Below are 115,343 nucleotides of genomic sequence, written 5' to 3' on the forward strand. Positions count from 1 at the left end.
AAAATATAACTTGGCCACTGTGACTCTTCCGAAAAAATGCGTGGTGACGATGCCAGCCTTTTTCAAGCAAAAAACTGGCAGCAAGGTCAAAAAAATTTTCGCTATTGTAGGCGGAAAACTGCTCTTGAAATCAAAAAACTCTGCCTTATCTTGAGTGCATCAGACGCTCAAAGAGGTATGATTCATCTGCATCAGAGATGGGATGAAAACTCTCAATATTGAATACATCGCTTCTGTTAAAAAGGATATCACCATGCGTAATTTTGACTTCGCCCCTTTATACCGTTCTGCTATTGGTTTTGACCGCCTGGCTCAGCTCTTCGATGACGCGCAACGCAATGAGACTGCCAGCAACTACCCTCCCTACAACATCGAACTGATCGCCGAAGATAAATATGCGATCACCATGGCGGTAGCTGGTTTCAGCCGTGAAGAGCTGGAGATAGAAAGTGAGCGCGATACGCTGAAAGTCGTTGGCCGCCGTCACAAAGACGAAAGTCAGAAAAATTATCTGCACCGTGGTATCGCGGCACGTGATTTTGAACACCGTTTCCGCCTGGCGGATCATGTGAAAGTCGTTGGTGCCCGTCTGGATAATGGCTTATTGCACATAGAATTGATACGTGAGATCCCGGAAGCCTATAAGCCACGTCGCATCCTGATCGACGGTGAAAACCTGCAATTAGTCGAAACTCAGCATGCCGCCTGACTTGAAAGCGCAAGTCGCTTAAGCCGGATTTTTAGCCAAAAGCCAGTCTTCAAGACTGGCTTTTTTCATGTCTCCATACTTTTTTGCAACATGCGTATTGGTGTTCCTGGTACGGCATTGCCCGCTACATAAACGGGACTCAGAGGGAATTTCAGATGGAAACCAGCTATTAATTTCCTGTGGGAAAATAATGTTTTTCTTATCGAAACAAATATATTAAAAAGAAATTGCTTCGGTGCATATATTGTGGCTATGATGTTGTTACAACTTTTTGCTAAGAAAGTCGATATCAATCTGGCTCTTAATTTGTAAAATATGTTTACAAGGTTATCTGTGGGAATTTTGTGACGCATCAATTTTAGTCGCGATAACTGTTGCTCTTTGGAATAAACGCTTCAAAACCAGATTGGCTGCACTACATTAGGCTTGTAAAGCAGGCGAGTGAAATACGATTCTCAGCGGGCATCTTTGCAATCAAGTTATTGCAATGCTTGCCAATCGCTATTTGTGTCTATGTCATAAAAGGATGTTGCTATGTCCAAAACGATTTTAGTCGTCGATGATTCTGCTTCTGTTCGCCAGGTTGTCGGGCTGGCCTTGCGTGGTGCAGGCTATTCTGTCATTGAAGGTATCGATGGCGTCGATGCCTTGAAAAAACTGACGGGTCAAAAAGTGCATCTGATAATTTCCGACGTCAACATGCCCAATATGGATGGCATCAGCTTTGTGCAGGAAGTCAAAAAATTAGCGGCCTATAAATTCACGCCGGTGATCATGCTGACCACGGAATCGCAGGAAGGTAAAAAACTCCAGGGACAAGCGGCCGGTGCCAAAGCCTGGGTCGTCAAGCCTTTTCAGCCAGCGCAAATGCTGGCGGCTGTTTCTAAACTGATCCTTCCATAACAGTGAGGCGGCCATGAAAAATCTGGATATTCAGGGCGAATTGACGATTTACACCGCCGCCACTGAAAAGCAGAGATTGCAGGAGTTTCTGGAGCAGGATAATCAGCTGGAAGTGAACCTGTCACGTGTCTCAGAAATGGATACCGCAGGTTTGCAGATACTCATACTCATGAAAAAAGAAGCTGAGCGTAGCGGGAAAAATTTACGCTATGTGATGCATAGCCAGGCCGTGCTCGAGATCATGGAATTATCCAATACCACCGCCAGTTTCGGTGATCCTGTGGTCTTACATTCCTGAATCCTTGCATCTGCCTTGCGTAGTTCAAATTAAGAAAACTGCGTTTCCTATTATTTTTGCATCACCGCATCACCGCATCATCGCAATAAAGTACAGCAATATCTGAAGCAGGCAGCATTCCGTATTCCATCATTCGGGGGAAAGAATGAGTTTCGATAGTGAAATGAAAGCGGCTTTAGAAACCTTTGTGGTGGAAAGTCGTGATTTATTGCAAGACATGGAAGATCTGCTACTGGGACTGGAAAATACGCCAGACTCAGCGGATGCCATTAATGCTATTTTTCGCGCTGCGCATACCATTAAAGGTTCCGCTGGCCTATTCGGCCTCGAGCATATCGTTACTTTCACCCATGTGCTGGAGAGCGTACTCGACAAAGTACGTGACGGCGAAATTCATGTGACTTCCGGCCTGGTCGCAGTGCTGCTGCCTTGCCGCGATCATTTGGGCACCCTGATTAATGGCGTGGCAGCCGGGCAGGCTGGACAAAGTGCGGAGCTGGAAGCTGCAGGTTCTGCTCTGCATGTGCAACTCGGATTTTTTTTGGATGGGCATGCCGGGAATGGCAGACCAGGTTCTGCTGTCGTCGGTCAGGATGAGGTGGTGCATACCACGACCTCAGGCGGAACAGTAGTCGATGCAGGGAACTGGTACCTGTCGCTGCGTTTTGGCAGCGACTGTCTGCGTAATGGCATGGACCCGCTGTCTTTTATCCGCTATCTGAGTACGCTGGGGGATGTGGTACATATCCTTACGCTCAGCAATAGCTTGCCTGATATACAGCGCATGGATGCAGAAAGTTGCTATCTGGGCTTTGAGGTGGTACTCAAAAGCAATGCATCGAAAGAAGCGATAGAAAACGTATTCGAGTTTGTACGTGAAGACAGCGTGATCCGCATCGTACCGCCGAATAGCAAAATGGATGAGTACATCAGCATCATACAAGGTTTGCCGGATGATCATGAACTGCTCGGTGAAATCCTGATTAAAAGTGGTGTACTGACCAAGAATGAACTGGCAACCTGTCTGCAATTGCAAGCGCAACGGGGCGATGGGAAGACCGGCAATGCATCGCAGGTGCCGATAGGTGAAATTCTGGTTGACCAGGAAATGCTGCAGGCGCCCGTACTGAATGCAGCCTTGAATAAGCAGCAGCAAGTCAAAGAACAAAAGGCGAGAGAACGCCAGAGCATACGCGTCGATGCCGAGCGGCTGGATAAGCTGATTGATCTGGTCGGTGAACTCGTGATTGCAGGTGCCGGTGCGAATCTGCGGGCCAGTAAAAATCATGATATGGCCTTGCTCGAATCGACTGGTGAAGTGATGCGCCTGGTCGAGGAAGTACGTGACAGTGCATTGCAGTTGCGTATGGTGCCTATCGGTACTACCTTCAGCCGCTTCCAGCGTGTGGTGCGCGATGTGAGTATGGAACTGGGCAAGGACATACAGTTGGAAATTACCGGTGGTGATACCGAGGTTGATAAATCGGTGGTGGAAAAAATCGGTGATCCGCTGATGCATCTGGTCCGGAATTCTATGGATCACGGTATAGAGTCGGCTACCGTGCGTATGGCGCGTGGCAAGCCGGCACGTGGTCTGCTGCGGCTGAATGCCTACCATGAGTCTGGCAGCATCGTGATTGAAGTCAGTGATGATGGCGGTGGCCTCAACAAAGACAAGATACTGGCAAAAGCGATAGAGCGCGGCTTAGTCGCAGCCAACAGCGCGCTCACAGATAAAGAAATTTATGCGCTGATCTTTGAACCGGGCTTTTCGACCGCAGATCAGGTATCGAATCTGTCCGGGCGTGGCGTCGGTATGGATGTGGTGAAGCGTAATGTGACTTCTTTGCGTGGCATGATAGACATAGACAGCGAAATGGGTGTCGGTGCCACTATCCGTATCCGGCTGCCATTAACACTGGCGATCATCGATGGTTTCCTGGTCGGTGTAGGGAAATCTTCTTTCGTGGTGCCGCTGGATCATGTGATCGAATGCCTGGAATTACCTAAGCAAAGTGAACAGCAGGATTATATGGACCTGCGTGGTGAAGTGCTGCCCTTCATCCGCTTACGCAGCATATTCGACATCGAGGATGACTTGCCGCGTCGCCAGAATGTGGTGGTGGTGGGCTATGGTGAAGTAAAAACAGGTTTGGTGGTAGATCGTTTGATGGGTGAATTCCAGACGGTGATAAAACCCCTGGGAAAAATTTTCAATCATGTGCGCGGCATTGGTGGCTCGACCATACTCGGTAGTGGCGAGGTCGCGCTGATACTCAGTGTTCCGGCCATGACTGAGTACTATTCGCGTCAACAGCAGCAACAACAAATTCAGCTGACTCAGGCCAGCTGTCAGACCAGTAAATTGATTCAATAAAGAAATCGTAAAAGCACGGCTGGCGTGAACGAAGATCATGCCAGCCCAGGCAGGTACAGCTTTAGTTTTTAGTTTTCAGTTTTCAGTAAATAAGATTCATCATTTCTCTTACGTTTGTCATTGTTGTTCCTCGCAGAAAGGAAGCACTCATGAAATCGCTTTTAGAATCATTGAGAATGTGGCAGAAGTTCGCACTGGTTGGTGTGTTTGTCGTCATTCTGTTTGGCTTGCCATTGTCCTTGTATCTGAATGTGATCAACCGTGACGTGGCTTCGGCACAAAATGAAAAAATCGGTGCTCTGATATTTCCTGGAATTGCTAAGACTATACAGTTGACGCAACGCCATTCCGGTGCAAATTCGCTGGTGATTACAGGCCAGGAAGAAATGAAAGCGCAGCGCGATGTCAGTGGACAGGAATTAGGTGCCAGCCTGGACCAGTTGCAGAATTTGGTAAAAGACTACCCGGCAATGCAGCTGGAGCCTCAGGTCACAGCCTTGAAACAGGAATGGCAGGGCATACTGAATGACAGGGATCGTTTAAAAATCGATGAAAACCGTGCGCGCCATTTGCAGTTGATCAAAAAACTGTTTGATTTCATCGATAAAACGGCCGATGCCAGCGACATCTTATTAAGTCCGGATGCAGCCACTTTCTATCTGGCTTCGCTGACGACCGATGGCATTATCCGTATGACAGAGGACTTACGTAAGGCAAGAGCGATCGGGTTTGAGGCGCTAAGCAATCATACATTGAGCGATAAAGAGAGAAGAAATCTGTCTGAGTTGTATGCAGTGATTACCGATAATCAAAAGCGTAATGACAAGGTATTCAGCAGATTGTTTGATAACAGCAGTTCGTACCGGGAGTTATTCGCCAGCAGAATGCAGGAACAGGCCAATAAAGTCCGCGAGGCAGGTCAACTGATTTCCGATAAGATTTTAGACAGCAGCAAACTGGATTACGAGATCCGTAATTATTCGCAAAGTCTGTCAGCGGCGATCGATGGCACGCACGAACTCGAACAGACCTTGCTCAAAGAAATGCTGAAGCGCACAGAGCAGCGGCTGGATGAGCAAAAGTCCTTGCGTCTGAAGATGCTCAGTGCCTGTATTGCTTTGTTTCTGATCGTGGTCGTCTTAGCCTGGATCATGATACGCACGGTAATCCGCCAGGTTGGACAGGAGCCGGCAGAAGTGGTGGATTATGCGAGCCGCGTTTCTTCCGGTGATTTCAGTGCCAGTCTGGCGCTCGCTGATAATGATGTGTCCAGTATTGCTGCCAACCTGTCTGCGATGGTTGGCAACATCAAAATGCGTATGGAAGAGACCGAAGCCATCGCCAAAGAAAATTTGCGCATCAAAATCGCGCTGGACAATTGCGCGACCAATGTGATGATCGCCGATAACAATCGTAATATCATTTATCTCAATAAATCCGTGGTGCAGATGCTGAGTACAGCGGAAAATGATATCCGTAAAGTGCTGCCAAACTTTAATGTGGCACATCTGATGGGATCGAATATCGATCAGTTCCATAAGAACCCCAGTCATCAGGCCAGCATGCTGAGTAGTTTTAACAATAATCACCGGGCTGAAATTCAAGTCGGTGGACGTACTTTTGCATTGTCTGCCAATCCTGTGATGAGTGAAAAAGGTGAACGTCTGGGCAGTGTGGTTGAATGGACGGACCGCACCGCTGAGGTCGCAGTGGAGAAAGAAGTCAGCCATATTGTGACGCAGGCAGTGGCGGGTAACTTTAAAGCCAGAGCGGTGGAAGAAGGTAAAACCGGATTCTTTGCCAAACTTAGCGTAGACATCAACAAACTGATGACGACCAGTGACGAAGGCCTCAACGAAGTTTTGCGCGTACTGGCAGCGATTTCTAAAGGAGATCTGACCCAGACCATAGACAAGGATTACGAAGGCACTTTTGGTGCATTGAAGTCCGCCAGCAATGAGACGGTAGAAAAACTGTCGCAAATCGTGACGGATGTGATCAATGCCACCGACGCTTTATCGAATGCTTCAGAGCAGGTCAGTGCGACTTCGCAAGCTCTGTCTCAGGCTGCCAGCGAACAGGCAGCGAGTGTGGAAGAAACCAGTGCCAGCATAGAGCAAATGGCTGCGGGGATTAATCAGAATGCCGAGAATGCCAAAGTCACTGATGGTATTGCCGGTAAGGCCGCAAATGAAGCCGTCGAAGGTGGACAGGCTGTCAAGCACACGGTACATGCGATGAATGAAATCGCCTCCAAAATCGGTATCATTGATGACATTGCCTATCAAACCAATATGCTGGCATTGAATGCTGCGATTGAGGCTGCGCGTGCCGGTGAACATGGTAAAGGCTTTGCCGTGGTTGCTGCTGAAGTACGCAAGCTGGCCGAACGTTCCCAGATAGCTGCGCGTGAAATTGGTGATCTGGCCAGTGGCAGTGTGAAAACAGCAGAACGCGCCGGAGAACTGATCGACGAAATCGTGCCGGGTATAGGCCGCACTTCCGATCTGGTGCAGGAAATTGCTGCCGCCTCGCAGGAACAGTCTGCGGGTGTCGGACAAATCAATACCGCGATGAATCAGATGAATCAGATCACCCAGCAAAATGCATCGTCCAGTGAAGAGCTGGCGGCAACGGCCGAAGAAATGACCAGCCAGGCGGAGCAGCTCAAGGAACTGGTGGGCTTCTTCCGCATCAGTAATGAAAATCACCGTGCGCACAGCCAGGAAATCCGGCCCTCACGTCAGGTCAGCAGTATCAGCAGGCGTGGTGTACGCAGCGTTGCTTCCGGCGTCGATGAAGCGAAATTTGAACGCTTCTAGGAGATGATGATGGGGGCGATCACTGAATCAACAAATCATGCTGTGCGTCGGTCTGAGGCGGATGCCCAGGGCCGGGGTGGCTTGGAAACTGCGCAGTATCTGACCTTTATGCTTAGCGGTGAAATCTATGCTTTGGAAATACTGAATATCAAAGAAATCATCCAATACGGTGATCTGACAGAAGTACCGATGATGCCAGCCTTCATTCGTGGCGTGATCAATCTGCGCGGTAAGGTGGTGCCTGTGGTGGACATGAATGCACGCTTTGGCCGTGGCGTGACCAGTATCGCACGCCGCACCAGCATCGTGATTATCGAGCTCAATGATGAGGAGGAGACCGGTTCCCATAGCATAGGTGTGATGGTGGATGCGGTGAACGAAGTGATTGATATTGCACGTCAGGATATCGAGCCACCACCTGTGTTTGGTGCGCGTATCCGGCCAGATTTTGTGACTGGCATGGCAAAGCATAACGGGCGTTTTATCATTGTACTGAATCTGACCCAGGTGCTGTCGGTCGCTGAGATGTCGGCTTTGGGCAGCGCTATGTTGGGTGGTGCGCAGGCAGAGAACCTGACGGAGCCGGAGTATGAACGCTAGCTCACCGGTCATGCAGCCGATACGTAGCTTACAACAGGACGAATTCGTCTGGATTTGCCGTTATCTGTATGAGCGTACCGGAATTGCGCTCAATGATGGCAAGCAACCGCTGGTGATGGGGCGGCTGGAAAAGCGTTTGCGTAAACGGGGCTTACGCACTTATACCGATTATTTTGCGCTGTTCGGTCGTCCTGGTTATGAAGATGAAACCATCATTGCGATCGATTTACTGACCACCAATGAAACCTATTTTTTTCGTGAGCCCGGGCATTTTGATTTTATCCGTCAGCATGTCTTACCGGGGTTGAGTCAGCAGCGCCAGATCCGGGTCTGGAGCGCTGCCAGTTCCAGCGGCGAAGAAGCCTATACCCTGGCGATGGTGCTGGCGGAATATGCGGGAGAGCAGCAATGGGAAATTCTGGGCAGCGATATCTCCACCCGCGTCTTGGAAAAAGCGCAACGTGCTTTATATCCTATGCAGGCGGCAGAAAAAATTAAGCCTGCGTTTTTAAAAAAATACTGCCTCAAAGGCAGGGACGAATATCAGGACTATTTTTTGATCGATACTGCCTTGCGAAATAAAGTGGAATTCCGCTCTTTGAATCTGATCGAACCGCTACCGGATATCGGACTGTTTGACCTGATATTTTTACGCAATGTGATGATTTACTTTGACGTGGAAACTAAACAGAAGCTGGTGCAGCGCTTGCTCGAGAAGTTAAAACCGGGTGGATATTTTTTCATCAGCCACTCGGAAACCTTGAATGGAATTAATACCTCACTCAAGATGATACAGCCGTCGGTTTACCGCCGGGAACCATAAACTCAGAGCAGATGTTGCCTGCGCCAGTGTACTGTGTATAGCATACAGGCGACAGGCAGAAGCCGTTCTGTCACACCGTCTGCGGTGAGAGCGAATCATGATGTCTGCACCGGATTTTTATATCGATATTTTTTTGCAGCCCGGCGAGTTTTATTTCGGCGACCGGGAAACACGCATACGTACCATACTGGGTTCCTGCGTGGCGATCACCATGTGGCATCCAAGATTGCAGATAGGCGGTATGTGTCATTACATGCTGCCACAAAATAAGCGCAATCCGGATAGCAAGGAACTGGATGGTAAGTATGCCCAGGATGCGATACAGATGTTTCTGCGCGAGATCAAGGCAGCGCGTACCCGGCCATGGGATTATGAAGTGAAAATGTTTGGTGGCGGGAATCAGTTTCCTGATCATGACACCAGTGTATTTGCGGTCCCGGATCGTAATATAGAACTGGGACGACGCTTACTGGCAGAAAATGAATTTACGGTGAAAAGCGAGCACATGGGTGGAGTCGGACATCGCAATGTGATGTTTGATGTCTGGTCCGGCGATGTATGGGTCAAACATGTAGAGAAAGTAATCATACCGTGACAGGCAAAATCAAAGTAATGCTGGTAGATGATTCTGCAGTGGTGCGGCAGGTACTGGCAGCCGTACTGTCTAAAGACGCAGAGATAGAAGTGATAGGTTCTGCTCCGGATCCTATCTTTGCGATGGATAAGATGAATCAGTCCTGGCCCGATGTGGTGGTGTTGGATGTGGAAATGCCACGCATGGATGGCATCACTTTTTTGAAGAAACTGATGTCGGTGCGCCCCACACCGGTCGTGATCTGCTCTACCCTGACTGAAAAGGGCGCTGCCACCTCTATGCAGGCGATGGCAGCGGGGGCTGTCGGCATCGTCACCAAACCTAAGTCAGGTCTGAAAGGCTTTCTGGAGCAGGATGAGGGCGATATCGTGCAGGCGGTGAAATCTGCGGCGCAGATCGATATGCGGCGCATCAAGGCGATGTCGATGGCGAGTCTGAACACGCCGCCTAAGCTCACGATTAACCAGGTCATGCCCGCTACAGACAAAGCAGCAGCGATGGTGGTGACCACCAATAAGCTGGTCGCGATAGGCACTTCAACTGGTGGCACGCAGGCGTTGGAAGTCGTGTTGAGGAATCTGGGGCGTACTACGCCTGGCATCGTGATCGTGCAGCATATGCCAGAAAAATTTACCGCAGCCTTTGCTGAAAGGCTCAATAAGATTTGCGAAATCGAAGTCTTGGAAGCGAAAAACGGCGACCGCGTAATCGATGGGCGCGCGCTGGTGGCTCCTGGCGGCAAACATATGCAGCTCAAGCGCAGCGGTGCCCAATATCATGTGGAAATCACAGATGGTCCACCGGTTAACCGTCACAAGCCTTCGGTTGATGTGCTGTTCCGTTCAGTGGCGCGCAGTGCCGGTGCGAATGCGCTTGGCATCATCATGACGGGCATGGGCGATGATGGTGCACTCGGCATGCTGGACATGCATAACGCAGGGGCTGAAACCATAGCGCAGGATGAGAAAAGCTGTGTGGTGTATGGCATGCCCAGAGAAGCGGTTAAGCATGGTGCGGTTGATACCATCGTCCCGCTTACAGAAATTGCCACGCTGATCGGGCAATACGCACGCCGCCACAGCTGAGCGGTGCGCGCTGCTTTGGTGCTGCGTTCAGCGTACCAGGTTGTGCGGCCCCACTGTGCGTATATCTTTGTTGCCAGTCAGCGCCATACTGACATCGAGTTCCTTACGCAAAATCTCCAGCATCAGACTCACACCCTGTTCACCCATCGCACCCAGCGCATATAAGAAGGCGCGACCTATCATCGTGCCTTTGGCACCGAGCGCACAGGCTTTCAGGATGTCTTGCCCGCTGCGTATGCCGCCGTCAAACCAGACTTCCGTCTGATGTCCGACTGCTTCAGCGATCGCAGGTAAGGCCTGAATAGAAGAGATCGCACCATCGAGCTGACGGCCACCATGATTACTGACTACGATCGCATCGGCCCCGCTTTGTACCGCCAGCCGTGCATCTTCCACATCGAGGATACCTTTGAGTATCAGCTTGCCGCCCCATTCCTGCTGTATCCATGCCACGTCATCCCAGTTCAGCGTGGGGTCGAACTGGCTCGCGGTCCATTGACTCAGCGTGGTGATGCCGCTGCTACCTTTGACATGGCCCGCCAGATTGCCAAAGGTTTTACGGCCACCGAGGGCACGCAAAGCCCAGCCCGGCTTGCTGGCCAGATCCAGCAGATTGGCCAGGGTTAAGCGCGGAGGTACCGACATACCGTTTTTCAAATCTTTATGGCGCTGCCCCAGTATCTGCAAATCCAGCGTCAGTATCAGCGCCGAGCAGCCACAGGCTTTGGCGCGCTGTATCAGTTCGCGCACAAAGCCACGGTCACGCATGACGTAGAGCTGAAACCAGAACGGTTTGCTGGTGACGCTGGCGATATCTTCCAGCGAACAGATACTCATGGTTGACAGCGTGAAAGGGATACCAAATTTTTCAGCAGCGATGGCGCCCAGCATTTCGCCATTTGCCCATTGCATGCCAGTCAGTCCGGTCGGCGCAATTGCGACCGGCATCGTGACATCCTGACCGAGCAGGGTAGTGCGCGTATTGCGCTGATCGACGTTGATGGCGACCCGCTGGCGCAGCTTAATCGCGGCCAGATCATCGGTGTTGGCGCGGTAGGTGCTCTCGCTGTAAGAGCCGCTGTCCGCGTAATCATAAAAGGCTTTCGGCACCCGCTTTTTGGCGAGCAGACGTAAATCTTCCACACAGGTGATGACGGGCATGATGCGCTCCTCGATGATGAGAGTTCAAGTGTAGAGGATTTTTTGTAGCTGTGTACCTGAAGTTTTTTCAGGCTTCCACAAAGCGCTCAGAGATCAGTTGTCGCAACCACAGATTGCCTGCATCCTGGTGATAGCGCCTGTGCCAGAACATATTGGTTTGCAAGGCTGGTAGCCGCAGTGGTGGCGCGCAATACTCGAGGTCAAACGGCTGTGCCGCACGTTGCGCCAGTTTGAGCGGCACGGTGACCAGTAAATCGCTGGTGGCGACGATATACGGCACCGCAACGAAGTGTGGCACCTGAAAATGCGCCGCCGCCAGCACGCCCGCTTTATCCAGTGCCTGATTGATTTTCAGATAGGGTTGTTCCTGCGAGGTCACGATCAGATGCTGAGCTTCGACAAAATCGGCCAAGGCGATTTTTTTGCCTGCCAGCGCGTGACCGCGCCGGTACATGCAGACATAGGGCTGTCGGAACAGACGGCGCTGGTACCAGGCTTCTGATAACTGATCGAGCGCACCGATGGCCAGATCGACACGGCCTGACTCCATTTCGGTTTTCAAGTCTATGCTGGCAGCCCTGACTGTCACGATCTGTACTTTCGGCGCCACACTGCGCAACAGTGTGGCCAGCACCGGCATAAAGTAGACCTCGCCGACATCGGTCATTGCTATCGTGAAGCGGCGCTCGCTGCTGGCCGCATCGAAGGGACTGTCCACGTTCAGTGCTTCTGTCACATGGCGCAAGGCCAGATTGACCGCATCGGCTAATTGCTCGGCGCGTGGTGTGGGTTGCATGCCACTGGCCGTGCGTACAAACAAGTCATCATTAAAACTGCGCCGCAAACGGCTCAGCGCATTGCTGACCGCGGGCTGCGACAAGGACAGTTGTCGCGCCACCACAGAAATCCGGCGTTCCCGGAAGATATGCTGGAATACCACCAGTAAATTCAGGTCCAGGTCTTTAGCTTCGCGCATTATTGATTTGATCAATGGTCTGTATTTTTGTATTTATATCGTAAAAGAGATGGCTTTGCAGTAAAGTTCGCTGCAAATTCCGTCGTCAGTGTGCAGATTTGGCTTAAGCCGCAGCTGACTTCAGTTCTTCATGCTAACGATAAGGTGTATCCATGAGCACTCAGTCTTTACCGCAGCAAAATCCGCAATCACTCAGCTATCAGACAGGCTTTGCTAACGAATTTGCCACCGAAGCCTTGCCAGAGGCGCTGCCTAAGAACCAGAATTCGCCGCAGCAATGCGCATATGGCTTGTATGCGGAACAGATTTCCGGCACAGCATTCACTGCGCCACGCCACGCCAATCGCCGCAGCTGGACTTACCGCATCCGTCCGGCTGCCATGCACCAGCCTTTCGTGCAGGTAGCAAATGGCCAAATGAGCAATGATTTTGGCGCTGTGCCTAGCACCCCGAATCAGCTGCGCTGGGACCCGCTGCCTATGCCAGCCAGTGCGACAGATTTCATTGATGGCTGGGTCACCATGGCGGGCAATGGCTCGGCTGACGCCCAAAGCGGTTGCGCGATCCACTTGTATGCCGCGAATCGCGATATGCAGCAACGCTTTTTCTACAATGCCGATGCAGAAATGCTCATCATTCCGCAAGTCGGTCGCCTGCATGTGCGCACCGAATTAGGTTTGCTCGACGTGGAGCCGCAGGAAATCGTGGTGATACCGCGCGGCATACGTTTTCAGATACATTTGCCGGACGGCGAAGCACGCGGTTATGTGTGCGAAAACTTCGGCGCCATGCTGAAGCTGCCTGATCTGGGCGTAATCGGCTCCAATGGCCTGGCGAATCCGCGCGATTTCCAGACCCCTGTGGCTTGGTATGAAGATAAAGAAGGCGATTTCGAATTGCTGGCAAAATTCAGCGGTAATCTGTGGTCAGCAAAAATCGGCCATTCGCCGCTGGACGTGGTTGCGTGGCATGGTAACTTTGCGCCTTACAAATATGATCTGCGCCATTTCAATACCATAGGCTCGATTAGCTATGACCATCCTGATCCATCGATTTTCCTGGTGCTGCAATCGCCTAGCGATACACCGGGCGTGGATACTATCGATTTCGTGATTTTCCCACCGCGCTGGTTAGCCGCTGAAAACACCTTCCGCCCACCTTGGTTCCACCGCAATATCGCGAGTGAATTCATGGGACTGATTCATGGTCAGTACGATGCGAAATCGGCCGGGTTCCGTCCCGGTGGTTCCAGTCTGCATAACTGCATGAGCGGCCACGGTCCGGATGCGCCTACCTTTGATAAGGCCAGCCAGATCGACACCAGCACACCACAGAAGGTCGCTGATACCATGGCGTTTATGATAGAAACGCGTAATATCATCAAACCTAGCCGTGCCGCGATGGAATCGCCATTACTGCAGGCCGATTACTACCAATGCTGGCAGGGCATCAAAAAGAATTTCAATCCGGAGCAAAAATAAATGACGCTGCAACTCAATGAAACCCATGACGTGAACCTGCGCAGCTGGGTCACTTCTGCCAATCAGCCTGACACTGATTTCCCGATTCAGAATCTGCCATTCGCCGTATTCCGCCGTGCTGGCAGCCATCAGAATTTCCGCATCGGTGTCGCCATCGGCGATCAGATCCTGGATTTGGCGGCTGCGCATGCAGTCCATGCATTTGCCGGTTTTACCGAATTACAGGGCGGTCATTTCACAGCAGCAGTGAATGCAGCAAATCTGAATGGCCTGATGCAGTCGGGTGCTCCGGTCTGGTCGGCATTGCGTCTGGCTTTGTCGCGTGTCTTGCGTGAAGGCAGCCCGCTGCAGGGTAGCCTGCATGCCTGCCTGTCGCCGCAAAATACGGCGGAATTTGCTTTGCCTGCGCACATTGGTGATTACACCGATTTTTATACCTCTATTCATCATGCGACAGCAGTGGGTAAATTATTCCGTCCCGATAATCCGTTGCTGCCGAATTACAAATGGGTGCCTATCGGCTACCACGGCCGTGCTTCCTCGATCGCGGTATCGGGTCAGCACTTCCGCCGCCCGGTTGGGCAGACTAAACCGCCGACAGTAGATGAACCGGTGTTTGGCCCGGCTAAGCGCATGGACTATGAGCTGGAAATCGGTATTTTCATCGGCCCAGGCAATGCGCTGGGTGACCGCATTCCTATGGATCAGGCAGAGTCCCATGTGTTCGGCCTGTGCCTGTTGAATGACTGGTCGGCACGTGATGTGCAAGCCTGGGAATACCAGCCCTTAGGCCCTTTCCTGGCGAAGAATTTTGCCTCGACCATTTCCCCTTGGGTAGTGACGCTGGAAGCACTGGCGCCTTACCGTACCGGCTGGCAGCGCGATAGTGCTGATCCTCAGCCTATGGCTTATCTGGAGGCATCCAGCCTGCGCAGCAGCGGCGCTTTTGATATCGAACTCGAAGTGCTGCTGCAAACCAGCAAAATGCGCGAAACCGGCACCGCGGCACAACGCCTGTCGCTGTCGAATTTCCGTCATTCTTACTGGACCGTGTCGCAACTGGTGACCCACCATACCGTGAATGGCTGTAACCTGAATGCCGGTGATTTGCTCGGTTCCGGTACCCAATCCGGCCCGGCCCCGGAAGAAGCCGGCTCGCTGCTGGAGCTGACCGAAGGCGGCAAAAAACCGCTGCAACTGGCGAATGGCGAACAGCGCATCTTCATGGAAGATGGCGATACCATCATCATGCGCGGCTGGGCACAAAAAGACGGTGCAGCCAGAATCGGCTTTGGCGAAGTCAGCGGAACTTTATTACCGGCAGTGATATAAGCATACCCAGCACTCAAGACTAAACCCGTGCCGTCTGCCTGACGCGCACGGGTTTTTTTCTGATATCTCTGGCTTGCACAAAATACGTATTGCAGCCGTCGTCAGACTTGCTTAAGCTGGATCACACCTAAGTCGCAATTCAAGAGGCACACAAATGAAAACCCTGCGTTGGATCGTCCTCATGTTATTCCTGATTGGCCTGGTGCTGGCGATTGCGCATGCCTTGATGCCTGCATTCGCATTGAGCGAGGCGGCTGCCTATCTGGTGGCAGCGGCTTTGGCCGGAGCCGTAGTGCTGTTGGCGGTGATCGTGCTGAGTTTGCGCTGGCGCGCCTGGATCTGGCGTCAGGGAGGCACCGACGTGCAGTGGCTGTGGTTTTCTGAAGATCCGCCCGGATTACCGACGGTGCGTCAGACCCGGCAACAACGCGCCGAACAGCGGCGTCATTCCTCATGAGCGGCGCTATCCGTGAGCTGAGTCAATTGCTGGCGCACATGAAGCCGGTATTGCAGGAGGGCGTCTACGCGCTGGTCTGTGTGCCGCACGATGCTGAGCGTCTGGACTTGCCCGCATTGGTGCGCATCCGCGAAGCTGAAGGCTGGACCTTAGTTTTGGAAGAGTCAGTTGCACAGCAGGCGCAACTGGAGGTGTTGTTTCGTGCCGCCTGGATCACACTGCAGGTGCATTCAGATTTGCAAGCCGTCGGTCTGACTGCTGCATTTTCCACTGCGCTGGCGCAGGCTGGCATCAGCTGTAATGTCGTGGCTGGCGCTTTTCACGATCATTTACTGGTGCCTGTCGACGATGCCACGGCAGCGATGGCCGTGCTGCAGGCTTTGCAGCAGCAAGCGGCCCGCTGATTTCTACTGTCTTAAGCCAGTAATTCCCATAGGCGATCCCAGTCGTCCGGGCGAAATGCGCCTTCACGCTTGAACACCAGCTGATGCCGGGCATCTAAGACAAAGTGAGTGGGTGTGCTGCTGATATTGCCGAAGTTGTCTTTATGGCCGGGAGCCATACGCCAGGCCGTCGGGAAGCGCTGGCTCTTGGGGTAGGCCTGAGTGGTGACCTCATTGTATTCGTCGAGTTCTTTTTTGTTTTTGTCGAGATTGACGCCCAGTAAAGTAAATTTTTTACTGCTATTACCTGCGTAAAACTCACGCATTAACTTCAAATCTTTACTGCACACATCACAATCGACAGTAAAAAAACTGACCAGCACAACTCTGCCGGCAAAATCCTGTAAGCCTAGCGGTTTGCCATTCACGTCCGTGCCTTGCAATTGTAAGCGACTCGCTTCCGCTGCATAGCTCGATGAGCTCAAGCCTACTAATACACTGGCAGCTGTGGTTTGCAGAAATTGGCGACGATGCATAGGGTCTCCCGAAAAGTGGATAAAACCAGGTGCTTGCATAAGCTTGCAGCTGGCGGTGCATGATTAGTCTGGCAGCGCACAAAATACTTTCACTATAGAAGAAAAATATTTTGTCTCAAGGCAATTCAATGTGCATTCAATTGTAGTGGCTGTCAGTGTGACCGTGTTTAATCTTCCGCCATCCAGAAAAACACCACAGTCAGGCGTTTATCGCGCAGGCTTTGGCCGAAGTAGCCGGTGGCGCTGTGGACCAGATTGGCTTTGTACAGAATCATGCGATTGAATACATTTTCCACGCGCAGGTCTTCATACCAGGCTTGAATTGGCAGGCCACGCACTTTGAGCGCATCGACCAGATTATTGTTCGGGGCTGCCACGATGTTGCCGCCGATGGCGCCATTCGGATAGCGCAGTCGGCAAAAGCTGGTGCCGGAATCCGGGGCCGGATCGCGGCTCAGGTAAATTACGCAGGCATAACGGCACAGGCTGCGGCTATCGGTATGTGGGTGCGGACGTCCTTCTTGCTGGCCGACCAGTTGCGCCACATTGCTATCCAGCTTCAATCCGCCGGGAGCCTGACCCGTCCAGAGTTTTTGCTTGCCAGTCAATTGCTTCACCTTAGCCTCCAGTGCCGCCAGTTCCTCAGGCAACAGCGCACCGTGAAAGCGCATGCCCGGCCAGCTTTCCTGGGTATAGGGTTTGCCGTACTGCCACTGCTCGCGTTGATAGCAGCGCTCTGCGATTTCTTCTGCATTCGGCAAGGCCTGATCCACGATCCAGTAATTTTTACCGTGCTCCAGCGGCTCATACGGCAGGCTGGGTGCGATGGCGGGGACGGGGGGTAACAAGACCCCAGGTGCGGGTAATGGCAACATAGCGGGCAGTTCAGTCGTGGTTTGATACGTATCAGGAAGTGGCCGTGCCACTCAGAAAGTGGTCTTGCTGAGTGCTTGGCCTAGTATGCGCAATGCAAGGCCGCCCGCCTAGTAACAGCTTATAAATCCGCTGACACGTGTTGCTTTCACGCCAATTACTTCGTTCGGCCACCTGGTTTGCTCAGGAACAGTCACGTGCTGCAATGCTGTAAGGAAGTTCATTCTGATAGCGCTCGACCAGTGCATCCAGAAACACACGCGTGCGTGCAGGCATTAGCCGGCGTCCCGGGAATACGGCCCAGACCGGAATTTCCGGCCCTTGCCAGTCCCCCAGGATGGGAACCAGAGCCTGGGTTTCCAGATAATTTCTCGCGAAGTGATGTGACATCAGCATGATGCCCATGCCCTGTACCGCCAGGCGTATCAGTATTTCCGGTGAATTGGCGGTGGCGCGTCCGGGTGGGATGCCTTCCCATTGCGCATTGCCACGGCGCAGACGCCAGGGGATGGCATCTTTATTCCGCGCAGTCAGACGCAGCGCATCGTGTTCCATCAGCGCTTCCGGCTCGCTGGGCGTGCCGCGCCTTGCCAGATACGAGGGGGCTGCATATAAGCCCGCCTGAAAAGTGGTCAGACGCCTTGCCGCCAGCGAGGCATCGTCGGGCAGCTCGCCTACCCGTATCGCGACGTCAAAGTTTTCTGCGATCAGATCGACCCGGCGTGGCGACAAGTCCATATCCAGCTGTATCGATGGATAGCGGCGTAACAGCTCGCCCAGAAAAACGCCCATAGGGCCATAGGCGAAATCGCCGGGCATAGAGATGCGTAAATTGCCTGAGGGTTCGGCCTGACGGTGCTGGGTCAGTGCCAGCGTGGCTTCCACTTCTTCCCTGACTTGCAGTGCATGTTGCAGCACGCTGTGACCGAATTCCGTCAGGCTGAGCTGACGTGTGGTGCGCAGTAACAGGCGTTCGCCGAGTTGGGTTTCCAGCGTGGAGATGCGGCGCGACAGCGTGGATTTGGGCAAACCCAGACGCTCTGCGGCTTTGCTAAAGCTGCCTTCTTCCGTGACCCGCGCAAACAGGAATAAGTCATTGGCTTCTATTTGCATACGCTTGCTCCAGTGTCGTTCCAAAAATGGAACAATGATATCCAATTTATCGTCTTCTGTATTGAAAGTGGAACGTATAAAGTAGCTACATCGCCAAACGGAACAGCAAATTGTGAACTGCGCGTAAGGCGAGCTTCGATATAGCGACATCCGAAACAGCAGACTAAGTCATTCAATCAGACAAGGAAACGATCATGAAAATTTTGCAAATCAACTCCAGCGTACGTTCCGCTAACTCGCACAGTAACCGCCTGGCGGCTGAACTGAGTGCTCATTTGCTGGCGCAGCATCCGGGTGCCACATTGCAGGTGCGCGATCTGGGTGTGACACCGCATCCGGTACTGGACGAAACTGCCTTGCAAGCCTTATTCACCCCAGCCGACCAGCGCACAGAGGCGCAGCAGGCCAGAGTAGCCCAGGATGATGCACTGATTGCGGAATTGCAGGCGGCTGACAGCGTAGTGATCGGTGCACCTATGTATAACTTTGGAATTTCTGCGCAACTGAAAAACTGGATCGATGCGATTTCACGTGCCGGTGTGACTTTCCGTTATACCGCACAGGGTCCGGAAGGTTTGCTGACTGGGAAAAAAGTGTATGTGGTGTTGAGCCGTGGCGGCCTGTATCGCAATACGCCGAATGATACCCAGATGCCTTATCTGCGTGCTTTCCTGGGCTTCCTCGGTATGAGCGATGTGGAGTTTATTTATGCAGAAGGCCTGGCCATGGGGCCGGACAGTGAAGCACAGGCGCTCAGTGCTGCACGCGCAGAGATCGCACAATTGAATTAAACAAAAGCACATGGATGGTACAGGCTGATTCTGTCATATCAGCCTGATATTTAGCATGAAGGAGCAAGGTATGAACACGAATTACCAAGCTGAAGTCGTCACTCGTTCACGTCAGGTCGAGCATCTGGTCGTCGGTCAGGAAACTTCCGATGGCGCAGGTGTGAAACTGACACGCTTACTCGACCATCAGTTGCAAAAGCGCCTGGACCCTTTCCTGATGCTGGATGCCTTTGGCAGCGATCAGCCTGATGATTACATCGCCGGTTTTCCCGATCATCCGCACCGTGGCTTTGAAACCATCACCTATATGCTGACCGGTCGCATGCGCCATCGCGACAGCGCTGGCAATGAAGGCTTATTGCAAACCGGTGGTGTGCAATGGATGACCGCAGGCCGTGGTGTGATTCACTCGGAATTGCCGGAGCAAGAGTCTGGCCGTATGGCGGGTTTTCAGTTATGGCTGAATTTACCGGCGCAGGACAAGATGTGCGCGCCCTGGTATCGCGATATCCAGCGTGAGCAGATTCCTGAACTGCGTACTGAGCAGGACGTGCTGGTGCGGGTGATTGCCGGTGCCAGCCACGGAGTGAAGGGCGCGGTGCAAAGAGCGCATACCCAGCCGCTGTATCTGGATATTCATAGCCCAGATGGTGCCAGCTTTACGCAGGCACTGCCAGCCACGATGAATGCGTTTGTGGTGGTGTATGAAGGCGCATTGCAGGTGCAGGGAACCAGGGTGGCCGCCGGACAAATGGCGATACTGAACAATGCGCCGGAGTCTGATGGTGTGCAGTTCCAGGCGGTCGGTGCGACCCGCGCGATTCTGGTGGCTGGGCAGCCGCTGCATGAGGCGATAGTGCAGTACGGCCCGTTTGTGATGAACAGCCAGCAGGAAATTATGCAGGCGATTGATGATTACCGCCGCGGCGCGTTCGCCGCGTAAACCTCGCGACTGATGGGCATGGCTATATGCGCTTCGCGAACTGATTCATTTGAAAGGAAATAAACATGACATTTTTAGAAAAAACTGGCCCCCTGTTTGGGCGCGTATTGATCGCTCTGATTTTCGTGCTGTCAGGCGTCAGCAAAATCACCGGCTTTGATGGCACGGCAGGCTATATCGCTAGCAAAAATCTGCCTTTCCCTGCACTGGCTGCCGTTGCGGCAATCGTGGTGGAACTGGGTGGTGGCTTACTCTTGATGCTGGGCTGGCGTGCCCGTCTGAGTGCAGCGGCAATGGCATTATTCACGATTGCGGCTGCGGTGCTGTTTCATGACTTCTGGGCAGCGGCACCGGATGCGGCACAAAACCAGATGATCCACTTTATGAAAAATCTGTCCATGGCCGGTGGCTTGCTGATGGTGGTGGTACATGGCAGCGGACCGCTGAGCGTGGATCGTCAGGATTGAATACAGTCTGCCTTGAAAATAAAAAACGCTGATACAAGATCAGCGTTTTTTTTCATTCAGTCTGAACTGCTGCCGCGTATCAGTCCTGATCGAGTTGCAGTTGTATCACGCCAGTTGCAGGTGTCGCGCAGGGTTCATCGTCAAATGCGATATCGCCGTTGGGGTTGGCATTGCCATCGAGTTTCAAGTCCTGGAAGTTGAACAGATTTCTGTCCATCAGATGCGAAGGCGCGACGGTGGATAAAGCAGAGAAAATATTATCGACGCGACCAGGATGTTTCTTTTCCCATTCGCGCATCAGGTTTTTGATTTGCTTACGCTGCAGGTTTTCCTGCGATCCGCACAGATCGCAAGGAATGATAGGGAATTGCCGTACTTGCGCATAGCGTTCGGTATCGGCTTCTTTCACATAGGCCATAGGGCGGATCACGATATGTTTGCCATCATCCGATTGCAGTTTGGCTGGCATACCTTTGAGTTTTCCACCGAAGAACATATTCAGGAAAAAGGTTTCCATGATGTCGTCGCGATGATGGCCGAGTGCGATTTTGGTCGCACCCAGTTCATCGGCTACCCGGTACAAAATGCCACGGCGCAGCCGTGAGCACAGTGAGCAGGTGGTTTTGCCTTCCGGGATCAGACGCTTAACGATGCTATAAGTGTCCTGATTTTCAATGTGATACGGGATACCGATTTTTTCCAGATAAGCAGGCAGTATATCGGCCGGGAAATTCGGCTGCTTTTGATCCAGATTGACGGCCACGATCTCGAAGTTGATAGGTGCGCGTTCGCGCAGCGTCATCAGAATATCGAGTAAGGCATAACTGTCCTTGCCGCCGGACAGACAGACCATGACCTTATCGCCTTCTTCTATCATATTGAAATCGCCTATGGCCTGACCGACCAGGCGGCACAAACGTTTGTGCAGCTTATTGTTTTCGTAGGCGATTTTTTCTGCTGATTTGCTAGCTGACTGGGCGGCTGACTGAGCTGTGGATTCAGCAGCTGCGGCTTCGCTGGCGCCGGGTGTGAGGGATACGTTCAAGGCTTGCATGGTCTGACTCTGGTTTTACTGTTGAATTGCTGGTGCTGGATGCGCAGGCATCGCTTACGGTAAGGCAGGGCGACGAAAATTATCTGTACCGCTGGTGATGCGCTTGCCGTAAGAGATTTACTGAGGTCTTATTCTTTGATCTGGAAAACTTCTACGCCTACGCCTTCACAATCCGGATAGACATCCGGTTTCATGGTGGAAACACAGACTGCGCGTACCCGTGGATGGGCCAGCATGCTGCGTGCCACATCATCACATAAAGTTTCCTGCAAATGAATATGGCCTTGCGCTACCCGTGCCGCGATGGTGCCACGCATGAAATCATAATCCACGACTTCATCGAGCAAATCATCTTTTGGCGTCGACAAGGCCAGCGGGATATACAGATCGACATTGATCAGTACGCGCTGTTCGCCTTTTTTTTCAAATTCATGCACACCGATATTGATGTTGACTTCATAGTTGCGCAGGAACAGACGACGGCAATCGGTCAGTTGTGGGTGGTGCAGGACGGATAACATAAAAAGCTCGATTCTTAGAAAAGTTAACTGAGGTTACCGGTATTCGCAGTCGCGACGAACATCACATCACGCTGCAAAGGAATTAAATGCTGGCCGCCATCGACCAGGATAGTTGTGCCGGTGATGGCCGGGCTGTCTGCCACAAAGCACACGGTGCGCGCGATATCGTCCGGCGTACTGGAACGTCCCAGTGGTGTGACCTGGTGGGCTTGCGTAAAATCGGCCTCACTCTGATGCCCCGATACCATGGTAATGCCGGGTGCTACGCCGACTACCCTGACGCGGGGTGCCAGCGCTTGTGCCAGCGTGGTCGTCGCGCATTGTAATGCGGCTTTGGATAAGGTGTACGATAAAAAATCAGGATTCAGATTGAACAGCTTCTGATCCAGTAACTGGATGGCACAACTCTGACCGTGTTCCGGCGTGGCAGCATACAGTGCCTGGGTCAGGGTAATGGGTGCTGCCAGATTGGCATGCATATGCCGGTCCAGCGCAGCATGACTGAAGCTGTGCACATCATCTTCTTCAAACAGGGATGCATTATTGACCACGCAATTTATGCCACCCAGCGTGGCGATCACTTGCGGCAGCAAGGCGCGGGTCGCTGCTTCATCGCTTAAATCGCAAGCGAATGCAGCAGCACGGCGGCCCATGGCCTGAATCTCTGCCACTACCTCGGCTGCCTCGCTGCCTGAACGGCCATAATGCACGGCCACGTCCCAGCCTTGCCCGGCCAGGGCGAGGGCAATGTGGCGACCTATGCGTTTGGCCGCACCGGTCACCAGGGCAACGCGTGCGGTGGTGGAACCGGTCGGCGCTTCAATATGCTTGCTGCTCATGGAAATTCTTCACAGAGTTGTTACGGTTTTCAATACAATGCCGGTATGCAAAAATTATCTCTACCTTTACCGGCGCCGGATGCGCTTGCAGCTTCACAAGCTTTGCAACAACGGATTTTGGACGAACTGGCCCAGCATCAGGGCTGGCTGCCTTTTTCACGCTATATGGAGCTGGCGCTGTATGCACCCGATCTGGGGTATTACAGTGGCGGTGCAACAAAATTAGGCAAAGACGGCGATTTTACAACGGCGCCGGAAATGACGCCGCTGTTTGGTGCCACGCTGGCGCAATTTTATGCGCAGTGCCTGCCACAGATCAGTGCTCAGGTCATGGAGTTTGGCGCTGGCAGCGGCAAGCTCGCGAGAGACTTTCTGAGCGAATGCCGTACAGCAGGTATCGCGATAGAGCGCTATTTTATCGTGGAATTGTCTGGCGAACTGCGTGCCCGTCAGGAAGAATATCTGAAAGATTTTGCTGAAGTGCAGTGGCTGCCCGCGATGCCAGAGGCATTTTCCGGACTGGTGTTGGGCAATGAAGTGCTGGATGCGATGCCGGTCGACCTGTTGCGCAAGACGGCTAATGGCTGGCGCGAAGTGGGTGTGGCCTTGAATACCAGCGAGCACCAGCCTGCTTTGCACTTTGTTGAGCGCGACTGCAATGCGGCGCGCACGGCCCAGATCCCGGATGCCGATACGCTGCAGGAAGGCTACCTGACTGAAGTCCACGCGGTTGCGATTGGCTTTATGCATAGCCTTTCTGCCATGCTGCAGGCCGGGCAGGCGCAGACCGGTAAAGCAGCTGCAGCCTTGCTGATCGACTATGGTTTCCCGGCGCGTGAGTATTATCATCCGCAGCGGCATCAGGGCACGCTGATGTGTCACTATCGTCATCACGCCCATCCTGATCCCTTTTATCTGCCGGGTTTGCAGGATATTACGGCTCATGTGGACTTTACTGCGATGGCTCAGGCCGCACTGGATAGCGGTCTGCACTTGCATACGTATGCGAGCCAGGCTGGTTTCCTGATACAGGCTGGTATCGCACAAGTGTTGGCGCGTACTTCCGCCGAACAGGTGATGCAGTATCTGCCGCAGGCCAATGCTTTGCAAAAACTGGTGTCGCCAGCAGAAATGGGTGAATTATTTAAAGTATTGCTGGTTGGGACAGAACTTAGTCTGCCTGCTACTTTGCTGCAGCAAGACCGCTCACATCGTCTGTAATACATCCGCCAGCTATAGTATGGCTGGCTGATTCCGATTTGGAGTGCACTATGTTTCGCTGGTTTCTCACGCTGTTTCTGGTGGTGATCGTCTTATCCAGCCTGCTGCCCTGGCTGGAAAAGCTGGGCATAGGCCGCTTGCCCGGTGACCTGCGTTTTCGCCTGTTCGGCAAGCAGTTTTCGTTTCCGTTCGCCTCAACCATTCTGATCACGCTGTTCGTGCTGGCGCTCGCCAGAATCCTCAAATAAGCATGGATAAGTTGCCTAAACACAGCATTTTTTCTGCAAACAGCGCAACATGCATAAAGTTCCGCGCAGCACTGCCGTCACATGCATATAATGAATCCGGCGTCAGGCCATCGGTGTATTGCATCCGGCGCAGCTATTTCTGGCAATCAGTAAAATAATTAAGCTAAAGGTTGAAATGAGCGAACTCAGTGACATCAGGGCATTGCTCATTGAACCGCATCAGGGCATGCGGGTCAGTTTGCACAATATGCTGAATTTGTGTGGTATCACCAAAATCGAGCATGCGCTCACTGCCGGTACGGCGGTGCGGTCGATACAGAATAAGGTCTATGACCTGATCCTCTGTGAATACGACCTGGGCGTCGGTCAGGATGGTCAGCAACTGCTGGAAGATATGCGCCATCATAAGCTGGCTCCCTTATCCACCATCTTCATCATGGTCACGGCCGAGCGCAGCTACGCGAAAGTCGTCAGTGCCGCCGAGCTCGCTCCGTCTGATTATCTGCTCAAGCCTTTTACTGCTGACACTTTGCTGGAGCGTGTGATCAAAGCCTTAGAAAAACGTCGCGCTTTTGTTGACGTGCACGCACTGATGGAAGAAGGTAATCCAACTGAGGCAATTGTAGCCTGCCATCATGGAGAGCGCGATTATCCTAAGTATGCAGTCGACTTTATGCGTTTGCGCGCCGAGTTACACGTGGTGCTGGGTGAAGCGGTCGAAGCCGAAGCCTTATACACCCAGTTATTCGAATTAAAAGCCGTGGCCTGGGCACGGCTGGGTTTAGCGAAGACCTTGTACATGCAAGGTAAATATCAGGAAGCGGAAGCTATCCTGAAAAATCTGGTCGCTGAAAATAATAAATACATGGATGCCTATGACTGGCTGGCGAAAACCCATGAAATGATAGGCCAGTTGCCAGAAGCGAAAGAAGTGCTGGATACCGCCGTCAGCGTGTCGCCGCATGCGGTGCGGCGTCTGCGCAATCTGGGCCGGATTGCGATGGAAACCGGCGATATAGAAACTGCAGAAAATGTATTTAAAAAGGTAGTCAGTAAGGCCAAATTTTCTGAATTCCGCGACCCTGAAGATCACCTGAATCTGGTTGGTGCGCTGGTCAAAAAAGGCGATACCGATCAGGCCAAATCAGTGATACGCGACATGGAAAAAAACATGGTCGGCCTCAAAAAGACCGCTGCCTGCCGCGCGATTTCTGCTGCGATGGTGCACGCCAAAACCGGTGATAAGCGCCTGACCGAAGAATTGGATAATGCGGTGGTCGCCTCACGCGAGGATATCGGCCTGTCCACCAATGCCAAACTGGGTCTGGCGAAAAGCTGCCTGGACAATAATCAGGAAGGTCAGGCGTCCGAAATCGTCCTGGATGTGATGAAAAATGCCAGTAACCAGCGCATGATGGCACGTGCTATGGGCGTGTTTGAAAGCGCAGGTAAAGGACATCTTGCCAAAGAATTAGCGCAGCGTAGCCAGAAAGAAGTGATGGATCTGGTGGCGCTGGGGGTACAAAAAGCGAAGCAGGGCGACTTCCGTGGCTCGGTTGAACTGATGACTGCTGCTGCTAAAAAATCGCCTGATAACCCACAGGTGGTGCTGAATGCGGCGTTGGCTGCATTGAAATGCCTGGAAAATATGGGTTGGGACAGCACCATAGGAGAACAGGCAAGGAGTCTGATTGAGGCTGGTCGCCGTCTGGATCCTATGAATCCGCGTCTGAAAGCGATCCGTGGTTTGTATGACGAACTGCAGAAAAAATATGGCTTGGCGGTCAACCGTACTGCCAAAACCTGAGGTATTTCGCCGTAGGCCAACGGCTGTGGCTGGCCTTGAGCGCATTGACGCTTGCATGTCCTGAACCCTATCCGGCGCATATCGCCTACAATCAGGATTTTTCTTTGCCGGAGTTTGTGATGAGTTTTGCCACCTGGTTTGCCTTTGTCATTGCCGCTTGCGTGATCGCGATTTCGCCGGGTTCCGGCGCTGTATTATCCATGTCGCATGGTCTGAATTACGGTGTGCGCCGTACCAGTGTCACCATTATGGGTTTGCAGGCCGGTTTGCTGATGATACTGGCGATTGCCGGTGCTGGCGTGGGTTCTATCTTGCTAGCCTCTGAACTGGCATTCAGCATTGTCAAGGTGGTTGGTGCTTTGTATCTGATCTATCTGGGCTGGATGCAATGGCGTACCCGCGTCACACAGGGCATGCTGCAAGATGCGGCTGACAAGGTGGTGCCCTCTGTGAGACGCCGCTTTCTGACCGGCTTTCTGACCAATGCGACCAATCCTAAGGGCATCATTTTTATGGTGGCCGTGTTGCCGCAATTCATATCGCAACAGGCGCCGCTGTTACCGCAACTCCTTATACTGGCTGTGACTATGTGCACGGTAGACCTGATTGTCATGCATAGCTATGCATTTGCTGCTTCCGGGGCGCAAAAGTATTTCCGTGATGAGCGCTGGCTGCAGAGGCAGAACCGTTTTTTTGGCGGCATACTGATGGCGATCGGCGCTGCGCTGTTCTTTGTGAAACGTAGTCCGGCAAACTGAACAGCTATCCCACACAGACGGCAGCTCACTTTGTTGGGTTGCCGCCTTTGTTTCTCCGCTTTGACTTGAATTTACTCGCTTAAAGGGATGCCCTGCTTTTTGGCCAGCGCATCAATGTCCTGCCAGATGGTCATCTGATTCAGTAAGCGGCTGGCCGGGTCTATCATGGCTGCCAGATTAAAGAAGCGTTCCAGCGAGGTCTCGTCAAAATTCATGGATTGCGAAAAATTAATGCGGCCGTATTGTTTGTGAAATGCATGCAGCAAATCGGCTGGCGCATCTTTATGCCATGCCTGCATTAAACCACCTACCATCAGTGCGCAGTCGGTAGTTTGTTCCAGACTGCGTGCACTGCGTGCCGTAGCGACATCGCGGAAGTCCAGCAGACGCGGGAAGAACACCTGGCGTACCCAGCTGGCCGGAATGCCATCCGGGCGCTGCAGACTGGCGCTGCGCCAGTATTTCCAGCTCTTTTCCGTCTCGTGCGCAGCGACAAACTGCGGATCGGCCAGCAGCAGGCAGTCTTCACCCAGTTCTATATCCAGTACCACTGGCAAGCCCGCCTGATGGCCTATGTCATCCACACCGGCCAACACAGGCTTACTGCCTTTCTGTTCCTGCAGCGCGTTGACAAAAGCGCCCATCACTTCGGCGTGTTGCTGATGTAATTCGCTGGTATTTTTGCAAAATGCAGCACAGGCGGCGTAATAAGCCATTAATTCGCCGACGAAAATTCCGCCACTCAGGTGGTGATTTTCCAGTCCCAGGCGCTGGGTGTCATGGCTGATACCCTGGCGTAGTATGGTGTACAGCTGATTCGTGGTGCAGCCAAACTTTACTTTGCTGCCAGCAGCAAGTCTGAATTCGCTCATGGATTTACTTTCTGAAATAAGCCGAGCGCGAGCTCGGGTGGACGTGCGATGACAGCCTGTCCACGATAGCTGACGATAGGTCGCTGTAATAATTTAGGGGTGGTCACGATGGCTTGCAGCGCGCGCAAACTGTCTGCGTCCGCCAGGCTGGCGGCACTGTACTCCTCTTCATTCGGGCGCAACATCGCTTGTACATCGCCACCTAGCTGTGTGAGCAGCGTTTGTAACTGCTCCAGTGTCAGTGGCGTCTTTTGGTAGTCGATGACTTCCAGGCTTAATTGCTGTTCACTTGCGATCTGTTCTAGCAGAGCCAGTGTTTCGCGTGATTTGGAGCAACGTGGATTATGGTAGAGCTGTATCATCATTATTCTTTAGCATTCTTTACAGAAAACGGTCACCGGCACCTGCCAGTACCAGGCAACCAAGCACGGCGAATACAGTTGCGGCGATCCAGCGTACCAGCTTAAACGGAAAATTAGGTGACGCCACTTTACCCAAAAACACTGCCGGTACGTCGGCAATCAGCATGCCCAGCGTCGTGCCCGCAATGACGCTGAGCAGCGCTTCATACTTTGCTGCCAGTGCGACTGTGGCGAGCTGGGTTTTATCGCCCATTTCAGCCAGGAAGAAAGTCACACAGGTCAGTAAAAAGACGCCGTAGCGGCCATCCTGGATGCCCTCATCATCCATGTCGTCCGGCTTTAAAGTCCAGGCTGCAATAGCGATAAATGAGAGTCCCAGTCCCCAGCGTAACCAGTCTGCAGGTATATGGCTGGCTACCCAGCTACCAATTAACCCGGCCAGCGCATGGTTGGCCAGAGTTGCGACCAGTATCCCCAAAATAATGGGGGCAGGTTTTTTATACCTCGCTGCCAGTAACAGCGCAAGCAATTGGGTTTTATCGCCGATTTCACCGACGGTGACAGCGAGTGCAGAGACGAAAAATGCTTCCATGAGTATATTTGGGACGGGGCGGACTGGCCAATGACAGCAGCACGCCGCCCCATCCCTGGAAACGCCATGCGACTATCAAAGGTCTTGCGAAATCCACGCATAATCGCAGATCCGGCGCACCATGACGAACCCGTCAAGTATGTTGATGCGCCGTCTTCAGCTGGGCTGAAGCTGGCTACTCCCCAATGATTGAGAGCGCGCATTATAGCTCAGGCGATCAGTCTCGCATGGAAAAAATCAAACACTGTTGTGCCTGGCGTAAGCATGAAAATGTCGCAACTAATTAGCTTTTTTCGCTTGTAAGCAGGATTTTAAATTTGGCTTGTTGATATTGTAGCCTGCAAGAAAACTGGGCACTTATTTCTCTAAGTCATTGCTATAAAAGGGGATTGGAGAGAGCGGGTGCTTACATATAGATGAAATTCTTGCTCGTCAGCTTAGCTTTTACATAGTGTGTACAACGCAGTGGCGGTACTGTCCAGGGTTGTGCAAATCTGGCCTTACACCGTTGTGGGCGTGGAAAGTGTCATGTCATGAAATAGGGGGTGATACACTGAAATTCTATAAATTATTTTATCCGGATGTGCAAAGTGGATGTCTATCTGAATCATTTCATGAGCTTTTGGTCGGCAGCAGAGATTAATGCGAATCTGATCATTTTTCTCAATATTTTCGGCGCGATGCTGCTGGGATTTGTGGTGGGCTATGAGCGTTCCTACCATGGCAGGGCAGCGGGAATGCGCACATATGGACTGGTGTGCATGGCCTCGGCTGCGCTGGTCGTCATTGCTGGCTATCCTGACTTCTGGTTTGGCGGCAGGGCGCTGGCACCGATGAATCTGGATCCTTCACGCACTATCCAGGGCATAGTCACTGGCATAGGCTTTCTGGGTGCGGGTGTGATCATGAAGGAAGGTTTCACGATCAGCGGGCTCACCACGGCAGCCTCGGTCTGGGCCTCATCGGCCATCGGTATCCTGGTTGGCGTAGGCTTTTATGCCGCTGCGATACTGCTGGCGCTGTTGTCTGCTGCCTGTATGGTTTGGGTGCATAAACTGGAAGCCTGGTTACCTGCCCGTGCTGCGATTGCTATCACCCTGCGTTTTCAGCCCGGCGTGCAGCCGGACGAGACAGATTTGATCGCTATGGCGGAGCGGCATGGGTATGAACTGGCTGAAGGCACGCTCGCGATTGCTATGCAGGCAGGCTGTGCAGAATGGCGCTTTGTCGCTGTTGCGCTGGACCGTCGCTCTGCCAGCCCGCTGGCTGTACTTTCCCATGATTTTCAGCAAAAACCGTACATAGACTCCTTTCAGCTCAATCACGCGAGAAATTAAGCTGGCTGCTGAAAAACAGGCCTGCATAGGAAAAGTGTGCTGTTTTCTCGTCATTTCATTGTTAATAAAATAAATTTTTATCGTTTTTTGACTCTTTTTAGAAAACAGCCTTGACAGGTGTGAGGTCGATCTATATAGTTCGGGATTCCCTGCGGAGAGGTGGCCGAGTGGTTAATGGCAGCAGACTGTAAATCTGCCCTCTTGCGAGTACGCTGGTTCGAATCCAGCCCTCTCCACCAGGTAAAGAATTTTAAAGAATTTGTATTGCGGCTGAAGTGGTAGCCCCTGCGGGTGTAGCTCAATGGTAGAGCTGAAGCCTTCCAAGCTTATGACGAGGGTTCGATTCCCTTCACCCGCTCCAGTTTTTTGCATCGCTATTGTGCGAAACAAGCTGCCCTTGTAGCTCAGTGGTAGAGCACTCCCTTGGTAAGGGAGAGGCCACGTGTTCAATCCACGTCAAGGGCACCACTAAAGCTGGTGTTTCAAGTCTGAAGTCGTCGGGCGCGTGCCTGAGTATTCTCATCAAAATCGTTAGGAGTCCAAAATGGCAAAAGGTAAGTTCGAACGCACCAAGCCGCACGTGAACGTCGGTACAATTGGTCACGTTGATCACGGTAAAACTACACTGACAGCAGCGATCGCGACAGTTCTGTCCGCAAAATTCGGCGGCGAAGCGAAGAAATACGACGAAATCGACGCAGCACCAGAAGAAAAAGCACGTGGTATTACAATTAACACTGCACACGTAGAATACGAAACAGCAAGCCGTCACTACGCACACGTTGACTGCCCAGGCCATGCTGACTATGTTAAAAACATGATCACTGGTGCAGCGCAGATGGACGGCGCGATCCTGGTTTGCTCCGCAGCAGACGGCCCAATGCCACAAACACGTGAGCACATCCTGTTGGCTCGCCAGGTTGGCGTTCCATACATCATCGTTTTCCTGAACAAATGCGACATGGTTGATGACGCTGAGTTGCTGGAACTGGTTGAAATGGAAGTACGTGAATTACTGTCCAAATACGAATTCCCAGGCGACGATCTGCCTATCATCCAAGGTTCCGCAAAACTGGCGCTGGAAGGCGACAAAGGCGCGTTGGGCGAAGAAGCGATCATGAAACTGGCGGATGCACTGGATAGCTACATTCCTACGCCAGAGCGCGCAGTTGACGGTACATTCCTGCTGCCAGTTGAAGACGTATTCTCCATCTCTGGTCGCGGTACAGTGGTAACAGGCCGTGTTGAGCGTGGTATCGTTAAAGTCGGCGAAGAGATCGAAATCGTTGGTATCAAAGACACAGTCAAAACAACATGTACTGGCGTTGAAATGTTCCGCAAACTGCTGGACCAGGGTCAGGCAGGCGACAACGTAGGTGTTCTGCTGCGCGGTACTAAGCGTGAAGACATCCAGCGTGGTCAGGTATTGGCGAAACCAGGTTCGATCAAGCCACATGCACATTTCACAGGCGAGATCTACGTTCTGTCGAAAGATGAAGGCGGCCGTCATACACCATTCTTCAATAACTACCGTCCACAGTTCTACTTCCGTACAACGGACGTAACTGGTTCGATCGAGTTGCCAGCAGACAAAGAAATGGTTATGCCAGGTGACAACGTATCGATCACAGTAAAACTGATCAACCCAATCGCGATGGAAGAAGGCTTGCGCTTCGCTATCCGTGAAGGTGGTCGTACAGTCGGTGCAGGCGTTGTTGCTAAAATCATCGAGTAATTTGTAGTAATGAATCAAGCGCGGCAACCTGTTCTGGTTGCCGCTCAAATTCAGCCAGTTTCAAAATGTAGGGGTGTAGCTCAATTGGCAGAGCGACGGTCTCCAAAACCGTAGGCTGGGGGTTCGATTCCCTCCGCCCCTGCCACCATCAAAGCCGCAGGGCGCCGAAAGTAAATACAGTATGTCTAATCATTCCGTCCAGACAGTCAGTACCTCCAATGACAAATATAAAGTCATTCTGGCGGTTTTTGCTGTAGTTGCTGGAATTGCTGCATTTTATGTTCTTGCTGGTCAGTCTACCTGGGTGCGCGCTGCTGCACTGGTGGCCGGTCTGGTAATTGCAGGTGGTTTGTTGGCAGTCTCAGATCTGGGACGCAATTTTGTTGAATTTGCTAAAGAATCTGTTCGTGAAACCAAGAAAGTAGTTTGGCCTACCCGTAAGGAAGCAGGTCAGATCACCGCAGTTGTTTTTGGTTTTGTGCTGGTGATGGCAATTTTCCTTTGGGGAACAGATAAATTCCTCGAGTTTATGTTGTATGACGTAATCCTTGGATGGAAAAAATAATGAGCGAAAACATTCAGGAAAACGAACAAGGTACAGCGCCAGTGGTGTCTGTGCCTAAAAGCGCTAAAAGATGGTACGCCGTCCATGCGTATTCCGGTATGGAAAAAAGTGTTCAGCGCGCTCTGGTTGAGCGGATTGAACGTGCAGAAATGCAGGACAAATTTGGCCGCATTCTGGTTCCTACTGAAGAAGTTATCGAGGTCCGTAACGGCCGTAAGGCAGTGACTGAGCGCAGGCTGTTTCCAAGCTATGTATTCGTCGAAATGGAAATGACTGACGATACCTGGCATTTGGTGAAAAATACCAGCAAGGTGACCGGCTTTATCGGTGGTAAATCAAATAAACCATCTCCTATCCCTCAGCATGAAGTGGATAAGATACTGCAACAGATGCAGGATGGCGTAGAAAAACCAAGACCAAAAGTCTTGTATGAAGTAGGTGAAGTGGTTCGTATTAAAGAAGGCCCATTCACAGACTTCAACGGCAGCGTGGAAGAAGTGAATTACGAGAAATCGAAAGTCCGCGTCACCGTGACTATTTTTGGTCGTGCGACACCAGTAGAACTGGAATTCGCTCAGGTAGAAAAAGTCTGATCAGAATAAAAGAATTAATCGTCAATCAGTACGATGAAAGCAGTAATTCAGAAACTGATGCAAGCCGAGGAGCCTGGCAGTAGCAGCATCAAGTCAGGCGCTAATACTCATTTTATTTAGGAGCCAACATGGCAAAGAAAATTATTGGTTTTATCAAGCTGCAAGTGCCAGCTGGTAAAGCAAATCCATCCCCACCTATCGGTCCAGCTCTGGGTCAACGTGGTTTGAATATCATGGAATTCTGCAAAGCGTTCAACGCGCAGACCCAAGGTATGGAACCAGGCATGCCAATTCCTGTTGTGATCACCGCATTTGCTGACAAGTCTTTCACATTCGTGATGAAGACTCCTCCAGCAACATACATGATCAAAAAAGCAGCTGGCATCACTAAAGGTTCTGCTAAGCCACATACCGACAAAGTTGGTAAGATCACTCGTGCTCAAGCTGAAGAAATCGCTAAAGTTAAAGCAAAAGATCTGACAGCAGCTGATATGGACGCAGCAGTCCGTACTATCGCTGGTTCTGCCCGTTCTATGGGTATCACGGTGGAGGGTCTGTAATGGCTAAGTTATCTAAAAAAGCAAAGTTGCTCGCAACTAAAGTTGATCGTCTGAAAGTTTACTCTTTCGACAATGCAGTTACTCTGATCAAAGAGTGCGCAACAGCAAAATTCAACGAATCCATCGACGTTTCCGTACAACTGGGTGTAGATCCTAAGAAATCTGACCAGGTTGTTCGTGGCGCAGTTGTGTTGCCAGCAGGTACAGGTAAAACTGTACGTGTAGCGGTATTCGCTCAAGGTGCAAAAGCTGAAGAAGCGAAAGCAGCCGGTGCTGATATCGTTGGTATGGAAGATCTGGCAGAACGCGTTAAAGCTGGCGACATGCCATTTGACGTAGTGATCGCCTCTCCAGACACTATGCGTATCGTTGGTACACTGGGTCAGGTACTGGGTCCACGTGGCCTGATGCCAAATCCAAAAGTTGGTACAGTTACTCCAGACGTTGCTACTGCAGTTAAAAATGCAAAAGCAGGTCAGGTTCAGTACCGTACAGATAAAGCTGGTATCATTCACACTACTATCGGTCGTAAGTCTTTTGCAGATGCAGATCTGAAAGCCAACCTGGTAGCGTTGATCGATGCTTTGAACAAAGCAAAACCAGCTTCTTCCAAAGGTGTTTACCTGCGTAAAGTTTCCATCTCTTCCACGATGGGTGCTGGCGTACGTGTTGACCACGGAAATCTGGCTTAAGTAAGTAATTAAGTCCTCATGGCTCGCGCCATGGGGCGATTCTTTGGGCTGGACAGATAGAAATATCTGTCCAGAGTGTCAAAGACCGTTGGGCTGATGTCCGTCAGGAATCAGTTAAACACCAAAGACGTAAGTCTGAGGAACCCAACGCAGATGGTGTACCCGAACAAGTTTTGTAGTGGACTGGTCCGCCAGTGAAACTCCTAACTTCGGACGCCGTGTTCGAAACGATACGAAGGAAGCATGTCATCCTGATATGCCTACTGACTATCATTAATGGAGGTTGACCGTGAGTCTCAATCTGAATGACAAAAAGGCCGTCGTCGCTGAAGTCTCTGCAAAAGTAGCAACTGCACAGACTATCGTCGTGGCTGAATATCGTGGCATCCAGGTCGGTCATTTGACGCAATTGCGTGCTTCTGCACGCGCTCAAGGCGTATACATGCGCGTGTTGAAAAACACACTGGCACGTCGCGCTGTTGAGGGAACTGCATTTGCCAGCCTCGCTTCTGAAATGACTGGTCCGTTGATTTATGCAATCTCGGAAGATGCCGTTGCAGCTGCTAAAGTCGTACAAGACTTTGCAAAAACCAACGACAAACTGGTTGTTAAAGCAGGTAACTATGCAGGCAAATCGCTGGATAAAGCTGGCGTTGTTGCATTGGCAAGCATTCCTAGCCGTGAAGTACTGTTGGCGCAAGTTGTGGGCATGATGCAGGCACCTGTATCTGCATTTGCACGCGCTCTGGCAGCTGTGGCAGCGAAGAAAGAAGCAGAAGCTGCTTAATTGCAGTTTTTGTTTCCGTCAAATACCGTATCAATGTAATTAATTAATTGGAGTTTCAAATGGCAATTAGCAAAGACGATATCCTGGAAGCCGTAGGCGCGATGTCCGTAATGGACCTGAACGACCTGGTAAAAGCTTTCGAAGAAAAATTCGGCGTATCCGCAGCAGCAGTTGCATCTGGTCCAGCAGCAGCTGGTCCTGCAGCAGCAGCTGAAGAACAAACAGAATTCACTGTTGTTCTGGCTGAAGCTGGCGCAAACAAAGTTAGCGTTATTAAAGCAGTTCGTGAAATCACCGGTCTGGGCTTGAAAGAAGCTAAAGATCTGGTTGACGGCGCACCTAAAGCAGTTAAAGAAGGTGTTGCTAAAGCTGACGCTGAAGCCGCTAAGAAAAAGCTGGAAGAAGCTGGCGCGAAAGTCGAAGTTAAGTAATTTCGCATTAAGGCAAATCTTCGGATTTGCCGAAGTCAAAGGCAGGAATCCTCTTGTAAGAGAGGGTTCCTCTTTGGCTTCTTTGTCGTTCAGGGTTGTTTAGCTGTTCATTAAGACCGAGGGCTGAGACTTGAGGTTTTTTGTCGCAGAGTTACTTGAATTTTGTGCCAGGAATCCTGAATTCTCCATCCTTCCTTGTCACTCACGGAGTGTCCATGCACTACTCATTTACTGAGAAGAAGCGTATTCGTAAATCTTTTGCGAAGCGCGCCAACGTCCACAATGTTCCGTTCTTGCTGGCGACTCAAATCGAGTCGTATAAAAGTTTCCTGCAAGAAGACAGAACGCCGGTAAACCGTAAAAATGAGGGCTTGCAGTCAGCCTTCACTTCGATTTTTCCTATCGTTTCACACAACGGGTTCGCTCGTCTCGAATTCTTGTCCTATGTTTTAGGTGATCCGGCATTTGACGTCAAGGAATGTCAACTGCGTGGTCTGACCTTTGCATCGCCACTGCGTGCGAAAGTGCGTCTGGTCATTCTGGACAAAGAATCCCCGACTAAGCCAGTCGTCAAGGAAATGAAGGAACAGGAAGTCTACATGGGCGAATTGCCTTTGATGACGACCACAGGTTCTTTTGTGATTAACGGTACTGAGCGTGTGATCGTGTCTCAGTTGCACCGTTCCCCGGGCGTGTTCTTTGAACATGACCGCGGTAAAACGCACTCCTCCGGTAAGCTGCTGTTCTCAGCACGTATTATTCCTTACCGTGGTTCCTGGCTGGATTTCGAATTCGATCCAAAAGATATTCTGTTCTTCCGTATTGACCGTCGTCGTAAGATGCCTGTCACTATCCTGTTGCGTGCTATCGGCATGAACAATGAACAGATTCTGGCGAACTTCTTCGTATTCGACAATTTCAATCTGCACAGCGATGGCGCAGAGATGGAATTCGTTGCTGAGCGTCTGCGTGGCGAAGTCGCACGTTTCGATATTACCGACAAATCCGGTAAAGTCATCGTTGCCAAAGACAAGCGTATTAACGCGAAACACGTACGTGAAATCGAAGCCGGTGGTGTTAAACACATCTCCGTACCTGAAGACTACCTGTTAGGCCGTGTACTGGCCAAGAACATCATTGATGCGGATACCGGTGAAGTCATCGCTAACGCCAACGATGAGCTGACAGAAGAGTTGTTGGGCCGTCTGCGCGATGCACGCGTGACCGATATCCAGACGCTGTACACCAATGATCTGGATCAGGGTGCTTACATTTCCCAGACTCTGCGTACTGACGATACAGCTGACCAGATGGCAGCCCGTGTTGCGATCTACCGCATGATGCGTCCTGGCGAACCGCCAACAGAAGAGTCCGTAGAAGCGCTGTTCAATGGCCTGTTCTACAGCGAAGAACGTTACGATTTGTCCGCTGTAGGCCGTATGAAGTTCAACCGCCGTATCGGCCGTGATGAACTGACTGGCGCCATGACTTTGTCTAACGAAGACGTTCTGGCTGTGATCAAGATCCTGGTTGAGCTGCGCAATGGCCGTGGCGAAGTGGATGATATAGATCACTTGGGTAACCGCCGTGTACGTTGCGTTGGTGAGCTGGCTGAGAACCAGTTCCGCGCCGGTCTGGTACGTGTAGAGCGTGCTGTTAAAGAGCGTCTGGGTCAGGCTGAAGCTGATAACCTGATGCCGCACGATCTGATCAACTCCAAGCCGATCTCTGCTGCGATCCGCGAATTCTTCGGTTCGTCCCAGTTGTCCCAGTTTATGGATCAGACTAACCCGCTGTCCGAAATCACGCATAAGCGTCGTATTTCCGCATTGGGACCTGGTGGTCTGACCCGTGAACGTGCCGGCTTTGAAGTCCGCGACGTGCATCCGACCCACTATGGCCGTGTATGCCCGATTGAGACTCCTGAAGGTCCGAACATTGGTCTGATCAACTCGCTGGCTCTGTATGCGCGTCTGAACGAATACGGCTTCCTGGAAACACCATACCGTAAAGTTATCGACAGCAAGATCACTAACCAGATCGATTATCTGTCTGCAATCGAAGAAGGTCGTTACATCATTGCTCAGGCGAATGCGACGATAGACGGCGCTGGTACATTGACCGATGAACTGGTTTCCTCCCGTCAGGCTGGTGAAACAATTCTGGTCTCTCCTGAACGCGTTCAGTACATGGACGTGGCGACAGGCCAGGTGGTTTCCGTTGCGGCTTCGCTGATTCCTTTCCTCGAACACGATGATGCGAACCGTGCGTTGATGGGTGCCAACATGCAACGTCAGGCAGTTCCATGTCTGCGTCCTGAAAAAGCTTTCGTCGGTACCGGTATCGAACGTACTGTAGCAGTTGACTCCGGTACGACCGTGCAGGCACTGCGTGGCGGTAAAGTCGATTACATCGATGCGGGCCGTATCGTTATTCGTGTGAACGATGACGAAGCGCAGGCTGGCGAAGTCGGTGTCGACATTTACAACCTGATTAAATACACACGTTCCAACCAGAACACCAATATCAACCAGCGTCCTATCGTGAAGGTCGGCGACGTGGTTGCGCGCGGTGACGTACTGGCTGACGGTGCTTCGACCGATCTGGGCGAACTGGCACTGGGTCAGAACATGCTGGTCGCGTTTATGCCTTGGAACGGCTATAACTTCGAAGATTCGATCCTGATCTCCGAAAAAGTCGTTGCTGACGACCGCTACACCTCGATTCACATCGAAGAGTTGTCCGTTGTGGCACGTGACACCAAGCTGGGTGCAGAAGAAATTACCCGCGATATCTCCAACCTGGCTGAAAATCAGCTGGCGCGTCTGGATGAATCCGGTATCGTCTACATCGGTGCTGAAGTGACTGCTGGCGACACACTGGTCGGTAAAGTGACACCAAAAGGTGAAACTCAGCTGACACCGGAAGAAAAACTGCTGCGTGCGATTTTCGGTGAAAAAGCGTCCGACGTAAAAGACACTTCCCTGCGCGTGCCTTCCGGCATGGTAGGTACGGTCATCGACGTACAGGTTTTCACCCGCGAAGGTATCCAACGCGACAAACGTGCACAACAGATTATCGATGATGAACTGAAACGCTACCGCCTCGATCTGAACGATCAGCTGCGTATCGTGGAAGGCGATGCATTCGAACGTCTGGAACGTATGCTCGAAGGTAAGATCGCTGACGGCGGCCCGAACAAACTGGCCAAAGGCACCAAGATCACTAAAGAATACCTGGCAAGCATAGACAAATATCACTGGTTCGATATTCGTCTGGCTGCTGATGATGCTGCCAATGCTCTGGTTGCGATGAAAGATTCCATCGCTGAAAAACGTCATCAGTTCGATCTGGCATTTGAAGAAAAACGTACCAAACTGACCCAGGGCGATGAATTGCCACCTGGCGTACAGAAGATGGTTAAAGTGTATCTGGCCGTTAAACGTCGCCTGCAGCCTGGTGACAAGATGGCGGGTCGTCACGGTAATAAGGGTGTGGTTTCCCGTATCGTGCCTATCGAAGATATGCCTTACATGGCTGACGGTACACCGGCTGACATCGTACTGAACCCATTGGGTGTTCCATCCCGTATGAACGTGGGTCAGGTTTTAGAAGTGCATCTGGGCTGGGCAGCAAAAGGTCTGGGCTTGCGTATCGGCGAAATGCTGAAAGCAAAAGCTAAGGTAGAAGAACTGCGTGAATTCCTGAAGAAGATTTATAACGAATCAGGTAAACAGGAAGACATCGACAGCCTGTCCGAAGTTGAGATTCTGGAATTGACGAACAACCTGAAACATGGTGTTCCGTTTGCAACGCCGGTGTTTGACGGTGCCCACGAATCTGAAATCCGTCGTATGCTGGATCTGGCTTTCCCTGACCACATCGCTGAACAACTGGGTATGACACCGTCTAAAAACCAGGTCACCCTGTTCGATGGACGTACCGGTGAAGCGTTTGAACGTAAAGTCACACTGGGTTATATGCATGTTCTCAAGCTGCATCATCTGGTTGATGATAAAATGCATGCCCGCTCGACTGGACCATACTCTCTGGTGACGCAACAACCGCTGGGTGGTAAAGCTCAGTTCGGTGGTCAGCGTTTCGGTGAGATGGAGGTTTGGGCACTGGAAGCGTACGGCGCGTCTTACGTCTTGCAAGAGATGTTGACCGTGAAGTCCGATGACGTGAATGGCCGTACCAAAGTGTACGAAAATCTCGTTAAGGGCGATCACGTGATCGACGCCGGTATGCCAGAGTCGTTCAACGTTCTGGTCAAAGAGATCCGTTCTCTGGGTATCGATATCGACCTGGAGCGCGACTGATCGCTATCACCGGCAGGAAGGCCTTCTTGCTGGTGATGCTCACAGAGCAAAGTTTTTGTAGTCTTAGTAGTAAAACCACCGCCCGAACGTGTTTCGGGCGTTGGTCATTCAGCTAGCCCGCAGTTTGGAAGTGGATTTTCGTTCCCGGTATCTGATGGAACCAGTTTTTCAAGGTAAATTCTGGCTCTCCCGTCGATGCGAACAGGGTCAGCGACGAAACAACTTCTCTTGCAGCACTATTCAGCCACCAAGCGTTTGCCGCGCTTAACTGGAGTGATATACATGAAAGCCCTGCTCGATTTATTCAAGCAAGTCCAACCAAACGAACAATTCGACGCGATCAAGATTGGTCTGGCGTCACCGGATAAAATCCGTTCCTGGTCTTATGGCGAAGTTAAAAAGCCAGAAACCATTAACTACCGTACCTTCAAGCCAGAACGTGATGGTCTGTTCTGCGCCAAAATTTTCGGACCGATCAAGGATTACGAATGCCTGTGCGGTAAGTACAAGCGTTTGAAACACCGTGGTGTTATCTGCGAAAAGTGCGGCGTTGAAGTCACACTCGCTAAAGTACGTCGTGAGCGCATGGGCCATATCGAACTGGCTTCCCCGACTGCGCACATCTGGTTCCTGAAGTCCCTGCCATCCCGTCTGGGTATGGTACTGGACATGACTTTGCGTGATATCGAACGCGTACTGTACTTTGAAGCATATGTTGTGACCGATCCGGGCATGACTCCGCTGAAAAAATGCCAGATCATGTCGGAAGACGATTATGCTGCCAAATACGAAGAATACGGTGATGAATTCACCGCGTTCATGGGTGCCGAAGGTATCCGCGAATTGCTGCGTTCTATCGACATCGACCGTGATGCAGAAACCCTGCGCACTGAACTCAAAGAATCCAAATCTGAAGCCAAGATCAAGAAGTACGCTAAGCGTCTGAAAGTTCTGGAAGCATTCCAACGTTCCGGCATCAAGCCAGAATGGATGATCATGGAAGTGCTGCCAGTGCTGCCGCCTGAGCTGCGTCCTCTGGTACCGCTGGATGGTGGTCGTTTTGCGACTTCCGATCTGAACGATCTGTACCGCCGTGTGATTAACCGTAATAACCGTTTGAAGCGCCTGATGGAATTGCGCGCTCCGGAAATCATCACACGCAATGAAAAACGTATGCTGCAGGAAGCGGTTGACTCCTTGCTGGATAACGGTCGTCGCGGTAAAGCCATGACAGGCGCGAACAAGCGTCCGCTCAAGTCCCTGGCTGAAATGATCAAAGGTAAAGGCGGTCGTTTCCGTCAGAACTTGCTGGGTAAACGTGTTGACTACTCCGGTCGTTCCGTTATCGTGGTGGGTCCACAGCTGAAACTGCATCAGTGCGGTTTGCCTAAGCTGATGGCACTGGAACTGTTCAAACCTTTCATCTTCAATAAACTGGAATTGATGGGTCTGGCAACAACCATCAAGGCAGCGAAGAAACTGGTTGAGATTCAGGAACCGGTAGTATGGGATATTCTGGAAGAAGTGATCCGCGAACATCCTATCATGCTGAACCGTGCGCCTACGCTGCACCGTCTGGGTATTCAGGCGTTTGAGCCGGTACTGATCGAAGGTAAAGCGATCCAGCTGCATCCACTGGTCTGCGCGGCATTCAATGCTGACTTTGACGGTGACCAGATGGCGGTTCACGTTCCTCTGTCTATTGAAGCACAGATGGAAGCCCGCACACTGATGCTGGCATCCAATAACATTCTGTTCCCATCCAATGGTGAACCATCCATCGTTCCTTCTCAGGATATCGTTTTGGGTCTGTATTACGCAACGCGTGAAAAGATCAACGGTAAAGGCGAAGGCATGATGTTCCCTGACGTCTCCGAAGCGATCCGCGCCTGGGACAACAAGGAAGTGGAACTGACGACACGTATCACCGTCCGTATCACGGAATATCCGAAAGATGTGGCAACTGGTGAATTCGTTAAGACTATCAAGCGTTATGAAACGACAGTTGGCCGTGCCATCCTGTCCGAAATTCTGCCCAAAGGTCTGCCATTCAGCGTACTGAACCGTCCGCTGAAGAAGAAAGAAATTTCCAAACTGATCGATACCTCCTTCCGTAAGTGCGGTCTGCGCGCAACGGTGGTATTTGCCGATCAGCTGATGCAATCCGGTTTCCGCCTGGCGACCCGTGCAGGTATCTCTATCTGTATCGACGACATGCTGGTACCACCGCAAAAAGTCACACTGGTTGCTCAGGCTGAGCACGAAGTAAAACAGATCGAACAGCAATATGCATCCGGTCTGGTCACTGCGGGCGAACGCTACAATAAAGTGGTGGATATCTGGGGCAAAACCGGTGATGAAGTCGGTAAGGCGATGATGGAACAACTCAAAGTTGAACCAGTCACCCGTCGCGATGGCACAGTCGGTACGCAAGAATCCTTCAACGCGATTTACATGATGGCCGACTCCGGTGCGCGTGGTTCTGCTGCACAGATCCGTCAGCTGGCCGGTATGCGTGGTCTGATGGCGAAACCTGACGGCTCCATTATTGAAACGCCGATTACTGCGAACTTCCGTGAAGGTCTGAACGTTTTGCAGTACTTCATTTCCACTCACGGTGCGCGTAAAGGTCTGGCCGATACTGCGTTGAAGACAGCGAACTCCGGTTACCTGACACGTCGTCTGGTCGACGTTACCCAGGATCTGGTGGTGGTTGAAGACGATTGCGGCACAACCAATGGTTCTTCCATGAAGGCCCTGGTTGAAGGCGGTGAAGTGAACGTACCGTTGCGCGATCTGATCCTGGGTCGTGTTGCTGCCAACGATATCGTGAATCCTGAAACCCAGGAAACACTGTACGCTGCCGGTACACTGCTGGACGAAATTTCTGTTGAACGCATTGAAGCGCTGGGCATCGATGAAGTCAAAGTCCGCACTCCGCTGACTTGCGACACCCGTTACGGTCTGTGCGCAATGTGCTACGGTCGTGATCTGGGTCGCGGTAATCTGGTTAACTCTGGTGAAGCAGTTGGTGTTATCGCTGCGCAGTCCATCGGTGAACCGGGTACACAGTTGACGATGCGTACCTTCCACATTGGTGGTGCAGCGTCGCGTGCCGCAGTGGCATCTTCGGTAGAAGCCAAATCCAATGGTACGATCCGTTTCACAGCAACTATGCGTTATGTGACTAACGGCAAAGGCGATCAGATCGTGATTTCCCGTTCCGGTGAAGTCCTGATCACCGACGACCATGGCCGTGAACGCGAACGTCATAAAGTACCTTACGGTGCGACCCTGATCGTGAAAGACGGTCTGGTGATCAAAGCCGGTACTGCACTGGCAACATGGGATCCGCTGACCCGTCCTATCATTACCGAATACACCGGTACGGTGAAATTCGAAAACGTCGAAGAAGGCGTAACTGTTGCAAAACAGGTTGATGAAGTGACTGGCTTGTCCACGCTGGTGGCGATCGATCCTAAGCGTCGTGGCGCAGCAGGTAAATCGGTACGTCCACAGGTTAAGCTGCTCAATGAAAATGGCGACGAAGTCAAAATCGCCGGTACTGAGCATGCAGTGACGATCGGCTTCCAGGTTGGCGCGCTGATTACCGTGAAAGATGGTCAGCAAGTTACCGTTGGTGAAGTTCTGGCGCGTATTCCTACTGAATCCCAGAAAACCCGTGATATTACCGGTGGTCTGCCACGTGTTGCTGAGCTGTTTGAAGCACGTTCACCAAAAGATGCAGGTATGCTGGCGGAAGTCACAGGTACTGTTGCGTTTGGTAAGGAAACCAAAGGTAAGCAACGTCTGGAAATCACCGACATGGATGGTCAGAAACATGAGTTCCTGATCACCAAGGACAAACAGGTTCTGGTGCATGACGGCCAGGTCGTCAACAAAGGTGAGATGATTGTGGACGGCCCTGCTGATCCGCAAGACATCCTGCGTTTGCTGGGTATCGAAGCGCTGGCACGCTACATCGTTGATGAAGTTCAGGACGTGTACCGTTTGCAGGGCGTTAAGATCAATGACAAGCACATTGAAGTAATCGTGCGTCAGATGCTGCGTCGTGTTGTTGTGGTCAATCCAGGCGACACCAACTACATCGTGGGTGAACAGGTAGAACGTTCCGAGCTGCTCGATGAAAATGATCGCGTCACTAAGGAAAACGGCATTCCTGCAACATATGAAAATATCTTGCTGGGAATTACCAAAGCTTCCTTGTCGACCGACTCCTTCATCTCTGCGGCGTCCTTCCAGGAAACCACACGTGTTCTGACAGAAGCGGCGATCATGGGCAAGAAAGATGGTCTGCGCGGTCTGAAAGAAAACGTCATCGTGGGTCGTCTGATCCCTGCGGGTACCGGTCTGGCATTCCACCGTGCACGCAAGCTGAAAGAGACTTGGGAAGCCGACGAACGTCAGGCTATGCTGGAAGCAGAAAAAGCAGTATTTGCACCAGCACCTGAAGTCGCAGCAAGTGATGTGACAGAAGGCGGCGAAGCTTAAGCTGAGCTGAAGTAAAATAGAAACGGCACCGTAGTCAGACTACGGTGCCGTTTTTTATTGGCGCAGGCAGCGCATGCCTGGCTTATACCCGGAATATCAAACTCATGACTGATGATCTTGCCCTATACGATGCTGCCAGCATACTGGCACAGCGTGATCCCTTCGGCATGCTGGCCGATGTGGAAGTGCTGGCTGAAACCGGATCTACCAATGCGGATCTGATGGCACGTCTGGGCCTGTTACAGCGCCCGGTGTTGCTGGTGGCAGAGCGCCAGACCGCAGGCCGTGGCCGTGCTGGCCGCAGCTGGCATTCTGTGCCTGGTGGCGTACTGACTTTTTCACTGGCCTGGCATTTTCCAGTCGCTGCCCACACCCTTTCGGGCTTACCGCTGGCAATCGGGGTTGCGGTGGTGGAGCTGCTGCAGGCGCTGGACTTGCCGGTGCAATTGAAATGGCCGAATGACATTTTGCGCGATGGTAAAAAACTCGCTGGCATACTGGTTGAGAGCGCAGCCGATAAGCAGGGTGGCAGCTGGGTCGTGGCCGGAATAGGTTTGAATTTGCAAATTCCAGCTGAATTGGAAGCTCAGATAGGGCGCGAAGTCGCAGACGCCCCTTGGCTGGCCAGGATGGATAAGAACCTGCTGCTGGCACGTTTGCTGAATGCACTCGCGCGCTGTCTGGATCAGTTTGGCCGCGATGGCTTCGCCGCTTTCGCAGAGCGCTGGAATGCACTGCATGCGTATGCGAATCAGCCGGTACAGATCATGGAGGCAGAACAGATACTGCAGCAAGGTATTGCGCTGGGGGTGGATAACCAGGGTTGCCTGTTATTGCAAACCCTGGCCGGCGTCAGGACTATCGTTGCGGGTGATGTCTCTTTACGACAGGCTGGCAGTTACGCTTAAAGAAGGATGAATATGTTGTTATTGATCGATGCGGGCAATACCCGCGTCAAATGGGCCATGCACCCGCGTCAGCCAGCCCTTGCAGAGCAGACAGCACCACAATGGCTGCAACTGGCTTCCGTTGCGCACGCAGATATCGCACAACTCAGCGCTGACTGGCAAAGTACAGCTTTGCACAAGCAGGTTAGCGCTATCTGGATTTCAAATGTCGCAGGTGCCGCCATGCGTGAACATCTGCTGAGTCAGTTACAGCCCTTATTTGCCAATGTGCCTGTGCACTGGTTTCAGTCGCAAGCCCGTTGTGCCGGTGTGATCAATCAATACCGGCAGCCTACCCAATTAGGTTGTGATCGTTTTGCCTCTGCCATCGGTGCGCATTTTTTGTATCCCGACAGCGATAAGCTGGTCGCTACCTGTGGCACGGCGACCACGGTAGATGCCGTGACAAAAGCAGGTGAATTTGCCGGTGGCATGATCTTGCCAGGTTTGAAGCTGATGGCAGAATCGCTGGCCAGAAATACCGCGCAATTACCCCAGGTGGCAGAAAGCATAGGTGTGAGTCAGCCCTTTGCTGACAACACAGATCAGGCCATCGTCAGTGGCTGCATACATGCACAGGCTGGGGCGATACGTATGGCGTATCAGGCCTTGCAGGCCCGTGGCAAGGATTCAGCTGCTGTAAAGTCTGCACCCGTTTGCCTGATTTCCGGTGGCGCCGCCCCTTATCTGACGCCCCATCTGGGATTTTCTGCTCTGCATGTACCGAATCTGGTCTTGACGGGGCTGCTTGTCGTGGCACAATCAAGCCCAATTTGAAAAAGAGATTTGACCATGTTGCGATTTGTATTCTGGACCCTGTTCATCAGTAATCTGGCACTGGCTGGCTATCAGTTCGGACTGGCCGGAAAATGGCCCTTGGAAGCGCGTGAACCTGAACGTCTGAAGCAGCAGGTGCGCACCGATCAGCTGGTGCAGATTTCAGCCAGTGCGGCGCAGACCAGCAGCGAGCCCGCTGCCGCCGAACCTGAAAAGAAAACTGAAGTCATTGCTTGTCTGGAGCTCGGTAATTTCCTGCAAAGCGATGCGGCCAAAATTGAAGATAAACTGAAAACCATGGCATTGGGCGACCGTCAGTCACGCATCAATATTTCAGAAACCGCTTCCCATATGGTGTTTATTCCGTCTCAGGGAAGTAAGGAAGGTGCGGATAAAAAAATCAGCGAACTGAAACGCATAGGCGTCAGTGATTATTTCGTGATCCAGGATCAAAGCAATCTGCGCTGGGGTATTTCTTTAGGCATATTCAAGACGGAAGACGCGGCTAAACAGCATCTGAGTAACCTGAATAACAAAGGCGTACGCACCGCCCGTATCATGCCACGCTCGCTGACCACCAATAAGTTTGCTTACCAGCTGCACCAGGTAACTGGCGACGAAAAAAGCAAGCTGGATGCGTTGATTAAGGACTTGCCAGCGCATGAAGCGCGTAGCTGTCAGAAAACCTCCTAAACAGGAATCCGGCTTTACTCAGATCAGTGCTAGTGGGCACTGATCTGTTTGAATGCTTACTTAATTTTCACAATGCTGTAGTCGATCGCTATATCATTTTCCTTTTGATCGCTACTGCTTTCTATACGGCTTTGCTGTCCGAGCTGAGAAATCAGGCTTGGCGTTGCCAACAGACGATCATTTTTGTAGATTTCCAGCTTGGTATAAGCTGCCCGAGCTGATGAGAATTGCTCTTGCTTTTCTTTACTAAGCTGCTGGTATTTTTTCCCCATCATTGCTTCAGGTGTGTCAACTTGCAGCACAAATTTCCAGGTATTTTTCCCTTCCACCAGCTCCAGATTTGTTTTGGCTCCTTGCACAGCAATGATTGTGGGGGAGACTATGCTGTCTTCGGTCACAATCTTCGTCTGTATTCGGTAACGTTGCTGTTCCATGCTGTTCAGACTCACCGGTGTTGCATCCTGCATGCTCGTTACCAGGGGATTGTGACTGGCCCATGCGCTCACAGTACCGGTCAATGCTGTGCATAGTATTAGCAACAAAGATGGTAGTTTGTGTTGGGCTTTTCCTGATTTTTTTAACTGCATGATGCGCTCCTTGAGTGGGTGGTGATGTTGCCAGCTACAATAAATCGAGTGTGCCTGTTCTTGCATGACGGTATGCAGCATCGCTTGCGCATAGTTGCTTTGTTGCGCAGGGTGGCGCCGTAAAACCTCAGCATCGCAGGCCAGTTCCTGATCCAAACGAAAATAACGATGTGCGATGTAGACCAGTGGATGGAACCAGAAAATACAACGTAAGCACCAAAATGCCGCGTTGGCCCACAGATCCAGACGTTGTTGATGTACCTGTTCGTGGCTCAAAATCAAGTCTTGTTGAGAAGTGGAGTAACGCTCAAAAAAATCTGATGGCATGACTATGCGTGGATGTATCAATCCAACCAGCGCAGGACTGATATCACTACGCTCTGAGACGAAAAATTCCGCTACCGGGTGTAGTCGTCCTAAACGCTTGATGAAATGTCGCTGCTGGTAGATTGATATGCAGAGCAGCAGTAAGCTTATCGATAACCAGCCAGTGACGATCACTGCTGGATAAACAGGTGAATCAAAGGCAGGGGCGGAAATGACAGTGGGGTTATTCAATCCGCTTGTGACTGGAGCGACGATATCAGGCAGGATTGTTCTGGATGGAGGAAAAAAGAGCGCAATAGCAGATAAGGGTAATGTCCACCAACTTAAATACACCAGGCGGCCATCGGTAAGGCGATATAAGAATATACGCTGGATCAGAATGACGCCCAATGCCAATGTGAGTGCAATGCATACGCTCCAGCCAGCTTGCAGCAAATCAGCGCTCATTTTCTAAATCCTGTATCAGTTTCTTCAGCTCAGCGATATCTGTCTTCGACAATTGTTTGCTTTGGCTGAAATGAGCGACCATGGGCGCTAACTGCCCATCAAAAACACGTTGTAGGAAGCCCTTGCTTTCTGTCTCGACCCATTTCTCCTGCTTCAGAACTGGGCTATATAAGAAATACCTGCTTTCCTTTTCCGCACGGATCGCATTTTTTTTGAGTAAGCGATTGAGCATAGTTTTCACGGTGGCAGCTTGCCAGCCCTGCGCTGTACAAAGCGCAGCACACAGCTGTTCCGCCGATTGAGGGTGTCGCACCCAAAGCAGTTGCATAATGAGGGCTTCTGCATCACTGATTTCAGTTGGATACATATTGATCTTTATCGTTTACATTTGTAAATGATTACATGTGTAAAAGTTGAAGTCAAGCGAGTTAGTCATTGTTTGTGGTGTTATTCAGAGCGGGCTCTTAGCGGCACAAGCAAGCATTCAGTACAAGCTCAATGCTATTGGCCTGGGAAAGCTTCGTTGAACATTATGTGTTTTCGACCAGGGAGTTTGATAAACAAAAAGGCTCGCCATTTAAAGCGAGCCTTCTGTTGTTGGACAAAGCCTGATTACTCTTTAATTCCCCACTGTCCTAACATCCAGGCGAGTTCGAAGCTGTATTCTTTCAGGGCGTCAAAACGGCCGGACGCGCCGCCGTGACCGGCTGACATATTGATTTTTAACAGCAGCGGATTTTGATCGGTCTTATGGGCGCGCAGTTTGGCCACATATTTTGCCGGTTCCCAGTACATCACCTGACTGTCATTGAGTCCTGTAGTCACCAGTATAGAAGGATAGGCTTTCTTTTCTATATTGTCGTAAGGCGAATAGCTAAGCATGTAATCATAGGCCGCCTTCTGTTTAGGATTGCCCCATTCCAGATATTCGCCAGTCGTCAGCGGCAGGCTGGCATCCAACATGGTATTTATTACATCGACAAAGGGCACGGCCGCATGCACTGCTTTGAACAGATCCGGTCGCATATTGGTGACGGCTCCCATTAACAGGCCACCGGCGCTGCGGCCCTCGATAATCAGTTTATCCGGACTGGTCCATTTTTCCTGAATCAGGTATTCAGCACTGGCGATAAAATCGGTGAAGGTGTTTTTCTTTTTCATCAGCATGCCGTCCTCATGCCATTGTTCTCCCATGTCGCTGCCGCCGCGTATATGTGCTTCCGCATAGATCACCCCGCGATCAAGCAAGCTGAGCCGCTCGGCGGAAAATGTCGCTTCGGTGGAAATGCCATAGCTGCCATAGGACGACAGTAAGGCTGGCGCACTGCCATCCAGTGGCACGCCTTTTTTGAATACGATCCACAAAGGTATTTTTACCCCGTCTTTCGCATTGGCCCACAGACGGCGGGTTTCATATTTGCTGGCATCGTAGCCACCAATGATTTCCTGTTGTTTCAGTACCTTGCGCTCGCCGCTGGTCATATCTACATCCATGACCATCGGCGGTGTGACGGGAGATTGATACGATATGCGCAACTGGGTAGATTTGTATTCCGGTGTTCCGGTGCTCATTGCCAGATAGACCGGATCATTAAAGCTGATGGCTTTCCACTGCTGAGTCTTAAAGTCATAAACCCGCATGCGGCTCAGCGCCTGACTGGATTCAGACAGCACCAGATAGTCGCTGAAAACTTCTATGTGCTGCAATAAGACATTTTTGTCATGTGCAACCAGTTCGATCCAGTTTTTCTGCGAAGGATGGGCCAGTGGTGCTGTCACTAGCCGGAAATTTCTGGCGTTTTTATTGCTAAGTATGTAGAGCTGTCCATCACGGTGTTCCAGCTGATAGCGGTGCCCTTGCTGACGTCCGAGCAGACTGCGCAATTTACTCTGTGGCTGACTGGCCTGGATGAACCAGGATTCGGTCGTATCTGTTGCCTCGGATCGTAATTCAATGAATTGCTCATCAAGGGTGGTACTGACTTGCAGTGAAAACTGTTCTGTTTTTTCGTTATAGAGCGGTATCGGCTTGCCACCCAGCGTCAATCTGAAAAAACGGTTGGAGCGCTTGCTGGTCGCATCTTCCTGTACAAAAAACAGTGTTTTGCTATCCGCAGCCCAGGCCAGACTGGTCACACGCTCAGCACGGTCAGGCAGCATTTCACCTGTTTTCAGATCTTTAATTTGCAAGCTGTACTGACGGTATCCGGTGGTATCAGTCAAATAAGCAAGATAGCGGTCATCAGGACTGATCAGGCTTTGTTCGATGTCAAAAAAAGTGCTTCCTTGTGCAAGCAGATTTTCATCCAGCAGAATTTCTTCGACAGCCTTGTCATCGTAGTTGAGTTGCCCATCTGCCAGGCGACGACAGAGGATCGCATATTGCTTATCAGCCTCAGTACGGTTGTAGTAATAGTATTTTCCTTTGCGTACCGGTACAGATAAATCGGCTTCTTTCATGCGCGCCTTAGTTTCCCGGAACAACTTTTCTGCCAGTGGCTGGAGTTCGGCCGTCATGGTTTCGGTATAGGCGTTTTCTGCATTCAGGTAGGCGATCACTTTCGGATCTTCTTTCTTTTGCAACCAGCGATAGTCGTCGGTGACGACTTTGCCGTGGCGTTTTTCCTGCCAGGAGACTTTCGCTGCAACCGGTGCGCTTACGTTTTGTTTTTTGAGCCAGGGCATAGGTGAGTCCACGATATCTGCCTGCGCTAAGCGCGGGCTGCTGGCAGCGATCAGCGCGATGGTGCTGAAGCTGAGGATGTGTTTAGCTAACATAGGTTCTTTTTCTTTCTATCGTCGTCCATTGTGGCTGGCAGCCTACGCTGAGTATTTGGCTACCTGCTATTCTGTAGCTTCAGGGCTGGGTACTGCGACCCTTATGGATCGGATGCAGTACACGGCTTGGCGTGCCTGGGACTCTGATCCAGCCGCTGCGCACACCTTGGTAAGGGTCCTGAGTGACCAGGTGGTCGCTGTCTGCGTGCACCGATATAAAGAGCCAGTGCTGCGCTTGTCTGCGTTCGCTACTCAGTATCCGGTAATTTGCTCCCGGCAGATAGCGCCGCACGATATTGCCATACACGGCATGGCGCATCAGGTTGCTAAGGCCTGTATCGTAATGGTCTTGCTGACTGGGTGAGGAGCGCAGTATCAAGCTTTGATGTGCGGAAACACTATTTTTCTGACTTGAGGCTTGTTCAGGTAACTGGGAGTCGGTACGCAATTTCGCAGTGTCGAATTGCCTCAGGTTGTCGCTGCTGCCGATGAAGTATTCTTCCACCTGTGCACCACAACAGGCATCCGCAACGCTGCTGAACTGACTGCCATCGGCAGAAATGCGCAATACCTGTTCTCGAAAAAGTCCATCCTGTTTTACTTTGTAGCCCTGGGCGCTGCCAAACCAGATCAGTGTGGCATTGCCTTCTGCGCACAGTGCGCTGCCGGTGTAGACGACATCTTCAAACCCATCCTGATCGATGTCCAGGGTGTAGAAGGCAGCGTTACTTAAGTCCTTTTGAAAGGCACGCCCTGACCAGGAGCAGTCCGGGCCTTCCAACACATCCGGGGTTTTGATCGCTTGCCGGTACGCCGCCAGCAAGGCAGGCTGCCGTTCCGCCAGAGCGGCGCCGCTTAACGTGGGTTGTGCTGCGATGATGCGCCAGTCTCGTGTTTCAGGAAATAAGCGCAGGCTTTTTTCTGCCGCAGTCAGCGGAGTGGACGCTGCTGCTGCCTGTGAAGCTGGCAGGCAAAAGCAGAGCAAGAAATTCAGAACATAAGCAGGAATCATGAAACGGATATGCACAAGATTCTCCTTTGGTGATTAGTAACATCGCACACTCATCCGTGCAGCACTCAGCATAATTCAAATGACGCTGTTAGTATGTGTCAAATTCACACAGATTTGAACTGCTTCTGGTACAACAAAAAAGCGTTGCAGGCGCAACGCTTTTACCATGGTTGATGCCGTTTTTTCGATGCTGCAAGCCCAGTCAGACCGGAGTTGCAGCATCTGACAGCGATCAGTGCTCAGGCCAGCACACTTCAGTTTCTGCACCGACAGCACGCGGCAAGACCAAGGCCGGTGTCGCTGCAGGTGCCTGCACAGCATGCGGATCCAGCGCGCGGCTGGCCAAATCAGCCAACTCGTCCCAGTGTGCTTTCTGGGCACCGGCGGCTTTACCTGCAAATACCGATTTCAGCGTTTTGATTTCAGCGCGTACATAGGCTTTGCTGTCGTCGTTGCCGCTGGCGTTCAGTCTGTCGGTGAGCGCGTTCAGGTAATTACGTTGCAGGGTACGGCGCGCCTGGGTGCTCGCATCACCATACACGGAAGCCCGTAAGTCAGATAACAGTTCGGCCAGCGTGTAGGCTTTATCTCCAGCTGCTGCTTCTTGCTGGATCAGACGGTTACTGCGGCTGCGGCTGATCAGACTATTCAGCACGGACTGTTGTGCGGCTGCCAGTCGTGCTGCGGGCTCCGAAGGACGCAGGCGCTGGGTAATCGCAGGTTCGAATAACCAGTTAGGTGTCTGGAATACCTGTTCGCCGATGAATTTCACCGCTTGCTTCTGACGCTCTTTCGGTAAGGAGGAGAAAATCGCTCCGGACTGATCACCATGCTTATTCTGGTTGTCATAACCACCGACTACGCTGACGACGTGACCGATTTCACGCTGCCATTGACTCCAGGTTGCGCCATACAATTCTTCCAGTGTGCGGTCATCGCGGTCTGCTTTGATCGCCATCGCAGGCAACTGCTTCACAATGCGTTGCAGATTTTTGATGCCGAGTGAAGTGGCATAGACCGGATCTGCATCGCCAACTGCTTCAGTCTGTTCACCAAAGTCATCATCTTTTTTCACTGCAGAGAAACGCAGCCAGGGCTTGCTATCCTGCTCGCGTATCCAGGCACGCAGGATGGGCAATTCTTCCTGTGCTGTCTTGGCACTTGGAATCGGTGCGTAACCCCAGTGGGTGGCAAACATATCGTAAGGGCCGATTTTTGGAATTAACAGCTGTGGATCGATCTTATCTTCCGGTTGCACCAGATAATTGATGCGGCTGTAATCCATCAGTGTGGCGACATGGCCCATTTCTTTCAGCCATTTCGGATCACGCAATTTGTTTGCCGGATACAGCGAACTGGATTTCATATTGTGCGGGAAACCCAAAGAGTGACCGACTTCATGCGTCACCACATAGGCCACCAGATCGCCCATTAAATCATCCGGCAGCGGTAATTTCTGTGCACGTGGATCAACTGCACCAGCCTGTGTCACATACCAGTCGCGTTGCAATTGCATGATGTTGTGGTACATCACGATATTCGCATTCAGAATTTCACCTGAGCGTGGATCGGATAAATGCGGACCGTATGCATTCGGGATCTTGGAAGGAACCCAACGGATTACGCTGTAACGTACATCTTCCGGATCAAACTCAGGGTCTTCTTCTTTGGTCGGGAAAGGACGGGCCTGAATCGCATCTTTGAAACCTGCAGCTTCAAATGCCACATTCCAGGCTTCTACACCTTTCTTGACATAAGGAACCAGCCAGGCAGGGGTGGATTTATCGATATACCAGACGACAGGTTTGACCGGTTTCGAAATCGCAGCATCGGGGTCTGCTTTTTCCAGACGCCAGCGCGCAATCAGGCGCTCAGTTTTCACGCCATGCTCTGCAGTGCCAAAGTCAACCTGACTTAAACCAAAAAAGCCCACGCGGTCATCCGCCAGGCGCGGTTTCATCGGTTGTTCCGGCAATTGGACGATGTTATAGGCGACATCCACCGTTGCGCTGCGTATCGGTGGCGTTGGCAAAGGTGGCAGGCCAGGAATGGTCGGCATTGGTGTCGGCATCAGCCCATAAGTCTGTACCGCATCGACACGTACGCTGCCGGCAAAGGCTTTACTGCGGTCGATATAGCTGCGGCTGCTATCCATGGCGGCTGCACGCAGGGTGGAACGGGCGCTGAAGTCACCGACTTCTGAGGTGAACAGGCGGCTGACTTCAAACACCGGCGCGCCGTCTTTGGCATAGGCTTCGACCGGGAACACCGCCAGAATCGCATCACGCTGTGAGTCTTTCACAGCTGGTGTGATGCTGCTGTCCGGTGCGCTGACATAAGAGTGGGAGACGATCTGCAGATAGACGCGATTCGATTTGACGGTGAAGCGCACCACATCTTCATTGAGGGATTTACCGACATGGTCGACATTGGCTGGCACGGCGGTCGCATTAGCGACCATCAGCAAGGGCTTATTGATCAGCGCTTTTGGTAATTCGAAATACAGTTTGCCTTTGATGGTATGTAACTTGATCAGACCCGCCTGGGTTTTTGCGTCTGCCGTCACGACTTTATCGTAAGGCTTGATGTCAGACGGTGTTTCAGCAGCCGGTTTTGCCGCTGCGGCAGCGCTGGCTGCGGCGGCATCAGTGGCGACCGCAGGCGGTTTGGCTGGTGTGGTTGGTGCCGGTGGTGTGTCTGCAAAGGCCAGCGTATGTACGGCCATTGCCAACCCAAGTGCGCATTGTTTTTTTGTAAGTCGCATGTTTCGGTCTTTTCGTTAATTGAAGTGTGTCAGGAAGCGCTGACGACGCGTGCAACTCTGACCATGCCGCGCATAAAGAGTTCTGCCATTCCGGATTTTATTTGAGCAAAGGGGCTGACGAGGTCAGGCTGGCTCTGGCCTGATGTCGGCCTGATGGTATCGCACTCAGCTTAATTTTTTATTCAAGTATTTGGGCGATTCCGCATAACCTTGCCGTGCATAGAAACGATGCTCATCTGTGCGCCTTTCATGACAATGGACTTCTATGCGATCGCAGCCGTAATCGGAGGCCAGTTGCACTGCACGCTGCTCCAGCAGTGCGCCTATGCCACGGTTGCGTGCGCCATCGGCGACGCAAAAGTAACTGATGCGGCAAAAATCGCCTGCCAGTGCCAACTGGGGAATAAAGTGTAGCGAGATACAGCCCAGTACTGTTTGTTCCTCGACGGCCAGCATTAAAATTGCATCTGCATGTGATAGCAATTGCTTGATACGACTTTCGATAAAAGCATGTGAGCCCGGGTAGTCGAGTTCAGCTAGCAGGTCGGCAACAGCCTGCGCATCCTGGGGGCGGGCGGGTCTCAGACTGATCATGATAGAGCAACGAAGGAGGGGGTAAGTAAAGCAAGAAATTTCATTGGAACAGGGTAGTAAAAAACACAATGTTTAGCAATAAATACATGTCACTTTTTTGCTTACATGTAAAAATAAAATGGAATTCGCCACTTTTTGTTATTAATAATGCAAATATTAATGTGTTTTGATACGTATAGCGATGTATATAGTGGGCTGAATTGTTTTGCTACGAGTTCATTTATGTCGCCATTCTCATTTGGTGAGAATGTTCATATCTGCTTTTCCCAATCTGGTGTTAGCATGGTTTGATGTCTATCCCTGATCCTACTTCACACTCTCTGAGTGGTGAGTCCATCGTTATTGCTGCCAGCGAGCGCGTGTTGCAGGTGCTGACCTGTATCGCGCGTCAGGGCCAGCCGGTCCCGGTGCGCGAACTGGTGCTGCTGACAGGCTTGCCACAGAGTACCCTTTACCGTCATTTGCTGGTCTTAAAGAAGTGGGGCTGGGTGCAGGAACATGCTAATAGCGGCCTGTATGAGCCGGGACCATTGGCGGTGCAACTGGCACATGGATTTGATCAACATTCCTGGCTGATGCAGGCGGCCAGCCAGGAAATCGGGCAGCTGGTACAGCGCTCCGGGGAAAGTGTGGGCTTATTGTGCTACCTGCACGGGCAAGTGGTTTGTCTGGATATGCAGGAAAGTCAGCAGGCTTTGCGCTGTTCATTCGCGAAAGGGCGTGCCCACGGTACGGTGCGCGGCGCATCGGCCAAAGCCCTGCTGGCATTTTCCTCAGCGGAGTTACGTCAGAGTCTGCTGGATCAGAATTTTCTCGAGCAGCAAAATCAGCACGATCAGCAAAATAAGCACAATCGGCGTGATCAGCGTGAGGTGCTGGAACTGGAGCTGGTTGAAATAAACAGGCGCGGCTATGCCACCAGTGAAAACGAAGTCGATCAGGGCGTGTGGGGTGTGAGCGCACCGGTGTTTGCAGGAAGAACTCAATTAGTTGCGACCCTGACCCTGATGGCTCCGGCACAGCGCAGCACCTTGCGGCAGCAGGAATTTATCAGCATGACGCGGGCGGCCGCTGACCGTATCAGCCGCGTTTTACAGTTCTGAACATCAGCAAATCATTTATTTATACAGGCAGGAGCACAGTATGACAGCAGCTTTTCATTTCCAGGCCGGGACCGTCCCTTTGTTAATATCCATGCCGCACGTCGGAACCAGCATTGCACCGGAAGTGGCGGCACAGATGCTGCCGGTCGCTGCAGAAAAAGCCGATACCGACTGGCATTTGCCACTGCTGTACAACATGGCGCAGGACTTAGGCGCATCGATGCTGGTCGCCGAATATTCACGCTATGTGATCGATCTGAACCGTGCTCCTGACAACGCCAACCTGTATCCTGGCCAGGATACGACCGGTTTATGCCCGGTGGATACCTTCCATAAACAAGCGCTGTATGCGCCTGACCTGTTGCCTGATCAGGCTGAAGTGCAGCGTCGTATCCAACACTACTGGCAGCCCTACCATCAGCAATTGCAGCGTGAACTGGAGCGCTTGCTGGCGCTGCATGGGCGCGTGGTGTTATGGGATGCGCATTCTATCGCTTCCGTCGTGCCACGTTTTTTTGAGGGACGTTTGCCGGATTTGAATTTTGGTACCGCAGATCAAAAAGCCTGTGCCCCGGCACTGCAACAGGCACTCGCAGACAGCCTGCACAGCACGCCGGTAGCGGCTCCATACAGCCATGTATTTAATGGCCGTTTTAAAGGTGGCTATATCACCCGCCATTATGGTCAGCCTGAACGTGATATCCACGCAGTTCAGCTGGAAATGAGTCAGTGCGTTTATATGAATGAAGCAGCTCCCTATGCTTACCGGCCAGACCTCGCGCAGCAGGTGCAACCTGTGTTGCAAGCCTTACTGTCACGCTGCATCGCATTCGCGCAAGGAGAGTAATGATGTCCACGAAAAGTTTATATGCACAGCATGCGCTGTTACCTCAGGGCTGGACGCAACAGGTACGCCTGCACTGGGATGCCAGCGGCAGTCTGACCCAGATAGAGAGCGGTGTGTCCGCCGCTGTGAATGAGCAGCAAGTGACGTGGCTGCTTCCGGGCATGAGTAATCTGCATTCGCATGCTTTTCAGCGTGCGATGGCAGGTATGACCGAAATGGCTGGCGACACGCAGGACAGTTTCTGGACCTGGCGTGACCTGATGTACCGCTATGCGCTGCATATCAGCCCGGAACAAAGTCAGGCCATCGCCGCCCAGTTGTATGCGGAATGTCTGCGTCAGGGCTACACCGGGGTTTGTGAATTTCATTACCTGCACCGTGATCCTCAGGGCGCGATGTACGCACGGCCAGCGGAAATGGCGCAGCGCCTGATCGCGGCCGCGCGTCAGACTGGCATAGGGATCACGATGCTGCCTGTGTTATACAGCTATGCTGATTTCCGTGAGCAGCCTTTGCGTGAGGATCAGCGTCGTTTTGCCACCCGTGTCGACGATATCCTCGGTCTGGTGCAGGCGCTGGAACCGGAGCGTGATGCACAGACCGAAGTCGGTGTGGCACCACACTCCCTGCGCGCAGCCAGCATGACGCAAATCCGCGAACTGGTGAACGCTTTGCCAGCACAGCGTCCTGTGCATATCCATATCGCCGAACAGATGAAGGAAGTGCAGGCCTGTCTGGCCGCGACCAGGCGGCGTCCGGTTGAGTATCTGCTCGACAGCGGACTGCTGGACAACCGCTGGTGTCTGGTGCATGCGACACATATGACGCCGCAGGAAGTCAGCGCCGTGGCTGCCAGTGGTGCAGTGGCCGGTATTTGCACCAGTACCGAGGGTAATCTGGGCGATGGATTTTTCGATCTGCCTGAGTATCTGGCTGCGGGTGGACGTTTCGGTATAGGCAGCGACAGTCATGTGTCACAGAGTCCGGTCGAAGAGTTACGCTGGCTGGAATATGGTCAGCGTTTGCGGTTGCAGGGTCGTAATATCGCCAGCACGGCGACCCAAAAGCGGGTTGGTGATTTCCTGTGGCAGGCGGCTTTGCAGGGCGGTGCTCAGGCCAGCGCGCGGCCGGTCGGGCAGTTCAGTGTCGGCTACCGCGCTGATATGCTGGTGCTGGATGATACTCATCCGAATCTGGCTGGCTTAGCGAGTGAGCATGTGCTCAATAGCTGGCTGTTTGCCGGTAACGACAATCTGGTGCGTGATGTCTATGTCGGTGGCCGGCAGGTGGTTCAAAACGGACGTCATTTTGACCAGGATGCGATTGCCGCTGCCTATACCAGCTGCATGCAGGAGTTACGCAAAGTTTGATTGATACCCGGATCTGAACCCCCACCTTAAACGAAGGCACTGAGCTGCTACGCTCAGTGCCTGTCGCCCTGAAGTCAGTCTGTACTTCTACGCTTTTATCTCCGCTTTCCACAATTTCATTCAGAAAAAAACCTGGTTCATCGCAGGAATACGGGTTTTGGTCACCAGTTCCACCTTTTCTTGTTGAATTTGTTATGCTGCATCTACGTTTTGTCTTATGTCTGGGACTTGAACAGAGCTGCTGCATCTGCAGTTGTGTCAGGGCTGGCAGTCGCATTGCCATCGCCGCCGCATCTTGCCGCAATGATTTTGCTGAAGTCCCCATCAAAACGAACATGCACGTATGCGTCAGAAATTTGCAGTGAATTTAACCGTTTATATGAAATGGAATCTCAATGAAACTCAAACCTATCTGTTTTGCTGTTGCTCTGGCTGTTAGCACTGCCGCCGCGATGCCAGCGATGGCTGCCGCGCCGAAAGCAGTTGCTGCCGCCACCGCTTATACCTCGGTTGAAGGCATTACTGAATACCGCCTCGCGAATGGCTTGCGCGTCTTGCTGGCCCCCGATGCGTCCAAGCCAACCACCACGGTCAATGTGACCTATCTGGTGGGCTCGCGTCATGAAAGTTATGGCGAAACAGGGATGGCCCATTTGCTTGAACATATGGTATTCAAAGGGACGAAAACCAGCGGCAATATCATGCAGGAATTGAGTAAGCGCGGTATGCAGTTCAATGGTACGACTTTCTATGACCGTACCAATTATTTTGAAACTTTCCCGGCCAGTGAAGATAATCTGCAATGGGCGCTGACTATGGAAGCGGACCGCATGGTCAACTCCAAAATTGCACGCGTTGACCTTGATACCGAATTCTCCGTCGTCCGCAATGAAATGGAAATGGGTGAAAACAATCCCTTCTCCGTTCTGTGGAAGCAGCTCAGTGCCGTTACCTTTGACTGGCACAATTATGGTCACAGCACCATCGGTGCACGCTCTGACGTGGAAGGCGTGAAGATCGATAATCTGCAAGCCTTTTACCGCAAATACTATCAGCCGGATAATGCGGTGCTGATGGTGGCCGGTAAATTTGATGCGCAGAAAACCCTGGCGCTGATAGAAAAAACTTTCGGTGCCATCGCCAAGCCAAAACGCGAGCTGACCACTACCTGGACCCGTGAAGCACCGCGTGATGGTGTACGTGAAGTCACCGTACGTCGTGTCAGCGATCAGCAATTAGCTGCCGTACTGTATCCAACTGCACCAGGCAGCCACGTTGATGCTGCTGCCGTCTCTGCATTGACCGAAATTATCGGTTCCTCGCCAAATGGCCGTCTGCATAAGCAACTGGTAGAAACCAAGCAAGCTGTGGGCGTTGATAATATCGCTTTCCAACTGGCAGAGCCTGGTTATGCGGTATTCCTGGCCAGCCTGTCCAAAGATCAGAATATGGAGCAGGCTAAGAAGACTTTGATCGAGACTGTGGAGGGCGTGGTCAAACAACCCGTAACCGAAGCAGAATTGAAATTTGCTAAAACCAATCTGCTGAATCAGCTGGAAAAAACCATCAATGACCCACAAAAATTGTGTGTCGCGATGTCGGAATCCATCGCCCTCGGTGACTGGCGTTTGTTCTTTATCGAACGTGACCGCATCGAAGCACTCACGATTGCCGATATACAGCGCGTGGCGCAAAACTACCTGAAGCCGGACAACCGCAGCTTTGGTCAGTTCCTGCCTGTAGCACAGCCAGACCGTGCAGAAATCCCGGCCGCACCGGATGTCGCGAAACTGGTCGATGGCTATAAAGGGCGTGCCACTGTCGCTGCTGGTGAAACCTTCGATGCCAGCCCGGCTAACATCGACAAACGCACCGAACGCCTGACGCTGGCGAATGGCGCCAAAGTCGCGCTGCTGGCCAAGAAAACCCGCGGCGAAACCGTCAATGGTCGCATGGTATTCCATTTTGGTGATGAAAACACCTTGTTTGGTCAGTCTGTACCCGCCGATCTGACCGCTGACATGTTGTTGCGCGGTGCGGGCAAATTGAGCCGTACTGAGATCGAAACTAAACTGGGTGAGCTCAAAGCCAAGCTCGATATCAAAGGCTCGGGTCAGAATCTGACTGTCAGCTTTGATACTGTGCGCGCTAATCTGCCAGCCCTGATGGATCTGATCCGCGATATATTGCGTGCCCCGACTTTCCCGCAAGCAGAATTTGACTTGCTGGTGAAGGAAAATGCAGCGGCGATCGAAGCGCAGAAAAACGAGCCTCAGGCAGTTGCCAGCCGTGCGTTAAATGCCTTGCGCAATGCGCCGTATAAGAAAGGCGATATTCGCTACACGGCAGATCTGGAAGACTCACTGGCCGCCTACAATGCAGCCAAACTGGACAGCGTAAAGAACTTCTACAAAAATTTCTACGGTGCCAGCGCAGCAGAAATCAGTCTGGTCGGTGATTTTGATGCTGCCGCAGTCAAGGCCAAACTGGCGTCTGTAGTGGGCGACTGGAAGAGCCCGTCCAGGTTCACCCGCGCACCTGATCTGAATGTCGATGCGGCTGGTCAGGCTAAATTGCTGGAAACACCGGATAAGGCGAATGCCTTCTACCTCGCAGCTTTGCCATTCCAGATGAATGATCAGGCCGCTGATTATCCAGCCCTGCGTCTGGCGAACTCGATATTGGGTGGTGGTATCAAATCTCGTCTGTTCAACCGTCTGCGTCAGAAGGATGGCATCAGCTACGGCGCTGGCAGTGGTTTGAACGTGCCTGCACTGGATAACAATGCGAGTGTCGCCTTGTATGCGATCTATGCACCGCAAAACCTGCAGAAATTGCAGAATGGCGTGAAAGAGGAACTTGCCTTGCTGATTAAAGATGGCGTGACGGCAGAAGAACTGGCTGATGCGAAAAAATCCATCGCTCAGGAAACCAATGTGCGCCGTGCCCAGGACCCTGCATTGGCGGGTGCCCTGCGTGGACAGCTGTACCTGAACCGTACAATGGCGTTTGAAGCGGAGATGGATGCCAAGCTGGCTGCGGTGACTTTGGAACAGGTGAATGCAGCGATCCGCAAATACCTGAAGCCGGACAGCTTCGCCCACTTTTACGCGGGTGATTTTGCCGGCGCTGCAAAGAAAGCGGCAGCAGCGAAGTAAGTTGCCCAAGACCGCCGCAGCTGGCGGTCTGAGCAAGAAAAAAGGCACCGGGTTTCCGGTGCCTTTTTTTGTATCAGCGACTTATTCAGCCTGCTTCTGACGCAAGCGTTCTGCAGCAGCGCGCAACATGCTGACCGTGGTATCCCAGTCGACGCAGCCATCCGTTACTGAACAGCCGTACTTGAGTTCGCTCAGATCGGCAGGAATAGCCTGATTACCGGCGACCAGATTCGACTCTATCATCACCCCCACAATAGACTGATTGCCATTGGCGATCTGGTTCACCACATCGGCCATGACCAGGGGCTGTAATTCCGGTTTCTTATAGCTGTTAGCATGCGAGCAGTCGACCACGATATTCGGTGCCAGCTTGGCTTTCACTAAAGCTTGCTGCGCCATTGCAACCGATACTGTGTCGTAGTTAGGACGGTCACCGCCACCACGCAATACCACGTGACCGTAAGGATTCCCGCTGGTACGCACGATCGCTACCCGGCCCTGACCATTCAAGCCGAGGAAGGAATGCGGATGGGAGGCTGACAGGATCGCATTGATCGCGATGCTGATGTCACCATCGGTACCGTTTTTAAAACCTACCGGTGTCGACAAGCCGGACGACATTTCTCTATGCGTTTGTGATTCGGTAGTACGGGCGCCGATTGCGGTCCAGGCGATCAGGTCACCCAGGTATTGCGGAGAAATCGGATCGAGCGCTTCAGTCGCTGTCGGCAAGCCCAGTTCGCACACATCGAGCAGGAAGCGGCGCGCTTTTTCCATGCCTTCATCGACACGGAAGGAATCATCCATATAAGGATCGTTGATATAGCCTTTCCAGCCTGTGGTGGTGCGTGGTTTTTCAAAATACACCCGCATCACCAGCAGCATCACGTCGCTGAGTTCTTCCTGCAGAGCTTTCAGGCGCCGCGCATAATCCAGACCCGCCACTGGATCGTGGATAGAGCAGGGGCCGACCACCACGAACAGGCGCGGGTCTTTGCGGTCCAGGATGGCGCGCAGGGTTTCGCGGCTTTTTTCTACGACATCGCCAGCCAGTTCGCTCAAAGGCAGACGGGCATGCAGTTCTTCCGGTGTCGGCATGGTGTCGAATGCGCTGACATTAATATTTTCTAAAGCGGCTTGAGTCATTGTTATTTCTTAAATGAGAGGTGAGTCTTAGGGCGATACGCTAAGTGTACTAAAGCAGGTCCCGGGCAATTGCGGGACTGCATGGGCGACGGGGGTGGTGTCGCCGGGCTTAGTTCCGGATAGGATGTAGCGCGTCAGCCGAATAAATCGCTGTTTATTATGACGCAAAATCCTGTTGCGCTGCAAAACCCGCCATTTTCCTGGTTTTACCCGTCCTGTTGTTGATCTGCGTAAGAAGATCTGTTCCGGTATGCCGCTGCTGTACGTGGCACAATGGCATTCTTTTGGATCGTCAGCACAGCCAGGTTTGCCACACCTTGCCACTGCGTCTGTCCTTGGTATTTTACAAAGCGATAGTGAATATGTTGAGCAGTCTACAAATCCAGACCTTTCAGGATCAGGGTTATCTGATTTTACCCGGGCTGGCGGGTTCCGATTTTTGTGAACAGGTATTGGCCTATGCGCAGCAGGCGGTACAGCAACAGAGCCAGCCTGTCGAGTACGAAGCAGACACCCGTTACCCGGGTGCTCCGGCATCACGCGATGCAGAAGGCGGGCTGACTTCGCGTCGCCTGTTACAGGCCTATGCGCGCGATCCTTTGCTGGCAGAATGGGCGACCGGCGCTGCGCTGAGTCAGCCCTTATTGCAGTTATTAGGGGATGGTGCTTTGCTGTCGCAGGCTCACCATAACTGCATCATGACCAAGCAGCCACAGTATTCAACCGCAACCGGCTGGCATCGTGACAGCCGCTATTGGGGCTTTGCACGTGCAGAACTGGTGTCTGCCTGGCTGGCTCTGCGCAATGAGACGATACAGAATGGCTGTCTGCTGGTGATTCCAGCTTCGCACCGCTGGAAGGTGCAGCCGGAACAGCTCGATGCCGCTCAGTTCCTGCGCAGTGACGTGGAACAGAATCAGGCCTTGCTGGCGCAGGCAGTGCCTGTGCCTTTGCAACAGGGCGACGTCTTGCTGTTCCATAGTAATTTGTTCCACGCTGCGGGCAAAAACCATACCGCGCAGACGAAGTTTTCTATGGTGTTCACTTACCGCGCTGCTGATAATCCACCACAAGCCGGTAGCCGTTCCGCCAGCCTGCCTGAGATTACTTTGGTCTGAGTTGCGCTGAATTGCATAGGCGATCAAACAGGGGAATTCATGTCGGAATACAGTGTGGGGCGCTATGCCAGACGATGCGCTGCAGTCACCGTTCAATTCGCTGCTTGTTTGCCGCTGATGGTGGCGAGCAGCCAGGCGGCAGCACAAACACAGCCCTGGCATACCTTTACTGCCTGTGGTGGTTTGCAGTTTGATTTTTTGCCAGCTGCTGGCAGCGGCGCGAAAGCCGAGACTGCAACAGCACCTGCACCGCTGGTACTGGTGGTGCATGGCGGTGGCTGGAGTAGTGGTTCGCGTGAGGATTATCACGGATTACAGAGCTGGCTTAGTCAGCAGGGACTGGCCTCACTCAGCATTGATTACAGACTGGCTCCAGCCGCGAGGTTTCCCGCGCAGGCAGAGGACACGCGTTGCGCTCTGCAGTGGGTACAGCAACAGGCACCGGCCTTAGGCATACAGTCTCAGCGGCTGGCTGGCTTTGGTATTTCAGCGGGTGCGCATTTGCTGGCGCTGACTGCGCTCCAGACGCCGATGGTGCAGCCCTCAGCAAAAAAAACAGCAGCTTTACGTTGCGTGGTTTTGCATGGTGCGCCTACTGACTTACTGGCCTGGTGGCGCAGTTCTCCGGACGATATGAGCAGGCCCATGTCCCAGCGCCGGATGTTGATGCAGTTGTTTGGGCAGGGACCGGAGCGCGCTGAGACGGAAGCAGCTTATCGCGCCGCCAGTCCGCTGTATCACTTGAAAAACCTCAGTTTAGGTTCTGGCGGGCCGCGCTGGCTATTACTACATGGCGAACAGGATGTGACTGTGCCCGTACAGCAAGCACAACGATTTACCGATGCCATCAAGGCAGCCGGTGGGCAGGCTGAGCTGCTGCGTTTGCCGGACACCGGTCATATCGGTTTTGGCACGCATGACCGACTGGTCGCCGCGCGTGTCAGTCGTTTTTACCAGGACTGTCTGAAAAAATAGGAAAAAAAAGCGACATTTACTCTTTTGTTGCTGAAAAAAAATTATCGTAAAAAAATGTTTCTGTGTCAGAATCGGGCAAATATATTAGTTCTTATTGACATGTAAATTGTGTATACCTTTTTTTTGCTTGTCGCCAGAGCTTGATATTGCAGGCGAGTAGCTGGTACGTCTGCATCCGACTAACCCTGCTTGTGAACCAGAATGCGACCCGGTAATTTTTTCCGTTTTTTGAATCAAGTGGTATTGCCATACAGTGTCATGTTGACTGTAGCATTTTTACATCAGGACGTCACAGCACAACCCGGTATACGTCTGCCCGTCCCGGTTTTTATGCAGGAAATGATGGATGCAAAAGGCCAGGCCCCGAAGATGACGCGGATGGAGAATTTTCTGGATTTCGCTGCGATCAGTGAAAATCTGCAATTACAGCCTGTGTTCTATCCATGGCGTCGTGCCATCAGTAAAGCGGCAAACGGTGAGGGTTTGATTTTCGGCATGGCGCGCAATAAGCAAAACGAAAAAAATTTCCATTTTTCCCTGCCTGTGCATAGCCGTTACTTTTTTCTTGTGACCCGCGCCGATGCTCAATTCCCTTTTCATGATTGGAATGATCTGAAGGGAAAGAGTGTAGGTGTTCCGCGCGGCGCTCAATTCAATGAGGCTTTCGAAGCGCATCAGGATAAGCTGTTTCGCCTGGAACAGGACAGCCCGGAGCCCTTGTCCCGGATTTACAAGCTACTGTTTAAGCGTATGGATGCCGCCGTGTTTGCCAGTCCGGTAAAGAATCCAAAAATGCTGGAAAACCGTTTGCAGACTTTGCGCGAAGAGCATAAGGGGGGCTTGCCACAAATTGATGATGTGGAACTTGCGGTCTTACCCAATCCCTTGATGACGGAAAATCTGCATTTCGCGATTCGTTCAGACAAGGACGACGGCGTGATCGGGCAATTGAATGACGCGATACTGCGTGCGCGCAAAGCGGGCATCCTGGAAGATATCCGCTAACTTCAACTGACTCGGCATGCCGCCCTTACTATTAGCGGCAACTCAAAGTTCCAGCGCGATCAGTTCCTGTACTGTCTGGCGACGCCGGATCTGGCGTATCTGTGTGCCATCGACCAGTACTTCCGGTATCAGTGGACGCGAATTATAGTTGGATGACATCGAGGCACCATACGCACCGGTGTCATGAAACACGAACAAATCACCGATTTCGCTGGCAGGCAAATCCTGGCTGGTCACAACACCACCATCCTCCTGAGTGAACACATCACCCGACTCACACAAAGGACCCGCAACGACGGTAGGACGCAGTTCACTAGTACGTGCCTCACCTTGAGCTGTGAGCACGCTGATCTGATGGTAGCTGCCATACATCGCTGGACGCGCCAGATCATTGAAGCCAGCATCCACCAGAGCAAAGAAATTATTGCCTACCTGTTTTTGTGCGCGTAATTCTGCGATTAGCAAGCCAGATTGCGCGACCAGGAAACGGCCGGGTTCGATTTCCATACTGATGCGATGACCCAGATGTGCCTCTATCTGCATTCTGGCCTGATTCCATAATTCGAAGTAGTGGTTGGTATCGACGATGGCTTCCCCTGCGCGATACGGTATCGATAAACCGCCACCGACCGAGATCGCCTGAATATCGCAATCGAGTAATTTGACCTGAGCGATCATTGCATCGCATACGCTTTGCAAATGGCTGTAATCCACGCCGGAACCGATATGCATATGCAAGCCGACCAGTTGCAAACCATATTGCCTGATCAGGCTCAGCGCTGCCGGTAATTCTTCAAACCAGATGCCATGCTTGCTTTGTTCACCGCCGGTATTGGTTTTGCGGCTGTGACCATGACCAAAGCCGGGGTTAATCCTTAACCAGACCGGATGGCCGGGATGAGCCTGCCCCAGTTGTTCCAGCATCTGCGGTGAGCCACAGTTGACCGGGATATTCAATTCCACCACGCGGCGTAAAGCCTGACGATCCAGCAGATCGGCGGTAAATACGATAGGCGCATGTCCGGCATCACCAGCTTGCAGCGGTGCATAACCAGCCGCCAGTGCGCGTTCCACTTCACCCAGTGAGACAGAATCAACCAGCACACCTTCTTCGCGCATCAGGCGTAACAAGTGAATATTGCTGGAGGCTTTCTGGGCAAAGCGAATCACGTCAAACTGTTTCAGACGCGCGATCTGGGAGCGGATAACGCTGGCGTCATAGGCCCAGCAAGGGGTCTGGTAGGTGCTGGCGATTTCTGCAATCTGGCTGGGTGTGATGTGGTGGCTCATGGCTGCTTTCCGGGGCTGAACTTAGTGTAAGCTCTACTTTAACAAGCACACTTGTGACTCTGAATAGGTATTCATCAGTAAAATGATGGAATCCCTGTGCAATCAATGGAAATTTCACGGAAACGCTTATGAATTCCAAGATCGATCAGTTTGATCATAAAATTTTACTTTTATTGCAACAAGATGCGCGTATTTCCCATGCGGAAATTGGCCGTCAGGTGCATTTAAGTCAGCCTGCGGTTTCTGAGCGCATCAAGCGTCTGGAAGCTTCAGGCGTGATACGTGGCTACAAGGCCGATATCAACCCACGCGCGCTGGGTTACCAGATCACCGCCATGATACGTGTCTCTACCCAGCAGGGACGGCCTTACGCCCAATATGTGGCAAACTGCCCGGAAATCATAGATTGCTATACTGTGACTGGCGAAGATGGTTGTGTGATGCGCGTGCTGGCCAGTGATGTCGAACATTTACAGCGCATCATCAATGAATTAAACGCGTTTGGTTCCACCTCAACGGCCATTGTACTGACGACCCATGTGGCAGGAAAAACCATTACTCCACCTCAGATCGCTAACCACTGAAAGCCAGCTATGCGTATCAGAAATGCTCAATTCCCTGTCATCAGCCTGTTACTGGCCGCTGTGCCCATGGTCTGTGTCGCTGAAGACGAGCCGATTTCACCGTATCGGCCGTCGGTATCCAATTCTGCTCAGTTACCCGCAGTGGGACAATTAGAGCTGGAGCTGGGCATGCTGACTGCCAGCAGCGATAGCCGGCGGCAAAGTCTGCCGTATCTGATGAAGCTGGCCTGGTCAGAGCAATGGGGTGTATTGCTCGGCGGTGAAGCCAGAATACGCAATACACAAGCCGGAGTGCTGGAACAGGGTGTGGGTGACACCAACCTGGTGCTCAAGCGCGCCTTTATCATGAATAAGGAAACCGCATTCGGACTGGAGCTCAGCGTGAAATTGCCGACGGCTGGTTCTGTGCTCGGTTCCGGTCAGCGTGATTATGGCCTCAACAGTATTTACAGCCAGGATCTGGGCGACTGGCATGTTGACAATAACCTCAATGCGACGCGCCTGGGTGTTTGCGATCCCGGTACTTCATGCTGGCAAACTGGCTTGTCCTCGGCCTGGACGTATAGTCTCAGCGATAAAACCAAATTGCTTGGGGAATGGTCAGGTACCCAGCGCCGTGGAAGCAAGCCGCAATCACAAATCCTGCTGGCAGCCAGCTACAGTCCAACACCGCGCCTGAGTTTCGATCTTGGCGTGACTAAGGGCATGAGCCAGACCGCTAACAACTGGACCTGGTTTACAGGTGTTGTCGTGCCGCTGGCTAAACTGTTCTGAGTCAAGCTCGCAATCTGCGCAACTCGTATAATAGTCAGCCTTGCTTAGCGTTTTATTCATACACCGGATACCCTATGTTGGAACCTTCTTCTCCCCGTAAATTGAAAATTTTTATCGTGATCGCGGTACTTGCGCTGGCTGTGCTTGGGATAGTGCTGGTGAAATCGGGTTCCGCCAAAGCTGTGATGCCTGAAGTGAGTTTCACCAATCTGAAAGGTGAAAAAATCAGCACACAAAGCCTGCGTGGCAAGGTGGTCATGGTGAATTTCTGGGCGACTTCCTGTACTACCTGCATCGCGGAAATGCCGGAGATGGTGAAGACCTATCAGCGTTTTCATACGCAGGGTCTGGAGTACATCGGCGTGGCTATGAGCTATGATCCGCCGAATTATGTGATCAATTATGCGGAAACCCGTCAGCTGCCGTTTCATATTGCGCTGGATACCAATGGCGGTATTGCGCGCGCTTTCAATGATGTGAAGCTGACGCCGACCACCTATGTGATAGGCAAAGATGGTGTGATCCTCAAGCGTTATGTGGGACAGCCTTCTTTCGAGGAATTGCATCAATTGCTGGAGCAAGCTTTAAAGGTCTGAACCGGATTGCCAGCCTTACTGGGCGCCCGAAAGTAAAAATGCCGCGATGTTGTTCGCGGCATTTTTTTTGCTGGAAGTGTTGCGATCAGCGTTTTTTGACGACGACGCAGCCTATGGAATAACCAGCACCAAAAGAGCAGATCACACCGAGCTGACCACGGTCCAGATTTTCCTGGTGTTTGTGGAAAGCGATGATAGAACCCGCCGATGAGGTATTGGCATAGGTATCGAGGATAGTCGGCGATTCTTCCGCAGTCGCATCGCGACCCAGGATCAGACGTGCGATCAGCAGGTTCATGTTCAGATTCGCCTGATGCAGCCAGAAACGCTTCACATCGGTGATTGCCAGGCCAGATTGCTGCACCGTGCTGGTAATCATTTCTGCGGCCATAGGACAGACATCCTTGAATACTTTACGGCCTTGCTGGCGGAACAGTTTATCGGACTTGCCGACACCGCTTTCATCAGCGCGGTTTAAAAAGCCGAAGTTATTGCGTATGTTGTTGGAGAACGAAGTTTTGAGCTTCAGACCGACGATTTCAAACTGATTGTCAGAGCTGGCCAGATCAGCACGTTCGAGCAGAATCGCGGTACAGGCATCGCCGAAAATAAAATGGCTGTCGCGATCACGCCAGTTCAGATGGCCACTGGTTATTTCAGGATTCACGACCAGCACGGCACGGGCCTGGCCGGACTGAATCGCAGTCACTGCCGCCTGAATACCAAAGGTGGCTGATGAGCAGGCCACATTCACGTCATAGCCATAACCATCAATCCCGAGTGCGCTCTGGATTTCGACTGCCATCGCCGGATAGGCGCGCTGCATATTCGATGCGGCGCAGATGACTGCATCGACATCAGCGGCAGTGCGGCCTGCATTTTGCAAAGCCTGGGTAGCCGCAGCGACGGCCATTTCACACATGATGGAAGGCTCTTCATCGCTGCGCTCAGGCAGCACCGGTACCATACGGTTCACGTCCAGTACACCGGATTTATTCATCACATAGCGGGATTTAATGCCGGACGCTTTTTCGATAAAGGCGACGCTGGATTCTTCCAGTGCTTTCACGCTGCCGTCCGCGATTGCTGCCGCGTGTTCCGCATTGAATTGATTGACGTAGGCATTGAAGCAGGCGATCAGTTCTTCGTTGGAGATGGATTCGGAAGGTGTGTACAGGCCGGTGCCGCTGATGACGACTGGGTGCATCGCTGGATTCATCGTGTTCTTTCTGTGTCCGGACACCGTGAGTCGTCGCTGTTGGCCGCTGTGGCATGCGCAGGCTGACTGGCTGATTGTGCCCTTGAGTTGTACGGAGGTTGCGCAAAATGCGCGACGTTGTCGCTCAATTCTACACAGAAACCTTCTTTGTTTTACTGTCATTTTCCAGAAATAGAGTGCTTGTTCCAGAAAATTCTGAATCTGATTTTGTTGCAATGCAGCATGCGGAAGCTGATTGACAGTATCAATCTACTCCGCCGATTTATACCGCCATATAGCGGCCCGGCCTGTGATTCAGACTGATCGCCAGATTCAAGGCGAAAGCGCCCAGCACTGATGCCAGCAAGGCGACTGGCGTGACCACGCTCAGCGAAGCCAGTACGATGCAAAGATCTACGCCCATTTGCAACTTACCCGCACGTATGCCCCGGCTTTGTTGCAGATACAGCGCCAGGATATTGATACCGCCCAGACTGGCCTGATGGCGAAACAACACAATAAACCCCACACCCATCAACAATCCGCCCATCAGTGCCACATAAAATGGCGTGACCAAATTGCTGTCGAGCAGATGTAGTAAGCGCGGATGCAGACCAGACAATAGCGACACCAGCGCCACCGAGCAAAAGGTTTTCAAGGTGAATTTCCAGCCCATGCGCTTCCAGGCCAGATAGTAGAAGGGCAGGTTGATGACAAAAAATACCGTACCAAAACTGAGCCCTGTGCGGTAATGCACCAGAAACGCTAAACCTGCGGTACCGCCAGTCAGTAAGCCAGCCTGATTGAATAGCGCAACGCCGAGTGAAACAAACAGGGTGCCGGTCAGTATCGCCAGTATGTCTTCGAGCACGGTGTGCGGCACAAAACGGCGGGATAAGGGGGGTGCCGACATAGGGAGGTGGGCAAAGCCTGCTGTGCGCTAGGGAAGGTCTATTGTAGGTGGCGCAGCAGTCGCTGTTCTGCCCTTAGGACGCAGGATTGCGCTGCATCAAGCGCACTGTCCTGAATAAAAAGGCGTCTGACCACAATGCGGGTGGTCAGACGCCTGTTTTTACAGCAGCGATTGCTGACGCGCTGGAGTAGTGGATTCCGCTGTGTCGCCCTTGTTTGCCGGCTGTTCTTCGCCAGTGCTTGCCTGATCAGCAGCTTGCTTGCCAGCTTCAGGCAGGGCGTTGAAGCTTGGCTCGGTGCGATGCTCGTCCCCGGTAGCAGGGGCAGATGTCAATGCATCGCATTCATCTGCTGCAGGCTGCCCGGTTTCTGCTGCTGGTTGTGGTGCTTTTTCAGGCAGAAAAAAGTCACGCGCACCGGTTCTGAAGCGACGCCATAGCAAGCCCAGCAAATGACTGCCTTTGCCAAAACTGACGCGGCGCGACCGCAAGGCCACCAGCAGGGCCAGGCTGAAACTCACACCCAGATTGACCAGGCCGATCAGCAGGATGCTCAGCAAGGTGTACAGTATCAGGTGCCAGTCCATCTGATGTTCCAGTCCGACCAGTGCAAACGCGAAGTTGGCACTGGAAAAAGTGATATGCCGTATATCGACTGGCAAACCAAAGAACTGACCGAACTGGCCGATAGAACCCAGCATGATGCCGAAGAAGAAATTCCCTGCCAGTGCACCCAGATTATTGCCTATGTATTCGGTCACGCGCTGTAATCTGGCTTCGCCCAGCACCGCACGCAGCCAGCCTAGTTGTCGCAGGCGGGCGGGGATGTGCGCATAGCTGGCCTTGTTATCGTAGTAGCCGGAAATTAGTCCCGATAAAAACAGACAAACCCCGGCTATTGCCGCGTGCGGCAGGGCCAGACTATGCAGCGGGTCCAGATCATGCAGTAAGTGCTGCGCCTTTTCCGGGCTGACCAGATGGTTGCCGCTCACCCCGTACCAGAGCCAGGCAATGATGTAGGCAGTTGGCATGGCTAATCCGATATTGCCGACTATCGCAATCAGTTGTGAGCGGACGACTTTGACGATCAGTTCAACCAGTTCATCCAGCTTTTGTTTGCCTTCATCAATCGCACGCGCGATTAGCGCGGCCGTCATGGCAGGCTGTTTGGTGGCAATCGTATAGTGCAGCACATGGACCAGCATGAAGCCGGATGAATAGTTCAGGCTGTACAGCAAGGCATAGCCAAATGGCGCCATGCTCATCGCACCGAACAGTATTTTGATCAGGGCCATGAAGCCGACGATAAAGCCAGCCCCCAGCGCTGAATGCAACATGCCCAGCCATTCAGCGCGGGTATTGGTCACATAATGCTCGCCGCTTTTACCGGCCCTTTCTGTGACTTGCAAGGACAATAGTTCGGTATTGCTTTGCATGAGCTCGCGCAAGCTGTGTTGCTTATTATCTGCACAGACTAATTCCTTAAACAGCGGAATGCTGATGTCTATGGTTTGCGTGGCATCCTGGCTATCGAGTATGGCCAGCAAGGTGCGCAGACGGTCCATACTTTGGGTCAGGCGCAACAGGAGCCGGGTCAGACTGATGGAGACACCGGTGACAGCGGCAGTTTTGCGAATGCGCAGCACGATGTCTTCGCATTGGGTCAGCAGTACTTCCATCTGACGGCAATCTTCACGGGCTTGACTGCGGTCCATCAGCCAGCCGCGATATGCCAGCACATAGTCATTGATCTCGTCATTCTGGCGCAGGAAGGGGGATTCAAATTTCTCTATCGCCGGATAATTGCGTACCAGTTCTGCTTCCAGACCGATGGTGGTGATACGGTAAGACAGTACCTGCACCGCATTCAAAACTTCATTGGTCAGTGCCGCATGGGTAGCGCGTGGTGTGCGTGCGCGTAAGCCGGTGCTGAGTATCAGATCATGCCAGACCGAATTGGCAACCCCATTCACCCACAGATAATCTTTGGGATGATGGAAGATCTGACCGAAGATGTCTTTGACATAATCATCATTGATTAATGGTGGCAGCATGCGGTTAACGATGCGGGTCGCGGCTGCACCCCAGAAGCCGTTGTTGAGGGTGATGCCGGTATCGGTCAGCAAGTGCACCAGTTTGCGTTTGCCGATCAGGTTAATCAGATATTGGCGTAAAGCCAGGCGCCAGCTTCTGTGCTGGCGTAGCACGAAGCACAGCGCGCGTACATTATCGGTGGCACGCTGCACATCAGCGATGCGTTCAGGGCGCAGCGCTGCGATCAGCGCGCGCGCATGAAGTAACTCCTTGCACTGCACATCTTGTTGCAGCGCCTGTTCTATCTCTGTCAGTATGATGTCAAAAGACATAGCTACTCCTTCTCAGATGGTCAGAGGATGTTCCTGATGCGCACAGTACGGCGGTATTCCGCCTTACTTGCTGTATTCATCCATGCAGAATACCTTGCAGCAAAGAATTGTCTGTTGAATAAGCAGGTTTGTAACGTATTTTGCAGGCTTTGTCATGCGGCTTTACCGGATTTGACTTGGCAGCCGCAGGTCGGGCTGCATGTGGAGGTTCAAGAATCATCTGGTATTCAGACCTGTTTCTTGTAGGAAAAGTTCCTAATCGTACAGAAAACCGCCTTATGCGTATGCAAATGCTGCCAATTTAGTCTACAGTAGCGTGGTGTTCATTCTGAGAGTATGGCGTTGAATAATTTATTGCTGGTCATTGCTGCTTTTTTTCTGGTTCTGTTAAATGGCTTTTTCGTTGCTGCAGAATTTGGTCTGGTCAAGCTGCGGCAGACAAGGGTGCGCAGTATTGCGAGAAGCGCGGGATTCCGCGGCCGCTTATTGGCAACCGTACACCAACATCTGGACACCTACCTGTCCGCCTGTCAATTGGGGATCACGCTGGCCTCGCTGGGGCTGGGCTGGATCGGTGAACCTGCTTTCGCGCGGCTGCTTGAGCCGCTGTTCGCACTGGCCGGTGTCACTTCTCAGGAATTGATACATGGCGTCTCATTTTTCTTCGCCTTCTTTGTCATTTCCTTCCTGCATATCGTCGTCGGTGAACTGGCGCCGAAATCAATGGCGATCCGCATGCCGGAAAAAGTCTCGCTGTGGACTGCGCCGGCTTTGTATGCGTTTTACTGGGGCATGTTCCCTGTCATTTGGGCGCTGAATAAGAGTGCCAACAAAGTCTTAAGCTGGCTGGGGCTGGATGCTTCCCATGGTGGCGATGCGCATTATTCTCCGGAAGAACTGAAGCTGATCCTGCGCGGTGGACATGATGGTGATAAGGAAACCCGCGATGAATGGAGCATCATGGCGCAGGTCTTGGATTTTGGTGGCCTGGAAATCTCCGACCTGATGCGCCCAATTAATGAAGTTGCAGCGATGTATAAGTCTGCCACGCTGGAAGAAAACATGGCGACTGCCATGCGCAACCGTTTCAGCCGTTATCCGTATTTCGATGAAGATGAAAAAACCGTCTTAGGCATGTTGCACATGAAAGACTTGTTTCTGGCACAGCAAGCCGGTAAGCCTTTGGATGACCTGAGCAAGCATTTGCGTCAGGTCGAATATGTACCGCCAACGATGCCTGCGCTGGAATTATTTCGTCGCTTCCGTAAAGGCGCACCGCATTTCGCGATTGTCGGGCATAAGGGCAGCAAGCCGGTCGGCTTTCTGACCCTGGATAATCTGCTGGGTGCATTGGTCGGGCAAATACGCGATGAGTTCCGTCAGAATGAAAATGACTGGACACTGTTGGATGACGGCACCCTGATCGGTAAAGGCAGCCTGCCTTTATATACGCTGGGCATGGCGCTGGGCTTCGATCTCGATAATGATGAGGTGGAGTCTATCGGTGGTTTGATCATGCAAAAACTTGGCGATTTACCGACCGAAGGGCAGAAAATTGTATTCGAACGTTTCGATGCCGTTGTTAAAAAAATGAATGGACCCCGTATCGTGCTGGTTCGTATTCATCCTAAGCTGGATCAGGAACTCAGCACCTGATGCCTTGCTAGCAGGCTGTGGATAGCGTCAAACATCCACAGCCGGCCGCGCTGAGCTGCCTTAAGCGCTGCTCAGCGCCTTAGCCGCCCTTCCCAACTGGCTTTCCATACAGCCTAAAGCTTTCCTCGCTTTCCCAATTGATTTGCCTTATCTAAGCGCGCACAAAGCTGATCGTCAATGAAAACAATTGTTTCCTTTGGGAATTATTTATCCTTGCGTGCCTGAGTCTTGTTGTCTAAGTCTGACACTTGATTGACAATGGGCAATAAGTCTTCGGTATTTCCTAAAAGTATTTGTTGCGCGAACTAAGATAGTAAAGGGCCGTTCATGCATATGTCGCGCCCTGCCATCGCGAACCTGAGGATAGTGGAATGATTGCTGACCAGAGTTTATCTGTCTTTACCCGTAGCTTCTGGCTGACGCTGGTGTCATTTGCGCTGTTCGCGCTGGCTTTTGTGTTTTATTTCCAGGCGGAAAAGCAGATTGATCGTATCAATGAAAACCGGTTTTTATCGCATGATTTATCGGAAGAGCTGTTACAGACTTCGGATGATTTAACCCGCATGGTACGTAGTTATGTAGTTACCGGTGATCTGACCTATAAAAATTACTATTTCTACATACTGGATGTGCGTGAAGGAAAGCGACCACGCCCCGCTACCGGCCGGCATAGTTTTTGGGATCTGACACCGGGAGAAAGCGCACATCAGCACACAGTGGCCAGTAGTGGTATTCCTTTGATGCAATTGATGCAAAAGGCTGGCCTCAGCGAACAGGAATTCAAGCAGCTTGAGCTGGCAAAAACCAATTCAGATATCCTGACCAAGATAGAGCGCGAAGCGATGTATCTGGTTGAAAATCCAGGACCCTATGTAGACCGCAGCCGCGACCGTGCGATACGGATGTTACATGATGAGGCCTATCGTGCTGCCAAGTTTTCTATCATGCGCCCTATCGAAGAAGCGCATGATCTGATGGAGCATCGCTTGCAACAGGCACTGGTGGATGCAGAAAAATATTCTGACCAACTGCGTCTTTTGTTTGTGCTGATAGGTTTTGTCACAGTTGGCTTGTTGTGGCACGCATACCGCTCATTGTCGCGGGTATTGGGGGCGAATGTCAGTGCCGTGCATTCCAGTCTGGTCAGTCTGAGCAAGGGCGAGTTTGAACAGCCTGCGACAGAAGCGAGCTATCACCGTGACAGTGTGATGGGGTGGATCCAGGTTACCCAGAACAAGCTGGCACAGATACAACAGCAGAAGAATGCAGAAGAACAAAAAAATCAACGCATCAATCAATTGTATCTGGCGCTCGCACAATGCAATCAGTCGATACTGCGCATCACTGAACAGCAAGATCTGTTTCCGCGTATTTGTCGTGATGCGGTGATATTGGCTGGACTGAAGATGGCATGGATTGCGATTTACGACAAAAAGCAGAATCGATTCTTTGCACCCGCCTGGTTTGGCGTCGGCGTGGACGATATTGAGTACAACCAGTTCTTTCAGAGTGAACAATCGGGACAGAGTCACTTATTGCAAACGCAGGCATTTACCTCTAATCAGCCGGTATGGTGTCAGGATTTGAGCGACCCTGCATTGCCGCTTGAAATGCGCGTATTAGCACAGCGTCATGGCTGGGGTTCTGCGGCAGTGCTGCCTTTGTCTACGCATCAGCAAGTGGTCGGAACTTTCAATCTCTATGCAGAGTCCCAAGGTGCATTTGATGAGGTAGTGCAGACTTTGTTATCCGAGTTCGTGATTGACGTAGGCCATGTATTAAACCGTTTCGAACTGGAAGCGGAAAAACAGCATGCCTTGCAGATGGAAGAATTGCGCAGCTTTATGCTGGAGAAAATTACCGCAGCAATCAGCTTGTCTGACTTGTTTCGGGATGTGGTGTTAAAAGTGGAAGCCATGCTTCCGGAATCTATTTGTTCTGTGTTGTTGCTCGATAGTGACGGAGTCAGCATCAAAACAGGCGCAACCCCAAATTTGCCGGATTTTTATAGTAATGCGATTCAGGGTGTGCATGTTGGCCCCGGCGTTGGCTCTTGCGGTAACGCGATCGCGACCGGTCAGAGAACTATCGCTGCCGATTTGTCTACCCATCCCTATTGGAAAGATTATTGGCCGCTGGCAGAAAAAGCTGGTTTGCGTGCTTGCTGGTCTGAGCCAATTTTTTCTTCTGCCGGTCAGCCCATAGGTGCGTTTGCGATTTATCATGAAGAAGTGCGGGAACCTTCTGAGTTTTCTTTGCAGTTGCTGGAAATGGCGGCAGGTCTGATTGCTATTGGCATAGAGCGCAAACAATCTGGTGATGCCTTGCGCAAGTTGTCGCAGGCAGTGGCACAGAGTTCAAATGCCATTATGATTGTCGATGAGCGTATACAAATTGAGTATGCCAATACCTGCTATTTGCAGAATGTAGGCATGACGCTGGAGCAGGTAAAGGGACAAAAACCCAGTATCCTGAGGTCAGGTAAGACAGCAACGGCGACGTATGTGGAAATGTGGGATTGTTTGAAACGCGGTGAAAGCTGGAAAGGCGAGTTAATCAATCGTTATGCGAATGGGGTGGAGCATGTTGATTTGACGCATATCTCTCCTATCCGCGATGAACACGGCGTGGTGACCCATTTTCTCGCGATACAGGAAGACATCACCGATAAGAAAAAAAACGATGAACGTATCCGTCACCTGGCGCATTATGATGCGCTGACCGGTTTGCCGAACCGAACTCTGCTGGAGGAAAAAGCCCGTGTCGCATTGAGGATCGCAGAAAGAAATCAAGAAAAAATTGCTTTGATGTTTCTCGATCTGGATCACTTTAAGGATGTAAATGATACGCTGGGACACAGCATCGGCGACGCCATGTTGATTGACCTGGCTGGACGCCTGGCCGGGAATTTGCGGGAAGATGATGTGGTATCGCGGCTGGGCGGGGATGAGTTCATCATTTTGCTCACGAATATCAATGAACATAAAGTAGAGAAAGTGGTGCAAAAGATGATCGATGTGGTCAGTGCACCATTCACGATAAACGGCTTTGAACTCAATGTCACGCCATCGATAGGTATCGCCATGTATCCATGTGACGGGCGGGATTTGGAAACCTTGTCGCGGAACGCAGATGCAGCGATGTATATGGCGAAGCACTCTGGCCGCAACACTTTCCGTTTCTTCACGCAAGAGATGCAGGATCGCTCATTACGACACCTGGAACTGGTGAATGCCTTACGCCATGCCTTGAGCCTGAATCAGTTTGAACTGCATTATCAGCCGCAAATTTCTTTGCACAGTGATCAGGTGATCGGTGCAGAAGCCTTATTACGCTGGCGTCATCCGGTATTAGGCATGGTTTCACCAGCTGAATTCATTCCGGTCGCAGAAGAAAGCGGCATGATATTAGAAATCGGTGAATGGGTGATGCGCACCGCGGTCAATCAGCTGCGTGACTGGCGCGCACAAGGGATGCAAGACATGCTGATGGCTGTGAATTTGTCGGCAGTTCAGTTCCGCCATAAAGATTTGCCGGAGATGGTTGCCAGAATACTGCACGAAGCGGCGGTGCCGCCATCTTGTCTGGAACTTGAACTGACCGAGAGTGTGGCCATGCATGAACCGCTGGCGGCAATCGCTATCATGAATCAGTTACATGAGCAGGGCGTCAGAATGTCTATCGATGATTTCGGTACCGGCTATTCTTCACTCAGCTATCTGAAACAATTCAAAGTGTATAAGCTGAAAATTGACCAGTCCTTTGTGCGTGACATTAACAGTGATCCTGAAGATAAGGCTATCGTCAGCGCTGTTATCAGTATGGCGCGCAATCTGGGGCTGATGACGATAGCAGAAGGCGTGGAGACCCAGGAGCAACTCGCTTTCTTGCAGCAGCATGCCTGTGATGAAGTACAGGGTTATTTCTACGCCAGACCGCTTCCTGCATTGCAGTTTGCAGAATTCATGCAGCAATGGAAGCTGCCCGAGTCTGCTATCACCAGCGGTCAGCTCAGTAAGCTGCACTGAGACTGAGCCACCAGCTCAGTCGCCCAGGCAGATGCCCAGATCGCGCGCGGTCTGCAAGGTATCGCTGTCGGCCGGTACGGCCTTCATGCGGCCTGCCACTTCTGCCAGTGGTACATAATTCACGTTTGGAAAAGCTAAGGCCACCATCACGCCGGACATATCCTGTTCCAGCGCACGTACTGCTGCTGCACCGAAGCGCAATGCAGACACGCGGTCAAACGCAGTCGGACTGCCACCACGCAGTAAATGTCCGAGCACCACAGCACGGGCTTCCTTGCCTGTGCTGGCCTGCAGCTTATGCGCCAGTTGTTCACCTATGCCTCCCAGACGCTCCACATAACCGGCGCTGGCTGCTTGTTGTACTTCGCGTTGTCCTTGTATGGTTGTGGCGCCCTCGGCTGCCAGGACGATGGAATAATGATGACCAGCCTGCTCTCTGGCGATCAGAAAATCACTCAGCTTAGTATTGTCGTAAGGAATTTCGGGCAGCAGTATGGCATGTGCATGGCTGGCCAGGCCGCTGTGCAGAGCGATCCAGCCAGCATAACGTCCCATCACTTCGACTACCATGATGCGCTGGTGTGCCGATGCCGTGCTGTGCAATCTGTCCACGCATTCCGTGGCGAAGGCGACCGCGGTATCAAAACCAAAAGTAGTAAAGGTTTTATCCAGATCGTTGTCTATGGTCTTGGGAACGCCGATCACTCGCAGCCCCTGTTCATGCAAGGCATTCGCAATCGTCAGCGTGCCATCTCCGCCGATGCAGATCAGCGCATCAATTTGATGCTCTCTTAAAGCACGGTGTATGTCCGGTGTACGGTCGCATTCCTGCACGCTGCCATCGGGCATGGTGGTCGGATAGTGCAGCGGATTGCCATGATTAGTGGTGCCGAGTATGGTGCCGCCCAGATGGGAAATTTGTTCCACCATCTGCGTGCTGAGCGGGATGATGCCATCCTGCGGATAGCGGTCCGGCCGCAGGATGCCATTGAAACCTTCACGGATACCAAAGCATTCCCATCGGCGCTGATGTGCAGCTTTGACGACCGCATGGATCACCGCATTTAAGCCGGGCGCATCACCGCCACCGGTACTGATTGCGATACGGCGAATGGCAGAGTTCATGCTGATTTCCTTCTTCCCTAAGACTGATTTAAAACTGATTCAAAACTGATTGAGCGGTATTTTTAAATAATGCACGCCATCCGATTCCGCCGGAGGAAAGGCACCCGCGCGGATATTCACCTGTACCGATGGCAGTAAGAGGGCTGGCATGTCGAGGCCTGCATCGCGTTGCTGCCGCATTTGTACAAAGTCTGTTACGCTGATGCCATCCCTGATGTGGATGTTATGTGCTTTTTGCTCAGCCACTGTGGTTTGCATGCTGATGGCACGGCCAGCCGGTGGATAATCATGGCACAGGAACAGGCGCGTCTCAGCGGGATAGCTCAGCAGTTTCTGTATTGACTGATACAGCTGATGTGCGTCGCCACCCGGAAAATCACAGCGCGCTGTACCCACATCAGGCATGAACAGGGTGTCACCAACAAAGATCGCATCGCCTATCTGATACGCCATATCTGCCGGTGTGTGACCCGGTACCGCCAGCGCCCGGCAGCTCAGGCGGCCTATATTAAAAATCGATTGATCTTCAAACAGCACATCAAACTGACTGCCATCGATGGCAAATTCCGGTTCGAGATGAAAGATGGTTTTGAAGGCTTGCTGAACCTGGCCTATGCGTGCGCCGATGGCGATTTGTCCACCCGCTTGCGTACGCAAATAAGCTGCGGCTGACAGATGATCTGCATGGGCATGGGTTTCCAATATCCAGCGCAATTGCAGTTTGTGTTCACGCAGGAAGCTGAGCAGCAGGTCCGCATTCGTGGTCTTTGTACGTCCTGATTTGGCATCATAATCGAGTACGGGGTCGATAATGGCGGCAGTGCCCCCTTCCTCATCAAACACGAGATGGGTCGCAGTACCTGTCTGCGTATCGTAGAAGCTGTGTATGTGCGCAGCCATAGCGAGGTTTGCCTGAAAATAAGAATGTCAACTATCATAACAAAGTTGTGCCATTTGCCAATTGCTTTGTTCGCGGGCAAGCGGCCTGTTTTTAGGAGACACCTTGTTGCTATTTACTGAATTCACTGCACAGATCATCGCTGCCTGCATCGGGCTGTTGATCGGTCTGGTCATGGGGCTGACCGGTGCCGGTGGTGGCATGCTGGCGGTTCCTGCTCTCGTCTATAGCCAGGGATGGAGCATGCAGCAGGCAATGCCAGTGGCGTTACTGGCAGTGACCACTGGTGCACTGATTGGCAGTGTTGAAGGCTTCAGCAAAGGGCTGGTCCGTTATCGTGCCGCAATTGTGATGGCACTGGCCGCTGCTGTGCCTACCTGGCTCGGTGTACAACTCGCACATCGGTTGTCGCAAACCTGGCTGATGGGAACATTCGCACTGGTCTTGCTGTTGGCGGCAGCACGTCTGACGATGCAACTGAAGCAGGACGAAGCTGGGGCGGATAATAAAACGGCACTGGCGCGTGTTAATCAGCAAACCGGACGTTTTGACTGGACCGCAGGAACCGGCGCACTGATTGCGTCTATCGGCGGTGTGGCCGGGTTGATGACTGGCTTACTGGGAGTGGGTGGTGGTTTTATCATTGTGCCCATGCTCAGGCAATTCACCAATCTGAGTATGCATGGCGCGGTCGCAACTTCGCTGTTTTTTATTTCTCTGGTCGGCAGTATGGGGGTGGGATCGGCACTGATGCACGGTGTGCAATTACCCTTGGTCTTATCTGCAGTATTTGTCACTGCAACCATAGTGGGCATGTTATTCGCACGCCGCCTGATTAGTTATTTACCGTCGCGCATCGTGCAGCAGGGATTTATTGTTTTGATGTGTAGTGTCGCTGCCAGTCTGCTGTGGCGTGCTGCTCACTGATGACGCCCGGCGTTCCCCATTCATACGCAGTGATCGCCGGCGTAAACGGAAAGCCTTAATGTGGCCGCTTGCTGAGCTGAGTTGTCAGGTCAGGCAGGGATGGCGTAGCGCTGGATGAAATCTAAACGCAATTCAGCCTTTCACTGAAATACCCAGCAGCGCAGTACCGCTGGCACTCAGATCATTGGCGCGGCGGCCTGAAGTTTTGCGTCTTCCCTGCGCTTTACGGGTATTGAGCAGAATTGCACTTTGTACCCCCCGTCTGTCCTGTTGTCTGCGGTTTGTCGTGCGTCTTTCAGTCTGTGGCCAGTCGTTTTGTTGTTTGTTGTTATCATGTGGCCCTTTATTTGTATGGCTTGCAGCGGTGTCCGGTGCATGTTGCTCCAGTGTGTGCCTGAGTGGCAGCATGGGTTTTAGCGGAATCATGGTGTTCTCACGAGGATGAGCCTGCGGTGATGCTGCTAACGATAGCCTCAGCTAAAACTTGAGCGAATAGTGTAAAACATGGTTAATTTGTGTAAATATCTCACTATGTGTTGAATATTGCTTAAGCCATTCGCGGCATTTTTTCAAATGCCTCAGCCTGGCAAACAGCAGGCTGTCAGTTTGTTATCAGCTTCTATCTCAGGCTCTATAATGCAGTGTCTTTTTTTTACTCAAAACTAACATGTGCGCGGCACCTATTACTGTTAATATTCCAGTTGAGCAATTATGCATAGGCTTATACGTGCATATAGATTTGCCATGGCTGGAGCACTCCTTTGCGCTCAATAGTTTTAAGATCAAAACCGAAGCTGAGTTACAGGCCTTACGCCAGTTGGGTTTAAAAACTCTGCGCGTTAATCCGGCCCGTTCAGATTGCAGGCCTCTCGCTCCGGCCGCAGTGGTAGCGCTGGAAATGCCGACAGCGATTGCGCAGCCTACGCCTGAGGAACAAGAAAAAATCCGTGAAAAGAAAGCCAGAATAGACCGGCTGATCAGGGAGCGCGAAGCAATTGCTGCGTGTGAAAAGCAATTGCTGAAAGCAGCGGGTACCTTAAAGAACATTACCCGTAATCTGTTTGCGCGACCCCAGGAGTCGGTGCGTCAGGCGGATGAATTGATACAGCAAATGCTGGAATCCTTGCTGGTCGATAAAGACATCGCGATTCATCTCATGAATGACAAAATCGCAGGTGAAGAAGCTTATTTTCATTCTTTGAATGTGACCGTCCTGACCATGATGCTGGCCAAAGAGCTCGCATTTTCAGAACAGGATATCAAGCTGCTGGGCATAGGTTGTCTGTTTCATGATATCGGCAAGATAGAAATTCCTGACCGGATTGCTAACAAAGCAGGCGAGCTGAGCCGTGCAGAGCAAAATCTGTTGCAGCAGCATGTGATGTATGGCCTACAGATCGCCGATAAACTCGGTTTGGCTAAACCCGTGAAAGACATCATCGCTCAGCATCATGAATACGCGGATGGTGCCGGTTATCCCAATTACCTGCGCGGCGATAAAATCAGCCCGCTGGCCAGGATAGTGGCAATCACCAATACCTACGATAATTTATGCAACCGCGCTGACCCGGCAGACTCACTGAGTCCGTATGAAGCGATGGCGCATATGTTCGGACATATGCGCAAGCAGTTCGATACTGCTGCACTGAATCTGTTTATCCGCAGTATGGGCATCTACCCGCCGGGTACTATCGTCAAGTTATCCGATGGCACGCTGGGTATGGTGGTGGCGGTCAATTCCGGCAAACCATTACGCCCCAGCGTCTTGATCTACGATCCATCCGTCCCCAAAAGCGAAGCCATTATTCTGGATCTGGAGCATGAAATTTCGGTTGAAATTGCAGCCAGTCTGAAACCCGGCCAACTGGCGCCGGAAGTCTATGACTATCTGAGTCCGCGTAAGCGCATGACTTACTTTTTCGATACGCAACGCCAGGCTACGAATCAGCATTAATTGGCTAGCATGACATCCCGCCTATCCAATCCGGCCCTGAACTTTGCCAACGCCAGTCCACGTGAGCGGCTGGCTGGTCTGGTTGACGCGTTTTGCGAAATTTTGCCTCCCTCTGAACTTCAACATAGCCCGCAGCTACAGGCGTTGGGATTGCCGTTGGCTGCAGATGACGGCGTGGTAATCGGTAGCGGCTATCTGAACGGACAATTGCTGTATCTGGCGGCGCAGGATGGGCGTTTCATGGGGGGCTCGGTGGGTGAAATTCATGGCGCTAAATTGCTGGGACTATGTCGCCTCGCGTTACAGGACAGGCCAGCGGCCTTAGTGCTGTTAGGCGATTCAGGCGGTGTGCGTTTGCAGGAAGCAAATGCGGGTTTACTCGCCATTGCCGAATTGCTGCGCGCCGTGTTGGAAGTGCGTGCCGCCGGTATTCCTGTACTCATGCTGATAGGCGGACAGCGTGGTTGCTTCGGTGGGATGGGCTTAGTCGCTCACAGTGCTAACGCGATCGTGATGTCGGCCAACGCCAGATTAGGCATGTCCGGCCCGGAGGTCATCGCCAGTGCCTGCGGTCGCGCCGAATATGATCCTGCTGATCAGGCGCAGATCATGGCGACGACAGGAGCGCAGCACCGTTGGGAACAGGGCGATATCGTGCAATTGCTGTCCGCTGATATTGCCAGCTTCCGCGCCGTCCTGCCTGAATTGATACAGCGTTATTCCTCTGCTGCGGCCCTCACACTGAGCCAATGCGTGGATGAGCATCAATTTCTGCAGCGACGTTTGCAAGCAGCATTGTTATCTGACCAGCTAACCGCTACTTCCTGTACTGCGCAGACTTTGCAGGATGATCCCTTGCTGCAGGTCTTAATGAATGTATCGGCATCGGATTGGAAGCTGCAGGGCGACGCACAACTGGTGCATGGTGAGTTGTCGATAGCGGCACAGCGCTGGAGTTTGATTGCATTACGCCAGCATGCCGTGATAGGGGTGGAACTCGCGTGGCAGATGGCGGCACTGGTACTGCAAGCGGTACAACAGCAGCCACAACGGCCGCTGTTGTTACTCATCGATACTGCAGGCCAGCGCCTGCGACGACAGGAAGAAATGCTGGGCCTGCCACGTTTTATGGCCCATCTGGCCAAGTGTCTGCAACTGGCGCGCATGGCAGAAATGCCGGTGCTGGCGTTGATTTATGATCAGGCTCTGTCTGGCGCAATTGTCGCAACTGGCATGATGGCAGATCAGTGCTATGCGCTGGAAGCTGCGCAGATACACGTGATGGCAGCTTCAGCGATGGCCAGTATCACAGGTATGAGTGAAGACAAAGTGCACACTTTGAATCAGAGTGATCCTGGCTTTGCACCGGGTGTTGAGCATTATTGGGCAATGGGTGGCATTGATGCCATCTGGTCGCAGCCGACGCCAGAACTTATTTTGGCAGCTTTGGCAAATCGGGCGGGGCCAGATCGCCGCGCTCTGCTGGGGCTGCAGCGTGGTGGAAGAAGGTTGGCGCAATATATTGCAGATGCCGTATTATCCTCAGCAAAACGCAATTAATGAGTGCATACGTGGAACAGGTAGAACAATTTCAAAGACATGATCTGGTCTGGCTCTCCCATCAGGCTTGGGAAAACATGGCGGCTGCACTATCCTCTCCTTGGCAAAGTGCTGTACGTGACTGGCGGCAGCAGGAGTGGCCAGCGGTAGTTCGCAGACGCGACAGCGACGCGGCAGACGATGAGGTTTGTATAGGGCTGGAACTGCCCGGTCAAGATGGACAGCGCCGTCGCCTCGCAGTCCGGGTACAGGTCGAACACATCATAGAACATCAGTCCGGACTGGCACTCAATACGGTATTACCACTGGCTTTACCAGAATGGCAAAATGACTTGCGTGCTTTGCAGCAGAGCGCGGCAGCTGCTGGTTTGCGCTTTCGCGTCTTTGGTGCGCTGTCCTGGCAGTTTTTGACAGGCCAGCCTTATCTGCAGACGCTATCCCCGATCGATTTACTCTTCCGGCCAGCCGATCCGGCGCAATTGCAGCAGGCCTTACAGTTGCTGAGTCGCTTTCAGCAGCAATTGCCACTGGATGGAGAAATTTTGTTCCCGCAAGGACAAGCTGTATCCTGGCGTGCCTGGAATCTGGCGGATGCCGCCGGTGATGCGCAGCAGGAGCAAAAAGTATTGGTCAAAAATCAGATGGGTGCGCGCTTGTGCAGTCAGCGCGAGATGCTGGCGCTGCTCACACAGTCAGCCTGAACTGATTAGTAACGACGGCGCGGCTGTCCGCCACCACCTGTGTGTTTTTCGATATGGCGGAAAGTAATTCTGCCCTTGCTCAGATCATAGGGCGACATTTCCAAAGTGACTTTGTCACCGGCCAGAATACGGATGTGATGCTGACGCATTTTGCCTGAGGTGTAGGCGATCAGTTGGTGACCATTTTCCAGATTGACGCGGAAACGTGAATCGGGCAGGACTTCTTCGACAACGCCTTGCATTTCCAATAATTCTTCTTTTGCCATGTTGGCTCTTTCTAGTGATGACGTAAGCCAGCAGCTGGCTGCTGTTACGCCGGTACGCATCAGACTGCGCACGGATAATCGGGATGAGACGCACGTATGCGTTTCGCTGGTGAGGAGTAAGGGCTGAACTTGTGCTGCGTGATACGCTGCAAGACAAAAACAGGACTTGCTGGCAGAGCGTTCATCTGAACTGAGCCTCTGCAGAAAGCGACCGGATCAGACCAGACTGGGGCTGGCAAACATGCGGAAACTTGCTGAACCCACGATTATACCCTGACTTGAGAATTCAAAAAAAGAAAAAAGCGTCTCCCTGGCGGGGGACGCTTTGTTGTTTTTACAGCGCGCAGTAAAAACGATCAGCGCTCTGAGGATTGCTGGGTGCCGGTATAGAATTTGATGGTGCTGCCTTTCAATGAGCCATCAGCTTGCGGTATGCCTGTGACTTCGACCCGTGTGCCGCTGGTGGCGAGTGCAGTTTGCAATGCGCTGAAACCAGCACTGGTCGTCATGTCTTGCGGCGTGATACTGACTACGTCTTTGCTACGGTCCACCTGATACACCAGTGTAGCGGCTCCTGTTGCTGAACTAACATTGACCGTGACAGTTTTTGTACCCCCCTTAGCGCTGATACTGAAACTGTATTGATTACTACCCGTGCCAGCAACCAAGGCGCTCGCTACCGATGTCCTTGGAATAGTAATTGGTGTTAACACTGCATATGGCGCTGACCAGCCATTTTTATTAGCCGCATCGCCCCATACTGCATAAGTCTGGCCTTGTGCATAGTAAGCTGTCGCAGCGGTGCCGAAACTGATCGCTGCATTGTTAGTACCACCAGTGGTGGCAATGAAAGTCTTGATCGCATCCGTGCCAGCAGCGGTGTAAGTAACTAAAGTAGGAAAACCATAATTCGAGAATTTAAAACCGGATATCGCAACGCTGGGGTTCAGCGGATCAAAACCATTTGCGGTGGTGCCGCTGATATAAGTCAGAGGAGAGCTGTAGTTGTCATCAGAGGTATTAAACTGATAGCCGAGATTAAATCCACTCGCACTGACATTGCCGATGCGGCCGTTGAACGGTGCGGCTTCTATGTCGACTGTGCTCGCATGCAGCGGATTTGCGCTGGCATCAACCGGTGTTACTTTGACTTTGAAACCACGCAACAGATTTCTGGCGCTGACAAAAGCGCTGCCACTGCCTATCGGCGTCGCGTCTGAAGCAGCATTCGGATTGCGGAAAAAGAATTTGCTTGTCGGGTCAATCAGGATTTTCGTTGGCTTTCCATCTGCCTGATCCATCCAGAAACTGCTGCCCGCATTATTGTCGACATGGATGATATGTCCCTCAGGACTGATGAAAACTTTGCTGAAGGATTTTGAAGCATAAATACGAGTCAGTACAAAGCTGCCGTTTTGCTGATAGCGGCATGCAATGCGTACATAGACGCCAGGCTGTTGTAAGGCGGTGACGATGGCGCTGTTACTGAAGTCTTTAATCGTCGCATTATTGGCTGGATTATCCAGGTCGTAGAACAGGGTGCCATTGCTGCTGTCCAGGCTGGCTGTGAGCGCTTTGCCGGTATCTGATGCGATATAGCTGCCATTGCTGAGTGTCGCTTTATTGAGTTCGAATACCACCGTGTTGATACTTGGTGAAACGCTGGTTACAGTTGCATATTGATGATTCAGTATCAGGCGCGTTAAATCGTTGACTGGCTTGTGTCTGACCGGACCGTTGAAGTTGACTGACCAGATATTGGCTGCGCCGGCTGCAGGTACATGGCCGATGATAAAGGCGGGATGATCGAGATCAAATTCGATATTGATCGCACCTGAATTGGTGGTTGGTGTTGGATTGGTGGCGGAACTGGCTTGTGGTGCGGTGAAAGGCTGGGCCAGTTTAACCGCTACTGTCACAGTCAGCGCTCCAGTTGCACCCTGTGTCCCCTGTATCTGAATCCGGCTGGCCGGGATCACCGCGTTGGCAGCTTCCGGGAAGCCTGGTTCAGGGTCACTCGCAACCACCAAAGACACATCGCCGGGGTTGGCGCTAAGCGTCAGCGTGGCTCCGGTGTAGGTATTGCCTGACACTAAAGTGGCTGCCTGTAAACTGGAAGCAATGTTATCTAATTGTTCCAGATTTCCTGACCATGGCGCGCTTAGCAGATTGCCGGTTTGTTTGCCACTGGCATCTGTCAGTGTCAGCGAAAGTATGGTGACATTGATCGCGGCCCAGTTTTCCGACGACGCATCACTCACAACGATAGGAACAGAAACCGGCGCCGGTATCGCTGCACTTGGTGGGGTTTGTGGATTATCTGTCGCCGTCGTTGAGCCGCCGCCGCCGCAGGCGCTTACGGCTGCAAGCAATGAACTGGCCAATATATATTTACCTTGCTTCATCGTCGTGTCTCCAGCTGGGGGTAGGAGCTTGTAGCTTAAGCGCGAGAAACTGTTGCTGTGTATCAAAGTTTTGCACGCTTATTTGTACTTTAATAAATGCGTTTTTGTATGAATATCATGTGGATATTGCAAACTAAGTATGCATACTCAGCGCCGGGGCTCTGCTGTCACAGAGTGCAGTCAGTCTGCGTTGAAACCAGCATCCGCGCTTTTTGAGGTGTAGCCTGTCCTTGGCAGAGAGTCATTTGAAAAGAAAAAATATTAATTTGTTGCAACTTGCTGTTACTTCTTTTTTGCAGGAGCAACACGACACGACTGAAAAGCTACAGAAACATAATAAAAAAGAAAAACGGCGTATCCTTGTTTCATGCAATGCACAAGGATGGTTTGTTCTGCTAACCGGCAGGAGGCGAAAACGCGTGTGTTAAGATGGGGCCTGTATTCAATTTTAGCGAGGCTGTACCGCCCAAAAAATCAGGAACAAGGTCGCTGACGCGATATATGAGTCTTAGTCAGTCTCGCTGGTCTGACGGGCAGTTGCTGCCAGTGCCAACAGTGCCGGTGCAAAAAATACAGCAGAAAACAGCGATAGTATTAATGACTTTTCCACTGTGGTCATCCAGAGGTATAAAGAGATGCAGTAATGAGCGATGACCTGATTCTGAGATGAAAATGAAAGGATGAATTGATGAAGAATTTTCTGAAAAATCGTATCTTGCCTGCTGGCGTAATCAGCATGAGTCTGTTTGGTTTAAGTGCATGCGGTGGTGGTAGTGGCAGCACGGATGCGCCAATTGTTCCGTCTGCACTGACCATTGCAGCAACGCCGCTGAGTGTAGTAAAAGGAAACATCAGCACCTATACATTTACAGCTACCAACAGAAATGCAGTGGCTGTGAGTGGAGTCGGTTTCAGCGTCGATTTTGGGGCGAATGTGACGATTACCCAGCGTCCGCAATTTGGCTGTACCGCGAGTTCTTTTTCTTACTCCTCATCCGGCACGGCCTCTATCACTTTCGGCAGTGTGCCCGCGAATTCTCAATGTCAGATGGTCGTTTCCATCACACCGTTGAATATCGGTGTCGTCAGCCCGGCTGTGTCAACGGTTGGAAATCTGAATATCAGTGGCTCGATTCCGGTAGTGACAGTGACACCTTTCTAAGAGAATCACACAGGCAAAAAGGCCGGCCTGTATTTGCGTACATGCCGGCCTTTAAATGCTTGTTTTGTGGGTTAGTCAGACCAGATTTTGCTGGCGTGACACCCCAAAGCTTAGCGTAAGAGTGAGGCTTTGATTACTCGCCTATGCCATGCGCCTGCTGATCTGCATGGTAGCTGGAACGTACCATCGCGCCGACCGCAGCATGCGCAAAGCCCATTTTATACGCTTCTTCTTCATACATTTTGAATACGTCAGGATGCACATAGCGACGTACTGGTAAGTGGTGGCCACTTGGTGCCAGATACTGGCCTATGGTCAGCATGTCGACATTGTGTGCGCGCATGTCACGCATGACTTGTAAAACTTCTTCATCGGTTTCACCGAGTCCGACCATGATGCCGGATTTGGTCGGCACATGTGGATGCTGCTCTTTGAAGCGTTTCAGCAGGTTCAGCGAATATTCATAGTCAGAACCGGGGCGTGCTTCCTTGTACAGGCGTGGTGCGGTTTCCAGGTTGTGGTTCATCACATCCGGTGGTGCCATGTTCAGGATTTCCAGTGCGCGGTCCATACGGCCACGGAAATCCGGCGTCAGGATTTCTATGCGTGTCACTGGTGACAGCTCGCGGATTTTCTGTATGCATTCTGCAAAGTGTGCTGCACCGCCATCACGCAAATCATCGCGGTCGACTGAGGTAATCACCACATAGCTGAGTTTGAGTTCCGCAATGGTTTTGGCCAGGTTCAGAGGTTCATTCACATCCAGCGGGTCCGGGCGGCCATGACCAACGTCGCAGAACGGGCAGCGGCGTGTGCATTTGTCACCCATGATCATGAAAGTCGCAGTGCCTTTGCCAAAGCACTCACCGATATTCGGGCAGGACGCTTCTTCACAGACGGTAACCAGTTTGTTAGCGCGCAGAATGTCTTTGATTTCATAGAAACGCGTAGTCGGCGAACCGGCTTTCACCCGTATCCAGTCTGGCTTAGGCAGACGTTCCATCGGTACGATCTTGATCGGGATACGCGCAGTTTTGCTCGCGCCTTTTTGTTTTTCAGTAGGATCGTAGGCCGCTGGGCTGGCTGTAGTATCTGGGGATGCAGGTGTATTTTCGGTTGTCATGATACGGAGCGTTTCGAAAAATCAGGGAGTTTCGTGAGTAACGGATAAGAGGTCTTGTAAATTCTGTGCGAGTCTTTGCTGTACATCGGCCAATGCTGCCTGCACGCCCAGGGTTTTCATATCCACGGTAGCCAGTCCCGCATAGCCGCAGGGATTGATCCAGGAAAAGGGGGCGAGGTTCATATCGACATTCAGTGATACACCATGATAGGTGCAGCCATTGCCGCGTACTTTCAATCCTAATGCTGCAATTTTGGCGCCATTCCAGGGGCCAGTGCAGACATAAATGCCGGGAGCGCCTTCTTTGCGCTCTCCCGCCAGGCCATAATGAGCGAGGGTATCGATGACGGCTTGTTCAATTTTAAATACAAATTCGCGTGCAAACAGTCTGGCCTGCGCATGGCTGCGGCGCAGATCCATCATCAGATAAATGACGACCTGGCCTGGCCCATGATACGTCACTTCACCACCGCGATCCGTCTGTACCACGGGGATATCATGCGCCGCCAACACATGCGACTGATCCGCACCCAGTCCCAGCGTAAATACCGGCGGATGTTCGACTATCCAGAATTCATTAGGTGTATTGGCATCGCGCGCATCGGTAAATGAGCGCATTGCATCGTAGGTCTGCTGATAAGGCTCAATGCCACGCTGCAGAATGATGGGGGTAGTGGAAGTAGAGGTGCTGTTTTGCATAGACCGCTAGTTTAACATCCTTGACTGGCGATAGTCGTTTTTCCTGCGCTCAACCAGCTATCAATAGCCATAAGCAGCCAGAAGCAGCTACAAGCGGCTTGCCTCGCCTCTTGTAGCTTGTGTCTGTGCCATTAAGCAAAGACGTGGTTTAGCTTTTGTGTCAGCTTTTGCAAGTAGTTTGTCACTGCGAATTCGGACTGATAGGCAGCAGCCGGGCTGGTGATTGTTTGTAATTCGATCATACTTGCTTGTTGATCTGCTTCCAGCACGACCATACGATGCGCTGGAATGACGACTGATTCATCTGCAGTGAGCCAGAAATCACTGTCATCGCCGGCGATTGTCAGCCAGACCCGGCCACATACAACTTTGATTTGTCGCTCAACAGGGGACACGCCGGACAGTGTTTTTCCAGCAGTGATCGTGTAAGATGGGTTTGCAAAATTATTTGTCATTTCCTTGCTCCTTGTTGTGCAGCAAAAAACCAATAAAAATTGATTTATCAGAGGGAAATTCAATGCTGCATTGAGACGTACGTATTGTAGGTGTTTCTAATTCATCGACAAAACGAGAAATTTTGGCTTTGCTTGCTAATAAAATTAGTATTGTTATGTGTCTTGCTGATGATGGATATATGAAAAATGGATATCAGAAAACTGCCTAATTTTGCAGCGCTGCGCGCATTTGAAGCCGCTGCGCGACATCAGAATTTTTCTAAAGCGGCAGAAGAGATACATCTTACCCACGGCGCGGTCAGCCATCAGGTACGTGCGCTGGAAGAAGAGCTGAGCATAGAATTATTTACGCGTCACGGTAAGCGCCTGGTGTTGAATGCTGAAGGTGAGCGTTATGCGGCAGCGATACGTTTGTGTTTGCAAAATTTAGCTGAAGCCACCGAGCAATTGCAAAAGCGTAATCAACAAAAACGGCTAGGGATTACTTCATTACCCTCGTTTGCGGCACGCTGGTTGTCACCACGGCTGGGCCGCTTTATTGAACACTATCCGGATTTAGAGGTGAGTTTACAATCGAGTAATCAACTGGCCGATTTTTCGCGTGATTCTATCGATATTGGCATACGTTTTGGACTCGGTAATTATCCTGGTCTGGTGTCTGAATTTTTGATGGGCGATTATTATTACCCCGTGGTCAGTCCGCGCTATCACGGTGGTAAATTGCCAGCGACGCCCGCTGAATTGGCAGCATCTCATTTATTGCGTTGCGAAGAAGAGCCCTGGGAACCGTGGTTTCGCGCTGCGGGTTTAGACAATGAAGAGCCAACCAGTGGCCTGGTTTACCAAGACGCGTCTATCCTGGCGCGTGCCGCAGTGGACGGTCAGGGCATCGCTCTGGGGCGTCATGCAATCGTGCATTCTGATATAGAAAGTGGCCAGTTAGTCCGCTTGTTTGAGATAGAAATACCCAGCCCGGTTTCCTATCATCTGGTGTACCAGGAGCAGTCACTTAATAAGCCACAGGTGCGCGCGTTTCGCGAATGGCTGTTGGCTGAAGTAGCGTTGAAGTAACTCAGAAGCTTTACTGCTCAGGCTCTCGTGCGATCACGGCTCTCAAGCCAGCATAATCTTGGTTTTGATTTTGTCAAAAGTCGCATGCATTTGTTCCGGTACTGCCTGATCGGTAAACAGCACATCGATCTGCGATAAATGCCCCAATTTGACCAGCGCAGGGCGGTCAAATTTCGTATGGTCTGCCGCTAAAAATACAGTTCTCGAATGTTTGATTATCGCTTCAGACACCCGCACTTCCCGGTAGTCAAATTCGCGCAAGGTGCCATCCATTTCTATGCCGGAAATGCCGATGATGCCAAAGTCGACCTGGAACTGACTGATCACATCCACGGCCGCTTCACCGGTTAAACCACCGTCACGCGCACGCACGACACCACCGGTCACTATCACTTCGATATCCTGATAATTACTCATGATGCTGGCAACGTTCATGTTATTGGTAATCACCCGCAAATTCCTGTGATGGCACAACGCACGCGCGATCTCTTCCGTTGTGGTACCCAGGTTAATAAACAGAGTGGCCTGATCAGGAATGTGACTCGCCACCAAAGCGGCGATACGGCGTTTTTCGTCAGAGAGCAAAGTCTGGCGTGTGTTATATGCCATGTTCTCCGCGCTGGAAGTCAGGCCGACTCCGCCATGAAAGCGGCGCAATAAATTCAAATCAGCCAGTAAATTGATATCGCGCCGTATTGTTTGCTGCGTCACACGGAACTGCGCTGCAAGTTGCTCGACCGAAGCAAAGCCTTCTCTTTGTACGTTCGCTAATAATTCTTGCTGTCGCAGATTGAGCGTTTGCGCGGATGTCTGGCTGTATGACGGTGTCAACTTGGCTGGCATGTAACAAGCTTCCTTCAACGAAAGATAAAATGTTTGAAAACGAAAATGAACATTGTAATCGAAGCATGTAGTAAGTGTATTTCTGGCGGAAATATGGCGCTAAGTTGTTGTACGTTGCAGGTGCTTCAGGATTGAGTAACCGTATAAGTAGCAAGCTCGCCTTTGATTTTCATCGCTTTTGACTAAGCAATTTGTGCTTCACGGAAAACGGATTAGAAAGTGTCGTTGTTTGAGCGTAGCGAGTTTCGACACTTTCCCGTTTTACGTGATGCGCAAATTGTGCCGACACGTAGTGCGGCACCCGCAGGGCGCAGTCTGCAGCGTCGCCTTCTTTGGCTTACCTTTCTTGGCGAAGCAAGAAAGGTAAGTGGCCGCCGGGCCACACCCGGCTTGGCTCTGCAAAGTGAAATCGCTTTAGATATTTAGGACTTACGCAAAACCGCCCCACCGGCGTTATGGCTCCTGGTCGTGCTGTGCTACGGCCTGCGTCGCCATGGTATCGCCAGGGATAGCATAGTCAGCGAGCTGACTATTGGCGCGCCTTTCCCATCGCACCTAGGTTGAAATCCTGGTGTTGCAACACGTCGCTACACTGCGGCCTAAGCGTAAAACTTATCTTTTGATTAATTAAATAAATGTTCGAAAGCGAACTTGTAATTATTCGTTTAGTGATTTATGATCGATTTAAAACAAATAAATTGACTTTTGGTAACACAAAGATATTCAATTTTTTAGCTTTCTCTCAATAATTCCTAATTGCAATGGCGGCCTGGCATCATGGCGAATGATCAACATTATGATTTACTGGTTGTGGGTGGTGGTATCAATGGTGCGGGTATTGCACGCGATGCTGCCGGACGCGGCTTGCGTGTTTTGCTGTGCGAAAAAGATGACCTTGCCGGACACACTTCTTCTGCCAGTACCAAACTGATCCATGGCGGTTTGCGCTATCTCGAATACTATGAATTTGGACTGGTGCGCAAAGCACTGAAAGAGCGCGAAGTTTTACTGCGCTCAGCACCGCATATCATCTGGCCTTTGCGATTTGTGATGCCACATGTGCCGCACTTACGTCCGGCGTGGATGATACGTATCGGCCTGTTTTTATATGACCATCTGAGCCGCCGTGAATTGCTGCCCGGTTCTTGCGGCGTGAACTTAGATAAGCATGAATTGGGTGCACCTTTGCAAGACAGCATGCATCAGGGTTTCGTTTATTCCGATGCGTGGGTAGACGATGCACGTCTGGTGGTCTTGAATGCGATGGATGCGCAAGAACGCGGCGCGCGCATCATGACACGTACTAAGCTGCAGGCTGCGCAACGGGAAGCTGGCTTGTGGCAAGCTACTTTAGTCAAAGACGGACAGACTGCAATCAAGGTTACAGCACGTGCCATAGTGAATGCGGCGGGGCCATGGGCAAGTGAATTATTGCACCAGCATTTGCATCAGACGGCGCGAAATGAGGTACGCCTGGTCAAAGGTAGTCACATCGTCGTCAACAAGATGTTCGATCATGACCATGCGTATATTTTTCAAAATCCCGACAAACGCATCATCTTTGCAATTCCATATGAGCAGGAATTTACACTGATAGGTACCACGGATCTGGAATACAAGGGCGATCCGGGCAGCGTCAACATTTCATCCGATGAGGTCAGCTATCTGTGTGATGCGGCGAACCGCTATTTCAAGAAAAGCATACAAGCGGCCGATGTATTGTGGACCTATTCCGGCGTGCGTCCTTTGCTGGAACAGGAAGATGCGGCCAACCCTTCAGCCGTGACGCGCGACTATCAGCTGGAACTGGACGCTGCGCATGAACAGGCACCGATCTTGTCTGTATTCGGCGGCAAAATCACCACCTTCCGTTACCTGGCAGAGGAGGCTGTCAATCTGCTGGCGCCCGCCTTAGGTATCACTAACCCGGCGTGGACAGCCCATGCATCGCTGCCGGGCGGCGATATTTCAGATGCGGATTTCTCAGGATTTTTCCAACGTTTTCAAGCGCAGTATCCGTGGTTGCCAGCTGTGCTTGCACAGCGTTATGCACGCAGCTACGGCACCCGCGCTGAACGCATGCTGAGTACCTGTCATGCACTGTCTGATCTGGGCGAGCAATTGAGCCCAGGCTTATATGAAGCCGAAGTCAGGTATTTGGCTGAACACGAATGGGCACGCACGACGGATGATATCTTGTGGCGCAGAAGTAAATTAGGGCTGCATGCTACGCCCGCAACAGTACAGGCTTTGCAGGATAAATTGACGCAAATTTTAAATCAGCTAAAGCAGCGCTAAAGCAGCCCTACAGCAGCGGCAGAGCTGTCGCAGTCGGCCGCTACGAGTTGTGTTTTAGTCGCAAACGCTGTAGCAGGAAATTGATGAGCCATAGCAGAAAAATCAGCAGTGAATTAGCGCAGTCGTCGCAGCGATCAACTTCAGTATCGATTCATAAAAAAACCTTAGACAAGATGGAGAAGACCCAAATGGATGGAAAGTTTATTCTGGCATTAGATCAAGGCACAACCAGTTCGCGTGCAGTCTTGTTTGACCGTACCGGCAGCGTGGTAGCGGTCGCGCAAAAAGAGTTCCAACAGATATATCCGCAACCAGGTTGGGTTGAACACGATCCTCAGGAAATCTGGTCAACCCAGGCGGGTGTTGCGGCAGAAGCGGTTGCACACGCCGGTCTGGCAGGTGGTTCTATTGCCGCCATCGGTATTACGAATCAGCGTGAAACCACGATAGTCTGGGATAGAGAAACCGGCCGACCTTTGTATAACGCGATCGTCTGGCAAGATCGCCGTACAGCGGAATTTTGTGACAAGTTAAAGGCACAAGGTCTGGAAGAAAAATTCCGTTCCAAAACAGGTTTGCCGATAGATTCGTATTTTTCTGCGACTAAGATTTGCTGGATTTTAGAACATGTTGCCGGTGCGCGTGAACTTGCGAATCAGGGCAGGTTAGCCTTCGGCACAGTGGATAGCTGGCTGGTTTGGAATTTTTCGCAACAGGCATTGCACGTGACCGATGTGACCAATGCATCGCGCACCATGCTGTTCAATATTCATACTTTGGAGTGGGACCAGGAGCTGCTCGACATACTGAATATTCCGCGCAGCATGTTGCCTGAAGTGCGCTCTTGTTCTGAAGTCTACGGCAAAACTAAAACCACTTTGTTTGCATCAGAAATCCCGTTGGCGGGTATCGCCGGTGATCAGCATGCTGCTTTATTCGGACAAATGTGTGTTGAACCCGGCATGGTTAAAAACACCTATGGCACCGGTTGTTTCCTGGTCATGAACACGGGTGACAAACCTATCGAATCAAAAAATAATCTGGTCACCACCATTGCCTGGAAAATCGGTAATCAAGTGCACTACGCTTTAGAGGGCAGCATCTTTATTGGTGGCGCCGTGGTGCAATGGTTGCGTGATGGTTTGGGCATTATCCGTAGTGCTTCAGAAATTGAAGCCTTAGCGAAAAGTGTTCCACACAGCGATGGTGTGTATCTGGTTCCGGCCTTTGCTGGTCTGGGCGCACCCCATTGGAACCCGCGGGCGCGCGGCACTATGTTCGGTGTTACACGCGGCACCAGTTCTGCGCATATCGCACGTGCTGCACTCGACAGTATTGCCTATCAATCCGTCGATGTATTGAAAGCGATGGAAGCTGATCTGGATGGTCGCATTGCTGAGCTGCGTGTTGACGGTGGCGCGGTCGCAAATAATCTGCTGATGCAATTTCAGTCCGATATGCTGGGTGTCGATGTCGTGCGTCCGAAAATCACAGAAACCACAGCGCTGGGTGCGGCCTATCTGGCAGGACTGGCTGTCGGTTACTGGAAAGATCTCAGCGAAATTCAGAGTCAGTGGAAGTTAGATCAGCGCTTTAAACCCGCAATGCCGCAAGCTGAGGTCCAGGCTTGTATGAAGGGGTGGCAGCGTGCGGTCAAGGCCAGCAAAGCCTGGGCGGACGAAGTCTGAATAAGAACGAGCCAACGCCGCAATCTATGCCGCATCCGGATAGTGACTGCGTTCCATGTGAACGTGGATGCGTTGTCACTGATGCCGGGCCGCTAGTTTGTGTGCTTGCGCTGGCTCACTTTCAACTATAAAAAGAGTGGAAAATGCATCCTTTATTTGCTGAATTTATCGGCACCGCCATGTTGGTTTTATTAGGAAATGGTGTTGTCGCTAATGTGATTTTGAATAAGACCAAGGGCTTTAACAGCGGTCTGGTGGTGATTGCTTTAGGTTGGGCGATGGCTGTTTTTGTCGCGGTGTTTTGTACTGCCTCAGCCAGTGGCGGGCATTTGAATCCGGTGGTAACGATTGCCCTGGCAGTCGCCGATAAATTCTCATGGGCGCTGGTGCCAGGCTATATCCTGGCGCAGATGGCGGGTGGCATGGTGGGTGCGTTTCTGGTCTGGGTGGTGTACTACCGCCATTTCGCTGAGACTGCGTGTCAGGACACCAAGCTTGCCGTATTTTGCACTGGTCCGGCGATACCTGGCGCGTTTGGCAATCTGGCCTCTGAAGCCATCGCGACCTTTGTCCTGGTGTATGCGGTACTGAATATGGCAGCTCCTAAAGTGGGTCTGGGTGCGATGAATGCCTTGCCAGTTGGCTTATTGGTACTGGGGATAGGTGTTTCTCTCGGTGGTACGACCGGGTATGCGATGAGTCCGGCACGTGATCTGGGGCCGCGCATTATGCATGCGATTTTGCCTATACCTGGTAAGCGCGACAGTGACTGGAAATATGCATGGGTGCCGGTCATAGGCCCCTTGCTGGGCGGGGTGGCTGCAGCCTTGTTATTTACGCTGACCACATAACTTCTGAGATGTAGCGAGCTTTGAACCTTAGCTCAACAAAGCACCCTGCTGCGTGCGCCAGAGATGGTCGCGTAGCAGGGTTTGTTTTTTTTGCGTTGGTTTTGCCTGGTGATTAAAGAACCACTTTGACCATAGGGTGACCGGACAAGTCGCGATACAGATTGTCGAGCTGATCACGGCTGGTGGCCCAGACGGTGACTGTCAGTGACAGGTAGGTGCCCTTGCTGGATGGACGCATATCCATTTTTCCGGCATGGAAGCTGGGATCATGCAAAGTGACGACCTCGACCATGGTCTGGGCAAAGGCATCATGCATAGCGCCCATGATCTTGATCGGGAATTCGCTAGGATACTCGATCAGACTTTGTTCTGGCGGGATAGGTTTCATTTCCATGATTTTTCCATTCTCTGAGTGGGATGCCGTACTGAGCTGCAGGCATCCACACAGAGTCAGGAGGGATGGCAGCCGCTCAGGCAGCTTTGGCTAATTGATAAGCCGCATACAATTGTTGGTATATGGGGCCTGGTAAGCCATTTCCAATAGTCTGCTCGTCCAGCTTCACAACTGCAAGCACTTCTTTGGTCGCTGATGACAACATGATTTCATCAGCGGCGAACACCTCGGCGCGGCTGATGCGGCGCATTTCAAACGGTATGCTGAGCTGGGCACAGAGTTCTTCTATCAAGGCATAGCGTATGCCTTCCAGGATCAAATGATCCTTAGGTGGTCCCATCAGCACGCCATCTTTGACTATCCATACATTGGAAGCGGAGGCCTCGCTCAGATAGTCATCGCGGAATTGTATGCTTTCTGCGACCTGATGTTCCGCTGCGTTCTGTGCCGCCAATACATTACCGAGCAAGGAAATCGACTTGATCTCGCAATGCAGCCAGCGCCGATCTTCCATGGAGACGCAGGCCACACCATGCTCACGCGCAGCTGCAGTTGGCAACACGATGGGGTTGGTCATGATGAATACGGTAGGCGTCACTTCTTTCGGAAACGCATGGGCCCGGCGCGCGACACCACGGGTGACCTGCAGATAGACCATCTGATCATCCGCTTCATGTGCATCCATCACTTGCTGTATGCGCTGCAGCCATTCTTCTTTGTTATGCGGATTCGGAATACCTATCGCTTCCAGACTACGGAACAGGCGTGCCAGATGCTGATCGGCGCGGAACATGCAGCGCTGGTAAACCGGTATCACTTCGTAAATACCATCACCAAAAATAAAACCGCGGTCGAGTACAGGTATGTGAGCTGCGGACAGGGGCGTCATTGCGCCGTTGAGGTATACGAGTGGGTCATCCATGATAGTGTGGGCTCAGTGAGGAAAGAAAATAGGACTGACGCAAAACCGCCCCAGCGGCGTTATGGCTCCTTGTTGTACACTGCGTACAGCCTGCGTCGCCATACCTTGTTGGGACAATTTTGCGTAAGTCCTGGAAAATTCATTCTTACATAAATGTCGGGCCGGGCTTATGCAAATATTGCATGTCAGCCCGTGCAGTCTATCACCGCCCATATGCCAACTGAGCCAGTATTGATCTGATAGCAGAGCTATGCGCGCCTGCAGCCTGGTTTGTAAAGCCCCTGGTCGCTGACATACATCGTTTGATATAAATAAAGGGCAAGCCGCAACGTGGTCGCGGCTTGCCCTTGAAGTCAGCGTTGTGATGAGTGCAGACTTATTTCAGCATCAGACGTATCGAATCCCAGGCGCGGCCAAAGATGCTGGCCTGATCGACTTTTTCCAGCGCCTGTACCGGGAATTCAGCAACGGCTTTACCGTCTAACATCATTTTCACGGTACCGACCTTGCTGTATTGGGCTATCGGTGCCACCAGCGGATCTTTTCTTTCCAGCGCAGGTTTCAGATTGGCCGCTGCACCTTTAGGCAGAGTCACATACAGATCGCGGTCAAAACCGATCTTGACTGTAGCCTGATTGCCTTTCCAGACTTCCGGGGTCTGGATCGCCTGACCTTTGGCATACAGTTTGATCGTATCGAAATTCAGATAGCCCCAGTTCAGCAGCTTCAGGCTTTCCTGTGCACGTACCTGATCGCTGGCGGTACCGGTTACTACTGAAATCAGACGACGCTGACCGCTGCCATTCGGACGCGAAGCTGAAGAAATCAGGCAATAGCCAGCTGCTTCGGTATGACCGGTTTTCATGCCATCGACGGTTGGGTCCAGCCATAACAAACGGTTGCGGTTAGGCTGGGTGATCTTGTTATACGTGTAGCTCTTGGTGCTGTAATAGGTTTTATAGTATTCAGGGTGGTCTGAAATCAAGCGGTTTGCCAGGGTAGACAAATCACGTGCGGTCGCGAAATTGTCCGGGCTGGGCAGACCATGCGGATTGGCATAGCGGCTGTTTTTCATGCCCAGACGTTCTGCTTCGCGATTCATTTGTACTACGAAGGCCTCTTCACTACCGGCCACGGCTTCCGCCAGCGCGACAGCAGCATCATTACCGGACTGGACGATCAGGCCATACAGCAATTCATTGATGGTGACTGGCTTGTTCGGCTCAATAAACATCTTTGAGCTGCTGGCATCTACCTTCCAGGCACGGGTTGATACATTGACCGTCTGGTTCAGATCCAGTTTTTTTTCTTTTAATGCAGAAAACACCAGATAGGCGGTCATGATTTTGGTCAGCGATGCAGGTTCTATGCGCAGGTCAGGATCTTGCGCAGCGATGACCTGATTGCTGGTTGCATCGAACAGCAACCAGGATTTGGCTGCAATGCTAGGAGCAGGGAGTGTTTGTGCCATCGCAGCAGACAGCGTCAGCAGCGAGGCAGCAACAGTAGCGAGAAATTTTTTCATGGGTGACATTGATCAAACGAGGTGAAACAGATCGTCATGCCTTATCCCACAGACTGGTGACCAGCTGTTTGATATGGTGCAGACGACGATGGAAAAAATGATCGGCACCGGGTATTACGGTGACCGGAATATCTTGCGGGCGCAGCCAGTCCAGTACAGCGGACAGAGGAATGGTGTCATCCAGCTCGCCATGTACCAAGATGGTATTAGATGGGATTTCAGGCATCTCCCACTTACCGGCGGCGGCACCAATCAGCACCAGACGCTGGGCTGCGCGGTCCTGTGTTTGCAGGCGCTGTTGTAAGCGGGCTTGTACGAAGGTACCAAAAGAAAAACCGGCCAGTGCCAGCGGCAGATCGGGATAACGTTGTCGCATATGTTGCAACAACAGTTCCATATCATCGGTCTCACCGATGCCGGCATCATAGCTGCCGCCAGACTGGCCGACGCCACGGAAATTCATACGTACAGCGGCATAACCGAGACCGGTAAAGGTGCGCGCCAGGGTCTGCGCTACCTTGTTATCCATGGTGCCGCCATACAGTGGATGGGGGTGTGCGACCAGCGCCAGTCCGTGTGGCGCGGTCTGTAACTCAGGATCGGGTAAATCGAGTGCACATTGTAATTGGCCGGCCGCGCCGGTGATCAGGAAGTGTTCAGTTTGAGCGTTCATGCCTAGGACTATCAGTACAAGCAGCGTAATCAGGCTAAGTTCTGCGGGTGCGCATCAGCCTGGTGGTTTAATCAGGTATTCGGAAGTTTGAGGCGTTCAACCACGCCGCCGCCTATCAGGTCGACATCAATGATTTCATCGATATCGCTTTGATCCACAAAGGTGTACCAGGTTCCTTGCGGATAAACCACCAGGACCGGACCTTCTTCGCAGCGATCGAGGCAGCCGGCTTTGTTGATGCGGATTTTGCCGTGACCATTCATGTCGAGCTGCTTAATACGGCGCTTGGCATGTTCCTGCGCCGCCTGCGCACCGCGCTCCATGCAGCATGGGCGACCATCTTCGCGTTGATTCATGCAAAAGAAAACATGTTTTTGAAAGTAGAGTGGTTCGGACATGATATGAAATTTCGGATATAGAGTGATATCGGATGACAGGCAAACGAAGCAAAGTCATCGCACTAAGCTGGCATATGAAACGGATTGCTCGGCAGCAGGCGATTTTGCAAAAGCCCTATGATACTGCAAATGCCAGGTATTACACCTGAGGCGTTTGCGTTTCCTCTTTCGCCAGCCTTGCTGTGTGCGGCGCCGGTTTGCGCAACAGCGCCCACAGTGCAAGGAAGGGCCAGAACAGAGATAAGAACTGCGCGGCACCGTTAAAGTTCAAAAATTTTCCCTGTACCCAGGTTTGCATGGTGGCACTGAAGTAGGGGTTGTCCGGCAAAATATTCAGCACCGAGAGTCCCAGCAGCATGAGTACGAATGCCAGCCTTTTCTGCACATGCAGAGGTGCAAACGAAAAGCCGTACAGCATAATCGCACTGATCAGCAAGCCGCCGCGCGCGCCGGGGGTGAGCCAGCCAAACGCATATTCGGGTTGGAAGAACAGCGCGGCAGCCAGTGACTTGCCTACGATAGCCAGGCTCAGCAGCAAAGCGGATAGCCAGAATTTTGGTGCATGGCGGTTGAGCAGACTCAGGCACAGCAGCAGCGCGCCAGTGCAGCCGCAGGCAGTGATCAGGGCTTCGGCCAACAGATATTCTTCCGGTGTCAGCTCGGTCCCGCGCAAGATCAGTGCGCTCAGATCAATGTCCATATCGAAAAACTGGCTCAGGTGCTCGGACAGGATAGGAAAAATACCACCAAGTCCGAATAAATAGGCCTGAGGATACAGCTGCGCCATTGGCCACAAGCCTAGTATTACGATCTCCTGGCTGGATTCCTGATAAGTCCACTGCTTGCGCAATAAGCGCAAACGTCCTTTTTCCATTAGCCAGGGTGTCAGCCATGCAGCCAGCAAGGCGCCCAGAATAGCGCCGCTGCTGTTGGTGATGATGTCGACGACAGACGTGACACGACTCGGTAAAAAATACTGCACCAATTCGGCGGTGACAGAGATACAGCTGCCAGCAATGCCAGCGATGATGACTGCCCACCAGCGTTTGAGTACGGGATACAGTGCGAACACGAACAGTGCACCTAAGGGCACATAGCCGATGACATTGGTGATCACATCAAACCAGGTCCAGTAACGCGGCCACTGACGCAATACCTCGGGCAGCGCCGACAGATTATTGGCTTGCCAGCCGGTGAACGGATACCAGCTCGCGTATAGGATCAGTACGCCGTAAGCGAGTAAGCTGACCCGTGCGAACGGCGAACTTTGGCGTACCAGGTTCAGCTCGGAAGGTAGCGCAGCAGCGCTGTCGGCATGGATAGACATATCAGTGCAATTGCAGGATTTCCTGCTGTAATTCAGCGATCAACTGGTCCACTGCCAGTTGCAGTGCAGTCGCCCCGCCTGCTGCATCCGCCTGTCTGGCGGGAAGCTGAATCTGAAACTGACGATGACGCAGCACTTTCCCGCCTTTGCTGATCAGAGCCCGTCCATTGAGCTGGGCGTGGCTGCTGCTGGCTGAGCTGAAGACTTGTGAGAATTCGTCCAGCTCCAGTTGCAGTACCGGTGTATCGGGCGCGGCCTGATTCCTTTGTAATACCAAACCACCGGCAGCGCTGGTCTGTTGCTTAAAGCGTTGTTGTATCAATTGAGCTGGCGGCATGCTCCAGCGCGCATAGGCATAGGCTTTCAGCTGTTGTGCATTCTCATATTGCAGACGGTAGAGCATGGCCTGGCTGTCGAGCGCTGCCGTGGTCTGTATGTCGGCCAGCACAAAGCGCAGGCCGGCTGGCGCTGATGTAACAGGGGTGACAGCGGTAGCAGGGATGGCCGCTAGCGGCCCCAAATCATATTGTTGTTTGAGGGGTGCCGGATTACTGCTGCATGCGCTCATACTGGCGATAGCAAGCAGTGTAAGCAGTCCGGACAGCAGCCGCTTCAATCCACGGGACGATCCATTTTTAGAGAAATCTGCTGACAGGATAGAAAACATACTTGTCCTTAGTTAAATACGGGAGCTGGCTTTTGCATAGTTTAAGCAAGCTTAGTGTGATCTGGTTTATCTGGCAGGTGCACTGAAGCCAGGTTCGCCCGGGCCGGGTGTGGCTGGCGGTGGGCCAAACAGGATGCTTTGCGGGCGTTCATTCAGACTTTCTGCCGTGCGACCCACTGCGCGCAGGCTTTGGCGCGCATCATTACTCAGCGTATTCAGACGGGGCAGAGTATCTAAATACAAGGTGTTGTTGAACAATTCCAGGCTTTGATTGAAGCGGAACACGGGACTGTCCGGGCCCTGCAGGCGGGTACTGAACTGAGTCAGGTTCTGGGTCAGCTGACTGGCATCTTTAGACAATTGATTCACCGATTGTAAGGTGCTGCCAGCTTGTTGCATCAGCACCGGTAATTGCTGTAAGGCCGGATTGATCTGATCCGGTACCGCTTCCCAGCGTTGAGCCAGTTTGCCGAAGCTCTCCAGGGTGTGAACGACCGATTTCTGATTGTCCGGGTCCAGCATATGATTGAGACGTTTGGTCAGCTCTTCGGCCTGCGTCAGGATAGCGATACCGCGTTGTTCCAGATTTTGCAGCATGCCAGGACGCAGCGGTATACGGGCGATGCTGGCGCCAGCCTGCAGTAGTTGGCTATGCTGCGCCTTGGCATCTTCATCGAGCTGAACAAAAGCGATGCCGGTCACGCCCTGATAAGCCAGCGTCGCAAAGGTCGCATTGGTCACCGGTGTATCTGGCAGTACCTCCAGACGCAGTATGATTTGTCCAGGGACTTTGTCATCAAAATCGATGTCAGTCACATTGCCGACCTTGATACCCTTGTAACGTACCACCGCTTGTAAATTCAAACCGGATACCGCCGATTTGGTCACGATCTCATAGGGCGTGCGCTGGATTTTGTCGCGCCCCAGCCAGATCGCCAGCAGCGTTGCCAGCACAATGAGGGCTATCGTAAAAAATCCTGCGATTAAAGCATGTGAACGGTTTTCCATATTACTTCCGGTCAGGTTGGGGTTGCAGTACTTCCATGGCGCGTAGTCCACGGCCGCCCAGGAAAAATTGTTTGATAAATGGGTGCGGAAAACGCACCACTTCTTGCGGGCTGCCTATTGTCAGCACGCGCTTTTCTGCCAGCACCGCAATCCGGCTGGATAAAGCAAACAGGCTGTCCAGGTCATGCGTCACCATGATCACGGTCAGACTCAGTTGCTGATGCAGCGACTGTATCAGTTCCACAAAGCTGTCTGAGCGGTCAGGGTCCAGACCGGCTGTGGGTTCATCCAGAAACAAGAGCTCAGGATCCAGCGCCAGTGCGCGTGCCAGCGCAATACGTTTGACCATGCCACCCGACAGATCGGCTGGCATTTTTCGCGCATGCTCAAAGCCGATATTGACCATGTGCAGCTTCAGGTAAACCAGATCGCGGATTAAATCTTCCGGCAGTTTGCCCAGTTCGCGCATGGGTTGTGCGACATTGTCGAACACACTCAGTGCCGAGTACAGTGCACCCTGTTGGAATAACATGCCGGAACGCTTGCGCAGATAATCCAGATTGCCGGCCTTAGGTGCATGGATGTCTTCGCCGAATACTTCGATACTGCCGCGCTTAGGAATTTCTAAGCCCAGCATTTGCCGCATCAGCACGGTCTTGCCGGTGCCCGAACCGCCGACCACAGATAAAATTTCACCACGTCTGACGTCGAGTTCCAGATTGTCATGCACCACCATGCGTCCAAACTGGGTGCGCAGGCCGCGTATGCGGATCAGGTTTTCTGTCTGATGGTCTGCCATGTCAGTACCCGGTTTTGCTGAAAATGATGGCGAACAAGGCATCGGCAATGATGACCATGGTAATTGAGATCACCACCGAACTGGTTGTGCCTCGGCCCAGACTTTCAGTATTCGGTTCTATACGCAGCCCAAAATGGCAGGCGATCAAAGCGATCAGTACCCCAAAGCTCACGCCTTTGAGTAAGCCTATCCAGTAATTCAGGATGGGCACCGCTTCCGGCAGCTTGTAAATGAAAAATGCCGGACTCATGCCTAACAGCGCCTGGGCGGCAATCATGCCACCTATCAGTGCCATGATATCGGTCCAGATCACAATTAAGGGCATCGCTATCGCTAAGGCCAGTACGCGCGGCATGATCAGCCGGAATCCGTGTGGGATACCCATGACCTGCATCGCATCCAGTTCTTCGGTTACCCGCATCACACCTAGCTGAGCGGTGATCGCAGAGCCGGAACGCCCGGCTACCAGGATGGCGGCTAACATAGGGCCGAGCTCGCGGATAATACTCATGCCCAACAAATTGACGATGAACAGGTCGCCGCCAAAGGTCTTTAGCTGTTGGGCGGATAAATAGGACAGCACGATGCCGATTAATATCCCCACCAGCGCAGTGATGCCCAGCGCCTGAGCGCCCATGCGGTAGATATTGGCTGAAATTTCTTTCCACGGGCCACGCAAAGGATGGCGGATGAAGCGGCCGAGATCCAGCATCAGCTGACCTAGCAAACCCACGAAACTAAAACAATGTGCAAAAAAGCCCAGCACCATGCTGCCCAGTCTCATCACGCGTGTCAGTCTGGGTTTAGGCTCGACCGGTTGGGTAAGCTGGCTGACTGTACGCAAACGCTCAAATATCCCGAGGTGCTGCTCGCTGATGTTGGCATGCTCAGGGAGTTGTTGCTTCCATACGCGCCACAGCAATTGCGCCCCGAGATGATCCAGTGCTTCAATCTGGCTCAGATCCCATTGCAGCGCAGGACGTAAGGCCAGCTGATTCAACTGCTGCTGTAACGCTGAAAGACGGTCAGCGTGACACAGAGTATGCGCGAGCCAGCAGCCTTTTAGCTGCACAAGGCTTTCTGCCTGAGTGATCAGACTCAATGTGGGTGGAGTATCAATACGCATGTCAGAAGTGTAAGCGAATTTGCCGCAATGCGGGAGCGCGTTGCGCTTGGCCTTGCCAGACTGTACTAAGAGGGGAGTCTGGCACAGCCCAGGCAAAATCTATTTCTGTGGCAGCGGCGTTTTATTATCGATCACTTCGCGACATTCGCCTTTGATCGTCGCATTATCGTAATTCGTCCAGCCATAGCTATCGACATAGCGCAGATGTGGCTTCCAGCGCGGGCTGAGTATGCTGCGTTCCAGTTTTTCGTCCGTATAGCGGATATCAGCCATATCCAGCAAGGTGTGAAACACATTTTCGGTGCTCAGCGGTGCGCGCTGATGGGCGCGCAGTTGCCGGATTTTTTCCGGGTATTTTTCTAAATAGGCGTCGGAATACCACACAAAACCCGGCACATGGAATTCATACTGCGTGTTATGCCCATGAAACGCTAGATTGCAACTGCCGTCATACAAAGTCTGACCATGGTCGGATACATACATCAGTGAACTCAATATGCCGCTATCCTTCAGGCGCTGTATGAAGCCCGATAAGACCCAGTCTGTATAAAGGATGGAGTTGTCGTAGCTGTTGCTGAGTGCTTCTTTATTTTTCAGATCGGTATAGGCGGGATTCACCACGCCGTATAAAGAAGGTTTCCAGTGGTCGTATTCCGCCGGGTGGCGATGGCTGTAATTCCAGTGATTGCCCAGGGTATGCAGCACGATCAGTTTTTTCGGGGCTGCATCCTGCAGCGCGCGTTCCAGCGGCGCAAACAGCACATCGTCCAGATTGGATTGATTGGTGTAGCCACCCAGATTCAGGAACTGGGTCACGTCTGCCTCTTTGGCAAATACTGAGGTTGGCGTGTCGAACTGGCCAAAACTCATCTGATTCGAAATCCAGTAGGTTTTATACCCCGCTTCGCGATACGCAGACAAAAAAGACTTTTCTGAAAAGCCAGCCTGTAAGCCTTGTGCCGCCGGTTTGCGCGAAACGATGATAGGCACTGACAAACGGGTGGCTGACACAGCAGAAATCATGTCACTAAAGCTGACCAGATTTTCTTCCAGACTCAACAGCGGATTGGTTTCCCTGTCATAGCCATTCAGGCTCCAGCGGTCGTAGCGTGAGGATTCGCCGATCACCATCACTACTACTTGCGGCGCTGCCGGGTCGCCTTGTAAGTGCGCGCCGAAATGAAATGTGCGGCTTTTATCGGATAAATGATTGAGGTAATCGCGCTCGTTCCAAAAATCGATACTGCGCAATATCAGACCGAATGGCCAGACGCGAGCAAACACTTCCTCGTCAGCGACCGGTACCAGCCATGCCGGTGCCGGGCCGGGGCCCTGGATTAAACGTTGCCGCCCGGCCTCCAGCAATGACATAGATATCGCCTTGCCACTGATGGCGGCTCGGGGTGAGGCGCTGCCAGATTTGCCGGAAGCGGTTTGTGCCTGCACTCCTACCCAGTAGGCATAGCTGCTGATCACGCTGATGACGAGTGTTCCGCAAAGAGCCAGCCAGCGGCTGGGATGACGCCAGGCCAGCACATCGGTACGCCAGACAAAGCGCTGCAATTGCCACCACCAGACGACGATGAGGATGCTGAGCCCTGCCAATAACCAGACTTTATTGCCCAGGAATTCGGCAGCTTCTTTTGGGCTGGTTTCCAGCATGATGCCCAGATGATGCGTCGATATGCCCTGGCCGTAGTACAAACGCAAATAGATCTCTACCGGCATCATCAGCATCGCTGGCAATAACAGGCAATGAAACCAGCGCGGGCCTTTGAACACGGCCCACAGCATGGTCCAGCCCAGCAGCCCGGATGCCAGTATCGTTCCGGCTTGATCCACGGATTGACGTTGCAGGTAAGGGAAGAATGGCAGCACAGACAATAAGCCGTAGCTGCTTAATAAGAAAATGCGGGAAAAGCGGTTGGAGTTAGGCATGGCTGTAATCTGTGGGATGTCCCTGTGCCAGAGTGCAAGTTTTATATAAAGGGCGTCAATATAAAGGATTTATGCGGCCTCAAGGCATTTGTTCGGTCTTAATTGGGTATTTGCCGCATTAGGTGGCTAGCGGCAGTTGTGCCTGTCGTCCATTTAAGATGGAGAAGCAGGGAGGCATTTGCCCTGATTTTTGATTGCAAACCGGCAGCGATGCTTGATTTATCGCTGAAATTGCCTACTCTGAACAGCCTTGCTCAGTAAGTGTCAGGCAGCCTAAGCCATCAAAATTCATTGACACGCTTGCGCGAACAGACATAAAATTGCGAGTTCTCGATTTTGGGTTTATGTTTTTTGCTGCGATTTGTGGCTGTCAGTCACAAAAATTTTGCATAAAAAACAGGCAAATAGCATGCGTTTCATGCGTGCCTCTCTGCAGATTCAAACGGGGAAAATTGATTTTTAGTTCCCGGGCAACCGTTTCCGGGTTTGTATTAACGTTGTATTTTGTTGGATTAAAAACGATGCCAACCATCAATCAACTGATTCGCCAACCACGCGTTTCCGCTGTGGTTAAGAGCAAATCGCCGGCGCTGGAAAACAGCCCGCAAAAACGTGGCGTTTGCACCCGCGTTTACACAACAACTCCTAAGAAGCCAAACTCGGCTTTGCGTAAAGTTGCTAAAGTTCGTCTGACCAACGGTTTCGAAGTTATTTCGTACATCGGCGGTGAAGGCCATAACCTGCAAGAACATAGCGTCGTGCTGATCCGCGGCGGCCGTGTAAAAGATTTGCCGGGTGTGCGTTATCACATGGTTCGCGGTGCTTTGGATACTCAAGGCGTTAAAGACCGTAAGCAAGCTCGTTCCAAATACGGTGCGAAGCGTGCTAAGGCTGTTAAGAAGTAATTAACTCGTAATTTAATCTCCGTAGACTCTACGGATCAGTGTCGGTTCGGAATGAACCGAGTAAGTGGCAGGCTATGATGGCCCGTCGCGAGTGTCAATAAAGTGTTATCTGACGCTCAACTGAAGATTGAAAGGAATTGAAATGCCACGTCGTCGTGAGGTCCCGAAACGGGACGTACTGCCGGATCCAAAATTCGGTAATGTAGAAGTTGCAAAATTTGTTAACGTATTGATGTTGTCTGGCAAGAAGTCTGTTGCTGAAGGCATTATCTACGGTGCATTCGATCAGATCCAGGCTAAATCTGGTAAAGATCCGCTGGAAGTGTTCGCACAAGCTATCAACAATGCGAAGCCATTGGTTGAAGTTAAGTCCCGTCGCGTTGGTGGTGCAAACTACCAGGTGCCAGTTGAAGTTCGCCCAGTCCGTCGCTTAGCTTTGTCTATGCGTTGGCTGCGTGAAGCTGCTAACAAGCGCAGCGAAAAATCCATGCCTTTGCGTTTGGCTGGTGAATTGTTGGAAGCCGCAGAAGGTCGCGGCGGTGCAATGAAGAAACGTGATGAAGTCCATCGTATGGCTGAAGCCAACAAGGCCTTCTCTCACTTCCGCTTCTAAGAGTAAGAGTAGGGAGTCATTGTATGAACTTTATGCAATGGCTCTGGCAAGTATTTTGAATCAGGCCGGGCGCGATTTTCACAAAAAATTGCGCTCGGTTTTGTCCATTAAAAGATTTAGGAATATCCTATGGCCCGTAAGACCCCCATTGAGCGCTACCGTAATATCGGTATTTCCGCTCACATCGATGCAGGTAAAACAACGACCACTGAACGCGTTCTGTTCTACACCGGTGTAAATCACAAAATCGGTGAAGTGCATGATGGCGCCGCTACCATGGACTGGATGGAGCAAGAGCAGGAACGTGGTATTACCATTACTTCCGCTGCGACGACATGCTACTGGAAGGGCATGGCGAATAATTTCCCTGAGCATCACATCAACATCATCGATACACCAGGCCACGTTGACTTCACAATTGAAGTTGAGCGTTCCATGCGTGTTCTGGATGGCGCCTGCATGGTTTACTGTGCGGTAGGTGGTGTGCAGCCTCAGTCTGAAACCGTATGGCGTCAGGCTAACAAATACAAAGTCCCACGTTTGGCATTCGTCAACAAGATGGACCGTACCGGCGCGAACTTCTTCAAAGTGTACGATCAAATGCGTGCGCGTTTGAAGGCTAACCCTGTGCCTCTGCAAGTACCTATCGGCGCTGAAGACCTGTTTGAAGGCGTTATCGATCTGGTCAAAATGAAGGCTATCATTTGGGATGCAGCATCCCAGGGTATGAAGTTTGAATACCGTGATATTCCGGAAAATCTGTTGGCTGAAGCGCAAAAATGGCGTGAAAACATGGTTGAAGCAGCAGCTGAAGCCAGTGAAGAGCTGATGAACAAATACCTGGAAGACGGCGATCTGAGTGAGGCTGAAATTAAATTGGCCCTGCGTCAGCGTACGATTTCTTCTGAAATCGTTCCTATGATGTGCGGTACGGCATTTAAGAACAAAGGTGTTCAGGCGATGTTGGATGCGGTTGTTGAATACCTGCCATCTCCATTGGACATTCCACCAGTTCCTGGCGTGAATGAAGATGATGAGCCAGTTGTTCGTAATGCTGATGACAACGAAAAATTCTCTGCACTGGCGTTCAAAATTGCGACGGATCCATTCGTTGGTCAATTGTGCTTTATCCGTTGCTACTCCGGTAAATTGAATTCTGGCGACAGCGTTTATAACTCTGTTAAAGAGAAAAAAGAACGTATCGGTCGTCTGGTTCAGATGCACGCGAACCAACGTGAAGAAATCAAAGAAATGATGGCGGGTGATATCGCTGCGGTTGTTGGTCTGAAAGACACAACAACTGGTGATACTCTGTGTGATGAAAAAGCGATCGTTGTTCTGGAACGTATGATATTCCCAGAGCCAGTTATTTCTCAGGCAGTTGAGCCAAAAACTAAGGCTGACCAAGAGAAAATGGGCTTGGCGCTGAACCGTCTGGCTGCTGAAGATCCATCTTTCCGCGTACGTACTGACGAAGAATCTGGTCAGACAATTATCGCCGGTATGGGTGAATTGCATCTGGATATTATCGTTGACCGTATGAAGCGTGAATTCAACGTGGAAGCAACTGTTGGTAAGCCACAGGTTGCATACCGCGAAACAATTCGCAAAACATGCGAAGAAATCGAAGGTAAATTCGTTAAGCAATCTGGTGGTCGTGGTCAGTACGGTCACGTTGTTCTGAAGATCGAACCACAAGAACCAGGTAAAGGTTTCGAATTCGTTGACGCGATCAAAGGCGGTACAGTTCCACGCGAATACATCCCGGCAGTTGAAAAAGGTGTTCGTGAAACACTGACTTCCGGTGTATTGGCTGGCTACCCGGTTGTTGACGTTAAAGTTACTCTGTTCTTCGGTTCTTACCATGACGTTGACTCCAACGAAAACGCGTTCCGTATGGCGGGTTCGATGGCATTCAAAGACGGCTGCCGTAAAGCAAGCCCAGTTATTCTGGAGCCTATGATGGCGGTGGAAGTTGAGACACCTGAAGACTACGCTGGTACTGTGATGGGTGACTTGTCTTCCCGCCGTGGTATGGTTCAGGGTATGGACGAGATCGCTGGCGGCGGTGGCAAGATCATCAAAGCTGAAGTGCCTTTGTCTGAAATGTTTGGTTATTCCACATCCCTGCGTTCCGCTACCCAAGGTCGCGCAACGTACTCCATGGAATTCAAGCACTACTCTGAAGCACCGAAGAATGTGATCGACGCGATCGTTACATCCAAGGCTAAGTAATAAAGAATCAAGGATCTGCCTCAAGCAGGGGCAGATCTTCTATTGTTGATAAATCGTTCTTTTTGAAGGAAGAATAAAATGGCAAAAGGTAAGTTCGAACGCACCAAGCCGCACGTGAACGTCGGTACAATTGGTCACGTTGATCACGGTAAAACTACACTGACAGCAGCGATCGCGACAGTTCTGTCCGCAAAATTCGGCGGCGAAGCGAAGAAATACGACGAAATCGACGCAGCACCAGAAGAAAAAGCACGTGGTATTACAATTAACACTGCACACGTAGAATACGAAACAGCAAGCCGTCACTACGCGCACGTTGACTGCCCAGGCCATGCTGACTATGTTAAAAACATGATCACTGGTGCAGCGCAGATGGACGGCGCGATCCTGGTTTGCTCCGCAGCAGACGGTCCTATGCCACAAACACGTGAGCACATCCTGTTGGCTCGCCAGGTTGGTGTTCCATACATCATCGTTTTCCTGAACAAATGCGACATGGTTGATGACGCTGAGTTGCTGGAACTGGTTGAAATGGAAGTACGTGAATTACTGTCCAAATACGAATTCCCAGGCGACGATCTGCCTATCATCCAAGGTTCCGCAAAACTGGCGCTGGAAGGCGACAAAGGCGCGTTGGGCGAAGAAGCAATCATGAAACTGGCTGACGCACTGGATAGCTACATTCCTACACCAGAGCGCGCAGTTGACGGTACATTCCTGCTGCCAGTAGAAGACGTATTCTCCATCTCTGGTCGCGGTACAGTGGTAACAGGCCGTGTTGAGCGTGGTATCGTTAAAGTCGGCGAAGAGATCGAAATCGTTGGTATCAAAGACACAGTCAAAACAACATGTACTGGCGTTGAAATGTTCCGCAAACTGCTGGACCAAGGTCAGGCAGGCGACAACGTAGGTGTTCTGCTGCGCGGTACTAAGCGTGAAGACATCCAGCGTGGTCAGGTATTGGCGAAACCAGGTTCGATCAAGCCACATGCACATTTCACAGGCGAGATCTACGTTCTGTCGAAAGATGAAGGCGGCCGTCATACACCATTCTTCAACAACTACCGTCCACAGTTCTACTTCCGTACAACGGACGTAACTGGTTCGATCGAGTTGCCAGCAGACAAAGAAATGGTTATGCCAGGTGACAACGTATCGATCACAGTAAAACTGATCAACCCAATCGCGATGGAAGAAGGCTTG

101 protein-coding genes, 4 tRNA genes and 1 riboswitch (2 of these 106 running past the window's edge) are annotated in these 115,343 nt (G+C 51.9%); of the genes, 62 read left to right on the top strand and 43 right to left on the bottom strand.

The window, feature by feature from the left end; all coding sequences use genetic code 11:
* Positions 1–18, bottom strand: partial view of a thymidine kinase gene (locus H8K43_RS03640; RefSeq protein ID WP_186902618.1) — the 5' portion only. It extends 531 nt beyond the left edge of the window; only the first 18 of its 549 coding nucleotides appear in the window; it begins with the start codon at positions 16–18; its stop codon lies off the left edge, out of view.
* A gap of 235 nt (positions 19–253) precedes the next feature.
* Between H8K43_RS03640 and H8K43_RS03645 the strand changes: the two genes are divergently transcribed.
* The 9 genes from H8K43_RS03645 (at position 254) to H8K43_RS03685 (ending at position 10,212) form a co-directional block, all read left to right on the top strand.
* Complete coding sequence (locus H8K43_RS03645; RefSeq protein WP_162019918.1) at positions 254–709, top strand: Hsp20 family protein; 456 nt, start codon at positions 254–256, stop codon at positions 707–709.
* 534 nt (positions 710–1,243) lie between these two features.
* Positions 1,244–1,612 (top strand): response regulator, encoded by a 369-nt coding sequence (locus H8K43_RS03650; protein ID WP_162019852.1) that lies wholly within the window; start codon positions 1,244–1,246, stop codon positions 1,610–1,612.
* A 13-nt stretch (positions 1,613–1,625) separates the two neighbouring features.
* Positions 1,626–1,910 (top strand): STAS domain-containing protein, encoded by a 285-nt coding sequence (locus tag H8K43_RS03655; RefSeq protein ID WP_186902619.1) that lies wholly within the window; start codon positions 1,626–1,628, stop codon positions 1,908–1,910.
* A 145-nt stretch (positions 1,911–2,055) separates the two neighbouring features.
* Positions 2,056–4,287, top strand: a complete 2,232-nt coding sequence (locus H8K43_RS03660; RefSeq protein WP_186902620.1) for a chemotaxis protein CheA — start codon at positions 2,056–2,058, stop codon at positions 4,285–4,287.
* 149 nt (positions 4,288–4,436) lie between these two features.
* The gene (locus H8K43_RS18905) at positions 4,437–7,109 is read left to right on the top strand and encodes a methyl-accepting chemotaxis protein (RefSeq protein ID WP_230403647.1); all 2,673 of its coding nucleotides are present in this window, start codon (positions 4,437–4,439) and stop codon (positions 7,107–7,109) included.
* A 9-nt stretch (positions 7,110–7,118) separates the two neighbouring features.
* Positions 7,119–7,709, top strand: coding sequence for a chemotaxis protein CheW (locus H8K43_RS03670; RefSeq protein ID WP_186902621.1), 591 nt, complete (start codon positions 7,119–7,121; stop codon positions 7,707–7,709).
* The gene (locus H8K43_RS03675) at positions 7,699–8,532 is read left to right on the top strand and encodes a CheR family methyltransferase (protein ID WP_186902622.1); all 834 of its coding nucleotides are present in this window, start codon (positions 7,699–7,701) and stop codon (positions 8,530–8,532) included. Before H8K43_RS03670 ends, H8K43_RS03675 begins: the two co-directional genes overlap by 11 nt.
* Before the next feature lie 97 nt (positions 8,533–8,629).
* Positions 8,630–9,127 carry a chemotaxis protein CheD gene (locus H8K43_RS03680; protein ID WP_222610957.1) on the top strand — a complete coding sequence of 166 codons (498 nt, stop codon included), beginning with the start codon at positions 8,630–8,632 and terminating at the stop codon, positions 9,125–9,127.
* A complete protein-coding gene (locus H8K43_RS03685) occupies positions 9,091–10,212 on the top strand; it encodes a protein-glutamate methylesterase/protein-glutamine glutaminase (RefSeq protein ID WP_186902623.1) in 1,122 nt (373 codons plus the stop codon). The genes H8K43_RS03680 and H8K43_RS03685 overlap by 37 nt, the downstream gene beginning before the upstream one ends.
* 27 nt (positions 10,213–10,239) lie before the next feature.
* Here H8K43_RS03685 and H8K43_RS03690 read toward each other — a convergent pair whose 3' ends face one another.
* Both H8K43_RS03690 and H8K43_RS03695 read right to left on the bottom strand, forming a co-directional pair.
* Positions 10,240–11,373, bottom strand: a complete 1,134-nt coding sequence (locus H8K43_RS03690; protein WP_186902624.1) for an alpha-hydroxy acid oxidase — start codon at positions 11,371–11,373, stop codon at positions 10,240–10,242.
* A 67-nt stretch (positions 11,374–11,440) separates the two neighbouring features.
* The gene (locus H8K43_RS03695) at positions 11,441–12,349 is read right to left on the bottom strand and encodes a LysR family transcriptional regulator (RefSeq protein ID WP_186902625.1); all 909 of its coding nucleotides are present in this window, start codon (positions 12,347–12,349) and stop codon (positions 11,441–11,443) included.
* Between the two features lie 152 nt (positions 12,350–12,501).
* Here H8K43_RS03695 and hmgA point away from each other — a divergent pair, with 152 nt between their 5' ends.
* From hmgA to H8K43_RS03715, 4 genes are all read left to right on the top strand, one after another.
* Entirely contained in the window at positions 12,502–13,830 is a 1,329-nt protein-coding gene (gene hmgA, locus H8K43_RS03700) for a homogentisate 1,2-dioxygenase (RefSeq protein WP_186902626.1), read from the top strand.
* Entirely contained in the window at positions 13,831–15,162 is a 1,332-nt protein-coding gene (gene fahA / locus H8K43_RS03705; RefSeq protein ID WP_186902627.1) for a fumarylacetoacetase, read from the top strand.
* Between the two features lie 154 nt (positions 15,163–15,316).
* Positions 15,317–15,619, top strand: coding sequence for a hypothetical protein (locus H8K43_RS03710; RefSeq protein WP_186902628.1), 303 nt, complete (start codon positions 15,317–15,319; stop codon positions 15,617–15,619).
* Positions 15,616–16,023: an ACT domain-containing protein gene (locus H8K43_RS03715; RefSeq protein ID WP_186902629.1), complete on the top strand. Its 408-nt coding sequence runs from the start codon at positions 15,616–15,618 to the stop codon at positions 16,021–16,023. The genes H8K43_RS03710 and H8K43_RS03715 overlap by 4 nt, the downstream gene beginning before the upstream one ends.
* A gap of 11 nt (positions 16,024–16,034) precedes the next feature.
* Here H8K43_RS03715 and H8K43_RS03720 read toward each other — a convergent pair whose 3' ends face one another.
* The 3 genes from H8K43_RS03720 to H8K43_RS03730 all read right to left on the bottom strand — a co-directional run bounded on the left by H8K43_RS03720 (position 16,035) and on the right by H8K43_RS03730 (position 18,524).
* Positions 16,035–16,538, bottom strand: coding sequence for a TlpA family protein disulfide reductase (locus H8K43_RS03720; RefSeq protein ID WP_186902630.1), 504 nt, complete (start codon positions 16,536–16,538; stop codon positions 16,035–16,037).
* Positions 16,539–16,705: 167 nt separating this feature from the next.
* Positions 16,706–17,413 (bottom strand): DUF6445 family protein, encoded by a 708-nt coding sequence (locus tag H8K43_RS03725; RefSeq protein WP_186902631.1) that lies wholly within the window; start codon positions 17,411–17,413, stop codon positions 16,706–16,708.
* 181 nt (positions 17,414–17,594) lie between these two features.
* Complete coding sequence (locus H8K43_RS03730) at positions 17,595–18,524, bottom strand: LysR family transcriptional regulator (protein ID WP_186902632.1); 930 nt, start codon at positions 18,522–18,524, stop codon at positions 17,595–17,597.
* A 194-nt stretch (positions 18,525–18,718) separates the two neighbouring features.
* On the opposite strand from H8K43_RS03730, the gene H8K43_RS03735 reads away from it, so the two are divergent.
* The 3 genes from H8K43_RS03735 to H8K43_RS03745 all read left to right on the top strand — a co-directional run bounded on the left by H8K43_RS03735 (position 18,719) and on the right by H8K43_RS03745 (position 20,725).
* Positions 18,719–19,315, top strand: coding sequence for an FMN-dependent NADH-azoreductase (locus H8K43_RS03735; protein ID WP_186902633.1), 597 nt, complete (start codon positions 18,719–18,721; stop codon positions 19,313–19,315).
* A 70-nt stretch (positions 19,316–19,385) separates the two neighbouring features.
* Positions 19,386–20,258, top strand: coding sequence for a pirin family protein (locus H8K43_RS03740; protein WP_186902634.1), 873 nt, complete (start codon positions 19,386–19,388; stop codon positions 20,256–20,258).
* Between the two features lie 65 nt (positions 20,259–20,323).
* On the top strand, positions 20,324–20,725 hold the full coding sequence (locus H8K43_RS03745; protein WP_186902635.1) for a DoxX family protein: 402 nt from the start codon (positions 20,324–20,326) through the stop codon (positions 20,723–20,725).
* Positions 20,726–20,804: 79 nt separating this feature from the next.
* Here H8K43_RS03745 and ttcA read toward each other — a convergent pair whose 3' ends face one another.
* The 3 genes from ttcA to H8K43_RS03760 form a co-directional block, all read right to left on the bottom strand.
* Entirely contained in the window at positions 20,805–21,779 is a 975-nt protein-coding gene (gene ttcA / locus H8K43_RS03750; protein WP_186902636.1) for a tRNA 2-thiocytidine(32) synthetase TtcA, read from the bottom strand.
* A 128-nt stretch (positions 21,780–21,907) separates the two neighbouring features.
* The gene (locus H8K43_RS03755; protein ID WP_186902637.1) at positions 21,908–22,300 is read right to left on the bottom strand and encodes a dihydroneopterin aldolase; all 393 of its coding nucleotides are present in this window, start codon (positions 22,298–22,300) and stop codon (positions 21,908–21,910) included.
* Positions 22,301–22,323: 23 nt separating this feature from the next.
* Positions 22,324–23,139 (bottom strand): SDR family oxidoreductase, encoded by an 816-nt coding sequence (locus tag H8K43_RS03760; RefSeq protein WP_186902638.1) that lies wholly within the window; start codon positions 23,137–23,139, stop codon positions 22,324–22,326.
* Positions 23,140–23,184: 45 nt separating this feature from the next.
* On the opposite strand from H8K43_RS03760, the gene H8K43_RS03765 reads away from it, so the two are divergent.
* From H8K43_RS03765 to H8K43_RS03780, 4 genes are all read left to right on the top strand, one after another.
* The gene (locus tag H8K43_RS03765; protein ID WP_186902639.1) at positions 23,185–24,360 is read left to right on the top strand and encodes a class I SAM-dependent methyltransferase; all 1,176 of its coding nucleotides are present in this window, start codon (positions 23,185–23,187) and stop codon (positions 24,358–24,360) included.
* Between the two features lie 50 nt (positions 24,361–24,410).
* Complete coding sequence (locus H8K43_RS03770) at positions 24,411–24,608, top strand: DUF2905 domain-containing protein (RefSeq protein ID WP_186882471.1); 198 nt, start codon at positions 24,411–24,413, stop codon at positions 24,606–24,608.
* A gap of 175 nt (positions 24,609–24,783) precedes the next feature.
* Positions 24,784–26,415 (top strand): tetratricopeptide repeat-containing response regulator, encoded by a 1,632-nt coding sequence (locus tag H8K43_RS03775; protein ID WP_186902640.1) that lies wholly within the window; start codon positions 24,784–24,786, stop codon positions 26,413–26,415.
* Positions 26,416–26,534: 119 nt separating this feature from the next.
* Positions 26,535–27,173: a LysE family translocator gene (locus tag H8K43_RS03780; RefSeq protein ID WP_186903013.1), complete on the top strand. Its 639-nt coding sequence runs from the start codon at positions 26,535–26,537 to the stop codon at positions 27,171–27,173.
* A 71-nt stretch (positions 27,174–27,244) separates the two neighbouring features.
* Here the strand turns inward: H8K43_RS03780 and H8K43_RS03785 are convergent, their stop codons facing one another.
* From H8K43_RS03785 to H8K43_RS03795, 3 genes are read right to left on the bottom strand one after another with little or no spacing between them, the layout of a single operon-like run.
* Positions 27,245–28,045 carry a hypothetical protein gene (locus tag H8K43_RS03785; protein WP_186902641.1) on the bottom strand — a complete coding sequence of 267 codons (801 nt, stop codon included), beginning with the start codon at positions 28,043–28,045 and terminating at the stop codon, positions 27,245–27,247.
* Positions 28,042–28,410, bottom strand: coding sequence for an ArsC/Spx/MgsR family protein (locus H8K43_RS03790; protein WP_186902642.1), 369 nt, complete (start codon positions 28,408–28,410; stop codon positions 28,042–28,044). The genes H8K43_RS03785 and H8K43_RS03790 overlap by 4 nt, the downstream gene beginning before the upstream one ends.
* A 16-nt stretch (positions 28,411–28,426) precedes the next feature.
* The gene (locus H8K43_RS03795) at positions 28,427–28,999 is read right to left on the bottom strand and encodes a TMEM165/GDT1 family protein (RefSeq protein ID WP_186902643.1); all 573 of its coding nucleotides are present in this window, start codon (positions 28,997–28,999) and stop codon (positions 28,427–28,429) included.
* 89 nt (positions 29,000–29,088) lie between these two features.
* A riboswitch (yybP-ykoY riboswitch) is annotated at positions 29,089–29,195 on the bottom strand.
* A gap of 418 nt (positions 29,196–29,613) precedes the next feature.
* Here H8K43_RS03795 and H8K43_RS03800 point away from each other — a divergent pair.
* From H8K43_RS03800 to H8K43_RS03880, 17 genes are all read left to right on the top strand, one after another.
* On the top strand, positions 29,614–30,336 hold the full coding sequence (locus H8K43_RS03800) for an MgtC/SapB family protein (RefSeq protein WP_222610958.1): 723 nt from the start codon (positions 29,614–29,616) through the stop codon (positions 30,334–30,336).
* Between the two features lie 153 nt (positions 30,337–30,489).
* A tRNA-Tyr gene (locus tag H8K43_RS03805) sits at positions 30,490–30,575 on the top strand.
* Positions 30,576–30,623: 48 nt separating this feature from the next.
* Positions 30,624–30,697 (top strand) — tRNA-Gly (locus H8K43_RS03810).
* Positions 30,698–30,729: 32 nt separating this feature from the next.
* Positions 30,730–30,804: transfer RNA gene (locus H8K43_RS03815), tRNA-Thr, on the top strand.
* A 76-nt stretch (positions 30,805–30,880) separates the two neighbouring features.
* On the top strand, positions 30,881–32,071 hold the full coding sequence (gene tuf / locus H8K43_RS03820; protein WP_186902645.1) for an elongation factor Tu: 1,191 nt from the start codon (positions 30,881–30,883) through the stop codon (positions 32,069–32,071).
* Between the two features lie 69 nt (positions 32,072–32,140).
* Positions 32,141–32,216, top strand: a tRNA-Trp gene (locus H8K43_RS03825).
* Between the two features lie 36 nt (positions 32,217–32,252).
* Complete coding sequence (gene secE, locus H8K43_RS03830) at positions 32,253–32,636, top strand: preprotein translocase subunit SecE (protein WP_186902646.1); 384 nt, start codon at positions 32,253–32,255, stop codon at positions 32,634–32,636.
* Positions 32,636–33,229: a transcription termination/antitermination protein NusG gene (gene nusG / locus H8K43_RS03835; RefSeq protein WP_162021607.1), complete on the top strand. Its 594-nt coding sequence runs from the start codon at positions 32,636–32,638 to the stop codon at positions 33,227–33,229. The genes secE and nusG overlap by 1 nt, the downstream gene beginning before the upstream one ends.
* Positions 33,230–33,357: 128 nt before the next feature.
* A complete protein-coding gene (rplK, locus tag H8K43_RS03840; protein WP_162021608.1) occupies positions 33,358–33,789 on the top strand; it encodes a 50S ribosomal protein L11 in 432 nt (143 codons plus the stop codon).
* Positions 33,789–34,481, top strand: a complete 693-nt coding sequence (gene rplA / locus H8K43_RS03845; RefSeq protein ID WP_162021609.1) for a 50S ribosomal protein L1 — start codon at positions 33,789–33,791, stop codon at positions 34,479–34,481. Before rplK ends, rplA begins: the two co-directional genes overlap by 1 nt.
* 289 nt (positions 34,482–34,770) lie before the next feature.
* The gene (gene rplJ, locus H8K43_RS03850; protein ID WP_186902647.1) at positions 34,771–35,268 is read left to right on the top strand and encodes a 50S ribosomal protein L10; all 498 of its coding nucleotides are present in this window, start codon (positions 34,771–34,773) and stop codon (positions 35,266–35,268) included.
* Between the two features lie 59 nt (positions 35,269–35,327).
* Complete coding sequence (gene rplL, locus H8K43_RS03855; RefSeq protein ID WP_162021611.1) at positions 35,328–35,699, top strand: 50S ribosomal protein L7/L12; 372 nt, start codon at positions 35,328–35,330, stop codon at positions 35,697–35,699.
* Between the two features lie 215 nt (positions 35,700–35,914).
* A complete protein-coding gene (rpoB, locus tag H8K43_RS03860; protein ID WP_186902648.1) occupies positions 35,915–40,021 on the top strand; it encodes a DNA-directed RNA polymerase subunit beta in 4,107 nt (1,368 codons plus the stop codon).
* Between the two features lie 282 nt (positions 40,022–40,303).
* A complete protein-coding gene (gene rpoC, locus H8K43_RS03865; RefSeq protein ID WP_186902649.1) occupies positions 40,304–44,533 on the top strand; it encodes a DNA-directed RNA polymerase subunit beta' in 4,230 nt (1,409 codons plus the stop codon).
* A gap of 104 nt (positions 44,534–44,637) precedes the next feature.
* On the top strand, positions 44,638–45,441 hold the full coding sequence (locus H8K43_RS03870) for a biotin--[acetyl-CoA-carboxylase] ligase (RefSeq protein ID WP_186902650.1): 804 nt from the start codon (positions 44,638–44,640) through the stop codon (positions 45,439–45,441).
* A 12-nt stretch (positions 45,442–45,453) separates the two neighbouring features.
* On the top strand, positions 45,454–46,257 hold the full coding sequence (locus tag H8K43_RS03875; protein WP_186902651.1) for a type III pantothenate kinase: 804 nt from the start codon (positions 45,454–45,456) through the stop codon (positions 46,255–46,257).
* A 15-nt stretch (positions 46,258–46,272) separates the two neighbouring features.
* Positions 46,273–46,950, top strand: coding sequence for an SPOR domain-containing protein (locus H8K43_RS03880; RefSeq protein ID WP_186902652.1), 678 nt, complete (start codon positions 46,273–46,275; stop codon positions 46,948–46,950).
* A 56-nt stretch (positions 46,951–47,006) separates the two neighbouring features.
* Here the strand turns inward: H8K43_RS03880 and H8K43_RS03885 are convergent, their stop codons facing one another.
* The 6 genes from H8K43_RS03885 to H8K43_RS03910 form a co-directional block, all read right to left on the bottom strand.
* Complete coding sequence (locus H8K43_RS03885) at positions 47,007–48,299, bottom strand: M56 family metallopeptidase (RefSeq protein ID WP_186902653.1); 1,293 nt, start codon at positions 48,297–48,299, stop codon at positions 47,007–47,009.
* A 1-nt stretch (position 48,300) separates the two neighbouring features.
* Positions 48,301–48,678 (bottom strand): BlaI/MecI/CopY family transcriptional regulator, encoded by a 378-nt coding sequence (locus H8K43_RS03890; RefSeq protein ID WP_186902654.1) that lies wholly within the window; start codon positions 48,676–48,678, stop codon positions 48,301–48,303.
* 245 nt (positions 48,679–48,923) lie between these two features.
* The gene (locus tag H8K43_RS03895) at positions 48,924–51,089 is read right to left on the bottom strand and encodes a S9 family peptidase (RefSeq protein ID WP_186902655.1); all 2,166 of its coding nucleotides are present in this window, start codon (positions 51,087–51,089) and stop codon (positions 48,924–48,926) included.
* A gap of 79 nt (positions 51,090–51,168) precedes the next feature.
* A complete protein-coding gene (locus H8K43_RS03900; protein WP_186902656.1) occupies positions 51,169–52,116 on the bottom strand; it encodes a hypothetical protein in 948 nt (315 codons plus the stop codon).
* 217 nt (positions 52,117–52,333) lie between these two features.
* Positions 52,334–54,865 carry a zinc-dependent metalloprotease gene (locus tag H8K43_RS03905; protein WP_186902657.1) on the bottom strand — a complete coding sequence of 844 codons (2,532 nt, stop codon included), beginning with the start codon at positions 54,863–54,865 and terminating at the stop codon, positions 52,334–52,336.
* A 165-nt stretch (positions 54,866–55,030) separates the two neighbouring features.
* Positions 55,031–55,459: a GNAT family N-acetyltransferase gene (locus H8K43_RS03910; protein ID WP_186902658.1), complete on the bottom strand. Its 429-nt coding sequence runs from the start codon at positions 55,457–55,459 to the stop codon at positions 55,031–55,033.
* A gap of 290 nt (positions 55,460–55,749) precedes the next feature.
* Between H8K43_RS03910 and H8K43_RS03915 the strand changes: the two genes are divergently transcribed.
* The 4 genes from H8K43_RS03915 (at position 55,750) to H8K43_RS03930 (ending at position 61,937) form a co-directional block, all read left to right on the top strand.
* A complete protein-coding gene (locus tag H8K43_RS03915; RefSeq protein WP_186902659.1) occupies positions 55,750–56,562 on the top strand; it encodes an IclR family transcriptional regulator in 813 nt (270 codons plus the stop codon).
* A gap of 40 nt (positions 56,563–56,602) precedes the next feature.
* The gene (gene hutG, locus H8K43_RS03920; RefSeq protein WP_186902660.1) at positions 56,603–57,409 is read left to right on the top strand and encodes an N-formylglutamate deformylase; all 807 of its coding nucleotides are present in this window, start codon (positions 56,603–56,605) and stop codon (positions 57,407–57,409) included.
* Positions 57,410–57,411: 2 nt separating this feature from the next.
* Positions 57,412–58,779, top strand: a complete 1,368-nt coding sequence (locus H8K43_RS03925) for a formimidoylglutamate deiminase (RefSeq protein WP_186903014.1) — start codon at positions 57,412–57,414, stop codon at positions 58,777–58,779.
* Positions 58,780–59,174: 395 nt separating this feature from the next.
* Complete coding sequence (locus tag H8K43_RS03930) at positions 59,175–61,937, top strand: M16 family metallopeptidase (RefSeq protein ID WP_186902661.1); 2,763 nt, start codon at positions 59,175–59,177, stop codon at positions 61,935–61,937.
* A gap of 81 nt (positions 61,938–62,018) precedes the next feature.
* Here H8K43_RS03930 and H8K43_RS03935 read toward each other — a convergent pair whose 3' ends face one another.
* Positions 62,019–63,083 (bottom strand): 3-deoxy-7-phosphoheptulonate synthase, encoded by a 1,065-nt coding sequence (locus tag H8K43_RS03935; protein WP_186902662.1) that lies wholly within the window; start codon positions 63,081–63,083, stop codon positions 62,019–62,021.
* Between the two features lie 284 nt (positions 63,084–63,367).
* Here H8K43_RS03935 and H8K43_RS03940 point away from each other — a divergent pair, with 284 nt between their 5' ends.
* From H8K43_RS03940 to H8K43_RS03950, 3 genes are all read left to right on the top strand, one after another.
* Positions 63,368–64,201, top strand: coding sequence for a phytanoyl-CoA dioxygenase family protein (locus tag H8K43_RS03940; protein WP_230403656.1), 834 nt, complete (start codon positions 63,368–63,370; stop codon positions 64,199–64,201).
* A gap of 39 nt (positions 64,202–64,240) precedes the next feature.
* Positions 64,241–65,176, top strand: a complete 936-nt coding sequence (locus H8K43_RS03945; protein WP_186902663.1) for an alpha/beta hydrolase — start codon at positions 64,241–64,243, stop codon at positions 65,174–65,176.
* Between the two features lie 258 nt (positions 65,177–65,434).
* Entirely contained in the window at positions 65,435–66,181 is a 747-nt protein-coding gene (locus H8K43_RS03950; protein WP_186902664.1) for a substrate-binding periplasmic protein, read from the top strand.
* Positions 66,182–66,223: 42 nt separating this feature from the next.
* Here H8K43_RS03950 and lysA read toward each other — a convergent pair whose 3' ends face one another.
* Positions 66,224–67,471 (bottom strand): diaminopimelate decarboxylase, encoded by a 1,248-nt coding sequence (lysA, locus tag H8K43_RS03955; protein ID WP_186902665.1) that lies wholly within the window; start codon positions 67,469–67,471, stop codon positions 66,224–66,226.
* A 128-nt stretch (positions 67,472–67,599) separates the two neighbouring features.
* Here lysA and H8K43_RS03960 point away from each other — a divergent pair, with 128 nt between their 5' ends.
* From H8K43_RS03960 to H8K43_RS03970, 3 genes are all read left to right on the top strand, one after another.
* Positions 67,600–68,055 (top strand): Lrp/AsnC family transcriptional regulator, encoded by a 456-nt coding sequence (locus H8K43_RS03960; RefSeq protein WP_162021631.1) that lies wholly within the window; start codon positions 67,600–67,602, stop codon positions 68,053–68,055.
* Between the two features lie 9 nt (positions 68,056–68,064).
* Positions 68,065–68,829 carry a transporter gene (locus tag H8K43_RS03965; protein ID WP_230403658.1) on the top strand — a complete coding sequence of 255 codons (765 nt, stop codon included), beginning with the start codon at positions 68,065–68,067 and terminating at the stop codon, positions 68,827–68,829.
* A 74-nt stretch (positions 68,830–68,903) separates the two neighbouring features.
* Entirely contained in the window at positions 68,904–69,425 is a 522-nt protein-coding gene (locus H8K43_RS03970; RefSeq protein WP_186902666.1) for a peroxiredoxin family protein, read from the top strand.
* 85 nt (positions 69,426–69,510) lie between these two features.
* Here H8K43_RS03970 and H8K43_RS03975 read toward each other — a convergent pair whose 3' ends face one another.
* The 3 genes from H8K43_RS03975 to H8K43_RS03985 form a co-directional block, all read right to left on the bottom strand.
* Positions 69,511–70,632, bottom strand: a complete 1,122-nt coding sequence (locus tag H8K43_RS03975) for a beta-ketoacyl-ACP synthase III (protein WP_186903017.1) — start codon at positions 70,630–70,632, stop codon at positions 69,511–69,513.
* Positions 70,633–70,906: 274 nt separating this feature from the next.
* A complete protein-coding gene (locus H8K43_RS03980) occupies positions 70,907–71,536 on the bottom strand; it encodes a YitT family protein (protein ID WP_186902667.1) in 630 nt (209 codons plus the stop codon).
* A 159-nt stretch (positions 71,537–71,695) separates the two neighbouring features.
* Entirely contained in the window at positions 71,696–73,900 is a 2,205-nt protein-coding gene (locus tag H8K43_RS03985; RefSeq protein ID WP_186902668.1) for a site-specific recombinase, read from the bottom strand.
* 342 nt (positions 73,901–74,242) lie between these two features.
* Here H8K43_RS03985 and H8K43_RS03990 point away from each other — a divergent pair, with 342 nt between their 5' ends.
* Entirely contained in the window at positions 74,243–75,556 is a 1,314-nt protein-coding gene (locus tag H8K43_RS03990; RefSeq protein ID WP_186903018.1) for a hemolysin family protein, read from the top strand.
* Positions 75,557–75,927: 371 nt separating this feature from the next.
* Complete coding sequence (locus H8K43_RS03995) at positions 75,928–79,584, top strand: sensor domain-containing phosphodiesterase (RefSeq protein ID WP_186902669.1); 3,657 nt, start codon at positions 75,928–75,930, stop codon at positions 79,582–79,584.
* A 15-nt stretch (positions 79,585–79,599) separates the two neighbouring features.
* On the opposite strand, the gene H8K43_RS04000 is transcribed toward H8K43_RS03995, so the two are convergent.
* Together H8K43_RS04000 and H8K43_RS04005 are read right to left on the bottom strand one after the other, a co-directional pair.
* A complete protein-coding gene (locus tag H8K43_RS04000; RefSeq protein WP_186902670.1) occupies positions 79,600–80,709 on the bottom strand; it encodes a 6-phosphofructokinase in 1,110 nt (369 codons plus the stop codon).
* A 39-nt stretch (positions 80,710–80,748) separates the two neighbouring features.
* Positions 80,749–81,609 carry an MBL fold metallo-hydrolase gene (locus H8K43_RS04005; protein ID WP_186902671.1) on the bottom strand — a complete coding sequence of 287 codons (861 nt, stop codon included), beginning with the start codon at positions 81,607–81,609 and terminating at the stop codon, positions 80,749–80,751.
* Positions 81,610–81,712: 103 nt separating this feature from the next.
* On the opposite strand from H8K43_RS04005, the gene H8K43_RS04010 reads away from it, so the two are divergent.
* Positions 81,713–82,534, top strand: a complete 822-nt coding sequence (locus tag H8K43_RS04010; RefSeq protein ID WP_268970395.1) for a sulfite exporter TauE/SafE family protein — start codon at positions 81,713–81,715, stop codon at positions 82,532–82,534.
* Positions 82,535–82,666: 132 nt separating this feature from the next.
* On the opposite strand, the gene H8K43_RS04015 is transcribed toward H8K43_RS04010, so the two are convergent.
* Positions 82,667–82,960 (bottom strand): hypothetical protein, encoded by a 294-nt coding sequence (locus H8K43_RS04015; RefSeq protein ID WP_186902672.1) that lies wholly within the window; start codon positions 82,958–82,960, stop codon positions 82,667–82,669.
* 241 nt (positions 82,961–83,201) lie between these two features.
* Here H8K43_RS04015 and H8K43_RS04020 point away from each other — a divergent pair, with 241 nt between their 5' ends.
* Genes H8K43_RS04020 through mdcG form a run of 3 tightly spaced genes read left to right on the top strand, consistent with a single transcriptional unit; the run spans position 83,202 to position 86,749 of the window.
* Positions 83,202–84,488, top strand: a complete 1,287-nt coding sequence (locus H8K43_RS04020; RefSeq protein ID WP_186902673.1) for an HD-GYP domain-containing protein — start codon at positions 83,202–83,204, stop codon at positions 84,486–84,488.
* A 9-nt stretch (positions 84,489–84,497) separates the two neighbouring features.
* Complete coding sequence (locus H8K43_RS04025) at positions 84,498–86,048, top strand: biotin-independent malonate decarboxylase subunit beta (RefSeq protein WP_186902674.1); 1,551 nt, start codon at positions 84,498–84,500, stop codon at positions 86,046–86,048.
* Complete coding sequence (gene mdcG, locus H8K43_RS04030) at positions 86,048–86,749, top strand: malonate decarboxylase holo-[acyl-carrier-protein] synthase (RefSeq protein ID WP_186902675.1); 702 nt, start codon at positions 86,048–86,050, stop codon at positions 86,747–86,749. Before H8K43_RS04025 ends, mdcG begins: the two co-directional genes overlap by 1 nt.
* A 5-nt stretch (positions 86,750–86,754) precedes the next feature.
* Here mdcG and infA read toward each other — a convergent pair whose 3' ends face one another.
* Together infA and H8K43_RS04040 are read right to left on the bottom strand one after the other, a co-directional pair.
* On the bottom strand, positions 86,755–87,015 hold the full coding sequence (gene infA / locus H8K43_RS04035; RefSeq protein ID WP_162021642.1) for a translation initiation factor IF-1: 261 nt from the start codon (positions 87,013–87,015) through the stop codon (positions 86,755–86,757).
* 356 nt (positions 87,016–87,371) lie between these two features.
* Positions 87,372–89,420, bottom strand: a complete 2,049-nt coding sequence (locus H8K43_RS04040) for a hypothetical protein (RefSeq protein WP_186902676.1) — start codon at positions 89,418–89,420, stop codon at positions 87,372–87,374.
* Between the two features lie 688 nt (positions 89,421–90,108).
* Here H8K43_RS04040 and H8K43_RS04045 point away from each other — a divergent pair.
* Positions 90,109–90,582, top strand: a complete 474-nt coding sequence (locus H8K43_RS04045; RefSeq protein WP_186902677.1) for a hypothetical protein — start codon at positions 90,109–90,111, stop codon at positions 90,580–90,582.
* 133 nt (positions 90,583–90,715) lie between these two features.
* Here H8K43_RS04045 and lipA read toward each other — a convergent pair whose 3' ends face one another.
* The 3 genes from lipA to H8K43_RS04060 all read right to left on the bottom strand — a co-directional run bounded on the left by lipA (position 90,716) and on the right by H8K43_RS04060 (position 92,922).
* The gene (lipA, locus tag H8K43_RS04050; RefSeq protein WP_162021646.1) at positions 90,716–91,705 is read right to left on the bottom strand and encodes a lipoyl synthase; all 990 of its coding nucleotides are present in this window, start codon (positions 91,703–91,705) and stop codon (positions 90,716–90,718) included.
* Positions 91,706–91,726: 21 nt separating this feature from the next.
* The gene (gene lipB / locus H8K43_RS04055) at positions 91,727–92,404 is read right to left on the bottom strand and encodes a lipoyl(octanoyl) transferase LipB (protein WP_186902678.1); all 678 of its coding nucleotides are present in this window, start codon (positions 92,402–92,404) and stop codon (positions 91,727–91,729) included.
* Between the two features lie 131 nt (positions 92,405–92,535).
* Positions 92,536–92,922, bottom strand: a complete 387-nt coding sequence (locus tag H8K43_RS04060; protein WP_186902679.1) for a DUF2917 domain-containing protein — start codon at positions 92,920–92,922, stop codon at positions 92,536–92,538.
* A 123-nt stretch (positions 92,923–93,045) separates the two neighbouring features.
* Between H8K43_RS04060 and gcvA the strand changes: the two genes are divergently transcribed.
* Positions 93,046–93,930 (top strand): transcriptional regulator GcvA, encoded by an 885-nt coding sequence (gcvA, locus tag H8K43_RS04065; RefSeq protein ID WP_186902680.1) that lies wholly within the window; start codon positions 93,046–93,048, stop codon positions 93,928–93,930.
* Positions 93,931–93,972: 42 nt separating this feature from the next.
* Here gcvA and H8K43_RS04070 read toward each other — a convergent pair whose 3' ends face one another.
* On the bottom strand, positions 93,973–94,773 hold the full coding sequence (locus H8K43_RS04070) for a DeoR/GlpR family DNA-binding transcription regulator (RefSeq protein WP_162021650.1): 801 nt from the start codon (positions 94,771–94,773) through the stop codon (positions 93,973–93,975).
* Positions 94,774–95,550: 777 nt separating this feature from the next.
* Here H8K43_RS04070 and glpD point away from each other — a divergent pair.
* From glpD to H8K43_RS04085, 3 genes are all read left to right on the top strand, one after another.
* On the top strand, positions 95,551–97,071 hold the full coding sequence (gene glpD, locus H8K43_RS04075) for a glycerol-3-phosphate dehydrogenase (RefSeq protein WP_186902681.1): 1,521 nt from the start codon (positions 95,551–95,553) through the stop codon (positions 97,069–97,071).
* Positions 97,072–97,259: 188 nt separating this feature from the next.
* Positions 97,260–98,759 carry a glycerol kinase GlpK gene (glpK, locus tag H8K43_RS04080; RefSeq protein WP_186902682.1) on the top strand — a complete coding sequence of 500 codons (1,500 nt, stop codon included), beginning with the start codon at positions 97,260–97,262 and terminating at the stop codon, positions 98,757–98,759.
* 143 nt (positions 98,760–98,902) lie between these two features.
* Positions 98,903–99,610, top strand: a complete 708-nt coding sequence (locus H8K43_RS04085) for an MIP/aquaporin family protein (RefSeq protein WP_186902683.1) — start codon at positions 98,903–98,905, stop codon at positions 99,608–99,610.
* Between the two features lie 112 nt (positions 99,611–99,722).
* On the opposite strand, the gene H8K43_RS04090 is transcribed toward H8K43_RS04085, so the two are convergent.
* The 11 genes from H8K43_RS04090 to H8K43_RS04140 form a co-directional block, all read right to left on the bottom strand.
* The gene (locus tag H8K43_RS04090; protein ID WP_162021654.1) at positions 99,723–100,004 is read right to left on the bottom strand and encodes a DUF493 family protein; all 282 of its coding nucleotides are present in this window, start codon (positions 100,002–100,004) and stop codon (positions 99,723–99,725) included.
* 76 nt (positions 100,005–100,080) lie between these two features.
* Complete coding sequence (locus tag H8K43_RS04095; RefSeq protein ID WP_186902684.1) at positions 100,081–100,926, bottom strand: D-amino acid aminotransferase; 846 nt, start codon at positions 100,924–100,926, stop codon at positions 100,081–100,083.
* Positions 100,927–101,302: 376 nt separating this feature from the next.
* A complete protein-coding gene (locus tag H8K43_RS04100; RefSeq protein WP_186902685.1) occupies positions 101,303–102,451 on the bottom strand; it encodes a D-alanyl-D-alanine carboxypeptidase family protein in 1,149 nt (382 codons plus the stop codon).
* Positions 102,452–102,485: 34 nt separating this feature from the next.
* On the bottom strand, positions 102,486–103,124 hold the full coding sequence (locus tag H8K43_RS04105) for an alpha/beta hydrolase (protein WP_186902686.1): 639 nt from the start codon (positions 103,122–103,124) through the stop codon (positions 102,486–102,488).
* 71 nt (positions 103,125–103,195) lie between these two features.
* A complete protein-coding gene (locus H8K43_RS04110) occupies positions 103,196–103,522 on the bottom strand; it encodes a (2Fe-2S) ferredoxin domain-containing protein (protein WP_186882535.1) in 327 nt (108 codons plus the stop codon).
* 139 nt (positions 103,523–103,661) lie between these two features.
* The gene (locus tag H8K43_RS04115; RefSeq protein WP_186902687.1) at positions 103,662–104,849 is read right to left on the bottom strand and encodes a VanZ family protein; all 1,188 of its coding nucleotides are present in this window, start codon (positions 104,847–104,849) and stop codon (positions 103,662–103,664) included.
* 1 nt (position 104,850) lies between these two features.
* Positions 104,851–105,516 (bottom strand): ABC-type transport auxiliary lipoprotein family protein, encoded by a 666-nt coding sequence (locus H8K43_RS04120; RefSeq protein ID WP_186902688.1) that lies wholly within the window; start codon positions 105,514–105,516, stop codon positions 104,851–104,853.
* A 66-nt stretch (positions 105,517–105,582) separates the two neighbouring features.
* Positions 105,583–106,524 carry an MlaD family protein gene (locus H8K43_RS04125; protein ID WP_186902689.1) on the bottom strand — a complete coding sequence of 314 codons (942 nt, stop codon included), beginning with the start codon at positions 106,522–106,524 and terminating at the stop codon, positions 105,583–105,585.
* Between the two features lies 1 nt (position 106,525).
* Positions 106,526–107,323, bottom strand: coding sequence for an ABC transporter ATP-binding protein (locus H8K43_RS04130; RefSeq protein WP_230403662.1), 798 nt, complete (start codon positions 107,321–107,323; stop codon positions 106,526–106,528).
* Between the two features lies 1 nt (position 107,324).
* A complete protein-coding gene (locus tag H8K43_RS04135) occupies positions 107,325–108,449 on the bottom strand; it encodes an MlaE family ABC transporter permease (protein WP_186902691.1) in 1,125 nt (374 codons plus the stop codon).
* Positions 108,450–108,548: 99 nt separating this feature from the next.
* Entirely contained in the window at positions 108,549–110,387 is a 1,839-nt protein-coding gene (locus tag H8K43_RS04140) for a phosphoethanolamine transferase (RefSeq protein ID WP_186902692.1), read from the bottom strand.
* Between the two features lie 521 nt (positions 110,388–110,908).
* On the opposite strand from H8K43_RS04140, the gene rpsL reads away from it, so the two are divergent.
* The 4 genes from rpsL to tuf (H8K43_RS04160) form a co-directional block, all read left to right on the top strand.
* The gene (gene rpsL, locus H8K43_RS04145) at positions 110,909–111,292 is read left to right on the top strand and encodes a 30S ribosomal protein S12 (RefSeq protein WP_162021672.1); all 384 of its coding nucleotides are present in this window, start codon (positions 110,909–110,911) and stop codon (positions 111,290–111,292) included.
* Positions 111,293–111,434: 142 nt separating this feature from the next.
* Positions 111,435–111,905, top strand: coding sequence for a 30S ribosomal protein S7 (rpsG, locus tag H8K43_RS04150; protein ID WP_162021666.1), 471 nt, complete (start codon positions 111,435–111,437; stop codon positions 111,903–111,905).
* Between the two features lie 129 nt (positions 111,906–112,034).
* On the top strand, positions 112,035–114,140 hold the full coding sequence (gene fusA / locus H8K43_RS04155; protein ID WP_186902693.1) for an elongation factor G: 2,106 nt from the start codon (positions 112,035–112,037) through the stop codon (positions 114,138–114,140).
* 78 nt (positions 114,141–114,218) lie between these two features.
* Positions 114,219–115,343 carry the 5' portion of an elongation factor Tu gene (gene tuf, locus H8K43_RS04160; protein ID WP_186902645.1) on the top strand. 66 nt of this gene lie beyond the right edge of the window, so 1,125 of the gene's 1,191 nt are visible here — the first part of the coding sequence; the start codon lies at positions 114,219–114,221; its stop codon lies beyond the right edge, outside the window.

It is taken from the genome of Cognatundibacterium curvum, assembly GCF_014284235.1.
In the GTDB taxonomy this organism is placed as follows: Bacteria; Pseudomonadota; Gammaproteobacteria; order Burkholderiales; family Burkholderiaceae_D; genus Undibacterium; species Undibacterium curvum.

Bases quoted from the DNA above. Each gene is read 5' to 3' on its own strand.
- H8K43_RS03645 (WP_162019918.1), top strand. From the start codon at position 254: ATGCGTAATTTTGACTTCGCCCCTTTATACCGTTCTGCTATTGGTTTT.
- H8K43_RS03650 (WP_162019852.1), top strand. From the start codon at position 1,244: ATGTCCAAAACGATTTTAGTCGTCGATGATTCTGCTTCTGTTCGCCAG.
- H8K43_RS03655 (WP_186902619.1), top strand. From the start codon at position 1,626: ATGAAAAATCTGGATATTCAGGGCGAATTGACGATTTACACCGCCGCC.
- H8K43_RS03660 (WP_186902620.1), top strand. From the start codon at position 2,056: ATGAGTTTCGATAGTGAAATGAAAGCGGCTTTAGAAACCTTTGTGGTG.
- H8K43_RS18905 (WP_230403647.1), top strand. From the start codon at position 4,437: ATGAAATCGCTTTTAGAATCATTGAGAATGTGGCAGAAGTTCGCACTG.
- H8K43_RS03670 (WP_186902621.1), top strand. From the start codon at position 7,119: ATGGGGGCGATCACTGAATCAACAAATCATGCTGTGCGTCGGTCTGAG.
- H8K43_RS03675 (WP_186902622.1), top strand. From the start codon at position 7,699: ATGAACGCTAGCTCACCGGTCATGCAGCCGATACGTAGCTTACAACAG.
- H8K43_RS03680 (WP_222610957.1), top strand. From the start codon at position 8,630: ATGATGTCTGCACCGGATTTTTATATCGATATTTTTTTGCAGCCCGGC.
- H8K43_RS03685 (WP_186902623.1), top strand. From the start codon at position 9,091: ATGGGTCAAACATGTAGAGAAAGTAATCATACCGTGACAGGCAAAATC.
- H8K43_RS03690 (WP_186902624.1), bottom strand. From the start codon at position 11,373: ATGCCCGTCATCACCTGTGTGGAAGATTTACGTCTGCTCGCCAAAAAG.
- H8K43_RS03695 (WP_186902625.1), bottom strand. From the start codon at position 12,349: ATGCGCGAAGCTAAAGACCTGGACCTGAATTTACTGGTGGTATTCCAG.
- hmgA (WP_186902626.1), top strand. From the start codon at position 12,502: ATGAGCACTCAGTCTTTACCGCAGCAAAATCCGCAATCACTCAGCTAT.
- fahA (WP_186902627.1), top strand. From the start codon at position 13,831: ATGACGCTGCAACTCAATGAAACCCATGACGTGAACCTGCGCAGCTGG.
- H8K43_RS03710 (WP_186902628.1), top strand. From the start codon at position 15,317: ATGAAAACCCTGCGTTGGATCGTCCTCATGTTATTCCTGATTGGCCTG.
- H8K43_RS03715 (WP_186902629.1), top strand. From the start codon at position 15,616: ATGAGCGGCGCTATCCGTGAGCTGAGTCAATTGCTGGCGCACATGAAG.
- H8K43_RS03720 (WP_186902630.1), bottom strand. From the start codon at position 16,538: ATGCATCGTCGCCAATTTCTGCAAACCACAGCTGCCAGTGTATTAGTA.
- H8K43_RS03725 (WP_186902631.1), bottom strand. From the start codon at position 17,413: ATGTTGCCATTACCCGCACCTGGGGTCTTGTTACCCCCCGTCCCCGCC.
- H8K43_RS03730 (WP_186902632.1), bottom strand. From the start codon at position 18,524: ATGCAAATAGAAGCCAATGACTTATTCCTGTTTGCGCGGGTCACGGAA.
- H8K43_RS03735 (WP_186902633.1), top strand. From the start codon at position 18,719: ATGAAAATTTTGCAAATCAACTCCAGCGTACGTTCCGCTAACTCGCAC.
- H8K43_RS03740 (WP_186902634.1), top strand. From the start codon at position 19,386: ATGAACACGAATTACCAAGCTGAAGTCGTCACTCGTTCACGTCAGGTC.
- H8K43_RS03745 (WP_186902635.1), top strand. From the start codon at position 20,324: ATGACATTTTTAGAAAAAACTGGCCCCCTGTTTGGGCGCGTATTGATC.
- ttcA (WP_186902636.1), bottom strand. From the start codon at position 21,779: ATGCAAGCCTTGAACGTATCCCTCACACCCGGCGCCAGCGAAGCCGCA.
- H8K43_RS03755 (WP_186902637.1), bottom strand. From the start codon at position 22,300: ATGTTATCCGTCCTGCACCACCCACAACTGACCGATTGCCGTCGTCTG.
- H8K43_RS03760 (WP_186902638.1), bottom strand. From the start codon at position 23,139: ATGAGCAGCAAGCATATTGAAGCGCCGACCGGTTCCACCACCGCACGC.
- H8K43_RS03765 (WP_186902639.1), top strand. From the start codon at position 23,185: ATGCAAAAATTATCTCTACCTTTACCGGCGCCGGATGCGCTTGCAGCT.
- H8K43_RS03770 (WP_186882471.1), top strand. From the start codon at position 24,411: ATGTTTCGCTGGTTTCTCACGCTGTTTCTGGTGGTGATCGTCTTATCC.
- H8K43_RS03775 (WP_186902640.1), top strand. From the start codon at position 24,784: ATGAGCGAACTCAGTGACATCAGGGCATTGCTCATTGAACCGCATCAG.
- H8K43_RS03780 (WP_186903013.1), top strand. From the start codon at position 26,535: ATGAGTTTTGCCACCTGGTTTGCCTTTGTCATTGCCGCTTGCGTGATC.
- H8K43_RS03785 (WP_186902641.1), bottom strand. From the start codon at position 28,045: ATGAGCGAATTCAGACTTGCTGCTGGCAGCAAAGTAAAGTTTGGCTGC.
- H8K43_RS03790 (WP_186902642.1), bottom strand. From the start codon at position 28,410: ATGATGATACAGCTCTACCATAATCCACGTTGCTCCAAATCACGCGAA.
- H8K43_RS03795 (WP_186902643.1), bottom strand. From the start codon at position 28,999: ATGGAAGCATTTTTCGTCTCTGCACTCGCTGTCACCGTCGGTGAAATC.
- H8K43_RS03800 (WP_222610958.1), top strand. From the start codon at position 29,614: ATGAGCTTTTGGTCGGCAGCAGAGATTAATGCGAATCTGATCATTTTT.
- tuf (WP_186902645.1), top strand. From the start codon at position 30,881: ATGGCAAAAGGTAAGTTCGAACGCACCAAGCCGCACGTGAACGTCGGT.
- secE (WP_186902646.1), top strand. From the start codon at position 32,253: ATGTCTAATCATTCCGTCCAGACAGTCAGTACCTCCAATGACAAATAT.
- nusG (WP_162021607.1), top strand. From the start codon at position 32,636: ATGAGCGAAAACATTCAGGAAAACGAACAAGGTACAGCGCCAGTGGTG.
- rplK (WP_162021608.1), top strand. From the start codon at position 33,358: ATGGCAAAGAAAATTATTGGTTTTATCAAGCTGCAAGTGCCAGCTGGT.
- rplA (WP_162021609.1), top strand. From the start codon at position 33,789: ATGGCTAAGTTATCTAAAAAAGCAAAGTTGCTCGCAACTAAAGTTGAT.
- rplL (WP_162021611.1), top strand. From the start codon at position 35,328: ATGGCAATTAGCAAAGACGATATCCTGGAAGCCGTAGGCGCGATGTCC.
- rpoB (WP_186902648.1), top strand. From the start codon at position 35,915: ATGCACTACTCATTTACTGAGAAGAAGCGTATTCGTAAATCTTTTGCG.
- rpoC (WP_186902649.1), top strand. From the start codon at position 40,304: ATGAAAGCCCTGCTCGATTTATTCAAGCAAGTCCAACCAAACGAACAA.
- H8K43_RS03870 (WP_186902650.1), top strand. From the start codon at position 44,638: ATGACTGATGATCTTGCCCTATACGATGCTGCCAGCATACTGGCACAG.
- H8K43_RS03875 (WP_186902651.1), top strand. From the start codon at position 45,454: ATGTTGTTATTGATCGATGCGGGCAATACCCGCGTCAAATGGGCCATG.
- H8K43_RS03880 (WP_186902652.1), top strand. From the start codon at position 46,273: ATGTTGCGATTTGTATTCTGGACCCTGTTCATCAGTAATCTGGCACTG.
- H8K43_RS03890 (WP_186902654.1), bottom strand. From the start codon at position 48,678: ATGTATCCAACTGAAATCAGTGATGCAGAAGCCCTCATTATGCAACTG.
- H8K43_RS03895 (WP_186902655.1), bottom strand. From the start codon at position 51,089: ATGTTAGCTAAACACATCCTCAGCTTCAGCACCATCGCGCTGATCGCT.
- H8K43_RS03905 (WP_186902657.1), bottom strand. From the start codon at position 54,865: ATGCGACTTACAAAAAAACAATGCGCACTTGGGTTGGCAATGGCCGTA.
- H8K43_RS03910 (WP_186902658.1), bottom strand. From the start codon at position 55,459: ATGATCAGTCTGAGACCCGCCCGCCCCCAGGATGCGCAGGCTGTTGCC.
- H8K43_RS03915 (WP_186902659.1), top strand. From the start codon at position 55,750: ATGTCTATCCCTGATCCTACTTCACACTCTCTGAGTGGTGAGTCCATC.
- hutG (WP_186902660.1), top strand. From the start codon at position 56,603: ATGACAGCAGCTTTTCATTTCCAGGCCGGGACCGTCCCTTTGTTAATA.
- H8K43_RS03925 (WP_186903014.1), top strand. From the start codon at position 57,412: ATGTCCACGAAAAGTTTATATGCACAGCATGCGCTGTTACCTCAGGGC.
- H8K43_RS03930 (WP_186902661.1), top strand. From the start codon at position 59,175: ATGAAACTCAAACCTATCTGTTTTGCTGTTGCTCTGGCTGTTAGCACT.
- H8K43_RS03935 (WP_186902662.1), bottom strand. From the start codon at position 63,083: ATGACTCAAGCCGCTTTAGAAAATATTAATGTCAGCGCATTCGACACC.
- H8K43_RS03945 (WP_186902663.1), top strand. From the start codon at position 64,241: ATGTCGGAATACAGTGTGGGGCGCTATGCCAGACGATGCGCTGCAGTC.
- H8K43_RS03950 (WP_186902664.1), top strand. From the start codon at position 65,435: ATGTTGACTGTAGCATTTTTACATCAGGACGTCACAGCACAACCCGGT.
- lysA (WP_186902665.1), bottom strand. From the start codon at position 67,471: ATGAGCCACCACATCACACCCAGCCAGATTGCAGAAATCGCCAGCACC.
- H8K43_RS03960 (WP_162021631.1), top strand. From the start codon at position 67,600: ATGAATTCCAAGATCGATCAGTTTGATCATAAAATTTTACTTTTATTG.
- H8K43_RS03965 (WP_230403658.1), top strand. From the start codon at position 68,065: ATGCGTATCAGAAATGCTCAATTCCCTGTCATCAGCCTGTTACTGGCC.
- H8K43_RS03970 (WP_186902666.1), top strand. From the start codon at position 68,904: ATGTTGGAACCTTCTTCTCCCCGTAAATTGAAAATTTTTATCGTGATC.
- H8K43_RS03975 (WP_186903017.1), bottom strand. From the start codon at position 70,632: ATGCACCCAGTCGTCATCAGCGGCACCGGCCTGTACACACCTTCCGAA.
- H8K43_RS03980 (WP_186902667.1), bottom strand. From the start codon at position 71,536: ATGTCGGCACCCCCCTTATCCCGCCGTTTTGTGCCGCACACCGTGCTC.
- H8K43_RS03985 (WP_186902668.1), bottom strand. From the start codon at position 73,900: ATGTCTTTTGACATCATACTGACAGAGATAGAACAGGCGCTGCAACAA.
- H8K43_RS03995 (WP_186902669.1), top strand. From the start codon at position 75,928: ATGATTGCTGACCAGAGTTTATCTGTCTTTACCCGTAGCTTCTGGCTG.
- H8K43_RS04000 (WP_186902670.1), bottom strand. From the start codon at position 80,709: ATGAACTCTGCCATTCGCCGTATCGCAATCAGTACCGGTGGCGGTGAT.
- H8K43_RS04005 (WP_186902671.1), bottom strand. From the start codon at position 81,609: ATGGCTGCGCACATACACAGCTTCTACGATACGCAGACAGGTACTGCG.
- H8K43_RS04015 (WP_186902672.1), bottom strand. From the start codon at position 82,960: ATGATTCCGCTAAAACCCATGCTGCCACTCAGGCACACACTGGAGCAA.
- H8K43_RS04020 (WP_186902673.1), top strand. From the start codon at position 83,202: ATGTGCGCGGCACCTATTACTGTTAATATTCCAGTTGAGCAATTATGC.
- H8K43_RS04025 (WP_186902674.1), top strand. From the start codon at position 84,498: ATGACATCCCGCCTATCCAATCCGGCCCTGAACTTTGCCAACGCCAGT.
- mdcG (WP_186902675.1), top strand. From the start codon at position 86,048: ATGAGTGCATACGTGGAACAGGTAGAACAATTTCAAAGACATGATCTG.
- infA (WP_162021642.1), bottom strand. From the start codon at position 87,015: ATGGCAAAAGAAGAATTATTGGAAATGCAAGGCGTTGTCGAAGAAGTC.
- H8K43_RS04040 (WP_186902676.1), bottom strand. From the start codon at position 89,420: ATGAAGCAAGGTAAATATATATTGGCCAGTTCATTGCTTGCAGCCGTA.
- H8K43_RS04045 (WP_186902677.1), top strand. From the start codon at position 90,109: ATGAAGAATTTTCTGAAAAATCGTATCTTGCCTGCTGGCGTAATCAGC.
- lipA (WP_162021646.1), bottom strand. From the start codon at position 91,705: ATGACAACCGAAAATACACCTGCATCCCCAGATACTACAGCCAGCCCA.
- lipB (WP_186902678.1), bottom strand. From the start codon at position 92,404: ATGCAAAACAGCACCTCTACTTCCACTACCCCCATCATTCTGCAGCGT.
- gcvA (WP_186902680.1), top strand. From the start codon at position 93,046: ATGGATATCAGAAAACTGCCTAATTTTGCAGCGCTGCGCGCATTTGAA.
- H8K43_RS04070 (WP_162021650.1), bottom strand. From the start codon at position 94,773: ATGCCAGCCAAGTTGACACCGTCATACAGCCAGACATCCGCGCAAACG.
- glpD (WP_186902681.1), top strand. From the start codon at position 95,551: ATGGCGAATGATCAACATTATGATTTACTGGTTGTGGGTGGTGGTATC.
- glpK (WP_186902682.1), top strand. From the start codon at position 97,260: ATGGATGGAAAGTTTATTCTGGCATTAGATCAAGGCACAACCAGTTCG.
- H8K43_RS04085 (WP_186902683.1), top strand. From the start codon at position 98,903: ATGCATCCTTTATTTGCTGAATTTATCGGCACCGCCATGTTGGTTTTA.
- H8K43_RS04090 (WP_162021654.1), bottom strand. From the start codon at position 100,004: ATGGAAATGAAACCTATCCCGCCAGAACAAAGTCTGATCGAGTATCCT.
- H8K43_RS04095 (WP_186902684.1), bottom strand. From the start codon at position 100,926: ATGGATGACCCACTCGTATACCTCAACGGCGCAATGACGCCCCTGTCC.
- H8K43_RS04100 (WP_186902685.1), bottom strand. From the start codon at position 102,451: ATGAAAAAATTTCTCGCTACTGTTGCTGCCTCGCTGCTGACGCTGTCT.
- H8K43_RS04105 (WP_186902686.1), bottom strand. From the start codon at position 103,124: ATGAACGCTCAAACTGAACACTTCCTGATCACCGGCGCGGCCGGCCAA.
- H8K43_RS04110 (WP_186882535.1), bottom strand. From the start codon at position 103,522: ATGTCCGAACCACTCTACTTTCAAAAACATGTTTTCTTTTGCATGAAT.
- H8K43_RS04115 (WP_186902687.1), bottom strand. From the start codon at position 104,849: ATGTCTATCCATGCCGACAGCGCTGCTGCGCTACCTTCCGAGCTGAAC.
- H8K43_RS04120 (WP_186902688.1), bottom strand. From the start codon at position 105,516: ATGTTTTCTATCCTGTCAGCAGATTTCTCTAAAAATGGATCGTCCCGT.
- H8K43_RS04125 (WP_186902689.1), bottom strand. From the start codon at position 106,524: ATGGAAAACCGTTCACATGCTTTAATCGCAGGATTTTTTACGATAGCC.
- H8K43_RS04130 (WP_230403662.1), bottom strand. From the start codon at position 107,323: ATGGCAGACCATCAGACAGAAAACCTGATCCGCATACGCGGCCTGCGC.
- H8K43_RS04135 (WP_186902691.1), bottom strand. From the start codon at position 108,449: ATGCGTATTGATACTCCACCCACATTGAGTCTGATCACTCAGGCAGAA.
- H8K43_RS04140 (WP_186902692.1), bottom strand. From the start codon at position 110,387: ATGCCTAACTCCAACCGCTTTTCCCGCATTTTCTTATTAAGCAGCTAC.
- rpsL (WP_162021672.1), top strand. From the start codon at position 110,909: ATGCCAACCATCAATCAACTGATTCGCCAACCACGCGTTTCCGCTGTG.
- rpsG (WP_162021666.1), top strand. From the start codon at position 111,435: ATGCCACGTCGTCGTGAGGTCCCGAAACGGGACGTACTGCCGGATCCA.
- fusA (WP_186902693.1), top strand. From the start codon at position 112,035: ATGGCCCGTAAGACCCCCATTGAGCGCTACCGTAATATCGGTATTTCC.